At 39.4% G+C, this 115343-nt stretch carries 108 protein-coding genes, 3 pseudogenes and 1 riboswitch (2 of these 112 cut by a window edge); of the genes and pseudogenes, 69 read left to right on the forward strand and 42 right to left on the reverse strand.

Annotated features, from left to right (window positions below; genetic code table 11):
* The 4 genes in view from NA23_RS08435 to sufC are tightly spaced (at most 17 nt apart) and all read right to left on the reverse strand, a layout consistent with a single transcriptional unit that may run on beyond the window.
* Positions 1–750: the 5' portion of a SufS family cysteine desulfurase gene (locus NA23_RS08435; protein ID WP_033192212.1), read on the reverse strand. The gene continues 516 nt to the left of window position 1, outside the view; 750 of the gene's 1266 nt are visible here — the first part of the coding sequence; it begins with the start codon at positions 748–750; the stop codon falls past the left edge of the window.
* Positions 725–1867, reverse strand: a complete 1143-nt coding sequence (locus tag NA23_RS08440) for a SufB/SufD family protein (protein WP_052107218.1) — start codon at positions 1865–1867, stop codon at positions 725–727. The genes NA23_RS08435 and NA23_RS08440 overlap by 26 nt, the downstream gene beginning before the upstream one ends.
* Positions 1868–1884: 17 nt before the next feature.
* Entirely contained in the window at positions 1885–3294 is a 1410-nt protein-coding gene (gene sufB, locus NA23_RS08445; RefSeq protein ID WP_090222079.1) for a Fe-S cluster assembly protein SufB, read from the reverse strand.
* A 12-nt stretch (positions 3295–3306) separates the two neighbouring features.
* A complete protein-coding gene (gene sufC, locus NA23_RS08450) occupies positions 3307–4068 on the reverse strand; it encodes a Fe-S cluster assembly ATPase SufC (RefSeq protein WP_033192214.1) in 762 nt (253 codons plus the stop codon).
* 300 nt (positions 4069–4368) lie between these two features.
* Between sufC and NA23_RS08455 the strand changes: the two genes are divergently transcribed.
* The 12 genes from NA23_RS08455 to NA23_RS08510 all read left to right on the forward strand — a co-directional run bounded on the left by NA23_RS08455 (position 4369) and on the right by NA23_RS08510 (position 16993).
* A complete protein-coding gene (locus NA23_RS08455) occupies positions 4369–5475 on the forward strand; it encodes a hypothetical protein (RefSeq protein ID WP_145974466.1) in 1107 nt (368 codons plus the stop codon).
* A 190-nt stretch (positions 5476–5665) separates the two neighbouring features.
* Positions 5666–6391 (forward strand): DNA-methyltransferase, encoded by a 726-nt coding sequence (locus tag NA23_RS08460; RefSeq protein WP_236938355.1) that lies wholly within the window; start codon positions 5666–5668, stop codon positions 6389–6391.
* A gap of 494 nt (positions 6392–6885) precedes the next feature.
* Entirely contained in the window at positions 6886–7461 is a 576-nt protein-coding gene (locus NA23_RS08465; protein ID WP_033192216.1) for an ECF transporter S component, read from the forward strand.
* A gap of 30 nt (positions 7462–7491) precedes the next feature.
* Complete coding sequence (locus NA23_RS08470) at positions 7492–8271, forward strand: energy-coupling factor transporter transmembrane component T family protein (RefSeq protein ID WP_033192217.1); 780 nt, start codon at positions 7492–7494, stop codon at positions 8269–8271.
* Positions 8256–9146: an energy-coupling factor ABC transporter ATP-binding protein gene (locus NA23_RS08475; protein WP_052107221.1), complete on the forward strand. Its 891-nt coding sequence runs from the start codon at positions 8256–8258 to the stop codon at positions 9144–9146. The genes NA23_RS08470 and NA23_RS08475 overlap by 16 nt, the downstream gene beginning before the upstream one ends.
* Positions 9143–9949, forward strand: a complete 807-nt coding sequence (locus NA23_RS08480; protein ID WP_033192218.1) for an energy-coupling factor ABC transporter ATP-binding protein — start codon at positions 9143–9145, stop codon at positions 9947–9949. Before NA23_RS08475 ends, NA23_RS08480 begins: the two co-directional genes overlap by 4 nt.
* A 61-nt stretch (positions 9950–10010) precedes the next feature.
* Positions 10011–11252, forward strand: a complete 1242-nt coding sequence (locus tag NA23_RS08485) for a M48 family metallopeptidase (RefSeq protein ID WP_033192219.1) — start codon at positions 10011–10013, stop codon at positions 11250–11252.
* On the forward strand, positions 11242–11805 hold the full coding sequence (locus tag NA23_RS08490; RefSeq protein WP_033192220.1) for a thermonuclease family protein: 564 nt from the start codon (positions 11242–11244) through the stop codon (positions 11803–11805). Before NA23_RS08485 ends, NA23_RS08490 begins: the two co-directional genes overlap by 11 nt.
* 252 nt (positions 11806–12057) lie before the next feature.
* The gene (locus NA23_RS08495) at positions 12058–13173 is read left to right on the forward strand and encodes a DUF3798 domain-containing protein (protein ID WP_033192221.1); all 1116 of its coding nucleotides are present in this window, start codon (positions 12058–12060) and stop codon (positions 13171–13173) included.
* Between the two features lie 86 nt (positions 13174–13259).
* Positions 13260–14864, forward strand: coding sequence for a sugar ABC transporter ATP-binding protein (locus NA23_RS08500; protein WP_062946241.1), 1605 nt, complete (start codon positions 13260–13262; stop codon positions 14862–14864).
* On the forward strand, positions 14857–15921 hold the full coding sequence (locus NA23_RS08505; protein WP_090222081.1) for an ABC transporter permease subunit: 1065 nt from the start codon (positions 14857–14859) through the stop codon (positions 15919–15921). Before NA23_RS08500 ends, NA23_RS08505 begins: the two co-directional genes overlap by 8 nt.
* Position 15922: 1 nt before the next feature.
* Positions 15923–16993 carry an ABC transporter permease subunit gene (locus NA23_RS08510; protein ID WP_033192223.1) on the forward strand — a complete coding sequence of 357 codons (1071 nt, stop codon included), beginning with the start codon at positions 15923–15925 and terminating at the stop codon, positions 16991–16993.
* A gap of 38 nt (positions 16994–17031) precedes the next feature.
* Here the strand turns inward: NA23_RS08510 and NA23_RS08515 are convergent, their stop codons facing one another.
* Positions 17032–17496 (reverse strand): hypothetical protein, encoded by a 465-nt coding sequence (locus NA23_RS08515; protein WP_033192224.1) that lies wholly within the window; start codon positions 17494–17496, stop codon positions 17032–17034.
* Between the two features lie 96 nt (positions 17497–17592).
* Between NA23_RS08515 and NA23_RS08520 the strand changes: the two genes are divergently transcribed.
* Both NA23_RS08520 and NA23_RS08525 read left to right on the forward strand, forming a co-directional pair.
* Positions 17593–18423 carry an alpha/beta fold hydrolase gene (locus NA23_RS08520; RefSeq protein WP_033192225.1) on the forward strand — a complete coding sequence of 277 codons (831 nt, stop codon included), beginning with the start codon at positions 17593–17595 and terminating at the stop codon, positions 18421–18423.
* 44 nt (positions 18424–18467) lie between these two features.
* The gene (locus NA23_RS08525; protein WP_033192226.1) at positions 18468–19142 is read left to right on the forward strand and encodes a hypothetical protein; all 675 of its coding nucleotides are present in this window, start codon (positions 18468–18470) and stop codon (positions 19140–19142) included.
* Positions 19143–19155: 13 nt separating this feature from the next.
* Here NA23_RS08525 and NA23_RS08530 read toward each other — a convergent pair whose 3' ends face one another.
* Positions 19156–19851 (reverse strand): hypothetical protein, encoded by a 696-nt coding sequence (locus tag NA23_RS08530; protein WP_033192227.1) that lies wholly within the window; start codon positions 19849–19851, stop codon positions 19156–19158.
* A 138-nt stretch (positions 19852–19989) separates the two neighbouring features.
* The gene (locus NA23_RS08535; RefSeq protein ID WP_033192228.1) at positions 19990–21027 is read right to left on the reverse strand and encodes an extracellular solute-binding protein; all 1038 of its coding nucleotides are present in this window, start codon (positions 21025–21027) and stop codon (positions 19990–19992) included.
* Between the two features lie 195 nt (positions 21028–21222).
* A riboswitch (cobalamin riboswitch) is annotated at positions 21223–21391 on the forward strand.
* A gap of 64 nt (positions 21392–21455) precedes the next feature.
* On the opposite strand from NA23_RS08535, the gene cobT reads away from it, so the two are divergent.
* From cobT to cobO, 8 genes are read left to right on the forward strand one after another with little or no spacing between them, the layout of a single operon-like run.
* Positions 21456–22484: a nicotinate-nucleotide--dimethylbenzimidazole phosphoribosyltransferase gene (gene cobT / locus NA23_RS08540; protein WP_033192229.1), complete on the forward strand. Its 1029-nt coding sequence runs from the start codon at positions 21456–21458 to the stop codon at positions 22482–22484.
* Positions 22481–22978 carry a bifunctional adenosylcobinamide kinase/adenosylcobinamide-phosphate guanylyltransferase gene (locus NA23_RS08545; protein ID WP_033192230.1) on the forward strand — a complete coding sequence of 166 codons (498 nt, stop codon included), beginning with the start codon at positions 22481–22483 and terminating at the stop codon, positions 22976–22978. Before cobT ends, NA23_RS08545 begins: the two co-directional genes overlap by 4 nt.
* A gap of 26 nt (positions 22979–23004) precedes the next feature.
* Positions 23005–23691: a cobamide remodeling phosphodiesterase CbiR gene (gene cbiR / locus NA23_RS08550; protein ID WP_236938356.1), complete on the forward strand. Its 687-nt coding sequence runs from the start codon at positions 23005–23007 to the stop codon at positions 23689–23691.
* A 3-nt stretch (positions 23692–23694) separates the two neighbouring features.
* Complete coding sequence (locus tag NA23_RS08555) at positions 23695–24447, forward strand: adenosylcobinamide-GDP ribazoletransferase (protein ID WP_033192231.1); 753 nt, start codon at positions 23695–23697, stop codon at positions 24445–24447.
* Positions 24448–24487: 40 nt separating this feature from the next.
* Positions 24488–25321, forward strand: coding sequence for a nucleotide-binding protein (locus NA23_RS08560; protein ID WP_236938701.1), 834 nt, complete (start codon positions 24488–24490; stop codon positions 25319–25321).
* Positions 25318–26232, forward strand: a complete 915-nt coding sequence (gene cbiB / locus NA23_RS08565) for an adenosylcobinamide-phosphate synthase CbiB (protein ID WP_203225711.1) — start codon at positions 25318–25320, stop codon at positions 26230–26232. The genes NA23_RS08560 and cbiB overlap by 4 nt, the downstream gene beginning before the upstream one ends.
* Positions 26208–27254 (forward strand): aminotransferase class I/II-fold pyridoxal phosphate-dependent enzyme, encoded by a 1047-nt coding sequence (locus NA23_RS08570; RefSeq protein WP_033192233.1) that lies wholly within the window; start codon positions 26208–26210, stop codon positions 27252–27254. The genes cbiB and NA23_RS08570 overlap by 25 nt, the downstream gene beginning before the upstream one ends.
* 4 nt (positions 27255–27258) lie before the next feature.
* Positions 27259–27786 carry a cob(I)yrinic acid a,c-diamide adenosyltransferase gene (gene cobO / locus NA23_RS08575; protein WP_033192234.1) on the forward strand — a complete coding sequence of 176 codons (528 nt, stop codon included), beginning with the start codon at positions 27259–27261 and terminating at the stop codon, positions 27784–27786.
* A 43-nt stretch (positions 27787–27829) separates the two neighbouring features.
* Here the strand turns inward: cobO and NA23_RS08580 are convergent, their stop codons facing one another.
* A complete protein-coding gene (locus NA23_RS08580; RefSeq protein ID WP_033192235.1) occupies positions 27830–29986 on the reverse strand; it encodes an outer membrane protein assembly factor BamB family protein in 2157 nt (718 codons plus the stop codon).
* A gap of 367 nt (positions 29987–30353) precedes the next feature.
* On the opposite strand from NA23_RS08580, the gene NA23_RS08585 reads away from it, so the two are divergent.
* From NA23_RS08585 to NA23_RS08595, 3 genes are read left to right on the forward strand one after another with little or no spacing between them, the layout of a single operon-like run.
* Complete coding sequence (locus tag NA23_RS08585; RefSeq protein WP_203225712.1) at positions 30354–31313, forward strand: DNA adenine methylase; 960 nt, start codon at positions 30354–30356, stop codon at positions 31311–31313.
* Positions 31314–31321: 8 nt separating this feature from the next.
* Positions 31322–32254, forward strand: coding sequence for a type II restriction endonuclease (locus NA23_RS08590; protein WP_033192237.1), 933 nt, complete (start codon positions 31322–31324; stop codon positions 32252–32254).
* On the forward strand, positions 32242–33048 hold the full coding sequence (locus NA23_RS08595) for a TRM11 family SAM-dependent methyltransferase (RefSeq protein ID WP_033192238.1): 807 nt from the start codon (positions 32242–32244) through the stop codon (positions 33046–33048). The genes NA23_RS08590 and NA23_RS08595 overlap by 13 nt, the downstream gene beginning before the upstream one ends.
* A 21-nt stretch (positions 33049–33069) precedes the next feature.
* Here the strand turns inward: NA23_RS08595 and NA23_RS08600 are convergent, their stop codons facing one another.
* From NA23_RS08600 to NA23_RS08620, 6 genes and pseudogenes are all read right to left on the reverse strand, one after another.
* The gene (locus NA23_RS08600; RefSeq protein WP_033192239.1) at positions 33070–33906 is read right to left on the reverse strand and encodes an energy-coupling factor transporter transmembrane component T family protein; all 837 of its coding nucleotides are present in this window, start codon (positions 33904–33906) and stop codon (positions 33070–33072) included.
* On the reverse strand, positions 33872–35245 hold the full coding sequence (locus tag NA23_RS08605) for an ABC transporter ATP-binding protein (RefSeq protein ID WP_052107222.1): 1374 nt from the start codon (positions 35243–35245) through the stop codon (positions 33872–33874). The genes NA23_RS08600 and NA23_RS08605 overlap by 35 nt, the downstream gene beginning before the upstream one ends.
* Entirely contained in the window at positions 35226–36263 is a 1038-nt protein-coding gene (locus tag NA23_RS08610; RefSeq protein ID WP_249477033.1) for a transposase, read from the reverse strand. The genes NA23_RS08605 and NA23_RS08610 overlap by 20 nt, the downstream gene beginning before the upstream one ends.
* A 6-nt stretch (positions 36264–36269) precedes the next feature.
* On the reverse strand, positions 36270–36500 hold the full coding sequence (locus tag NA23_RS08615) for a helix-turn-helix domain-containing protein (RefSeq protein ID WP_176759465.1): 231 nt from the start codon (positions 36498–36500) through the stop codon (positions 36270–36272).
* A gap of 14 nt (positions 36501–36514) precedes the next feature.
* Positions 36515–36649, reverse strand: coding sequence for a hypothetical protein (locus NA23_RS10640; protein ID WP_275060686.1), 135 nt, complete (start codon positions 36647–36649; stop codon positions 36515–36517).
* A gap of 112 nt (positions 36650–36761) precedes the next feature.
* Positions 36762–37331: pseudogene (locus NA23_RS08620) on the reverse strand (ECF-type riboflavin transporter substrate-binding protein).
* A gap of 282 nt (positions 37332–37613) precedes the next feature.
* Between NA23_RS08620 and NA23_RS08625 the strand changes: the two are divergent.
* Positions 37614–42311: a sister chromatid cohesion protein PDS5 gene (locus NA23_RS08625; protein ID WP_062946242.1), complete on the forward strand. Its 4698-nt coding sequence runs from the start codon at positions 37614–37616 to the stop codon at positions 42309–42311.
* An 85-nt stretch (positions 42312–42396) separates the two neighbouring features.
* Here NA23_RS08625 and NA23_RS08630 read toward each other — a convergent pair whose 3' ends face one another.
* Positions 42397–43323, reverse strand: a complete 927-nt coding sequence (locus NA23_RS08630) for an aldo/keto reductase (RefSeq protein ID WP_033192241.1) — start codon at positions 43321–43323, stop codon at positions 42397–42399.
* 351 nt (positions 43324–43674) lie between these two features.
* Between NA23_RS08630 and NA23_RS08635 the strand changes: the two genes are divergently transcribed.
* From NA23_RS08635 to NA23_RS08650, 4 genes are read left to right on the forward strand one after another with little or no spacing between them, the layout of a single operon-like run.
* Positions 43675–47310 (forward strand): UvrD-helicase domain-containing protein, encoded by a 3636-nt coding sequence (locus tag NA23_RS08635; RefSeq protein ID WP_035416606.1) that lies wholly within the window; start codon positions 43675–43677, stop codon positions 47308–47310.
* On the forward strand, positions 47307–50717 hold the full coding sequence (locus NA23_RS08640) for a PD-(D/E)XK nuclease family protein (protein ID WP_033192242.1): 3411 nt from the start codon (positions 47307–47309) through the stop codon (positions 50715–50717). The genes NA23_RS08635 and NA23_RS08640 overlap by 4 nt, the downstream gene beginning before the upstream one ends.
* 18 nt (positions 50718–50735) lie before the next feature.
* A complete protein-coding gene (locus NA23_RS08645) occupies positions 50736–51515 on the forward strand; it encodes a hypothetical protein (RefSeq protein ID WP_033192243.1) in 780 nt (259 codons plus the stop codon).
* Between the two features lie 23 nt (positions 51516–51538).
* Positions 51539–52051 carry an NUDIX domain-containing protein gene (locus NA23_RS08650; RefSeq protein WP_052107223.1) on the forward strand — a complete coding sequence of 171 codons (513 nt, stop codon included), beginning with the start codon at positions 51539–51541 and terminating at the stop codon, positions 52049–52051.
* 5 nt (positions 52052–52056) lie between these two features.
* On the opposite strand, the gene NA23_RS08655 is transcribed toward NA23_RS08650, so the two are convergent.
* Genes NA23_RS08655 through nadX form a run of 4 tightly spaced genes read right to left on the reverse strand, consistent with a single transcriptional unit; the run spans position 52057 to position 55287 of the window.
* Positions 52057–52716 (reverse strand): Dph6-related ATP pyrophosphatase, encoded by a 660-nt coding sequence (locus NA23_RS08655; RefSeq protein ID WP_033192733.1) that lies wholly within the window; start codon positions 52714–52716, stop codon positions 52057–52059.
* Between the two features lie 43 nt (positions 52717–52759).
* On the reverse strand, positions 52760–53581 hold the full coding sequence (gene nadC / locus NA23_RS08660; protein WP_203225715.1) for a carboxylating nicotinate-nucleotide diphosphorylase: 822 nt from the start codon (positions 53579–53581) through the stop codon (positions 52760–52762).
* Positions 53574–54524 carry a quinolinate synthase NadA gene (gene nadA / locus NA23_RS08665; RefSeq protein WP_033192735.1) on the reverse strand — a complete coding sequence of 317 codons (951 nt, stop codon included), beginning with the start codon at positions 54522–54524 and terminating at the stop codon, positions 53574–53576. Before nadA ends, nadC begins: the two co-directional genes overlap by 8 nt.
* Positions 54525–54555: 31 nt before the next feature.
* Positions 54556–55287 carry an aspartate dehydrogenase gene (gene nadX / locus NA23_RS08670; RefSeq protein WP_033192244.1) on the reverse strand — a complete coding sequence of 244 codons (732 nt, stop codon included), beginning with the start codon at positions 55285–55287 and terminating at the stop codon, positions 54556–54558.
* A gap of 263 nt (positions 55288–55550) precedes the next feature.
* Here nadX and NA23_RS08675 point away from each other — a divergent pair, with 263 nt between their 5' ends.
* The 3 genes from NA23_RS08675 to NA23_RS08685 are packed head-to-tail and all read left to right on the forward strand — an operon-like array spanning position 55551 to position 58502.
* Positions 55551–57089 (forward strand): outer membrane protein assembly factor BamB family protein, encoded by a 1539-nt coding sequence (locus tag NA23_RS08675; RefSeq protein ID WP_033192245.1) that lies wholly within the window; start codon positions 55551–55553, stop codon positions 57087–57089.
* Positions 57090–57122: 33 nt separating this feature from the next.
* A complete protein-coding gene (locus NA23_RS08680; RefSeq protein ID WP_033192246.1) occupies positions 57123–57662 on the forward strand; it encodes a hypothetical protein in 540 nt (179 codons plus the stop codon).
* A complete protein-coding gene (locus NA23_RS08685) occupies positions 57663–58502 on the forward strand; it encodes an endonuclease/exonuclease/phosphatase family protein (protein ID WP_033192247.1) in 840 nt (279 codons plus the stop codon).
* A 101-nt stretch (positions 58503–58603) separates the two neighbouring features.
* Here NA23_RS08685 and NA23_RS08690 read toward each other — a convergent pair whose 3' ends face one another.
* The 3 genes from NA23_RS08690 to speD all read right to left on the reverse strand — a co-directional run bounded on the left by NA23_RS08690 (position 58604) and on the right by speD (position 60632).
* Complete coding sequence (locus NA23_RS08690; RefSeq protein WP_033192248.1) at positions 58604–59131, reverse strand: cupin domain-containing protein; 528 nt, start codon at positions 59129–59131, stop codon at positions 58604–58606.
* A 138-nt stretch (positions 59132–59269) separates the two neighbouring features.
* A complete protein-coding gene (speE, locus tag NA23_RS08695) occupies positions 59270–60148 on the reverse strand; it encodes a polyamine aminopropyltransferase (RefSeq protein ID WP_145974467.1) in 879 nt (292 codons plus the stop codon).
* 61 nt (positions 60149–60209) lie between these two features.
* Positions 60210–60632 carry an adenosylmethionine decarboxylase gene (gene speD / locus NA23_RS08700; RefSeq protein WP_033192250.1) on the reverse strand — a complete coding sequence of 141 codons (423 nt, stop codon included), beginning with the start codon at positions 60630–60632 and terminating at the stop codon, positions 60210–60212.
* A gap of 303 nt (positions 60633–60935) precedes the next feature.
* On the opposite strand from speD, the gene NA23_RS08705 reads away from it, so the two are divergent.
* The 18 genes from NA23_RS08705 to NA23_RS08790 all read left to right on the forward strand — a co-directional run bounded on the left by NA23_RS08705 (position 60936) and on the right by NA23_RS08790 (position 77414).
* Entirely contained in the window at positions 60936–61529 is a 594-nt protein-coding gene (locus NA23_RS08705; RefSeq protein ID WP_033192251.1) for a queuosine precursor transporter, read from the forward strand.
* Between the two features lie 17 nt (positions 61530–61546).
* Complete coding sequence (locus tag NA23_RS08710; RefSeq protein ID WP_033192252.1) at positions 61547–62317, forward strand: lipoate--protein ligase family protein; 771 nt, start codon at positions 61547–61549, stop codon at positions 62315–62317.
* Positions 62314–63033, forward strand: a complete 720-nt coding sequence (gene rsmI / locus NA23_RS08715) for a 16S rRNA (cytidine(1402)-2'-O)-methyltransferase (RefSeq protein ID WP_052107224.1) — start codon at positions 62314–62316, stop codon at positions 63031–63033. The genes NA23_RS08710 and rsmI overlap by 4 nt, the downstream gene beginning before the upstream one ends.
* Before the next feature lie 20 nt (positions 63034–63053).
* Positions 63054–63590, forward strand: coding sequence for an RsmD family RNA methyltransferase (locus NA23_RS08720; protein ID WP_033192253.1), 537 nt, complete (start codon positions 63054–63056; stop codon positions 63588–63590).
* Positions 63591–63631: 41 nt separating this feature from the next.
* Positions 63632–64279 (forward strand): DUF47 domain-containing protein, encoded by a 648-nt coding sequence (locus NA23_RS08725; RefSeq protein WP_033192254.1) that lies wholly within the window; start codon positions 63632–63634, stop codon positions 64277–64279.
* Positions 64280–64395: 116 nt separating this feature from the next.
* Positions 64396–65325 (forward strand): alpha/beta hydrolase, encoded by a 930-nt coding sequence (locus tag NA23_RS08730; protein WP_033192255.1) that lies wholly within the window; start codon positions 64396–64398, stop codon positions 65323–65325.
* A gap of 20 nt (positions 65326–65345) precedes the next feature.
* Positions 65346–65843, forward strand: coding sequence for a DUF3242 domain-containing protein (locus NA23_RS08735; RefSeq protein ID WP_033192256.1), 498 nt, complete (start codon positions 65346–65348; stop codon positions 65841–65843).
* Between the two features lie 13 nt (positions 65844–65856).
* Positions 65857–66609: a ribonuclease HII gene (locus tag NA23_RS08740; RefSeq protein ID WP_084384082.1), complete on the forward strand. Its 753-nt coding sequence runs from the start codon at positions 65857–65859 to the stop codon at positions 66607–66609.
* Positions 66610–66688: 79 nt separating this feature from the next.
* Positions 66689–67327: an FAD-dependent thymidylate synthase gene (thyX, locus tag NA23_RS08745; RefSeq protein ID WP_052107298.1), complete on the forward strand. Its 639-nt coding sequence runs from the start codon at positions 66689–66691 to the stop codon at positions 67325–67327.
* On the forward strand, positions 67317–67673 hold the full coding sequence (locus tag NA23_RS08750; protein ID WP_033192257.1) for a hypothetical protein: 357 nt from the start codon (positions 67317–67319) through the stop codon (positions 67671–67673). Before thyX ends, NA23_RS08750 begins: the two co-directional genes overlap by 11 nt.
* 40 nt (positions 67674–67713) lie before the next feature.
* Positions 67714–68535, forward strand: a complete 822-nt coding sequence (locus NA23_RS08755) for a bifunctional 5,10-methylenetetrahydrofolate dehydrogenase/5,10-methenyltetrahydrofolate cyclohydrolase (protein WP_033192258.1) — start codon at positions 67714–67716, stop codon at positions 68533–68535.
* Positions 68536–68560: 25 nt separating this feature from the next.
* Positions 68561–68926, forward strand: a complete 366-nt coding sequence (gene yajC, locus NA23_RS08760) for a preprotein translocase subunit YajC (protein WP_052107225.1) — start codon at positions 68561–68563, stop codon at positions 68924–68926.
* 22 nt (positions 68927–68948) lie between these two features.
* Entirely contained in the window at positions 68949–70373 is a 1425-nt protein-coding gene (gene secD, locus NA23_RS08765) for a protein translocase subunit SecD (RefSeq protein ID WP_033192260.1), read from the forward strand.
* On the forward strand, positions 70373–71269 hold the full coding sequence (secF, locus tag NA23_RS08770) for a protein translocase subunit SecF (protein ID WP_033192261.1): 897 nt from the start codon (positions 70373–70375) through the stop codon (positions 71267–71269). Before secD ends, secF begins: the two co-directional genes overlap by 1 nt.
* A gap of 99 nt (positions 71270–71368) precedes the next feature.
* A complete protein-coding gene (locus NA23_RS08775; RefSeq protein WP_033192262.1) occupies positions 71369–73318 on the forward strand; it encodes a sodium-translocating pyrophosphatase in 1950 nt (649 codons plus the stop codon).
* On the forward strand, positions 73319–74320 hold the full coding sequence (locus NA23_RS08780; RefSeq protein WP_033192263.1) for a 6-phosphofructokinase: 1002 nt from the start codon (positions 73319–73321) through the stop codon (positions 74318–74320).
* A gap of 279 nt (positions 74321–74599) precedes the next feature.
* Positions 74600–75967, forward strand: coding sequence for an MFS transporter (locus NA23_RS08785; RefSeq protein WP_033192264.1), 1368 nt, complete (start codon positions 74600–74602; stop codon positions 75965–75967).
* A gap of 238 nt (positions 75968–76205) precedes the next feature.
* Positions 76206–77414: an iron-containing alcohol dehydrogenase gene (locus NA23_RS08790; RefSeq protein WP_033192265.1), complete on the forward strand. Its 1209-nt coding sequence runs from the start codon at positions 76206–76208 to the stop codon at positions 77412–77414.
* Positions 77415–77496: 82 nt separating this feature from the next.
* Here the strand turns inward: NA23_RS08790 and NA23_RS08795 are convergent, their stop codons facing one another.
* From NA23_RS08795 to NA23_RS08810, 4 genes are read right to left on the reverse strand one after another with little or no spacing between them, the layout of a single operon-like run.
* On the reverse strand, positions 77497–77664 hold the full coding sequence (locus NA23_RS08795; RefSeq protein ID WP_158510138.1) for a hypothetical protein: 168 nt from the start codon (positions 77662–77664) through the stop codon (positions 77497–77499).
* 42 nt (positions 77665–77706) lie between these two features.
* Positions 77707–77901 carry a hypothetical protein gene (locus NA23_RS08800; protein WP_249477044.1) on the reverse strand — a complete coding sequence of 65 codons (195 nt, stop codon included), beginning with the start codon at positions 77899–77901 and terminating at the stop codon, positions 77707–77709.
* A gap of 7 nt (positions 77902–77908) precedes the next feature.
* Complete coding sequence (locus NA23_RS08805) at positions 77909–78142, reverse strand: hypothetical protein (RefSeq protein WP_249477046.1); 234 nt, start codon at positions 78140–78142, stop codon at positions 77909–77911.
* A gap of 53 nt (positions 78143–78195) precedes the next feature.
* Entirely contained in the window at positions 78196–79395 is a 1200-nt protein-coding gene (locus NA23_RS08810; protein ID WP_128998116.1) for an IS110 family RNA-guided transposase, read from the reverse strand.
* 211 nt (positions 79396–79606) lie between these two features.
* On the opposite strand from NA23_RS08810, the gene NA23_RS08815 reads away from it, so the two are divergent.
* The 3 genes from NA23_RS08815 (at position 79607) to cas1 (ending at position 81716) form a co-directional block, all read left to right on the forward strand.
* Positions 79607–79954 (forward strand): hypothetical protein, encoded by a 348-nt coding sequence (locus NA23_RS08815; RefSeq protein ID WP_011994759.1) that lies wholly within the window; start codon positions 79607–79609, stop codon positions 79952–79954.
* A 245-nt stretch (positions 79955–80199) separates the two neighbouring features.
* The gene (locus tag NA23_RS08820; protein WP_011994760.1) at positions 80200–80643 is read left to right on the forward strand and encodes a ribonuclease HI; all 444 of its coding nucleotides are present in this window, start codon (positions 80200–80202) and stop codon (positions 80641–80643) included.
* A gap of 68 nt (positions 80644–80711) precedes the next feature.
* The gene (gene cas1 / locus NA23_RS08825; protein ID WP_011994761.1) at positions 80712–81716 is read left to right on the forward strand and encodes a CRISPR-associated endonuclease Cas1; all 1005 of its coding nucleotides are present in this window, start codon (positions 80712–80714) and stop codon (positions 81714–81716) included.
* Between the two features lie 156 nt (positions 81717–81872).
* Here the strand turns inward: cas1 and NA23_RS10725 are convergent.
* Positions 81873–83010, reverse strand: a pseudogene (locus tag NA23_RS10725) (IS110 family RNA-guided transposase).
* Positions 83011–83249: 239 nt separating this feature from the next.
* On the opposite strand from NA23_RS10725, the gene NA23_RS08840 reads away from it, so the two are divergent.
* The 3 genes from NA23_RS08840 (at position 83250) to NA23_RS08850 (ending at position 87461) form a co-directional block, all read left to right on the forward strand.
* Positions 83250–85241: a glucodextranase DOMON-like domain-containing protein gene (locus NA23_RS08840; protein WP_033192266.1), complete on the forward strand. Its 1992-nt coding sequence runs from the start codon at positions 83250–83252 to the stop codon at positions 85239–85241.
* A 129-nt stretch (positions 85242–85370) separates the two neighbouring features.
* On the forward strand, positions 85371–86972 hold the full coding sequence (locus tag NA23_RS08845; RefSeq protein ID WP_014452212.1) for an ATP-binding protein: 1602 nt from the start codon (positions 85371–85373) through the stop codon (positions 86970–86972).
* Positions 86973–86990: 18 nt separating this feature from the next.
* A complete protein-coding gene (locus NA23_RS08850) occupies positions 86991–87461 on the forward strand; it encodes a pyridoxamine 5'-phosphate oxidase family protein (RefSeq protein ID WP_011994751.1) in 471 nt (156 codons plus the stop codon).
* Between the two features lie 322 nt (positions 87462–87783).
* On the opposite strand, the gene NA23_RS08855 is transcribed toward NA23_RS08850, so the two are convergent.
* Positions 87784–88383: a DDE-type integrase/transposase/recombinase gene (locus NA23_RS08855; RefSeq protein ID WP_158510139.1), complete on the reverse strand. Its 600-nt coding sequence runs from the start codon at positions 88381–88383 to the stop codon at positions 87784–87786.
* Between NA23_RS08855 and NA23_RS08860 the strand changes: the two genes are divergently transcribed.
* Entirely contained in the window at positions 88369–88836 is a 468-nt protein-coding gene (locus NA23_RS08860) for a hypothetical protein (RefSeq protein WP_231882451.1), read from the forward strand. The two genes, NA23_RS08855 and NA23_RS08860, sit on opposite strands and share 15 nt — an antisense overlap.
* On the opposite strand, the gene NA23_RS08865 is transcribed toward NA23_RS08860, so the two are convergent.
* Both NA23_RS08865 and hisE read right to left on the reverse strand, forming a co-directional pair.
* A complete protein-coding gene (locus NA23_RS08865; RefSeq protein ID WP_033192267.1) occupies positions 88778–89503 on the reverse strand; it encodes a glycogen/starch/alpha-glucan phosphorylase in 726 nt (241 codons plus the stop codon). The two genes, NA23_RS08860 and NA23_RS08865, sit on opposite strands and share 59 nt — an antisense overlap.
* Positions 89504–89656: 153 nt before the next feature.
* Complete coding sequence (gene hisE / locus NA23_RS10730) at positions 89657–89836, reverse strand: phosphoribosyl-ATP diphosphatase (RefSeq protein WP_082204756.1); 180 nt, start codon at positions 89834–89836, stop codon at positions 89657–89659.
* 195 nt (positions 89837–90031) lie between these two features.
* Here hisE and NA23_RS08870 point away from each other — a divergent pair, with 195 nt between their 5' ends.
* Both NA23_RS08870 and NA23_RS08875 read left to right on the forward strand, forming a co-directional pair.
* The gene (locus NA23_RS08870) at positions 90032–90442 is read left to right on the forward strand and encodes a hypothetical protein (RefSeq protein WP_011994753.1); all 411 of its coding nucleotides are present in this window, start codon (positions 90032–90034) and stop codon (positions 90440–90442) included.
* Positions 90432–91688: a CPBP family intramembrane glutamic endopeptidase gene (locus NA23_RS08875; protein ID WP_249477048.1), complete on the forward strand. Its 1257-nt coding sequence runs from the start codon at positions 90432–90434 to the stop codon at positions 91686–91688. The genes NA23_RS08870 and NA23_RS08875 overlap by 11 nt, the downstream gene beginning before the upstream one ends.
* Here NA23_RS08875 and NA23_RS08880 read toward each other — a convergent pair.
* Positions 91689–92497: pseudogene (locus NA23_RS08880) on the reverse strand (transposase family protein).
* A gap of 188 nt (positions 92498–92685) precedes the next feature.
* On the opposite strand from NA23_RS08880, the gene NA23_RS08885 reads away from it, so the two are divergent.
* From NA23_RS08885 to NA23_RS08900, 4 genes are all read left to right on the forward strand, one after another.
* A complete protein-coding gene (locus tag NA23_RS08885) occupies positions 92686–92838 on the forward strand; it encodes a hypothetical protein (protein WP_238374586.1) in 153 nt (50 codons plus the stop codon).
* 120 nt (positions 92839–92958) lie between these two features.
* Positions 92959–94350 carry a DUF2828 family protein gene (locus NA23_RS08890; RefSeq protein ID WP_249477051.1) on the forward strand — a complete coding sequence of 464 codons (1392 nt, stop codon included), beginning with the start codon at positions 92959–92961 and terminating at the stop codon, positions 94348–94350.
* 169 nt (positions 94351–94519) lie between these two features.
* The gene (locus tag NA23_RS08895) at positions 94520–94969 is read left to right on the forward strand and encodes a hypothetical protein (protein ID WP_011994757.1); all 450 of its coding nucleotides are present in this window, start codon (positions 94520–94522) and stop codon (positions 94967–94969) included.
* Between the two features lie 39 nt (positions 94970–95008).
* The gene (locus NA23_RS08900; RefSeq protein ID WP_011994758.1) at positions 95009–95533 is read left to right on the forward strand and encodes a hypothetical protein; all 525 of its coding nucleotides are present in this window, start codon (positions 95009–95011) and stop codon (positions 95531–95533) included.
* Between the two features lie 16 nt (positions 95534–95549).
* Here NA23_RS08900 and NA23_RS08905 read toward each other — a convergent pair whose 3' ends face one another.
* From NA23_RS08905 to NA23_RS08930, 6 genes are all read right to left on the reverse strand, one after another.
* On the reverse strand, positions 95550–96749 hold the full coding sequence (locus NA23_RS08905; RefSeq protein ID WP_236938359.1) for an IS110 family RNA-guided transposase: 1200 nt from the start codon (positions 96747–96749) through the stop codon (positions 95550–95552).
* Between the two features lie 176 nt (positions 96750–96925).
* Positions 96926–97300 (reverse strand): hypothetical protein, encoded by a 375-nt coding sequence (locus NA23_RS08910; protein WP_145974469.1) that lies wholly within the window; start codon positions 97298–97300, stop codon positions 96926–96928.
* A gap of 17 nt (positions 97301–97317) precedes the next feature.
* Positions 97318–98427, reverse strand: coding sequence for a pyridoxamine 5'-phosphate oxidase family protein (locus NA23_RS08915; protein ID WP_052107226.1), 1110 nt, complete (start codon positions 98425–98427; stop codon positions 97318–97320).
* Between the two features lie 21 nt (positions 98428–98448).
* Positions 98449–98655: a heavy-metal-associated domain-containing protein gene (locus tag NA23_RS08920; protein ID WP_033192270.1), complete on the reverse strand. Its 207-nt coding sequence runs from the start codon at positions 98653–98655 to the stop codon at positions 98449–98451.
* 14 nt (positions 98656–98669) lie between these two features.
* Positions 98670–100901: a heavy metal translocating P-type ATPase gene (locus NA23_RS08925; RefSeq protein WP_052107227.1), complete on the reverse strand. Its 2232-nt coding sequence runs from the start codon at positions 100899–100901 to the stop codon at positions 98670–98672.
* Between the two features lie 201 nt (positions 100902–101102).
* Positions 101103–102758, reverse strand: a complete 1656-nt coding sequence (locus NA23_RS08930; protein WP_033192271.1) for a sensor domain-containing diguanylate cyclase — start codon at positions 102756–102758, stop codon at positions 101103–101105.
* A 110-nt stretch (positions 102759–102868) separates the two neighbouring features.
* Between NA23_RS08930 and NA23_RS08935 the strand changes: the two genes are divergently transcribed.
* A complete protein-coding gene (locus NA23_RS08935) occupies positions 102869–103798 on the forward strand; it encodes a 1-phosphofructokinase family hexose kinase (RefSeq protein ID WP_033192272.1) in 930 nt (309 codons plus the stop codon).
* 58 nt (positions 103799–103856) lie between these two features.
* Here the strand turns inward: NA23_RS08935 and NA23_RS08940 are convergent, their stop codons facing one another.
* The 5 genes from NA23_RS08940 to NA23_RS08960 are packed head-to-tail and all read right to left on the reverse strand — an operon-like array spanning position 103857 to position 108799.
* On the reverse strand, positions 103857–104747 hold the full coding sequence (locus tag NA23_RS08940; protein ID WP_033192273.1) for a glycoside hydrolase family 130 protein: 891 nt from the start codon (positions 104745–104747) through the stop codon (positions 103857–103859).
* Positions 104748–104779: 32 nt separating this feature from the next.
* Positions 104780–105604 carry a carbohydrate ABC transporter permease gene (locus NA23_RS08945; protein ID WP_033192274.1) on the reverse strand — a complete coding sequence of 275 codons (825 nt, stop codon included), beginning with the start codon at positions 105602–105604 and terminating at the stop codon, positions 104780–104782.
* Positions 105601–106500 (reverse strand): carbohydrate ABC transporter permease, encoded by a 900-nt coding sequence (locus tag NA23_RS08950; protein ID WP_249477052.1) that lies wholly within the window; start codon positions 106498–106500, stop codon positions 105601–105603. The genes NA23_RS08945 and NA23_RS08950 overlap by 4 nt, the downstream gene beginning before the upstream one ends.
* 27 nt (positions 106501–106527) lie before the next feature.
* Entirely contained in the window at positions 106528–107778 is a 1251-nt protein-coding gene (locus tag NA23_RS08955; RefSeq protein ID WP_033192276.1) for an extracellular solute-binding protein, read from the reverse strand.
* 46 nt (positions 107779–107824) lie between these two features.
* A complete protein-coding gene (locus NA23_RS08960) occupies positions 107825–108799 on the reverse strand; it encodes a LacI family DNA-binding transcriptional regulator (protein ID WP_033192277.1) in 975 nt (324 codons plus the stop codon).
* A 322-nt stretch (positions 108800–109121) separates the two neighbouring features.
* Between NA23_RS08960 and NA23_RS08965 the strand changes: the two genes are divergently transcribed.
* The 4 genes from NA23_RS08965 to NA23_RS08980 form a co-directional block, all read left to right on the forward strand.
* Positions 109122–110441: a hypothetical protein gene (locus NA23_RS08965; RefSeq protein WP_033192278.1), complete on the forward strand. Its 1320-nt coding sequence runs from the start codon at positions 109122–109124 to the stop codon at positions 110439–110441.
* Positions 110442–110531: 90 nt separating this feature from the next.
* Complete coding sequence (locus NA23_RS08970; protein ID WP_033192279.1) at positions 110532–112688, forward strand: AGE family epimerase/isomerase; 2157 nt, start codon at positions 110532–110534, stop codon at positions 112686–112688.
* Between the two features lie 191 nt (positions 112689–112879).
* Positions 112880–114877 (forward strand): glucodextranase DOMON-like domain-containing protein, encoded by a 1998-nt coding sequence (locus NA23_RS08975; protein WP_052107228.1) that lies wholly within the window; start codon positions 112880–112882, stop codon positions 114875–114877.
* A 220-nt stretch (positions 114878–115097) separates the two neighbouring features.
* On the forward strand, positions 115098–115343 hold the beginning of the coding sequence (locus tag NA23_RS08980) for a methyl-accepting chemotaxis protein (protein WP_033192280.1). The gene runs 1722 nt beyond the window's last position; only the first 246 of its 1968 coding nucleotides appear in the window; the start codon lies at positions 115098–115100; its stop codon lies beyond the right edge, outside the window.

A 115343-nucleotide genomic window follows, 5' to 3' on the forward strand; every position in this document is an offset into this window, starting at 1 on the left:
TTCAAGAAGTGCCTTTTTTCCATACAGAACACCTATTCCCGTCGGGCCAAGTATTTTGTGGCCTGAAAACACGAGAAAATCAACATCGAGCTTTTTGACATCAACTTTTTTATGTGGTACAAGCTGAGCACCGTCAACTATCAAGGTTGCATTTTTGAAAGTCTCTCTTATCAACTCTATAGGCATCTCTTGACCTGTAACATTTGACTGTCCTGTAATTGAAACAACTTTTGGGTTTGGAATAGATTCTTTAGTTTTCAAAATTGATTCATTTGTGATAACCCCTTTTTCATCTGCCGTTATGTAAGCTACTTTAAAGCCGTAGAATTTTGAGAGTCTCACCCAAGGTACGAGATTCGCATGGTGTTCTACTTGTGAAATTAATACAGTATCTTCCGTTTTCAAAATCCCGCTTTTCGCGAGCGAGTTCACTAAGAAATTTATTCCCATAGTTGTTCCACTTGTGAAGATGATTTCTTCGGAACTTGCGTTCAAAAAATTGGCCACTTTTTCCCTTGCTTGTTCGTACGCGACTGTTGCCTCACTTGCGAGTGTGTGAACAGCTCTGTGGATGTTGGAATAATGATAAAGGTAAAAATCCGTCATCTTTTCGATGACGGATTTGCATTTGAGCGTGCTTGCTGCATTATCTAAATAAACTAACCTCTTGCCGTTGATATTTCTTTTAAGTGCAGGAAAATCGTTCAGTATATTTGAAAACTCCTCATCCGAGAACACCGTTGAGCGCATTCTCAACAACCCCTTCCAGATTGTATCGTTTGAGTTCATCTTTCAGTGTCTCAAAGACCCCGCGTACAATCATCTTCTGCGCATCTTCTCTTGGTATACCCCTGCTCATCAGATAAAATACCATGTTCTCATCTATCGGTGAGCTACTTGCGGCATGTGATGCAACAACATCGTTTTCGTCGACCATAAGACTTGGTATCGCTTCAACTTTAGCCTTTAGAGAGACCAAAGTTGCATGGTTGCTTTGGTGTGCTTCGACTTCTTTCGCACCGCTGATGATATCCATTATACCTCTGAATACTACTTTAGATTCATCAGAGAGTACACCTTTTGCATCGACATTTCCGTAACTGTTTGGTTTGTAGAATCTCATGAGATAGAGTATGTCTATAATCGTTTTCCTGCTTCCAAGATAATAAGGACGCACATCGGCGTAGGCATTTTCACCACTTATTCTCACACTTACGTATCCAGCATTTATTTTACCACCGAAATAGAAATCTTTGACTACGGTTTTTGAATTATCTTCGACATCTATGAAAACATTTGAAATAAGTAAACTGTCATCTTTGCTTCCTAAGTAAAGATTGTAAAGATTAAACTTCGCACCCTTTCTGACTTTCACTCTGAGATTGCCTACAAAGAAAGGTTTTTCGACAATTCTTACAAGATTAAGTTCCCCGCTTCGCACGTCGATCAACGTGTTATCGTACTGGGTGATGTCGTTGACTATCAATGTGGTGTCATCTTCGACAGTTACGTAGTCCCCACTCGAAGAGAAAACATCGGCAAGTAGAACAAATTTTCTATCTGCTCCTTCAAAATCCAGAGATTCGAGTAAATTCAAACCATCGATATCGAGAGATTCTAAACCTTTGTATGGCAAGACGTTTGGTAAAGAAATGCTCTTTAAACCCGTTCTCTTCCACATGGGAAATTTGTACGTAAGGTATTCGGAAAGCCTTTTTATCCTCCATTCATCGAGTAGATTATTTCCGCTGGGTTTGAAGTCTTCCACATTGTAGTCTTGTGCATCTATCGTTTTTCTCTGGGGGACAATCGCCCGTAAGTTTTGATGTTCCAGTCTCAAAGTCTTTTCTATTTTCGTTATGCTCATACTGCTCACCACCCTGATTAGCCTATCGAAGACTCAATTTCCATATCCACGAGCCTGTTCAATTCTATTGCATATTCAAACGGAAGTTCCTGAACAACTGGTTGGATGAAGCCTTTGACGATAAGCCCTTTAGCTTCTAATTCACTTAATCCTCTGCTCATGAGGTAGAAGATCTGCTCATCTTTAATTCTTCCTATCTTTGCTTCATGCCCAACATCTGAATCCGTGTTGTACACTTCAATTATCGGGACGGTGTCGCTTTTTGATTTATTGTCAATCATAAGCCCTGTACAACTCACACTTGCTTTTGAGCCTTTTGCACTCTCCATTATCTTGAGTAATCCTCTGTAGAACGACCAGCCACCACCTATACTGATACTTCTTGCATCCACCGTAGAACGCGTGTTCTTACCTATGTGTATCACCTTAGAACCAGTATCGATATGCTGTCCTGGTCCTGCAAATGAAATCGATACATTTTCTGAAACGGAGTTGTCTCCTTTAAGTATCGTTGCAGGGTACACCATCGTCTTGTAACTACCGAAAGAGCCTGAGACCCAAGTCATAACGGCGTCTTCTTCAGCTATTGCGCGTTTGATTTCAAGATTGAACATGTTCTTGCTCCAATTTTGCATTGTAAGGTACTTCATCTTTGCGCCCTTCTTGACGTAAACTTCAACGGTTCCAACATGTAAGTTCACAACATCGTATTTAGGTGCCGTACAGCCTTCGATGTACGTTACCTCACTACCTTCATCCGCTATTATTATCGTATGTTCAAACTGCCCACCACCAGGATTACCAAAAAGAAAGTAAGATTGGAGTGGTAGTGGTACTTTAACACCTTTAGGTACATAGAGGAACGTACCGCCGCTCCAAAGTGCACCGTGAAGTGCCGCGTACTTGTTGTCAGTTGGCGGAACGAGCTTCATGAAATATTCCTTAACGAGGTCAGGATATTCCCTAACAGCGGTTTCAATGTCTGTAAATATAACTCCAATCTTCTTCAGTTCTTCCTTGATGTTTTTGTATATCATCTCGGAGTCGAATTGAGCACCAACGCCTGCTAAATATTTCCTTTCCGCTTCTGGTATTCCGAGTTTATCAAACGCTTGTTTAATTTCTTCAGGGACTTCCTCCCAAGTGGTAGTCTTTTTAGCATTTGGTTTGACATACGGAACTATTTTTGACAAATCGAGCTCATCCCTGGTAACGCCCCAGTCTGGTTCGTGCCATTTTTCGAATATTTCGAACGATTTAATTCTGTGCTCTGTCATCCATGCTGGTTCATTTTTAGCCTCGGAGATTTCGTATATGAGCTTTCTATTCAAGCCAGCTGGCAGCTTTATCGCCGGCTGGACATTTACCTTTATCTGGAAATCTTCTTTTTTCTTTAGTTCATACAAAAGTTCATGGAGGTCACTCATCTTTATCCCTCCTCATTTAGATGAATTGGCATCTGCAGTGCCGTTTACTATCGCGTATCCTGTTTTTTCTACCTCGTAAGCTAAGGACTTATCACCTGTTAAAGCAACCTTTCCATCGACGTACACATGCACTTTGTCAACATCTATGTAGTTGAGGATCCTCGCATAGTGTGTGATTATCAGCAGAGATGTTCCTTCGGCTCTGAGCTTGTTGATCTGTTCTGCGACAATTCTCAGAGCATCAACATCAAGCCCTGAGTCTATCTCGTCTAAAATTAAGAGCTTGGGCTTCAAAAACCTTGCTTGAAGAATCTCACCCTTCTTTCTCTCTCCACCAGAAAAGCCAAGGTTAACAAACCTTTCTAAAAACTCCGTTGGGAGTCCAACTTCATTTAAAAGCCCCTTCATCTCTTTATCAAGTTGGAAGAACGTTTTATCTTCCCCGTGCAGTTTGCGGTAAGCAATCAAAAGCAGTTGGTCAAGTTTGACACCCTCAATTTCATATGGATTTTGGAACGTCATCATGATGCCTTTCTGGGCTCTTTCGTCAGTTCTTAAATCCAGTATCGACTCTCCTTCAAACAATATATCTCCAGAAACTACTTCGTACTTTGGATTTCCCATAATCACGTTTGCCAGTGTTGATTTACCAGATCCATTTGGCCCCATTATCGCATGAACTTCTCCTCGTCCTATTTCCAAGTTCACACCTTTAAGTATAATCTTTTCTTCTTCTCTCAACTTAGCCACCAAATCTTTCACTTGTAAGAGCATAATCACACCTCCGAAAATTATCTAATATTATCTACTTAGTTTTTCCTAATTTATTATACCATATGGTATTGAGTTGTAAAGTAGATTTTGTACAAATTTTGAAACAGAAGCTGGAGTGTGGTATAATTAGAAAAGAGTTTTTCTACGCTCTGTTTCGTGATTTCACTAAGCACTAACTTAAATGACCTAATTTGTACTCTTTTGTTGCTATTTCATCAGTCTTATACTTGTGAAGAGGATTTTCTCTTCTTTTTCAAAAGCTATTTCGATGGGCTTTCGGGAATTTATAGTTTATCAGAGTTGATAGGAAGAAAAATTCAGAAGGGTTGTGAGAAATTGGTTAGAGAACAATTTTTATGGAACAAGGATGCAGAAAGGAAATTTTTCGAAAACTATATCACACAAATTGAGCATCAGATTAAAAAATATAAAAACCAAAAAGATACCAACTTAGAAAAATTAAGAGAAAAACTTCTGAAAAAGATATTTTACAAAGATGAAGAACAAAACACATACTATGCATTTTGGCCTAAAACTGGAAATGTTCAAAAAGGAAATACCGTCGTTCAAGGGAGAAACAGTTTAATAGGAAACTACACTGAGGAATGGACCAAAAATCTTTTAGAAATGGTTTTAGGAGATATCGCAAAGGAAAGTAATTATAAGGAACCTTTCCGTGTTGTTCGCAATGTTGTGTGTGAAGATTTGGGACTTAGTAAAGACTCGCCAGCGGATATTGTCCTGACTATATCGACAGAAGCAAAAAATACGGATCGAAAAACCAAAACAAAGGCTGTAGAACTAAAACCTGAAGAAATTTTGGTCATATTCGAAGTTAAAATGTCAATAGTTTGGAATTGGAAGTATTCACCTAACGGTGTATTGGATTGTATAGGAGATTTTACAAAGCATCAAGGAAATCCTGGTCTTCTAAGATCGGATACGGTGTTAAAAGCTGTAGGGAAATGTATTATGATGAGGGTGAATAATCCGGGGAAACGTAGTGTACCAATAGTTGTGCTTGGAAACACCCCGATCACGAGGAACTATGAAAGAACAGTTGATAACCTTAAAAACCTTGGTTTTATTCAGGGATTTTATTCGCTAAATCCTAAACCTTTTGATGCGGGAAACGAAAAGTTATCAGACCATTATCTTATGGAAAGCTCAGATGAAGGTTTTATCACAGTACAAAACTACGCAGTATTGAAGGATCTGATTACGAAATTAATCAACACTTCCCTAAAGGACGAAAAGATTTTCTTCTCTAGTTGGAAGAGTACGGATGAACTTGGAAAAATAATAAAAGACTCGTGTGGTAAAATATTAAAGGATAGATATACGAAAGAGGACTATAGAAAAATTGCTGAGCTGTTTTTAATGTACGTAAAGGATGGTGTAATTTGACATGGCCAGTAGAAAAATTGGCACAGTTACAAGTGCGTTTGGTGCACCAAGTAGGATTAACCATGACTCCTCGCCTTTCTATAGCAGAAATCTTTATTCAAATCTTCCTAAGGAGCAAAATCTAAGTTACGTAGAGACACCTTTACCGGACGAAGTAATTAATAAAATAATTCTGAAAAGTAGCGAAAATATGGAAGAACTTCCAGATAACAGTATTCACCTGATGGTCACTTCTCCTCCTTACAATGTTGGTAAGGAATACGACGAAGATTTAACTCTCAATGAGTACAGAGATTTTTTAAAAAGAGTTTGGAGAGAAGTGTATCGTGTCCTTGTACCAGGAGGTAGGGCTTGCATAAACTTAGCAAACTTGGGAAGAAAACCATATATTCCATTGCATGTGTATGTTATTGAAGATATGTTAGAAGTTGGATTTTTAATGAGAGGAGAAGTTGTTTGGAACAAAGGTGCAACTGCCAGTTCCTCTACAGCGTGGGGAAGTTGGATGTCGGCCAGTAATCCAAGCCTAAGAGATGTACATGAATACATCCTAATCTTCTCAAAGGGAACGTTTACAAGAAAAAATCCGAAGGGTCGAAAAAGTACCATATCCAAAGAAGAGTTTCTGGAGTTTACAAAAAGTATCTGGACATTTCCAGCTGAGTCTGCAAAAAAGATAGGACATCCCGCACCGTTTCCTGTAGAACTTCCCTACCGTTGTATTCAGCTTTATACTTTTGAAGGTGAGGTCGTCTTAGATCCTTTTATGGGTAGCGGACAAACTGCGATTGCAGCATTGATGACAGGAAGAAATTATGTTGGATATGAGATTAATGAAGAATATTTAAACTTGGCAAATAGAAGAATCTATGATTTTCTTCAGAAAAAGAATACCAAAACACTCTTCGATATTTGAGTAAACACTTTAACGATGTGACAAATGATGCTTTTTATAAAGAGTGTTGTATTGTGATTTTCTCTTTGTACGTACCAACTGGTATAATGTATGAGGTGTGGGGTTGTAGATACTTAACAGACAAAAAATGCTGAGCAAGTGGTCGCTCAGCATTTTTTCCATTTTTTCTCGTTCCCTTTTATATCCTTAGTTGACATTCCCAATTTCAAGGGGAATGGTATCCTTATCAGTTCGAGTTTGCCTTCTATGGAAATTTGTTTACTCCATAAAAGTGGCATTTAACAACTTAGAAACTTGAGTTTAGTGTCCAAAATGCATGTCTTTCGCTTCCATAGGAGAGAAGCTTGCGGGTTTGTCAGGTACTGTTACGTTTGTTTCAGTTTAAGATAACTCAAACCGGGAAATTTTATGGGGATCCATGTTACAATATATATGAGACTAAAGTTTAAGGTTTTCTATAATTTTCAAGACTCTTAAGTTGGGGGGATGTTATTATGGCAAGGTCTTCAAGACTCACAACGATGATAGTTGTCCTGATTCCTGTAGCGGTAGGCATCAACTATGCGGGTAAATTTTTTGCGGAGGCTTTGAAACTACCGCTGTGGTTGGACTCTATAGGTACGGTACTTGCGGCCATGCTTGCTGGTCCAGTCGTTGGTGGACTTAGCGGGGCAATCAACAATATCATCTACGGTTTGACAGCTGGACCTATATCGTTCATCTACGCACTTACAAGCATAGGTATAGGTGTGGCTGCTGGATTACTTTATAAAGCAAAGATGTTCGAAAACGCATTTAGAGCTTTCCTGAGCGGTTTGATCATAGCCGTTGTGGCGACGGTTATCTCTGTACCTCTGAACGTTATTTTCTGGGAAGGTCAGACGGGAAATGTCTGGGGAGATGCACTTTTCGCATTCCTGAGGTCCAAGAATGTAGGTGTTTGGTTGGCTTCTTTCTTCGATGAACTTGTTGTCGATTTAGTAGATAAAGTTCTGACAGTTTTCATCGCATATGGAATTTTCAAAGCACTACCAAAATCACTAGTATATAGCTTCAGGCAAGAACAATAAAGTGAGAGATTGATTTCGGAGGTTGAACCTTTGAGAACGATAAGCCTCTACGTTGAGAAAAACACACCAGTGCATAGGCTAGAGCCCGTTACCAAATTGTGGTACGCTTTTACCTCAGTCATTCTGACTTTCTTATTCCCATCCATGTGGATGGGACTTCTCTTTCTTTTAATTTCCTTAATAATTGCAGTTCTAGCACGCGTTTTGAAAAACATGGTTGGATTCATAAATGCAGCTTTAGTTGTCTCTACGACAATGTTGATAATTCAAGGTATGTTCTATCAGGGTAATGCAACGTTGATTTTTACACTTGGCAAACTAAGTTTTTACAAAGAAGGTTTCCTACACGCAACAGTTCTTATTATACGCGTGATAAACATGATAGTAGCCTTCGGAATGCTTATACTCACGACCAGACCATCTGATATGGTATCAAACCTTGTTCAAAAAGGATTGTCGCCGAAATTGGGCTACATTCTCTCATCCGTGTTGCAAATTATTCCTCAGATGCTATCCACAGCTTCCACGATAATCGATGCCCAGCGTTCTAGAGGACTTGAGACGGAAGGTAGCTTAATGCAAAAACTGAGAGCGTTTTTCGCACTCATAGGTCCTCTTGTCTTGAGCTCGCTTGTTGAAGCCAGAGAAAGGGCGATCGCAATTGAAATGCGAGGGTTTGGTGTTTCAAGAAAGCCAACATTTGTGAAGATAATTCCCGAGACAATGCTTGACAAGAGTATAAAACTTATCATGAAATCAACTTTAATCTTTGCCATCGCGTGGAGGGTTATTTCATGGATAACGATTTAAGTATAGATGAAGCAAGGTTGTCAAAGCAAGAAAAAATAGTTGTCGCGGACCTGAGCTATGAATACCCACTTTCTGGAAAGAAAGTGTTAAACAGCATTTCCTTTTCCGTATCGCGAGGTGAGTTCATTGGTATCATCGGTAGGAATGGTGCTGGTAAATCAACACTTTGTTTTGCCCTAACAGGGCTTGTTCCTTCATTTTTTGGTGGTAAACGTAGTGGAAGCGTTTTAATCGATGATGTAGATGTTCTGCACATTCCAAAAGAACAGCTTGTCAAGAAAGTAGGACTTGTACTTCAGAATCCATTTTCGCAAATCAGTGGTGCAAAGATGACGGTGTTCGAAGAGGTGGCTTTCGGGCTTGAAAATATCGGAATCGATCGTGAAGAGATAGTTGAACGGGTCGAGAATGTCTTGAAAAGATTCAAACTATGGGAAAAAAGGGAAGAAAATCCTTTCGAACTTTCCGGTGGTCAGCTGCAAAGGTTGGCAATAGCAAGTGTTCTTGCCTTAGAGCCTGACATTGTTATTTTGGATGAGCCTACTTCACAACTTGACCCACAGGGTACAACTGAGGTCTTTGAAGCTTTATTGGAACTAAAGGAGCTTGGAAAAACGATTATTTTGGTTGAGCATAAATTCGAGAAGTTGGTAGAGTACTGCGACAAGTTACTGTTCTTGTACAATGGAGAGTTAATAAGCTACGGGACAGCTGAAGAGATCTTTTCTATGCCGGAAATTGACCAGTACCACGTAGGTGAGCCTATATACACTTCTTTGTGCAAGGTTTTGAACCTCAAAAAATCCAACGGATTGTATCCTGTGCATTTCGATGATGCAGTTAGCTTATTGAAGGGAGTTTTTCAAAGGCCATGAGTGGGACTTATAACGATGATGTGATAAGCGTTCAAAATTTGTGGTTTGCATACAAAGACGAAGAGTTTGTACTTAGGGATGTAACGATTACAATAGACAATCGACCTACTGCGATTGTTGGTCAAAACGGAGCTGGCAAGACAACGTTTGTCAAACTCCTAAAAGCATTGTTAACCCCAACGAAAGGGGATATATGGATATTTGGACAAAACACCAAGGATACAACAGCGGCTAAATTGGCAAAGACTGTCGGTTTAGTTTTCCAAAACCCAGCTGATCAGATATTTAAGAGTAAAGTAATCGAAGAGGTTATGTTCGGTCCAATGAATGTTTTCAAGGATAAGCACGTAGCTTACGAAAATTCAGTAAGAGCTCTTGAACTTGTGGGGCTGAAAGGAAAAGAAGAGGAACATCCGTATGACCTCACATTATCTGAAAGAAAACTGTTGTGTCTTGCCTCTATCCTTGCGATGGAACCGAAAGTGATTATTTTCGATGAGCCAACAATCGCACAAGATAGGTACTCCACACAAGTAATTGCTGGGATTATAAAATCACTCGTCTCTTCTGGAAAGTTTGTTATAACCATAACACACGATATGGATTTTGTTCTAGAAAATTTTTCAAGGACAGTGGTTTTTTCAGATGGCATGATAATTGCCGATGGTGAAACAGAACACGTTCTTAGTGACGACGAAATCTTAACCAAAGCCCATCTTGAGGTGCCTTGGTTGATACGCCTGTCACGTGAGTTGAATGTGCCCTATAAAAAGATTAGGGAAATAAAGACCGTAAACTATTAGCGCACGTATTTCAAATAACAATGTGAGAAAGAAAAATTCCAATTTCTAAGGAGGGATTTCTGTGCTTAATACCTTTTTCCTTTTATTCCTATTCACAATCATTCTAAAGTACGTTTGGGAAATTGCACTTGATGTTCTTAACTTAAGATATTCTACAGGTCCGAGTGCAAGAGTACCGGACATCTTAAAAGATAGGTTTTCACCAGAAGATTTTGAAAAGGCAAAAAGGTATTTGAAAGACAAGGTCAGGCTAGCAACGCTTGAGAAAATAACTTCCTTGATACTTACCCTTTTCTATGTATTTTACCTTTTCCCAACTCTTGATAAGTCACTTTCCAGTGGACGTTCTGTGATTATCCAAGCGCTTATTTTCTTTGGTATATACGCTGCGATAGAATACGTAGTTGAACTTCCGTTCAAGGTGTATTCCACCTTCGTTATTGAGCAAAAATACGGTTTCAACACGACAACTGCTAAGCTATTTATTAGAGACCAGATACTACAAATTCTCCTTGCCGTCATCATTGGTGCACCGATAATCGCCGGTATAATCTGGTTCTTAGTTAAGTTTCCCGTTTGGTGGTGGCAACTTTCCATTTTGGCTTTTGTGATCTTAATATTTTTCATGATCATCCAACCGATTTTAATCGCTCCGCTTTTCTTCAAGTTCTCTGAGCTCGAAAACGAAGAGCTCAAATCAAAGATTCGTGCCATCCTTGATAAAGCACGCATTAAAGTTCCGAACATATACAAAATGGATGCCTCGAAAAGAACAAAAAAGCAGAACGCATATCTGACAGGTATTGGAAAATCAAGAAGACTTGTACTATTCGACAATATCTTAAGTTACAATCAAGATGAGATTCTCGCTGTTGTTGGTCACGAGCTGGGGCACCACGCTAAAAGGCATATTCCCAAATTGCTGGTATTGAATGCACTACTGATAACATTTACTTTCTTCATAACAAACGCTATATACAAATTCCTCATGGAAACGCATATATTCGGTGTTTCGCAACCATACACAGTCTTTGCGTACGCGTTCATGTTCGTTTCATCGATAATGTTCTTTTTGGAACCAGTGATGAACTATTTTTCTAGGAAAATGGAGTACGAAGCTGATGAATACTCGGCCAAATTGCTTGGTTCACCGACCTATTTGATCTCTTCTTTGAAAAGGTTAGTAAAAGAAAACCTATCAAATCCAAACCCGATGCCACTTTACAAAATTTGGTACTATAGTCACCCTGCCCCAGAAGAGAGGATTAAAAGACTTATGGAGGTCGGGCAGAATGACCGCTGAGCGAAAAACTCGCAAAACAAAAAGGGTCAAAACCGTATCGCTTGGCAGCTTATTCACTGCAATTTTAGTTATGATAGTGCTATTTTTTCAGTACCAAGGTGAGTACAAACCGTGCTACGTGGTTGAAGTTATCGATGGGGACACGATAAAGGTTGATCTAGGTGGAGAAAAATACAAAGTCAGACTTATCGGTGTGAACACTCCAGAGACAAACCACCCGGTGAAAAGAGTTGAACCGTATGGTCCGGAAGCGAAGGCCTTTACTAAGAAAATACTGACAGGAAGAAAAGTATACTTGGAGTTCGATGTTCAAGAAAAAGATAGGTATGGAAGATTGCTCGCATACGTCTGGCTTGAAAAACCAAGTCAAATAACAGACGATGAGATTAGAACAAAGATGTTCAATGCGATACTTCTTCTCGAAGGTTATGCTCAGGTTATGACGATTCAGCCAAACGTGAAATACGTTGACTACTTTTTGCGGTACCAACGCGAAGCATTGGAAGCAGGTAAAGGTTTGTGGGGACTTTCGGTGTACCGGAAAAGCAAATAAAGAAGATGAAATTTAGAAAAACATATAACCATCTTCTACTTTTTAATCTCTTCCTTTGTGCAAAAGCTGTTTTTTATTTCTCCACCTAAAGAAAAAAAGCAATCAGTTTTGAACTGAGAAGAAAAGAAACAACAGGAGCTATAAATTAACAAAATTCACAACTTTCTTAACTCATATCCGATATTTTGAAACAACCAAAACTTTGTGATATAATTATCACGACCCACACTATTCCAAGGGAGGGGATTGGGTATGAAGAAACTGATGGTATTGCTTGTAGCGGTTTTGTTTATTACATCACTCTACGCTGCTCTCGGTTTTAAGATAGGCGTTGTCACGGGAACTGTTTCACAAGGCGAAGATGAGTACAGGGGTGCTGAAAACGTTGTTAAGAAGTACGGTAAAGAAATCATCCATGTGACATATCCAGACAAATTCATGCAAGAACAAGAAACAACGATAGCAAGGATCGTCGAACTGGCATACGACCCACAAGTTAAGGCAATTGTTATATGCCAAGGTGTACCCGGAACAACGGCAGCAATCAGAAGGGTCAAAGAAATGAGGAAAGATATCGTTTTCGTCGTTGGCGTGCCACACGAAGACCCAGGGGTTATTTCACCTGCGGCAGATGTTATTCTCGAAGTAGATACTCCAGGCCGTGGAAAAACAATAGTTGAACTCGCAAAGAAGATGGGTGTCGAAACGATAATTCACTACTCATTCCCAAGGCACATGAGTTACAAGCTTCTTGCGGAGAGAAGAGATATCATGGAAAAAACAGCTAAGCAAATGGGAATTAACTTCGTGTTTGTTTCCGCTCCAGACCCACTTGGTGAACAAGGTTTGACTGGTGCTCAGCAGTTCATACTTGAAGATGTCCCAAGACAACTTGCGAAGTATGGTCCAAAGACAGGATTCTTCTCAACGAACTGTGGAATGCAAGAACCTCTCCAAAAAGCGATTCTCAAACACGGTGGATACTATCTTGAACCATGCTGCCCATCGCCAACACACGGATTCCCTGGTTCACTTGGCATTTCCATTCCAGAAGATAAAAAAGGAGATATGACCTACATACTTAGAGTTGTAAACCAGAAGATCATAGAAATGGGTGGCGCAGGAAGGTTTGCAACATGGCCAGTACCTATGAACATGCTCTTTGTTGAAGCAGGTGTCGAAATTGCTAAGGCACTTGTGCAAAAGAAAGTCAGCCCAACTAATTTGAATGGTATCAAACTCATCGTGACAGAAGAAGCAAAGAAGAAATATCCAAAGGCAGAACTTCAAGTTAGAACACTCGATCCATACAAGAATTACTACATGTTCATCCACAAATCGGTTATATTCGGAGTTGACAAATTCTGATACGTTTTTTTGACTGCACGAATTGGGGTGTCGGCACTCGCCGACACCTTTAAATTAAGTTTAAGCCTTTGAATAGGGGGATGAGCATGAAAATGGTTTTAGAAATGAGAAGTATCTCTAAGTTTTACTACGGTAACCAGGTTTTAAAGAACGTTTCTATCTCAGTCGGTGAGGGCGAAATATTGGGATTAGTTGGTGAGAACGGTGCTGGTAAATCAACACTCATGAATATCCTTTTCGGGATGCCTGTGATACATTCCACAGGAGGCTTTGAAGGAGAGATTATTTTCGATGGACAAAAAGTTGATATAGACTCTCCTTCTAAAGCGATGTCGCTTGGAATAGGGATGGTACATCAGGAATTTATGTTACTTCCCGGATTCACAGTGACGGAGAACATAAAGCTCAACAGAGAGATTACCAGACCAAACATACTCAGTAAATTACTACGAAAAAATGGAAAAAGACTCGAAACTTTAGATATACCTGCTATGCGTAAAGATGCAAGGCAGGCACTTGATACTATTAAAATGTACTCAATTGACGAAATGGAATATGTGGCATCCCTTCCGGTTGCACACAAGCAATTTGTTGAGATAGCTCGTGAAATCGACAAAAAGACGTTGAAGCTTCTTGTTCTTGACGAACCTACTGCCGTTTTGACGGAATCAGAGGCGGAGAACCTACTGAATATTATCAGATTGCTTTCTGAAAAGGGCATTTCTATCATATTTATTTCACACCGTCTCCATGAAATTTTAGAGGTTGCTCATAGGATAGTTATCCTACGAGATGGACAGGTTGTTGCTGAAGGGAACAAAGAAGAGTTCACCGTCTACGAAATTGCGGAAAAAATGGTTGGTAGAAAAATAGAGAATGTGGAGCTCCCACCGAGGAAAAAGGAAATGGATGAGAACAATATTATAATGTCGATAAGGCACTTGAAAGTTCATATGCCCGGAGAGGAAGTGAAAGACTTTTCAATTGATATCAAAGAAGGAGAAATTCTTGGTATTGGAGGACTTGCAGGGCAAGGAAAACTTGGCATTGCAAACGGTATCTTTGGACTTTACCCTGCCGAAGGTGATGTAACCTTCATGGGACGAGCGTACCAATTGAACTCTCCAATGTACGCTTTGAAAAGTGGTATAGTTTATGTCTCTGAGGACCGAAGAGGGGTTGGATTGCTTCTTGATGAATCTGTCGAGATGAACATAGTCGCCACCGCTATCACCGCATTTGGAATGTTCACAAAGAAGTTCCTGGGTTTAACCATATACGACAGAAAAGCTATCAGAGAGCATGCCGAGAAGTTAATAAGGGAATTGGATATACGATGCAAAGGACCCACGCAACCAGTAAGAAGGCTCAGTGGTGGTAATCAGCAAAAGGTATGTCTTGCACGTGCGTTTACACTCAATCCGAAACTTCTGTTTGTCTCAGAACCGACACGTGGAATAGATGTTGGTGCGAAGAAGCTTGTTCTTGATTATTTGGTGAAACTCAACAGAGAGCACGGTATTACCATTGTACTTACCTCAAGTGAGTTGGCAGAGCTGAAATCCATATGTGACAGAATAGCTATCGTTGCTGAAGGTAAGCTCGCTGCAGTGCTACCACCAACAGCGCCAGATGTTGAATTCGGCTTGGCTATGGCTGGCGAGCTAAAGGAGGTAAAGGCAAATGGGTGAGGCTATGGGTATTAAGAACTTTCTGACACAGATTTTCAAGAAGGTTGATATTCCTATACTGGTCATAATTCTTTTCTTACTATCCTTGTTTGTTTTGGCTGCGTTTACTTCGGTTTCTATAACTGGTTTGATAAATGATTCCTTGGTAAGAATTGGTATGAACGGTGTTTTGGTCCTCGCTATGCTTCCGACAATTAGGGCCGGCATAGGTCCAAATTTTGGTTTACCTGTCGGTATCATTGGCGGCTTATTGGGGATGCTTATCGTTATGGAGAATCACATAACAGGCCCGATAGGCTTTTTTGTAGCAGTTGCCATCTCGATAGCTTTCAATTTGGTTCTTGGATGGATATATGCTTGGTTGCTTGATAAGGTGCGCGGACAAGAGATGATGGTTGAAACGTACGTTGGTTATTCAATCGTCGCATTTATGTCCATCATGTGGTTGGTGCTCCCGTTTAAAAATCCTGAGATGGTATGGGCCATCGGTGGTGTTGGACTGAGGTATACGTTAACGTTACAAGGGTATTTTGATAAGGTTCTGAATAACTTTCTAAGGTTCAAAATTATCGGAGACCTCTACTTCCCAACAGGTTTGATTCTGTTCTTTGCTTTTATGTGTTTCATCATATATCTATTCTTCAAAACAAAAGCTGGCTTATCTATCGATTTAGTTGGACAGAATGAAATGTACGCAGTCAGTTCTGGTGTTAAACCAAGAGCTGCACGAAGGAATGCAGTGATTTTATCAACAGTTTTAGCAGGCATAGGAATTGTTGTTTATGCCCAAAGTTACGGTTTTGTTCAACTTTATCAAGCACCGCTCTTCATGACATTTCCTGCCGTTGCTTCTATTTTGATAGGTGGAGCGTCGATAAGGAGAGCTACGATAACAAACGTAGTAATGGGAACGATAATTTTCCAAACTCTTCTGACAGTCGCGTTGCCAGTGCTGAGCCAAGTAACACGCGGTGATATCACCGAAGTTATGAGGCTTATCGTAAGTAATGGTATGATACTTTACGCACTGACACGCGCTCCAAAGGAGGCAAATTGATATGGAAAAGAACGTAGTAAGCAGAATAAAATCAATCCTTTTGGGTAATATAGTACCGATAGCTTTCTTCCTACTAACTTTGGGAGCGGTTATCGCAGCAAAGATTCCACCTTTGTTCTTATTATCCGAAGTTGTCCGAAGGTTAAGCCGAAATACATTTCTTGTCCTCGCTCTTATCATCCCAGTCATTGCAGGACTTGGTTTGAATTTTGCTATAGTTCTTGGGGCTATGGCTGCTCAGGCTGCGCTTTTCTTTGTTGTGGATTGGAACGTCACAGGTCTAAAAGGTATTCTACTTGCGATGGTTATAGCAAGTTTGATATCTGTCTTCCTCGGTTGGCTCGTTGGATTAACACTCAACAGAGCTAAGGGGCGCGAAATGATAACATCCATGATACTTGGCTTTTTTGCCAACGGTGTCTATCAGTTAATATTCCTGTTCTTTATTGGTTCGCTCATACCTTTTTCGAAAGCAGAAATGCTTTTACCACAAGGTGTTGGTTTGAGGAATACCGTTGATCTGTACGGAACAGTTGCCGGTGCGTTGAATAATATATACGTTGTGAACATAAAGTTCATAAGCATATTTGTAGTACCTTTGCTATTTGTAGTTGGGCTATGTTTATTCATCACATTCCTCCTGAAAACAAAGCTTGGTCAAGACTTTAAAGCGGTTGGTCAAGATATGCACATCGCCAGAACAGCTGGTATCGATGTGGACAAGACAAGGATCATAGCGGTTATATATTCAACTGTTTTGGCAGCAATAGGGCAGGTCATATATCTCCAAGATATAGGAACGGTGAACACGTACAACAGCCATGAACAAATAGGCCTGTTCTCAATAGCAGCCTTGCTAGTTGGTGGCGCCTCTGTTCGGAAGGCTTCTATATGGAACGCAATAATTGGTGTTTTGCTCTTCCATACGCTTTTCGTGGTGGCACCAAGTGCAGGTAACAGATTGTTTGGACAACCACAGATAGGTGAATTTTTCCGAGAATTCATAGCTTATGCGGTCATTGCATTTGCACTCGCAATGCATGGTTGGAAAGCAAGAAAGGCAAAGCATTGAAGCAGGCGGAATAATTAAAGGGGGACTCTTCCCCCTTTTTATTTTCTGTACCAGTACGCTATCATTACATTTCCAGAAGGATTTTGTAGAGCCGTTATTGCAAAGAAAACATCTGTGCCTGACAGAATAATCAAGTGCGAGATAGAAGAACTTTTTGCAAGGTCGAATCTGTACCTATTTTTTCCAATTTTCTTTACCGTAACGTTTTCAGCCTTAAAGGTTAATCCTGAAGTTAACTCAAGTTCGACTTCTATACCTCTCTTACCCTTTGGATACTTTACCACAATATCATGCGGATGTTTTTTAGGTTTTGGTAATTTTATTTCTTTTCCTTCGGATATCTCGTAATTCACAGAAACACCAAGAGAAAAATTTAAACCAAAGTTTTGAGTTAGATAAAGCGATAGCTGCAATGATACATTTGGTTCTTTTGAGTCTTTTGGACCTGCAAAAAGCAGAGAAAATAATAATACACATACAAGTAAGACGTATACTCTTTTCATTTCGACACACCTCCTACACAAACGAAGTAAAACCATGTTTTCACTTTTTAAAATTATAGCACACAAAGTGTCTTATTTGAAAGGAGTTGATTAATCATGGGAAATACTTTCATAACAAGCGATGGCGTTGGAATAAAGTACGAGTATTACATCACCAAAGCTTTTGAACATACCAACAAAATTCCATTAGTGTTCCTCAACGGAATCTTTATGCACTACGAATCTTGGAAACTTTTTACGAAAGACATTTCAGAAAAGATGCCTTTGCTTTTCCACAATTTCCGATGTCAGTGGGATTCTGATTGCGAAGAGACTAAAGAATGCTCGTTTGAAAGACACGTGCAGGATTTGAAAGAATTACTCGACCATCTCGGGATAAAGAAAGCAAAGTTTGTAGGGACCTCTTATGGTGGAGAGGTTGCAATGCTTTTTGGGGTTTTTTATCCACAATACATTGAATCGATGATGATTATAACCTCAACCGCTCGTACGGACAAAGTTATGGAAAGCAAAGCTATGAGATGGAAAGATGGCGCAAAAACAAGAAATCCGGAGAGTTTTGTTCACAGCTGGCTTACCGATGTGTACAGCGAAAAGTATATAAATTCCTTCGATAACTTAGTGCAAATCATTTCTTCAAGACTTAATGGCTTTAACTATCGTGGTGCGGAAAGATTAATTGATGCTTTTCTGAACCTGAATAGCTATGACCTTCTCAACAGGATAAAGGATGTAGAATTTCCGTTAGTCGTTGTTTCTGCGGAATTTGACAGAATAAAACCAAAGAGTTTTAGCCAAGAAATACACAATAGTTTGAAAAAGGGAGTGCATATAACCATTCCAGACTCAGGTCATGCGGTCGTTGTCGAAAAGCCAAAGGAAATTGGATGGCTGATTAGGAACTTTGCCTTTGATTTCTGGAAATAGCCTCCTGGCAAATTAGAGAATGGTAGCTTTTTGGAGGGGTGGCAGTGAAAAACGTGTTTAGCTTGATTTTGTTAGTTTTTTTCCTTCCGAATTTGGTTCTATTTGCGCATGCACCTATTGTTTCAAATCTTTCGGGTTCAAACATGGCTGAAGCTATTCCGATAAAGAATATCGATATATCTCAGGTTTTATACAAAGTCTTCAAGGAAGACAACTCTTTTCTCTGGATGACATTTGAAGGCAAGGGAGGAGACGAGTTATACTTCCAAGTAGGCACTCCTAAAGAGGATAAGTACATACAGCTAAGACCAGCTGTCGTAATAATAGGTCCGGGGTTTCCAAAAGTTGATGGTTTGCCATTTGAAATTCCAGCGGAAATGGGAGCAGTTGTTTGCAAATCTAAGGAATCACCAACAGCCTTTTATGAGCCTGTAACCGATACAAATTCGTGGATACATTTAACAAAGAGGATAACTTTGCCGCAGACTGGAAGGTACTATTTGGTGGCGTTTTTTCCACCAGATGGGAAAGCTGGAAATCTATTTGTTGCTGTTGGTACAAAAGAACGATTCACGATGGAGGATATAATTAACGTTTTCAAAATCCTGCCAGAAATAAGAGCTTTCTACGGACTTTCAGGTTTGCCAACATGGATGAATGTTGTTTTGGGAATTTCAATATTCGGATTAGTGATTTTGTTGACCTCTATATTCAGGTGAATGGAGAGTTGATTCATTCTAAGAAAAGAGGGCCGTAAAGGTCTTTTACCAGGTCTTTTAATAGCAATTGTATGTCCTCGCCTTTTTTCTTAAACACCTTCTTTAAGTCAGGATTTATTTCGTTGTTTGGATTTTCCCAAGGTCTGAAACCGCTGTATTTCCTGTATTCACCAGAAATCCAAAGGTACCTGTGCAGATCAAAAACAGAAGTTTTGAAATCAAGCGAGTTCAAAAGCATGTAGAAATCATGGTAGAAATCGCTGTACGTGGCGTATTTCTTGTTGCCCTTAATTTCTTCATGCACATGGTATCCAACCATGCGGGCTATAACGGAATTGTAAATTGGGAACTTTTCGCTTAAGAAAGTATGTGCCAAAACTGAAGTGAAGCTGATGTAGTGCTTTTCCTTCCCTTCGTCACCGTTGTTTTTCAAGACAACAACGGACAATTTGTCTACAAATTCAGGTTCAATAACAATGCCATCTTGTGCGATAAGTTCTGAAATATGATGCGCGACATCGTATACTCGAAAGATATTTGTGTTGTAAAGTGAGTTCACAACCGCAACCTTAACAAGTACAGATTGGACGGTAAAGTCTGGGAAAGTGTTTCTCACCTTCTTTAGTGCTTTTTCAATATTCTGAAGTTCACTGGCTAACTCGTACACCTTAACAGCTGATTCGACCTGTTCTTTAAAAATTTTAATCATCCAACCACCTCTGGAGTGTTTCTGGAGTGTTTTCAGATTCTACTACAATTCTACAATAAGCAGTCTCATTTTGTGCTACCGGACTGAGTATAAAAAACGGGGCTTTTCACAAGCCCCGTTTTAATGTTAGCATTTTGTTCACTTTATTATCTCTTCCCAAGCTTTGTTGTAGAGATCAATGTATTCTCCTATGTAATCTATTATTTCGCAATTTTCTAGTTGATTCAGTGTGTAGAGTGGTTCTACTTGTTGATATTTTGCAGCATCTGTTATAGGAGATGGGATCATTAAATAATCGGAGATTTTTGCAGCAATTTCCGGTCTTAAGATGAAGTCGATAAACTTGTACGCAAGTTCTTTATTCTTGGCATCTTTTAATATAACCATATTATCGATCCAGAGTGTTCCGCCTTCTTTAGGAACGAAGAATTCGAAATTCTCCCGTTCCTCTTCGGGGATGAGCTGGAAGACGTTTTCTGGATAGCCGTGCACGACCCAGAATTCGCCATTTACAACACCTTGCGCATACGTAGTTGCATCGAACTTTACGATGTTTTCTTTCCATTTAAGTATCACTTGTTTAGCTTTTTCTATCTCTTCTGGATTTGTCGTGTTTACAGAATAGCCGAGGTATTTCAACGCTGCTCCGAAGACCTCACGCATATCATCAAGAAGCGTCATCTTGCCTTTTAAATCCGAACGTTCGTATATGCTCCAGGATTTTTCGTAGTCTTTGAGATATTTCTTATTAACTATTAAGCCAGTAGTTCCCATCATGTAAGGCACGGAATACTCGTGGTTTGGATCGTACGTTGTTTTCGCTAATACAAGCGGGTCAATGTTCTTGAAGTTTGGGACTTTGTTCAAGTCGAGCTTTTCTAACAGCCCTTCGTTTATCATCATCTTCACGTGATCACCAGAAGGAAAGACGATATCGTACCCAGTTCCGCCCGCTTTGATTTTTGCGAACATCTCTTCGTTCGAAGCGTAGGTGTCGTAGATGATCTTGCAGTTGTACTCCTTTTCAAATTGTTCAATTACTTCTTCTGGAATGTAATCCGCCCAATTGTAAATGCGAAGTGTGGACTGTTTATTACACGAGCCCAAGAGAGTAATCAAAAGCAAAAATAACACTCCTACGAGTACTAAATCAAATACACGTTTTAGAGCCTTCATCTCCACCTCAACCTCCTTTTTTCTGTAATAATGCTTCACTTTTCAATTATAACACGAAGTACTTTCAAGTATAACTTATCATTCATCCTTCCCGATGATAAAAGAGAGATTTTTCTTGTTTTTTGGACAACATATGATGAAAAAAGAACTTTGTCTTTCCACATATATGTGATAGAATAATAAAAATGAAAAATGAATAGATTCAGCCTGCATGATGCCGGGAACTTCGGTGAAAGTCCGAGGCTGCCCAGCAACCGTGAGTGGGGACGAAATTCGCATCTATGCCACTGGCCGTTTGGCTGGGAAGGCGCGAAGAGTAGGACGATCCACAAGCCGGGAGACCGATCTTGCAGGTATGCAATTCCCAATGACTCGGGTCATTTGGGAAGCTTTTTGTTTATTCTTAAGAAAAAAGGGGGACTTGCGTTATGGATGTTAGTATCAGAGAACAGATTATTTCACGTTTAAACAACCTCACAAAACCTGTTGGAAGTCTTGGTTATTTGGAAGAAATCGCTTTGAAGATGGGGATTATCCAAAACAAAGTCATTCCGGACCTGCCTAAAGATAAGCGTGTTTACGTCTTTGCTTCGGATCATGGGGTAGTTCAAAACGGCGTTTCCGCATATCCAAAAGAGGTTACCTATCAGATGGTTCTCAATTTCCTAAACGGTGGTGCGGCGATAAACGTCTTTGGAAGACACGTAGGAGCGGATGTTTACGTAGTCGATGCGGGTGTGGATGGAGATTTTGACATCGCTCACCCGAAATTCATAAACGCAAAAGTTGGATACGGCACAGCGGATTTCACAAAAGGACCAGCAATGACGATAGAACAAGCAAATACTAGCTTGGAACTCGGGCGAAAGATAGCACGAAACGCAATTAAGGAAGGTGCTGATCTGCTTGTGGTAGGTGATATGGGGATAGGGAATACTACCACCGCCACCGCAATCGCTGCTGCTTTCGGTTTTTCGATTGATGAAATTCTCGATATTGGCACTCCTCTTGACAGTGAAGGTTTAGAAAGAAAAAAACAAGCGGTAGTAAGAGCTTTGGAAGTTAATAATCCAAAAAAAGAAGATCCAATCGATATCCTTCACAAAGTCGGAGGATTTTGCATGGGTGAGATGGCTGGTTTCATTCTCGAAGCTACAGAGCACAAGATCCCTGTGATTGTGGACGGTTTTCCCACAACGGCAGGCTTGCTAATTGCATGGAAGATGAACCCAAAAGTGACTGGTTTTGTCTTCGCTGGCCACAAATCGATGGTAAAGGGGCACAAAATATTGCTCGATGAAATGGGACTCAGGCCTATACTCGACCTTGATATGAGGCTTGGCGAGGGAACTGGGGCCGCACTCTCCATCTTTCTAATCGAGGCTGCTATCAAGATGATAAGAGAGATGGCAACATTTGAGAGTGCAGGTGTTTCTAAAGGTAGTGATAACATTTGATACTCGTTACAGGTGGAATTAAGTCAGGCAAAAGTACAGTTGCATTGAATAAAGCTTTAAAATACCAAACCCGTGCGTTTTTGGCAACGGGTGTACCGTTCGATGAGGAGATGAAAGAGCGTATAAGAAGACACCAAGAGGAAAGAAGAAACCTTTTTGATACGTACGAAGAGCCCGTGGAAGTAAGTCGAGTCTTGCGAACAATAGACGGAAGGTACGACGTTGTTGTCTTTGAGTGCCTCACAACTTACCTCGGTAACCTTTACTATTACGAAGTGAACGTACAAGAGCACCTTGGGAAATTCATTGAAACTCTCGCTTCCATGAGAACGGAAGTTATTATTGTTACGAACGAAGTTGGCTGGGGAATAATACCGGAAAACAAATTAGCCAGGGAATTTGCGGAAACACTCGGCAAAACGAATGCAAAGTTAGCTAAACTTGCAAGCGAAGTTTACCTTGTTGTGGCCGGGATAGAAATCAGAATTAAGTAAAAAATCTGCCTACAGGAGATGGGCTCGTGCATACAAATTTGGAAAAACAACTTATCGGTACAACATCGTGGATAATACCGGGTACCTACTACGAAAATGTCGAATACATAACTCGCAACTTCAGAACAATTCAGTTTGTCGAATTACTCGTCTACACTTGGGACGAAGATACGTTCAATTTGCTTGAAAAAGAGAAAGACTATCTCTTTGAGATCGCAAGGCAAACGGGTATAAAATACACCGCACATCTGCCAACTGATTCACTTTCGAATGTTTTCGAAGCTTTCAAATACCTCGAAAACAACTTTGAAATCGAAAACTACGTCGTGCATCCTTTTGAAGAATTTGACACTGGGGATTTTGAAAGCAAAGAACTCCAATTATTGTTAAATCATCCAAAGATAAGCGTTGAGAATCTCAAAGAGCACTACTTTAAACATTCCAGAACGGTTTTTGACACCGGACATTGCTTTTTGGGAATACCAGTTGACCAAGAATTTTTGAACAACGTTGTCGAGATCCACATGATGGGAGTCAATGGTGATAAAGACCACGAAGTGCTTGATTTTGCAACACTTGAAAAAGTACACGAATTGCTTTCTGACACGTTATTCAAAACCAGATATTTGTGTTTTGAGATATTCGATGCTGAAAAACTCGAAGAATCCTTGAAGATTTGGAACGAATTCAAAGACAACAGATGGGGAGTTTAAATCATGGAAGAGAAGCCAAAATTGTATGATTTCGTCTCAGACCTTGCCTTGTCTTTGTCCTTTATTTCCAGAATACCGGTGAAAATTAAAAACTTAGACAGCTGGGAAGCGAGAATAAAGCGTGTTCCCATATACTTCCCCGCCGTCGGGTACATTCCCGGGCTTATTTACGGGCTTGGCAATTTTCTTTCAAAACAGTTCAGCGATTTCAAACTGCCGATTTTGTTCCTTTCAACTGCGTTGGGATTTTACTTTTTTGATCTATTCCACTTCGATGGATTACTCGATATGCTTGATGGTTTTTTGAACCAATCGAACAAAGAAAGACGCCTTGAGATAATGTCCAAAGGTAACGTTGGCCCATTCGCTGTTTTTTACGGCACGCTTTATGTCATACTTTTTTACGAACTTTTACCCACTCTGAATTGGTATCACTTCATCTTCGCTTCGGTTTTCGGAAGGTACGCTATGGATGTGCTCCTTGTCTTTTCAAAACCAGCGAAATCAACAGGACTCGGTGCAGTGCTATTTCCCTATGAAAAGTTTTATACTCTTTATGCCTCTATGTTCCTCACTCCGCTGATATTCACCAACTATATTGCATTCTTAGTTAGCTTTTCTTTATCTTGGCTTGTGGGATTTGCAGTCTCTAAGATCTCTGAGAAGAAGATAGGTGGAATCACCGGAGATGTGCTCGGTGGTACGTGCTTGATTGCTCAGATGGTTGTTCTATTGGCAGGGTATGTTTTTAAATGAGTGCATTTGAATTTCGATAGGGGGCTTGACTGTGCATCTGATGGTCCTTGGTACGATGTCGAATGTTGGAAAATCAACGTTAGCGATGGTACTCTGCAGATACTTTACAAAGAAAGGTCTTGATGTTGTTCCGTTTAAATCTCAGAATATTTCAAGAAAGTTTATACCGGTAAACAACGGCAGGATAGCCACCGCTCAGTACCTGCAGGCTCTTTCATGTGAGAAAGAGCCATCGGTGGAGTACAATCCAATCTTACTAATTCCCGAAAATAATGGTGTAGAAGTTTACTTCACGGGAGAATTCATCGGTCACCTGGGTTCTGAAAAATACATGTACGAATCAAAAGAGAGATTACTTGCCAAAGTGTTAGAAATTCTTAAAAATCTATCCGAAAACCACGACTTAGTGATCATCGAAGGAGCTGGAGCCGCAATCGAGCCAAATTTGAAGGATACTGAGATCGTGAATATGCGTATTGCAACAAGTGTTGCTGCAAACGTCATACTCATTGCCGACATCTCAAAAGGTGGAGCCTTCGCACAGGTTGTGGGGACTTTAGAATTAATGAGCCCAGATGAAAGAAAACTTGTCAAAGGATTTTTATTCAACAAATTTTTCGGTGACAAGTCGCTACTAAAAGACGCGCCAAACGAGCTTGCTAAGAAATATTCGATCGAATATTTCGGCACAATACCTTATTTTGAAAACAAAATCCCAGACGAAGATGTGATTGATACAAAGCAAGGCGAGTTTAATTTGGAGAACAAGAAGGCTTTGATGGAAGAGATAGATAGGATCACAGAGTTCGTGGTAGACCAGATCGATATTTCAAAAATCGAAAAGATAGTGTACGAGGAGTTATCAATGAAATGAGTCCTTCGTCAGATAAAGTGTATGTTTTTCTTTTCGCAGTAACAATAGACTTACTTTTTGGGGAGTATCCTTCCAAGTTACATCCTGTCGTCTACATGGGATTTGTCGGAAAGTTGTTCGACAAAGTTACGCAGCAAAAAAAGAATGCTCTCAGGTTCATAGCTGGAGCTTTTGCTTTGGTGGTTGAGATATTCTTTTTCGGCGCTATTGCAGTGGTTGTTTTACATTTTAGAAAGGTTGAATCGTCGACTTTTGGCATAGTATTATTTGCTATAAAGGTGTATCTTCTAAAATCTACGTTCTCTATTAAAAGCCTTTACCAACACATGTCAAGGTGTTACACGGACGATTTAGAAACACTGAGAAAGAACGTTTCGTACATCGTATCACGCGATGTATCAAAGCTTACCAAGGGACATCTTTATTCTGCAGCTATTGAGAGTTTGTCAGAGAACATTTCAGATAGCATTACAGGACCATTGTTTTTCTACATACTCTTTGACTTGCCCGGAGCTTTGATCTACCGCATTGTCAACACGTACGATGCGCTTTTTGGGTACAGAAACGAAAGATACGAATGGTTCGGGAAATTCCATGCACGATCCGACGATTTACTCAATCTGGTCCCATCAAGGCTCACGGCCTTGGTAATTTCGTTTTTCAACCCACTCAGGGCATGGAGAAATATGATTAAGTACGGAGCAATCAAAATAAACGCGATGTATCCCATGAGTGCTTTTGCCGGTGTTCTTGGAGTTGGTATCGAGAAAGTGGGATATTACAAAGTTGAAGGAAGGTTACCTGAAAAAGAAGACGTAAAACGTGCGCTTAAACTCTACGCTAAGGTTGTAGTTCTAATTTTGGCAACGGCGGTGGTGGTGTTAGTGTGGCAAACAATACAAAAAGGTTAAGAAATTTCCACGGTGGAATCAAAGACGAACACATAGTGGATTTTTCGATCTCGGTTAATCCTTTTGTCCCGGAATTTTTGCTTGAGGCTCTGAACCATTCTCTAAAGAATTTGAAAAGATACACCTATGTTGAATGGATAGAGGAAGATTTCAGAAAGTATTTTGGAAAAGATGCCGTTGTTCTTGCCGGGGCTACCGAAGCTTTTCAAATTTTAGCATTCACATTGATGAATAATAGCACAGTTTTAATCCCCGAACCAAATTACACCGAATACGAAAGAGTTGCCAGATTCGGTGCTAAAGAAATTGTGAAAGTAAATTACATTTTACACGGAACGATAAAGCTCGAAATCTTAAAGAAAACGATTGAAAAATTGACGGAAAACTTCAACAAGGTTGTGTTGATCACCGGCAATCCGAACAACCCAACCGGTATGTACGAGGACTACTCAGAGCTGTTGCGGTGGTCTTTGGAAAATTACGGATCGGATGTGCTTTTCGTTTTAGATGAAGCCTTCGTTGATTTTGTACCAGAAGAGCTAAGAAAATCCGTAGGTATTGAAAAATATCCAAATACAATAATCGTACGGAGCTTTACTAAGGTACTTGGACTTCCTGGAGTGAGAGTTGGTTATGTCAGGTCGATCGAGTTTCGCAATTTATTTGAAAAGTATCGAATGCCTTGGGGTATTGGTGGAGATGGGTTTACTATATTAGATGCGCTGATAAAAAACATCGATTCTTATTTTAACTTTCTCAAAAACACGCAGTCTTATTTTAAAAAAGAAAGGCAAAAGTTCGAACAATACGTGCTTTTTCCATCGGTGACAAACTTCATTACCATAAAGGTTGGTAATGTCGAGAACTTCATCGAGCGATTGCACAAAATGAAAATGCACGCAAGAAGGATGTACGATTTCGGGATAAAAGATTGTGTGAGGATAGGTTTGAAAGATGAAAATTCAAATGACAAGCTTCTTGACTTTCTGAAAGAGTGGAAAAAGGAACAACAAAAGGAGTGATACGATGGCAAATTTTGGAGAAAAAGGCTACATCCACGTTTACACCGGCAATGGAAAAGGCAAAACAACGGCAGCCTTTGGATTGGCACTGAGAGCTGTTTGCGCAGGAAAGAAAGTTTACATCGGGCAGTTCATAAAGGGCATGAAATACAGCGAGCTCGATGCTCCTAATTATCTACCAAACCTTGTCATAGAACAGTACGGTCGGAATTGTTTTATTAGAAATAAACCGACCGACGAAGATATAAAGCTTGCAAAAGCAGGGCTTGAAAAGATGAAAAACGTGATATCTTCAGGTGAATACAATTTAGTCGTTATGGATGAAGTGAACGTTGCAATCTACTATCGCCTTTTCTCTGTTGATGAAGTTTTGGAGATATTAAAAACCAAGCCAGAACATATTGATGTTGTTCTCACTGGCAGGTACGCTCCCCAAGAGCTCATAGAAGTCGCAGATTTGGTTACCGAAATGAGGGAGATAAAGCACTACTATCAACAAGGAGTACTGGCAAGGGAAGGAATAGAATATTAAAAAATCGAGCACCTGGCTGCGCTCGATTTTTCAATTTCTTCATTTACTTTAGTACAGGTGTGCAAATGACAAATCCACTCTCCCTTAAGTCAAGAACTGTATTTACCGCAACCTTCTCAAGTTCGAAAAAATAAACGTTTGAGAACTCTACACCTGTTTTACTAGATGTTTCACCGACATAAATCCATAAAGGTTCGCCCTTAAGTTTAGCATATACAAGAAACTTTGGTCTGTAAAAATCACTTGAAGTTATATTCCATTGGTAAGAAACTTTTAGCTTCTTATTGAATTTATCGTACTCAGCTGAAAGGTTAGTCACGGGTGGAACTATGGGCAAGTAGGCATAAGTTGTGATAGATGCCTCGCTAGTTATGATTTCCGTGTTTACGTTGGAAGAATTACCTTCATCTCTGTACATCTTTGGCCAATTTGTTTTCGCAAGGCCTTTTGAGAGTGTGTGGATACTGTAGAGCTTGTTATCTACACCAACTAATATCGTTTTCTCTTCTCCAATTGTGCTTATTGCAGGTGATGTGTAACCGGAATCTCCAAGGTCTTTTTCCCATAATTTCTGACCATTATCGCCATCAAATATTCTTAGGACACCATAGGAGTCCAATACATAAACCCTGTTTTTCTCATCTACAAGAGGTGTTTTGCTATAGCCATAGTATGAAAGGTAAAAATCCCACTTTTTACTCCCGTCTGAAGTATTTAAACATAAGAGATAATCGCGCCGAGATATATACATTAGTCCGTTTAGACCTATTACTGGTTCTGAGCTATTGTAATTTGAAGAATAATATGAATAATGATGCTCCCATATCATTCTTCCATCTCTCGATACAGCATACAAGTAATAAGCACTTGCAACGTATATTTTCCCGTCGGAATCAATTGTTGGGCCATATTGTAGATATCCATCGCCATTAAATTGCCATTTCAGAGTGCCATCTGGAGTGAAAGCGTATAACTTGCCAGCCACTATGTAGACAGTTCCGTCATCGCCAATCGAAGGATGACTAAAATAGCCCGCATTTCCCAAATATCTTGTCCATACCAATTGTCCATCGTCTCTTTTCACAGCATAGAGATTCCCGTCTGAAGCTCCGAAATACACTTGTGAGTTGTCCAAAGCTAAACCGTAAGAAACGTTTCCACCTGAGGTATATTCCCAAATCTTCTGACCGTTCGATGGGTCTATTTTGTAAACCTTTTTGTCTTCTGCTCCAACATATATGTATCCTTCTTCGTCGAGTACAGGACCAGAGTAAATTGCCGATGTGGTTAATCTCACAGACCATTTTTCTGTTCCGTTATCCGCAAACGCGTAGAGATATCCTTGGTCAGTTGCAACGTATATAGTTCCATCTTTCGAAACAGCGACAGAGCTTTTCGCATTTCCGTTAAGAGTTTTGCTGAAACGGACAGCATTGTATATACTAATATTAGTCGAAAATGGAATATTAAGCGAGGGATAAACCATTAGATATCCTGTTTTTTGCGTTTGATAAATGTTACCATATGTCGTGTTGGTGAGAGTTGCTGATTGCGTAATTTGCCACAAACCTGGGTAAAGGTCCGTAATTTCGAAGGTTGTCTGGGTTGCATCCAGGTCGGCTTTAGTGAACGTTTTCTTGGTTCCCTTTACTGCGTGCTGAATAGTTATATCCACAGCTTTAATAACGTACTCGTTAAGCCAGGTATCTGGCACTATGACGTTCAGAGAGACAGAGCCGTCCAAGAAATCGACGGGTATATTTACTGTTGTACCTTTGGATAAACTTGTTGTTACACTACCTTTCATTATTACAGTTTCCTTAGTGTACATCGTGGCGTTTGTGGCGATTTCAACATTGAATGTGTATTTCTTAGTGCTTTGAACATAAAGTTTAACTCTAATTTTTTCATTGGGTTTGTATATTCCTTCATGCTGTCTAACTCCGTCAGAATCGGTAATGTTCAAATATATGTTGCTAACGGGAAGCTCATCCTCAAACGCGTTGATCTTCTTTCCAAAGAAATTTTCAAGTTCAGAATTTGACAAACTCATCGTATAAGTTGTTGGAAATTGTATTGTGACGGTGACCGTTACGTCGTTGTTTGATGTTTCGTCAGGTCTGTTAATGCAGCTTATTAAGAATGCCATTACGAAAACGAGAGTAAAAATAACAAATCCTTTTTTCCTGAACTTTCCCATAATGCTTCCTCCCTTTAGCTTACATAATCTTTACACGGTCATAAATAATTATATCACAACTTGTAAAAACTGAATCAATGAATTATTTCGGGTTATAAAACCTACCCTTATTTACGAAAACTCCAACGGCGATTGTTATAAGTAAAACGATAGCGAGATGGAAATAGCCAACTAAGGGGGTAACAGAAATGTGTTTTACGAACTTAGTCATTTGGTAGAAGATTTGTTCCAAGGTAACTATATAATTCTTATTTGATTCTAGAGAAATAGGGGAAAGTACCCTTCTATCAACAGCCTTCCTGCACGGGGCTTGTGGTATAATTTTTATTGAACCGATATCGCTTGGTTGTGGAAAGTAGGTGAATATGTGCACATTACATACCCTTTATTTAAAGATGAAGTAATTTCTTTTCCTCAGGCCAAACCGTTTTTAAAGTGGGCTGGTGGTAAGTCTCAACTTGTGGAAGAATTACACAAACGTCTTCCCGAGAGCATATTGCAAACTCGAAAAATAGATGTATACGTCGAACCCTTTGTCGGTGGTGGTGCTTTCTTCTTTTATTTGAAGGGAAGATACAAAATAGGGAAAGCTTATTTGTTTGACGTAAATAAAGACCTGATATTAGCTTACAAGGTGGTGCAAGCTTATCCAAAGGAGTTGATTCAGCATCTTGAAAATTTGGAGGAAAAGTACCTGTCTTTAGGTGAGGAAGAACAGAAAAACTTTTATTATAAGGTCAGAGAAGACTACAACATTCAACGGCAGAGGATTGATTATTCAGCACCAAGCGAAGAATGGGTTATTCGCGTTGCATATTTGATTTTTCTAAACAAAACTTGCTACAACGGACTGTACAGATTGAATAAAGACGGAGATTTCAACGTACCACATGGCAGATACAAAAACCCGAAAATCTGCGATTCAGAAAACATTATTCAAGCAAGTTGGGCTTTGCAAGATACAGAGGTCTTTTGTGGCGATTTTGAGAAGAGCAGTGAATACATCAGGCCTGGTACATTAGTCTATCTCGATCCCCCATACAGGCCAATTTCAAAGACCTCAAGTTTTACCAGCTACACTGAAGAAGGCTTTTCAGACGAGGACCAGATAAGACTCGCAGAATATTTCAAAAGAATGCACGATCGGGGTGCCTATCTTCTGCTAAGTAACTCAGATCCGAAAAACGTTAACCCAAACGATGACTTCTTTGATAAACTTTACAAAGGGTTTATCATTGAAAGAGTTCCAGCAAAGAGATTCATAAACAGTGATGCTAAAGGCAGGGGAACGATCATGGAACTCATAATTCGTAACTACGAAAGGTGAGGAAAAGTATGGAGAATCTTTACATAGATATTCTAAGACGCAAAGGATGGAACGTTTCGGATGCAAAAGATGTTGTAGAGAAATTTTTGGGAACGATTCTTAAAACTAACAAGACATACAACTTTTTTGTTGACTGGGACAAGGTGAAAGAATTCGTTGAAAAACATAGGATAGAAATAAATATTCTCAGTACGCTTATTCATTCAGCGGACTTTGATAGCGATTTGAGGAAGATACTTAGAAAGTATCCTGAAGTTCTTGCGGTTATACCTATGCTTATAGCCGTTCGAGAGAATTCTATCTCAGTGCTTCTTGATACTGATCATAATGAACTGCGTATCGATGAGTATGATTTCACCGTGCGCACGTTAAACGAACAGGAAATAAATTATTTCGTTGAGTTTTTTGAAAAGACGGGGTTAAAGAGTTTTTTTCTCAACACTGCCGACAAGAGTTTGTATGACTATCTTGTAGGTGTTGAGGTTGGACTGGATACTAATGCCAGAAAGAATAGAAGTGGGTTTTTCCTTGAAAAATATTTAAACCCTATTGTTAAAAGTATAGCCGAAAAATATGGATACAATCTTCTGGTTCAGAAAAAGTTCTCACAAGTTCCTGGTGTAAATATCAGTGAACTTTTCAACAGGAAAGCGGATTACATACTTTTCAAAGATGATAGCAGTTATGTTCAAAGATTAATAAATATCGAGGTCAACTTCTACAATGTTACAGGCTCGAAACCTCAGGAAATTATAGATTCGTATATTGAAAGGCAAAATGAGCTAAAAAAATATGGATTTGAGTTTATACTGATAACAGATGGACCTGCTTGGAATGGACAGAGGAATCAGTTGTTCAAAGCTTTTGAAAACATTTCTTATGTCTTGAATATCCATTTTGTCCAACAAGGAGTCTTGGAGGAGATTATATGCGGGATCTAAGCCGTGAAATAGAGTTTAAACCGGAAATCACCAGCGTTTGGTCCTTTCCTGATAGAGGAAAATGGAGCACTCATAGAGGTAACTACAGAGGAAATTTTGCACCACAAGTAGCAAGAAATCTATTGCTAAAGTATACACAAGAAGGTGACTTGGTTTTAGATCCCATGATGGGAAGCGGCACTACTTTGATAGAAGCGAAATTACTGAAACGAAAAGCAATTGGTATAGATATAAATCCGGAAAGTGTGGAACTTACAAGGAAGAATTTAGATTTCAACTGTGATAACTGTTATAAACCGGAAGTTTTACTTGGAGATGCTCGAAAAATGAGCTTCCTAAATGATGAAGTTGTAGACTTTATAATACTGCACCCACCGTATTTAAACATAATAAAATACTCTAACGGAAACATAGTTGGTGACCTCTCGACCATCTCAGATGTCAAGACATTCTGCTTAGAGCTAGAAAAAGTCGTTCATGAACTTTTCAGAGTCTTAAAGCAGAATAAATACTGTGCCGTATTGATTGGCGATACGAGAAAAAATGGTCACTACGTACCGCTTTCTTACTATGTAGCTACTCTGTTTTTGAAGAACGGATTTGTTCTCAAGGAAGAAATAATAAAGGTTCAGCACAACTGCTCATCAACACCGTTTTGGGAAAAGAAGGTACAAGAGCACAACTTTTATCTGATAATGCATGAGCATCTCTTTGTATTTCGAAAACCAGCTCAAGATGAAAACCTTTCCAGAATAAAGTACAGTTCCGGAAGGTTCTTCGACCTGAATTTTTGAATGTCTTATCAAACTTAAGTATTAGTTTTTAAACGGATTATAAAACCTTCCCTTATTCACAAAAACTCCTATGAACACCACGCTCAACAAAATCAGAGTTGAAATCAGTAGTGCAAAATAGTCCTCTTTTGTTAGTTTCTTTGAAGTATACCACGTTCTCTTTTTATATTTGCCAAAGCCTCTCAAATCCATTGCGTTGCTTATTTTCTCAACTCGTTCCAAGCTGGAAAAAATCAAAGGAATGAGTATGAGCAAAGCGTACTTGAATCTATCTTTGAATTTTGCTTTGCGGGACAGATCAATACCTCTTGCCTGCTGTGCCAGGCTTATATCCGTATAAGCCCTCTGAATATCGGGAAAATACCTAAGTGTAAGTGCAAAAGCGTAAGCTACTTTGTAGTTGACACCTATTTTGTTGAGTGAAGATGCCAATTCGCTTGGATTTGTTGTGAATAAGAAAATCATCCCAAGTGGTATCACGGATACGTACTTTAAGAATTTAGTAGTTTGGTAGAAGAGTTGTTCGAGAGTCACCGGATAATTCTTAGAAATAAAAAACAACACGTGTTCTGTACCGAAGATTTTCACGCCTTCCATCGGAGCAAAAAGGAATGTGAATATCTCATTAACAACAAGGAATGCAAAAACGTACGCGAACATCAATTTGACCCTTGAGAATCTTATTTTAGCAACACGCATCAAAAAGAACGAGAAGAATAGAATCGCTACGATGACTCTTATATCGTACGTGTACATTACCGCAGATGTTAATAACAGGAAAGCTATCAGTTTTGTCAAACCGGAAAGCCTGTGAATAATTGTTTCATCGGAGGTGTACATTATTAATTTCTCCTGCATGGCTCTTTCTCACCATCCTATCGTAGTTGATGAAGTGTTGGACGAACCTTGTGGAATCTTGTACACCTACTATCTGTGCCAATTTGTAGAGTGAGGTTTCCTTCAGGTTTGCCTTTTCGATTACCTGTACGTCGGTCAAAATCTCAGATGGTTTTGCATTAGCTACGATTTCTCCGTCTGCAAAAACAACAGCCCTGTCTGTGTATTCCATGATTAAGTGCATGTCGTGCGTGATTAGGATTATCGTCTTTCCCATAGAATTTAGCTGCGCTAAGAATTCCATAATTTCAGAATAATGTTTGAAATCTTGACCTGCGGTTGGTTCGTCGAGGATGATTATTTCAGGGTCAAGTACTAATATTGAGGCGATTGTGACACGCTTTTTCTGACCATAGCTCAACGCAGAAATAGGCCATTCGAGAAAAGGTTTGAGACCGCATATTTCGGCGACTTCGGAAACTTTGCTTTTAATTTCATCCTCGGGGACTTTTCTTAATCGCAGTCCAAGGGCTATTTCGTCGTAGATCATAGGTTTTGTAATCATCTGATTGGGATTCTGCATCACAAATCCTATAATTTCTGCTCGTTCTTTTATCGTCATATCGTTCAATTTCTTGCCTCTGTACGTTATCGTTCCGGAATCTTCTTTAACGAATCCGCAAAGAACTTTCGCAAATGTTGATTTGCCGGCGCCGTTCTTACCTACTATGGAAATCATTTCTCCTTCTTTGATTTCAAGATTTATATTCCTTAAAACAGGCTTGTTCTTCTCATATGCGAAATTCAAGTTCTCGACTTTCAGTATTGGTTCTGAATCGAAATCTTTATCGTCCAAATCTCGGTCACTACCAGCCTTGAACCAATTCACAACCTTTTGCTTTTCGGCTTCCCCTAATTCAAGTGTGTGTATGTAACCAGGTTTAAGGGAAGGTGATACATTGACTCCCGCGTATTTGAGTGCGGAAACATACAGTGGTTCTCTCAAGCCCGCTCCTTTTAGGATATCGCTTGCCATTAGTTCGTGTGGGTGCATGTCAGCTATAATTCTACCGTTGTTCAGTACAATCACACGGTCCATTTCTATGTGAAGCACGTCTTCGAGTCTATGTTCGACGATGATAACAGTTTTTCCCGTGTTCTTGTGCAAGTCATCGATAATTTCCATTGCCTTCTTTGCTGTTGCCGGGTCTAAATTTGCTAAAGGCTCATCGAACAGTAAGATATCAACGTTGTCTACCAACACACCGGCTATTGTGGTTCTCTGTTTTTGTCCACCAGATAATTCAAAAGGAGAATGAGTGAACCGCCCATGACTGAAGTCACGAGCTTCCTGCTTCACTGACAAGACTTGCTACCAGTGGTACACCACCGATAGTAGAGGTCTTGCCTCCACAGGCATCGCCTTCCGGCTCGGGCCGTCCCAGCCCTACGGGTTTATTAATCTCGCTAAGCAGCTTTAGACCTTCTGCAAGTATATTCCTCGCCGCATTGAAATCTCTGTCGTGTACACTACCACACCTTGGACACTCCCAAACTCTCACACTCAGCTCTTTCACTTCTTCGTTCTTGTATCCACAATCACTGCATGTTTGTGATGATGGAAAGTTGGGCGATACCTGTATGAATATCCTGCTTCGTCTCTCAGCTTTGTATTTGAGCATTCGCAAAAATTTCGACCATGATGCATCATGTATGCTCTTTGCAAGCCGTCCGTTCTTTACCAGGTTTTTAACCCTCAGCTCCTCGCAGATAATTACTTGGTTTTCGTTAATCACCTGCGAGGATAATTCCTCCAGAAAATCATTCCTGATATTTGATATTTTCTGATGCAACTTAGCAAGTTTGATTCTGGCTTTCTCAAAGTTCTTGCTTTTTACTTTCTTTCTTGATAAATCTTTTTGCAGTTTCTTTAGTTTTTTCTCATATCTAGCAAGCACCTTCGGTGCTTCGACACGATTACCGTTGCTATCCACGTGGAAACTTTTAAGTCCAAGGTCGAGTGCAACTGCATAGTTGATTGGCTCTGGTGTTTGGTTTTTGTTATTAACTTTATCAACCTCAACAGCGATTGAAACGTAGTAGTGTCCACTGGGAAGTAACGTGACAGTTGCTGTCTTTATCTTACCGTTGAACGTTCTGTGTATTCGTGCTTTAATCCAACCAAGTTTCGGTAGTCTTATTTTTCCCCAACAGCGGTTCTTGGTCTTATCTTTTGCCATAACTCCGAAATCAATCTGGATGTTGTTGTTTGTAGAATACGTTGTATATGAAAACCTGTGTGATTTTTTCTTCTTAAAGTGAGGTTTACCGGATAGACCCTTGAAGAATCTGTTATATGCATTATCCAATCTTATCAATGCATCTTACAGAGCAAACTTATCGACTTCCCTAAGCCAAGGATACTGCTCTTTGAGCACACTATTTAGGTGTTTTCTACACTCAGCCTCTGTGGTTGCGAGTTTTTGTTCTTTATATCTTTCCTCTCTCCAAGCAAGAAAGTAGTTCCACACAAATCTTGTGCAGCCGAATGTTTTGGAAAGTTGCAGTTTTTGTTGCTTGTTTGGATATATCCTGTATCTGTACGTGACTATCAACTTAACTTCTCTCCTTATCTTTCCATCTGCAAAGGCACGCCACTACCGATGCTCATTTGTAGGTAAATTAACATGCTAAATGTATTATACCATCTGTTGTTTGAAAGTCGAAACAAAACGACGATTCTGGTAACATAACTATCTAACATATCAGCTGTTACTCATGTCTGAAGACACGAGAGTGTCTTTAGCTTCAATATAAAATCTCCCCAGCCTTCAAGCTGGGGAGAGCATCTTAAAAACTTTTGAAAAAACTTAAGATTATTCTGCTTTCTTTAAACTGCCTTTCTTTGGTTTTGTTGCAACGTAGGCTATGAGCAGAAGTGTTCCGATGACTCCCGCACTTATAATATTCATTATCATCGCTGTAACTCCTTGGATGAAAACCTTGTCGGCAGGCTCGGCGTATATAACGATATCAAGTACAGGAGCAACAATTAACCAAGCAATCGCGTTTCCAATTATTTGGAAGATATTTACTTTGAGTATGTTTTTACCAGTGAACTCACCTTCTTCGACTTTTGTGAATTTGTAAGCCAAGCCGTATATAAAGCCGGCAAGTCCACTTGCGATGACCCAGCTCCACCATGGAGAACCATATTGAATAGCATCGCTAAGTGCGTGACCAATAAACGCAGAAAGTCCGCCAGCTATGGGACCGTAGAGCGTGGCTATAAAAAGTGCAAAGCCTTAAGCAGTCATGAAACTCGTTTGAGGAACTGGTGAAGGAATCTTAACGAACATGAACAAGAGCAGAAAGATAGCTGCCCCGATACCCGATGCAACAACCGTTGCAGTTGAAAACTTGAAAAGTTTCTTCATACTTCCCATCCTCCTCTTCTTGGTTTTCGGAATAGAATCAAAAGTAGAATATCCCTTGAATCATGAGATTTAGACATATTTTTGAAACCATTAAACCTTCTAATTTCAACATGAGGTTTTAACATAATCATTATAACACACTATCTCTCATTTTCTCAAATTTGATTACTCTAATGTTTTTTTAGTTGATTTACTTTTTTTGAACTTGTGATAAAATTGTAAAGTTGTTCCGTTAATTGTAAGGATAAATCTGTTCCAAAGTGGGTAGATCCACGAATGGAGATGATTACCATGGTGGATACTGAGAAGCAAGCAAGGGTTAAAGACATACGAACTGTTCAAATAATAGTATCTGAAAAAAGTATGGAAAAACTTATATTCGGTAAACCTACGGTTGATTATTTTAAAATCACCAGAGATTTACTAAGAACCTACGGAGGCCTGAAGGTTGTTGAACAAAGAGTAAACGAGACCGATGCTCAAGTAGTGATTCAAACAGAAGAACAAGCGAACAAAATAGATGGTACTGTGGCATTTCGAGCAGGAGAATATCTATACAACTCAAAGTTCACAATAAACCTATCCGAAAAATCAAAGGTCCAAGTTCCAACTTTCGAATTTGAGGCTTGTATTCTGGAGATACTGGCATATGTGAAAGGAAATGAGGTCCTTTTAGCGGTTTTAAAAGAGAAGGATCTTAACAGAAAAAAGGCTTCAGTGAAAGCTATTGGGAATTTGAGTGATCCAAAATTCATCTCTGCCTTAGTTGAACTACTACCTAATTCGCCTCCTTGTCTGAGAAAGTTAATTATCGAATCGCTCGGAAAAATAAGAGATCCAAGGGTAATCCCGCCACTCGCTTTATCACTGAAAGACGAAGATCCAGTCGTTCGTGATACTGCTAAGATCACTCTTTTTAATGCACTCCGTTCAGGCCTTCCGGTTGATAAAACTGTATATTCGCTGTTAGAGGATAAAAAACCCTGTGTTCGTTCTGCGATCGTTGATATTTTAGCAAACGTGCACAGCGACATCGTTGTTGAACCACTAATTAAAGCACTGAACGATGAAAATCCGAATATTAGGCTACGTTCCGTGCAAGCGTTGGAGAAATTGAAGGATCAAAGGGCTGTTGAACCTATATCGAAGCTACTATCAGACAAGGATCCCACAATTAGGCTTTCCGCCGCTCAGGCAATCGGAACAATTGGACACGAAAAGGCTGTTGAGATGCTCTCTGCCGCTGTTAACGATAGTGAATGGAAAGTTAGAAAGAGCGTTGCAGAGGCCCTTGGTAAGACGAATGATCCCAAGACCACTCCTTACCTTGTGGAACTAATCAAAGATCAATCACCAGATGTAAGAAGAGCAGCGGTTGAAGCACTTCAATTTGTTGGAGATGAAACCTCTGTAAAGGCACTTATTGAGGCTCTGAGAGATGAAGATTCGTGGATAAGAATGTCTGCAGCTGAATTATTGGGGAAAATAGGAAGTTCAGAAGCTGTAGAAAGCCTCATTGAAGCTCTCCAGGATCCTTCTCCGAACGTTAGAAGGGCAGCAGCTGAGGCTCTTGGTCGGATAGGTGATGAGCGTTCTTTAGAACCTCTTATGGAAAAACTAAATGATGATTTCACAAAAGTAAGGGAAGCAGCTGCAGAGGCTCTTGGCAAACTACACGACATCCGAGCTTCATCTTCACTTATCGACGTATTGGAAAACCACAGTGAGGAGGATCCAGTAAAAGAGGCTTCAATAAGGGCTCTTGGAAATATAAGAGATTTTGAATCAGTTGATATAATCGTAACCATGGTAAATGATGAAAATCCCAATATACGAAAAGCAGTAGTTGAAGCACTTGGGAAGATAGGTGATGTGAGGACTCTGAATTTACTCGTCAGTATAGCTACTGATAGCAATGAAGAACTTTCGGTAAGAAAGACTGCAATTGAGGCACTTGGCCAGATAGGCGATGAGCAAGCCGTTTACCCCCTTATCGAATTTCTCAATAGTGACGATCCAGATTTGAGAAAATCAGCGGCTTGGGCACTCGGAGAGATTGGGAGCCTTGGAGCTGTTGAACATTTGGTTGGGATGGTCCAAGACAGAGACATCAACGTGAAAATTGCCGTAGTAGAAGCGCTGGGAAAGATAAAAGACAAAAGATCTGCAGATGTTATCATCCTGTTGTTGAAAGATAAAGAAGCTGAAGTAAGAAAAGTAGCTATTCAAACTCTCGGACAAATCGGAGATAACACAAAAATTGATTATCTTATTCAATCACTGAAGGATCCTTCTGCCAATGTTAGAAAAGCTGCAGCAGAAGCCCTTGGTTCAATGGGAAATGCAGAGGCGATAAGTGCGCTTTTGGAAACGTTGAAAGATGAAGATAAAGACGTAAGGATGGCTGCTATGGATGCGCTCACTAAGATAGGAGGTTCGAAAGTTTTAGAGCAACTGCTGATTTTGACAATTAAAGGTAATGAGATAACTACTAAGTATCAAGAATCTCAGACTCGTGACAGAGTAACAGGTGCCATCGGAGACCTGATGGATACGGTTCCCACAATCCTTGGATTAGGAACTCCACAAACACAGAAAAGAAGTTCTAAAAATACTGCTGATCAGAAAGAGACGGATGTCGAGATTTTGATACATATGGTTTCTGATGAAGATTTAGACATCGATCTGCGTCAAAGGGCTGTTGTTGTCCTTGGTGAGACAAGGGCACAGAAAGCTGTGGAAGCATTAACGAAAATGCTTAATGACAAGAACGAATCGTTGCGGGAGTCGGCAGCAATCTCGTTAGGAAAGATAAGGGACCGAAGCGCTTTACAGAGTCTAGGTATGTTACTGAATGATAAATCTTCGGATGTAAAAAAGGCTGCAATTTGGGCGATTGGCGAGATAGGTGTTATAGAAGCTCTAGAATATCTTAAGAAAGCTTTGAAAGATAGCGACTGGACTATTCGCGATGCTGTCGTTAAAGCGCTTCGGAGTGTTTGGCAACAAAACATTCAAGGAGCTTTTGAACTTATAGCTCAAGCAATAAGAGATGTAGATTACCACGTAAGAAACAGTGCGAAGATAGAACTACAGATAGCTGCTAAGTCAGGATGCAATATAACAGATATTCTCACCAAACTTTTGAAGGATAGAGACCTCTTCGTAAGGCTTGGAGCTGCTGAAATACTTGGATACACAAAAGATCCAAAAGCTGTTGACGCTCTTATTGAAACTTTAAAGAGCGAAGACACTGCGGTTCGAAAAATGGCTATAGAATCGTTAGGCAAAATTGGGGAATCAGAGGCAGTCGCTGAATTGTCGAAATTAGTTAATGACAGAGATTTTGGTGTGCGTTTGGCATTAGTTAAGACTTTGGCGAGCATACAGCACGAGAATACAATAGAACCACTCACAAGAATGCTTAGTGACCAAAGTGATGAAATTCGATCGATAGCTGTTCAAGCACTTGGAAAATTTAAGGACGAACGAGTAATTAATGCAGTTGGAGAACTTCTGAAAGACGAAAATGTGCAAATACGTTCTTCGGTGGTACAAGCACTTGACAATATTGGAGGAAAGGAAGTTTTGCAATTGTTAAGTACAGCAACAGCCGATAATGATTGGAGGGTTAGAAAGGCTGCTATAGAAGCTATCAAGAGGATAGCTGAGAAAGAAGGAATAGCCGATCAGAGAATAATAACCGAAATTGTAAATCTACTTAAAGATCAAAATTCGACAGTGAGAAAAGCAGCAGCTGAAACACTCTATTCTATAGGTAATCTTGAAGTTCCTGGCATTGTTGAAGCCTTTCTCGATGCTCTAAACGATGAAGATTCTTGGGTACGGTTAGCAAGTGTTCAAGCCCTTGGAAAATTTGGTGGTTGGTCAGTTGTAGACCATTTAATAAGTGCCTTAAAAGATTCTGCATCTTACGTAAGAAGAGCTGCTGCAGAGGCATTGGGGAGGATAGGTGACTTGCGATCTACACAGGCGTTAATGGAGGCATTGAAGGACACAGATTGGAAAGTTCGTAAAGCTGCCACGGAAGCTCTCGGAATGATAAGCGATGAAACAACAGTTGAAGCACTTGCTGACATCCTCAACGACGAAAACACTGAAGTCAAAATTACTGTTTTGGAAGTTCTAGGAGAATTAGCAGACTCTTCAATACTTGACAGAGTAGCAACGGCGCTTAGTGACAAAGATCCAGAAGTAAGAAAAAAGGCAGTCGAAACAATTTGGAAACTAGGTACACCTGAAGCCGTTAAGTTCTTAATTAAAGCTTTAAAAGATCATGACGCCGAGGTAAGAATCAAAGCTCAGGAAGGAATCCTCCGTGTCAGTGATTTCAGTGTGCTCGAGCAAATTACTGACTTGTTGAAGGATATTGATCCAAACGTAAGATGGCTGGCAGTACAAGTATTGAAGAAAATAGGTGGGGCATCTGTGGTCAAACCATTGGTGAAAGCGACGCAGGATCCCGTTTTCAGTGTACGGTGGTTTGCTGTTGAAGCACTTGGTGAAATTGGGAATCAAAAAGCAATTCTAAATTTGTCTGAACTATTGGAAGATAAAGACTACACAATACGCAGGTCTGCTGCAGAGGCAATTGGAAGAATTGGAGGCAAGCAGGCGTTCGAAGTTTTAATTGAAGCGTCAGGCAACAAAAATCCAGAAGTAAGGGAAGGTGCTGTTTGGGGATTAATGAAATTGGCAGTATACGAATCGGAAAAGGTTGTTGAGATCCTTGAGAAGATGACAGACGATGTGAACCAAAATGTTAAAAAGTCAGCAATAAAAGCTCTCACCAGTATGAGAAGTAAAGAAGCCTTCAAAATTATTATAGAAAAACTGAAAAGTCAAGATGCAGATACAAGAAAAATTGTATCAGAGGCACTTGAAGAAGTCACCGGAGAAAAATTCGGCCAAGATTATGAAAGCTGGTTAAACTGGTTAAAAGATAGCGGACTATACTTAGATGAATAATGCCTTTCAAATCCTAGAAAAACAAAAGGGCCGATTTGGCCCTTTTGTTTAACATTTATGCAGATTGCATAGTTATTGTCAAAACTCAGGGAATCATATTCCCAGCGGAAATATAAAGGCTGTACCATTCTTCTCTTGTTAGTTCAACCTCTGTAGCTTGTGCAATTTTTCTAAGTCTTTCAGGGTTTGTTGTTCCAACTATCGGCTGTATCTTAGCAGGATGTCTTAAAATCCAAGCGATGGCGATTGCTTCCTTTGAAACACTGTATTTCTGTGCCAAGTACTCTAATTTTAAGTTCAAATCCGGGAATAGTGGGTTGTCTATGAACGTGCCTTGTATGTTCCCGTATTCGTTTCCATACTGGAATGGTGACCACGCCTGGATTGTTATACCTTTCAGTCTGCAGTACTCAAGCACGTTTCCATCTCTGTTTATAGATTGATGGAACTTTGTGTTCGTGAAGATACCTGAGTCTATCATTCCCGTGTTTGTGAGACTTAGCTGGAGTTGGTTAGTTAATAATTTGTGTTGCACCGCACTACTGAGCAGTTCGATTTGCATAGAATTGAAATTGCTCACACCGAAGTATCTAACGTATCCTTTTGAATGCACGTAGCCGAACGCTTCGGCAATTTCTTCAGGTTCCATGAGTGTATCCGGCCTGTGCAAAAGCAAAACGTCGATGTAATCTGTATCCAGCCTTTTGAGCGCGTTTTCGACTGATGATACGATGTGCTCTTTAGAGAGGTCATAAAAACCACTTCTAATGCCACATTTTGTTTGGATTATCACTTTGTCCCTTGGAATTTTGAGATTTTTCAACGCTTGTGCGAATACTTCTTCAGATCTTCCACCACCATATATATCCGCATGGTCAAAAAAGTCGATACCAAGCTCTAAGGAGGTAGCAATTAACCTTTCCACATCTGAAATAGGCTTATCCCAGATTCGCATACACCCAAGTCCGACAACAGGAACGTCGAGTTCGTTGCCGAGTTTCATACGCCTCATACCTTTTCACCTCCTAGTTTTTGTAATCAATTTAAAATTATACCATGTGGAACAGTTACAGTTTCCAGTTGGAAAAAGACAATTATCGTCTTAAATTTGGCTTTCAGAGTTTCATTTTTTCTGAATTAATCAGTTATTTGCTCATTCTCTCTTTCTGAAATTCTTATAACTTCACCCATTTGTTGAGAAGTGTATGGTATAATATTGTATACCATTAATACGATTGAATGTAGTTGGAAGAGATATAATACTCAAACACTTGTGTTAAAATATTTAAAGGACGTAAGTGGTTTTTGCAAATTGTTTAAATGTTATAATTTGTTAATCTCGAACCTTGAGAGGTGGAATGTAATGGAAGTTGAGCAGAAACTCACCGTTGCTGAGAAGGTTAGAAGAGACCCAAACAAGAATTACTTTATTTCAGCATCTGCTGGTACAGGAAAGACTTATACACTCACCAACTATTACATAGGCATTCTCGAGCACTACGAACAAACTGGAGATAGCGACATCGTTGATCGCATTGTGGCGGTCACGTTTACAAATAAAGCAGCAAATGAGATGAAGGATAGGATTGTAAAGGAAATACAGAAAAAGCTTTCGAGTTTGAGTGAAAGTGATAAGGCTTACGAATACTGGAAGGACGTTTATAGAAACATGTCAAGAGCCATTATCTCAACGATTGACAGTTTTTGTAGAAGGGTACTAATAGAGCAGAACATAGAAGCTGGAGTTGACCCAAATTTTAAGATTATAAACGAACTTAAGCAAAGAAGGTTGATTGATAAGGCAACGCAAAAGGCGATTCAACTTGCTTTTGAGGTGTACGACGCTGTTGAAAGTGGGGCTAACTACGGCGATAAGGTTGGAAATTATCTGTACGGTCTTACATTGGAAAGATCAAATCGTGTAAAGGAACTATTGAACGAACTTGCGAAAAACACGGACGATATTTTTAGGCTGTTCGATGTTTTTGGAAGCATATCGGAAGTTGCCAGTAAAATTGAAACAGTCGTTATGAACTGGCGTTTGGAATTGAACGAATCGAAAGTGAGTGAAAAGCTCTTGGAAATTTTTGAAGAAGCAGGAGGGGCTTTGAGGGCGTTTAGGACGATATCCCTAATTGCAGCCGAATTTTACGAAGCAGAAACACTCGATAATTTCGAGTACGATTTCAAAGGCGTGCTTGAAAAGACATTAAGGGTGCTTGAAAATAGCGCAATTAGAGAATACTACCAGCAACGGTTTAAGTACATCATCGTTGACGAGTTCCAGGATACCAATGAGCTGCAGAAGAAGATATTTGACTTAATTCACACGGATGATAACTACATTTTCTACGTTGGTGATAGAAAGCAATCGATATACCGCTTCCGCGGTGGAGATGTGTCGGTGTTTATAAAAACCATGGAAGAATTTGAGCAGAAGATAAAGAGTGGAAGAACTGATTACGAAATGCTTTCGTTGAATGTAAACTACCGTTCGCACCCAGAACTTATCGATTACTTCAACTATATGTCAGAGAATACGATTTTCAACAGTAGCATATACGAATCTTTTTCTGTAGATTCAAATAATTCAGCAACCAGCAAGCGAAAATCTTCTACGAAGAATAAATCAAAATCCAAAACTGTTAATGAGGAAATAGCCCCATCGGAAGGCCTTGATGAGCTACTTTCTATAGACGACAAGATATATGTTCACGAGGTTTTCAGATTGCGATATCCTGAGCTTTACGAAAAGCTTTGGTTTATTGAAAAAGATGACAAATCTGATGCGGCATTCTCACCAGATGAAAATGAGTTCTTACCCGGGGAAATAAGAAGGGTTAACTACATTACCATTTCAAAGGCACTTTTGAAAGAAAACAGCGAAGAAAGTGATGAAAGTGAGGAAGCCGCGGGTGGTGAAGTAACCGAGAATCTTGAAGGCACAGACAACGCAAAAAATTTATCAGATATGGACGACAGGGAACTGGAAGCAGTGTATGTGGCGAAGGTTATAAACTCACTTGTCGGTAAAGAGATGACGTTTTATGAAAAGCAAGATGGAAAGTTCATACCTGTTTCAAGAAAGATCACATACAAAGATTTTGCCATACTGTCTTACAAACTGCAAGACATAGAGGATGTCTATAGAGAAGTCTTTGCAAGGGAAGGCATCCCACTTTACATCGTCAAAGGTAGGGGATTCTATAAAAGGCCGGAAATAAAGGCAGTTATCTCGGCACTTTACGTTATCCAAAATCCAAATAGTAACTACTACTTTACGCAATTTTTCTTTACACCGTTCACGGATGATGTAAATCGAAGCGTTGATAATTCGGAAGAGACAGGAAAAATGAAGAATTTCCACAAGATTGTGACTAAATACAGAGAATCGAAAGAGCAAGGATCAAGAAAATCATTTTTCCAATGCGCAAAAGATCTTATCGATGAAGGTGCTTTACCAGAGCATGTCGTAGAGATTATCAAACTTGTTGCAAAATACGATGAACTGAAATACTACCTTAAGCCCGCTGAGACTTTGAAGCTCTTTGTTAAGGAAAGTGGCTATCTAAAGAAGATTGCGCGATATCCAAACTCAAGCCAAAAGTTAAGGAACGTTCGAAAACTGCTGGAACAGGCCATGGAATTCGATGACCAAGCACCAACGTTCTTTGAATTAACAAGGCTCCTTGAACGCATTTCGGAAGTTCAAGAGGTAGAGGCTTCGGAAATCTCTGAAGAAGAAGATGTTGTGAGGATGATGACTGTCCATGCGTCTAAGGGGTTGGAGTTCAATATAGTCTTTTTGGTAAATAATGATAGGGCAGATAAAGGTGAAGAGAAGACATTCTTCCCAGAGAGTGAGGATGGGAATGGGAGGTATGTTTACATAAGTCAGTTCTTGGATAAGGCACTTAAGAAATTTGTCTCACCAAGAATGACTAAAGAGCTGGAAAAGGAATTGAGAAAGCTCTTGGAAGCAGAGGTCATATACGATGAAACCGAAATCTTGAGAAAGGTCTACGTTGCCATTACAAGAGCAAAAGAAATGCTTTTTGTTGTGGATTTAAAGAAAAAAGACAAGAATAATAGAGGCGTACCGGCTATAAAGTATCTGGATCCTCATGGGTTCGAAGAGAAGATAAAGGTGATTGTAAGCCTAGATGAAATAGAGAGCGCAATCGGTAGTGTTGTGGAACCTTCGAGAAATGAAACAACATTGGAAAGGAGTATTATCCAACCACCCGAAGATTTAGAAACCAACGTCGATGAAAATCTCATCTTCAGTGATTTCACACCGATGGCATATAAACGGTATATCTCACCTACATTGCTTTACGGTATAAGCGATGAAAAAAGTGAAATTGAGTCTGTTGATGAGTCAAGCGAGGATTTTGAGGTTGCAGAGACTATTTCAGCTATTCCAAGGACAAATTTCGAAACGTCGAAAACAAAGGCCAGATTGGAGGCATTGAACTCACTCTTGGAAAAAACTTCAGAAATAACACGCGGGAAACGTATCCATTCAATGCTTGCAAGTGTGACAAGATATGAGCAACTGGAAAGACTAGTAGGGGACGGAGTAATTCCAAGGGAGATTCTTAAGGTGCAAATATTAAAGACTCTTTTCAACGAAAGTGAAAAGATATTCTCAGAATGGCGATTGGCAAAGACCTTGGATATATACGATGAAAAATCTGGTGAACGGAAAAGCTACGTACTCTTTGGTGTTCCTGATAAAGTCTTTTTGAAAAACGGGGAATTCTACGTTGTCGATTTCAAAAGCTCAGCCCTTTATGATGCATCACCTGACGTGGAACACTATGTGTTCCAGGTGAAATTTTACATGATGCTTCTTTCAGACCTTGGGAAAGTTCGTAGGGGTTATCTTGTCAGCGTTCCGAGGGGACAAGCACTGCCAATTGACCCGCCCCGAGAGGATTTCATCGACGATATTGTCGAAAGGATTAAGAAGTTCGAGGAGATGATGAGCATATGACAACCAAACCAGATGTCAAAACTAATAGCAAAATTGCATATGTCGTTCCTATAGATAAGTCCCATTTCCAATTCATCGCAAATCAAATTGAGAGGATTTACGAAGAAGACCCTCTGAACTTCCTTTTCATCGGCCCTTCCGGGTTTTACGTTAGGCAAATTGCTGACAATGTAGCAAAGCAACTGAATAAAACTATCAACAGAGACGCTTTCAGGGTCATTAACCAATACGTTACCGAAATACTCCGCCTTAACAATTACGATGCCGAAGTTTTCGACAGGGACTTTTACACAATCTATGTTACCGATGTTATCGACAAAATCCAAAACGATGCAAAATTTTCTGGCGATAGCCAAAAGCAGATAATACTAAGGACACTTTCAAAATCACCAACGATAATAGAGTACATTGTAGATTTGTTTGAAAAAATCTGGGAGTTGAACCTTTACGGAGAGAGTGGAAAAACCGAAGCAGAATTAACAGGTACATACGCACTAATTCATGACATCATCCAGAATCCAACAACACCATTTGCCGAGATACTAAATGAGGTTATTCGCAAGATGGAAGAGTCCGCGGAAAAACTGAAAGGAAAAAAGATTTACGATCCGATAAGCGTTTACAGATGGTACATAGACCAAGCAGAATACGTCGAACCTGGACGGAAGTACCTTGTCCTCAGCGGATTTTTCGATATCCCACCGCTTATGCGAAAAGCTCTTATGAAAATGATTGACAAAGCCGAAAATGTATTTTTCTACGTCTGGCAAAAGCCGGCAGATTTCTCATTTGACCAACTTGACGAAGTTTACGGATTCCTCCAATCAGCTGGTTTTGAGATCAGAACCGATTTCTGCCGAGAAAAGATTGTTGCATTAGAGAAACTTGTAAACAATGTGCGACGTATAAAAGTGCCTACGGAAAATCAGCTCTACCAGTACAACTATGTAACTTCCCAAGTAAAGAAATTGCTTTTGCAAGGTGAAAAGCCTGATGACATTGCGGTTGTTGTGCCTTCATCTTCGATAGCAAAAAGGCTCATGGAAGAATTAAGCGAGGCCAAAATTCCGTACAGGTACAGTGGAAAGATACCGATCACGCAAAGTAAGATTGTTCAGATACTCACTCAACCACTGGAGACGTACTTCAACGAGTTCAGAACAGAACACCTACTTGCAATAATTGAATCTCCTCTCATACCAGACAGAAAACTCACAATGGATGAAGTCGAAGACCTCTTTAGAGAATTTGGATACTATTCCACAAACTTGACAATCAGCATATTGAGGGATAAAGAAAAGCTATACGAGATATTCTTCAGAAGCTTAGATAAAGAGATAGAAGAAACAGCAAAGGAAAAGGAAGAGGGGGAAATAGAGGAAGACGTTTATCTTGACACTATCAAGCGTCTGGAACAACTCAGAGAATTTAGAAAGATCGTTGAGAAGCTTTTTGAGATACTCGATGAAATAGAGCAAAACAATGGTAAGACAAATTTCTTCAATTGGTACAGAGGATTTATCTTGAAGTATTCCAAGAACTTTCCTGGTGCATTTGAGAAGTCCGAAAATGCGAAGAATTCAGAACACGCAGTCGAATCACGAGAAGTATCGCGAAGTCTCGGTAATGAAGTAAATGCGTTCTCAAAGTTTGTTGACACAGTGAATAAGCTTGAAGATTATATTGAAAAGATTGTTGAGCTCGGAGAAAGAACAAAAATAGAAGGTTGGAAGAAGATATACAGACTTTTGACTGTGATGCTTAACTCTTCGGGATACAGAGAGACCTTCAAATCCGCAAACGTAGTTGATATCGTCGATCTTTCAAACGCAAGGTTTTTGAGCAAAAAGTACAAATTCTTCTTGGAATTCACGGATGATTATTATCCATCGATAGAAAGAATAAACCCTCTGCTTTTCAAAACAAACAGCGAAAGATCAAAGATATACGAGATGATCGAAGAGCGAGAACGCAGATCTCTGATACTTTCGATACTATTCAGCGGAGAATCGCAATTTGTCGTCCCGCTTGCCACAAATACTGGTGACATGCTTGTACCTTCAAAGTATTTAAGTGAATTTTCGGATTTAAAAGACGAAAAAGAAAAGTTCGTTCCCACATTGTCGGACATATACTCAGAGATAGACTACGAAATTGAAAGGCTGAAACAACAAGATTTGGAAAACAAAAACAAATTAGATAAGGTCTTGAAGGAGAGTGAATTCATCCTAGAAGAAAGGGTAAATATAAAGGATATCAGCTACAACAAAATAAACACCTACATGAAATGCCCCCTGCAATTTTATTTCCAACAAGTGGCAGATCTTTTCTACAAGCCGGGTGCAACGATCGAGAACAAGAGAGCTATAAACGATGGTTTAATCGTGCACCGCGTAATGCGTAAATTCTATGAACAATTCCTGGAGCAGACAATCTTTGAAGTTGATGTGAATCAAGTAATGAATTGGATAGAAGAAGAATACAGAAACTTCTACTTTGAGGGCATATACGCTTACTCGATTCCAAGAAAGCTTAAAGTAGCAGAAATTTCAGAACAGCTACTACCACTACTGAAATCGTTCGTGCAAGATAAGAAAGTAATAAACTTGAAGCAAAGGAGTATATCATTTTATCCTGATTATTTGGAAGAAAAATCGTCAGAGTCAAAATCTTCAAAGGGTGAAGAGCTGATTTCAGAAAGAATATTAGGTCTTGAAAAAGAATTTACAGCACATTACCAAGGTTATTCATTTGTTGCACGAGTAGACCGAATAGACAAAGTTTCCGTGCTAACAAACGAGGAGTCTAAACAAAAAGGCAAGAAGAACAAAACAAACGATTTGGACATGAAAAACGACGAAGGAGAAGGCTTTGCGATACTCGATTACAAATATGCCAGAGTAAGAAATTCTGCTATCGAACAGATCATGTTCTACGATTGGATACTCCAAAAATCGAAAGATAGTACCATTGACAGCGCCGATAGAGTCTATTTCATACTCTTCTCACTCAAGCCCAAAGAAGATAAAGGTAAATACACCTACGAATATGAGTATGCGAAACGACAGCATGACGGTGAAAATGCGAAAATATTCTTGCCTGCGGGCAAGCGAGGAAGGATTTCTTCGTATATTCCTTTCGATTATCAGATGTTCGAAAAGTGGTTGATGGAATTAATTGGTGAAATAAGTGATGAAGGAAGATTTGTTCCGGTGTTTTTGGACAGTGAGATGAAATCGTTTGTAAAACTTGCAATGAAAGAGGTCAAAAGCAAAGAAATAGAACTTGCTGCACCCGATGGTTCAAAAAAGACAAGAAACTGCAGAACGTACAATTCGGGAAATTGTCCATATGAACCAATATGTTCAATGTATGAAATGTACGGTGTAAAATTGAAAAAGGGGTGAAGAAAGGGGGCTGTAGCCGTGAAGGTATACTTCGACAAAGAGTTCCAATTGCATGAACTAATGCAATACGCTGCACCGTGTATTATTCAAGTTGGAAATAGGCTAAGTGTTGATTTACATTCTACAAACATTTTAAACTTCATGATGTTAACTCCTATCAATGAAACTGAGGAAAGAATCTTCGATTTTGAGTTGAAATCGCTTGAGTACGACCCAACCGAGAGTGCCGAACTCTTGGAATTTCGTGATCTGGTCGAACTAGATGAAAAGAGCTTCGAGAAGTTCAAAATTGTGAACATTGTCGCACGTCATGTCAAAAGACAAAAATCTTCTGGTGAGCCAAGATTTCTGAACGTGGAGAATTCTTTGGTAGGCGTCGAAGTTGTGCTTAGTGTTGATAAAGGGTTCTTAATCAGTCATCCAGAACTCTTCTCCCACAAAGGTTTCGTGTTCTTACTTGATTGCATAATTGCATCCATGCTTGGACAACTAATGAAGGGAGAACCGGTTAGAATCTTGAGTAACGAACCGTTACTTTATCGGTTAGACTTGCAAAACATTACAGCTGAAAAAGCGGAAGCTTTGGAAAAAAGATTTTCAGAATTTAACAGTAAAATCGTGGATATGATAGATGGCATGTTCGTGTTAATGAAAGGTGTTGCACAGAAATTTGAAGAAAGTATTTTGCAAAAGCATAGGGAAAGCGTTATTCCCATTTTATGTGAAGGAGTCGAACTGAGCAGTTTAGTTGATGAACTACAGATGCTCGAGAACGCACTAAAAGGGATGAAGCTCTAATTCTAAGTAAGAGAGGTCTGGGTATGCTTGAATACGATGAAATTACCCGTCTGATGAGAAAACACGCGAACCAAAAAATCGCTACAATATGCTATGCTGAAAACAATGGAAAGTTGTTGTTTTTGCTGCGAAAGAAGGAACCTTTTGCTGGGTACCTTGTACCTCCAGGTGGTCACGTTGAAAAAAACGAAGATGTCGAATCTGCAACAAGAAGAGAATTCATCGAGGAAACCGGACTGGAGTTGTTGGATTTAAAATTGAAGATGGTGACCTCGGAAAGAGGACCTGAGCACTACAATTGGATACTCTTTATATTTGTCGGTAAGACAAACGGTACGAACTTCGTTGAGAGCTCTGAAGGAAAGTTGTTTTGGATAGATAAGGATAAAATATTACAAGAAAACTTGTCCCCCATCGATAAATTGTTGGCACCGTACATCCTTGATGGAACGGATATTGTATGGAAAGTAGAAATAGATTATGACGAGCAGAAACAGTTCAAAAACGTGTTAATTGAGAAATTCACGGATTTTTGAGAGACTCATATATTAACGATTAAGTATTCGTTAGTCTCGGTGGAATGCTTACCAATTATTTTGATTTCTAAAGGCTCCTTGAATATTGGACCATCGTACACAACTGTATGGTATTCTCCGTTTTCACCTGAAATGTCGATACTGAGCTTTTCAATTAGCTTGAGAGTTTCTCTATTGTGTAAGTCTTTTCCGAGCAGTTCTCTGTATTCGGTCTTAGTAGCGATAATCTTTGCCTTAAAACCTTCCCTTATGAATTCCTCGATGAGTTTTTCTCTTGGTTCCAACCATAGCGGTTCCAAGACGCTAACGTTGTAAGTTGCGCACACTCTTTCAACCCAATCTTTGTGTTCCTGCAAATCGATATCACCAAATATCCCTGTCCCATTTTCAACACCTTTGAGAAATTCAAGGAACTCCATTTCGTACGTTTCCCAAGTTGCACACCTCATCATTAATTTGGCACCTATACTTTCTGCCTGCGCCTGTATCAGCCTCTTTGACAAACCATGAGCACGCGTGTGAACGCACGTTTCATCGAACATTGTAAACAGAATATCAACTCTTTTAAGCTCTTTTAATGCTCTGTGCAGTGCGAGTGCGGAATCCTTTCCGCCACTCCAAGATGAGAATATTACCTTATCGTTTATTTTCTCAGATAATTGCATTTGCAGTTCCACAGCTCCTTTTGTTCAAATATACATATAGATTCTACAAAACTTCAAGACTGTAGTCAACATACTTGACTTCGCTTGTGATTCTACCTATGGAAATCACATCAATGTATTCGCACACATATTCTTCGATATTGTCGGGATTAACACCACCGGAGATTTCTACAATAACATCTGGGTACCTTTCCTTTATAAACCTTGCAGCCCTGCAAACTTCTTGTGGGGAGAAGTTATCGAGCATGACGATGTCTGAGCCAGCCTGACACGCCTCGACTGCCATTTCGAGTGTCTCTGCTTCAACTTCTATCTTCTTAGTGAACGAAAGATGCTTTTTCACTTCATTGACCGCTCTTGTTATGGAACCGTAGAGCTTTATATGGTTGTCCTTTATCATAGCACAGTCTGATAGATTGAGCCTGTGTGTATCACCACCACCGTGCAGAACCGCGATTTTCTGGAGCTCTCCGGTAAATGGAATTGTTTTCCTTGTTGCTGCAATCTGAACCTTCCCGTCGGCCTTTTCCACAAGCTTTCTTACCTTTGTCGCAATTGCACTCATAAAAGAAAGAACATTTAGAATGCTCCTTTCACAGATTAGTATATTGTAAGCATCCCCATGAATTTGTGCCACTTTGCCCTTCTTTACAAGGTCTCCATCTTTGTACAAGAACTCTGCTTTTATGTTAAACCTTTCGCACACACCACTCACGATTTCCACACCGGAGATGACTGCGGCTTCATCTTTGAGAATTACTTCTGCGTTACATTCTGTTCCCTTTAAAGGATAAGAAGCGTAATCTAAGAAGTATTCGTCTTTCCTTATCAATTCAACAACGTTATCGATAATTCTATCAAGCACTTTTAACCACCTTTCTTTCTGAGCGTTCTGCACCTTCGGTTATTTCAAGCATTCTTTCTATAGCCTTTCTTGCCTTTGCAATAAGCTCACTATCCAACGTTACCTCTATCTTTTCTTCCAAGAGTGCCAGGTATGTATTTCTTAAGTTGTTCTTTTTCATATTATAGCAAACCATCGAAGGCACTGGTATGAATACTTTATCAGGATAGAGCTTTTCAAGTTTTGCCGGCATTCCGACCTCTGTCACGACGATGAATTCATTTGCCTTTGAAGAAGCGGGGTACTTCTCCATTTGCGATGTGCTTCCTATGAAGTGAGCCAGATTGCGTATATTCTTTGGAACTTCCGGATGGACCATAACTTCCGCGTTTGGATACTTTGACATCATCTTTTTAATCTCGCTATCCTTAACGTAGTTGTGCACATAACAATATCCTGTCTCGCCCGGTATTGGGATGATGTTTTTCCCCGTTTTTTCGGCAACGTACGAAGTAAGATTTTTGTCTGGACCAAAAAGGATGGTATCTGAGTCCAGCGCTTTGACAACGTCAACTGCATTTGCCGACGTACATACAACATCTGCAACTGCCTTTACTTCCGTCCTGCTATTGACATACACAACAACCGGTACGCCTTTATAGATTTCTTTGTACTTCAGCACATCTTCAACAGTCAATGAATTTGCCATCGGGCAAGTGGAATATCTTACGGGAACGATGATTTTCTTTTCGGGATTCAATACCTTCATAACCTCTGCCATGAAATCGACGCCGAGGAAGAGTATCTTCTTGGCATCTATTCTTGTCACTATCCTTGCCAGTTGTAGCGAATCGCCCAAATAATCCGCTATCTGTTGCAGTTCGGGAATCTGATAATTGTGAGCCACAATGATGTATCCTTTTTCATCGGCAAGCTTTCTGATTTTCTCAGGTGTGACGTACATTGACATATTCTCCACCTCCACATGTAGCATATTAGCCTACCTGAAACCTTTCTGCCCTTTTTCTCAAAGCTGATACCAACGATAAAGGGGCAAGGTAACTTGTCTTTGGATTTGGTGAAGGCTTGTTTTTGTGTATTATTTTGTATTCACCGACTGAAGAATAGATGTTTATCTCGTGTACGTTCTCTTCGATCTTTGGGTCAGCTACTATGCGTACATCGACCTTATCGAAATCTCCAACAGCAAGTGAAAGAGTCACGGAAACGTTCGTGTTTTGCGGGAACTCCTCAATGGCTTGGCGTGCGTTTCCTGAAAATATCACTTGATCTTCACTTAAGTTTTCGAGATTGAAAGCTTTTGGTGGTTTTCGTGTTACAAGCTCGACCTTACTGATGAATTTTTTAACAGCACGTATGATATCAAGTCCACCTATTGCACCTGAAGGGATGTAAGCTGTCTGGGAGGACCTTTTCAATTCCTCCATGAACTTGTCAAAGAACTCAACATCCGAAAATGCACCGGAGCTTATGATGTAAAAATCTTTCCCGCTTTTGAGCACGTCCAAACCATACTGTTTTACAGCATCTACGGAAGCGCACTCAACAACCACATCAGCATCTTCTGGAACAAAAAATCTTTCTAACCTTTCGCAAGGTAGGTCTGTTTCAATAACATCGTAATACCAGCACTTTTCAATCTCGTCTCTTAGTTCTTGGTAAACTATCTTTGCGATATTTCCCCCACCTATGAAAAATACCTTCATACTGTCACTCCCATATTCCACCGAACTTTTCGTATTCGTCAGATTTTTCTAAAATTCATTCACTTAAAGAATTTCTCTACTTTATTATACAGCTACTGTTATATAATGTCAAATACTGTAAAATTTTCATATAGTGGTACTTAGCTGACCGAAAAGGTGTAGAATAGTGGTATTGTCATGATGAAGTTAAAGAAAATAGTGCAACGTTCAAGTAAGAGGTTGTACGGCTTGTACGGATTTTCTCTCTGAAAGGAGGGATAAGTATGGCAAGAATGAAAAAGAAAGAAGATGAAGAACGGATATTGAACGATGTTGCTAAACGTGAAGAGCGTGTAAGAACTTTTGCACAATTGGTTTCATTTGCACAAATATTAATCGTGGCTTCTGCTTTCTTGTCACGTAAAGATATAAAGTACGTTTTTAGTTTTGGCCCGCTGTTCTTTCTAATTCCCGGTATTATCAACATTCTGCGCGTCAAAGGTTACAGGATATTAGGTGTTTCCTATTTTTTATCTTCACTAATTCTTTTGTACACAGCAATGAACGTTGTTGTTCCAGCTTCCACCATTTATTACATCTTGACCTTTGCAAATTACATTTTCTTATACAAAGCGACAAAACAAAAAGTGTTTAACAACCTGTGGAAATTAGTTTTATTATTTGCGCTTGCAGACATTATATTCATAGGATTGAAATTGCTTCACTTAGTTCTCTTGCTACTTTTATTACATCAGATGATCCACTTGTATGCTTTATTGAACATGAGGTATGTCGACATACTGTACACAAAACCAGATAAAATAAAGAAAAAGTACTCAAATGCAAAAGGACTTGATATTCCTGTTGACTTTGAGACAAGGACACCAAAGCAGATATTTAGAACGCTCGGTGGTATATATTTTTCACCGGTAATAACGAGTGATGAATTTGTTTGTTTTACTTCCGCAGATGGGAGTCTGTACAGTTTTGCCAGTAACGGTGAATTAAAATGGAAAGTGGATGCTGGTAGTGAGGATTTTTCAGGCCCCCTGCTGGATAGTGAGGAGAACATATTTATTGTGAGTTCTTCTGGGATGTTGATAAAATTAAGCGCTAAAGGTGAGGAGATATTCAGAATAAGAATAAAGCGCGGGATTTCTTGTATGCCTGTTATATTCAACGACATGATATACCTTTTCAATACTGCAGGTGTTTTGTATGAGATATCGACAGATGGTGAAAGGCAAAGAACAGTGTTTAATTTGAATGAATTTATCGATTTAAGTCCCATTATAACAGAAGACTCGATTTACGTCTTACTTCCCCCAGGAGAATTATACAGGTTTTCAATGGATGGTGAAAAAATCTGGAAGACAGATATGGGAACTGTTACAACAGCACCGGTGATAAGCGAAGATGGAATTATCTATGTCGGTTCGAACGATAAATCCCTTTATGCAGTCAATTCCGAAGACGGAAGCGTAATCTGGAAATTCGGAACAGATAGCGAGTTAACTGTTACACCGGCCTTGGATAAAGACGGAAGGATATATTTTGGTTCCGGAAAGAGATTCTATTGTTTGGATAAAGACAAGAATGTTCTTTGGGAATTCTCAACAAAGTCTGAGATTTCCAGTCCTCCAACTATCACGGATGATTATATATACTTTGGTTGCAAGAATGGGGATTTCTATTCACTAAGAACTGATGGGACGGTTGATTGGTACTATAAATTTCTCACAGGTGTTTACGCAAAACCAGCTGTGTCAAAAACTGGCACTGTCTATGTACCTTGTTCTGATGGCAGTGTTTATGCTTTTTGAGGTTCAAAAATTATACGAACCGAGGTGAAAATTATGGAAAGAATGGATATTTACAGAATTGGAAGCTGGCGTTGGATCGTGGTGAGCCTTATATTCACGATATTCTTTGGATATTTTGTTTTCGGACCATATGGTACCAAACTCAATGTTGCCTTAGGTGAAGAGATTATTGATTCAAAGTTCATACTGTCTCAGGACTATATTTCAAAGTATATCGACAAGGTTAGAGAGGATGATTTGGAGCACTTTGTATATCTTCACGTTTTGGATTCATTCTTTGCGTTGAGTTATTCATTTCTTCTTTGGTCGATATCTGTGAAAGTTTTCCTGCAAAGACTTAAAATGTCAAACGAGTTTCTAACTGTTTTTGTGCTCTTTGGAGGGCTGTTCGATTTGATTGAGAACATACTCCTGATATGCTTGGTGTTCTTCAAAGAGAAGGTGCATGCCGTATTCAGCAAGGTATTGATTTTTGTCACACCGGCTAAGTTCTTGTTACTTGCCGTTGTTGTGCTTATAATACTCGTAGGTATAGTTGTAGTCCTTTTTAAGAAAAGCCGAGGAGAGATTTAAGTGAACATATTAACTTTAAACCTGCACACCTATCAAGAAGTTCCCTTCAAAGAGTACGACAATATCCTATCGTTTCTTGAAAAATACAAGCCTATTCAAGAAGCGATTGCTGGCCTTATAATTCAAAAACGAGTCGATATTGCTTTTTTCCAAGAAGCAGGACAGTATATTCACGAAGAACCAGACATAAATATCCAAGGAATAGCTATCAAGAAAAGCAACTATGTAAGAATCTTAACAGAGATGCTTTCTGATAAGAGAAAAAACTACCATTTTGTATGGGACATCTCCCATTATGGCTTTGGCATTTGGGAAGAAGGGCTTGGAATTCTTTCAAAATTTCCCATCGTTGAATTCGAAAGTAGGTACGTTTCCAAACATACTTGTTTGGATACTTTTTACTCAAGAAAGATAATCAGAGCAAGAGTTCAAGCTGAAAAAGAACAACCTGATTTATACTGTGTTCATCTCAACTGGGCTGAGGCAGGTTTTGTTGAGGAATTCTCTAATCTGGTGAAATGGATCGAAGAAATTGGGAATGAGAATTTTGTTATTGCTGGGGATTTCAATGTGCCATATGGTTCTGATGAATACGAATTGATAGTTAATACAAAAGTACTTGGTAGAAAATTGATTGATGCTTGGGTAGTTGCCAATCCTGACACACCTGTTCAACCAACTTTTGGTGGAGATGTAATTTCAGAGAGCACTGCAAGGATAGATTATATCTTCATCCCTGAAGGATGGGAAGTAAAGAGGGCGGAGATTGTTTTTGATAAGGAAAGAGTATCTGACCATATGGGGGTATTCAGTGAAATAAAGGAAGCCTTTATGGTTTGAGCGTGTTTTGGTATTAACGGTGTTAAATAAAAAACACCCCCGGATGTTTTTGCATTGAGCAAATTTGGGGGTGTTTTTGTTGATTGATAGCCAGCACTTTTTCAAATAGTTTGTATCCACAGAACCTTTGCTTTTTCCTTTCCGGGATTTCTCATGTAGTGTACACAGTCGCCTGAGTAGTAGAAACAATCTCCTTCATTTGCGCGGTACCTTTTGCCATCGATGTAGATATCCACCGAACCTTCGATGACGTATCCGAACTCATCACCATCGTGGTAGCCTTCCTGTTCAGTTTGAGCACCTGGCTCGAGCTCAACAATTTTGGCGTCGAGTTCTTTATCTTCGACCGCGTCCATGAGTATCTCTATACTCACACCTTTTGGTAAATCGTAAACAGGAACGCGTTCGTCTTTCTTGAATATGATTTTTTTCTGTTCATCTGAGAAGAAGTGCTTCAGGTCTGTTCCCAACACTCGAAGGATTCTTTCTAATGTTTCTACAGAAGGAGAAACTTTGTCACTTTCGAGTTGGGAAATAAAACTTCTTGATAAATCACACCGGTCAGCCAATTCTTCTTGTGTGTAACCTCTTGCTAAACGGAGCCTTTTCAACTTGCTTCCTAATTTCATGTTGTCACCCCTAAGTTGTTTTGATTAATACCGATTTAATCTGAATCAATTATACACTGAATATCAATGATGTGAAACTTTCAAAACGACAAAAAAACGGCAGGGGGAATCCTGCCGCAGGGGGTGTGAACGTGTATTTTACTCTTCTCCGATGTATTTCTTCACAAAGTTCGGAAGTGCGAATGCAGCTTTGTGAATTTCTTCGTTGTAGTACCTGAGAGGTTCTTTGAAGTTTCTTACCTTTTCTGGGTTGAAATCTTTTATCGGGTCCCAACCGGCCTTTGATGCGTACGTGTAGCTCCAAAGTCCACCTGGGTACGTTGGCATAAAACCAAGGTACATCTTGACAAGTGGGAAGTTGGCTTTGATTCTCTTGTAAGCTGTTGAACCCCACTCCCAATCGTACGTCATACCTTCTGTTTGTGCACAAAGGATACCGTCTTCTTTTAGCGCTTCGTTACAAGCCTTGTAGAATTCAAGTGTGAAGAGGTGACCGCCTTGTCCAGCCGTTGGATCTGTTGAGTCAATTATTATGACATCGAATTCGTTTTTGAACTGTCTGACGAATTTTGAACCATCTTCAAAAACGAGTTCTACTCTTGGATCATTCAGCTTTGATGCGGTGTACGGGAGATATTCCATAGCTGCTCTTACGACCATTTCATCGATTTCGCACATTACAACTTTCTCTACACTTGGGTGTTTCAAAACTTCCCTAACGCTGCCGCCATCCCCACCACCGATGACGAGCACTTTTTTTGGATTTGGATGCATGAACATCGGTACATGAACAAGCATTTCATGGTACATGAATTCATCGATTTCAGTTGTCATCGTGATACCATCCAGTGCAAAGACGCGTCCGTAGAAAGGTGATTCGAATATGTCTATTCTCTGATATGGACTTTGTGCGGAATAAAGCCACCTATTTACCTTCATGAACAATCCACCAGGATCTCGAGAATACCATTCCATGTACAGCATATGTCTTCCTGGTTTGAGTTCCATCTCTTCCATAGGCATTCCCTCCTTAATATATAATTTTTATTAGCTTCTTCGTGTCTTTAATTCAACATTCTCAGAGGCTTGCAACAGCCTGCTTTACTTCTTCAATAGTTGCCTTGTGAGATGCGGTCTCAGGAATGCCTATTTCGTCGTATTTTCCACGTAGATGTTCGACTACGTGTGCTCTCTGAGACTTGAAAACCTTCTTAAGATACGTGAACGCTCTCCATGGATCTACGTGGTCACCGCATGTGAATAGGTCAACGGCTGCGTAGCCGTATTCTGGCCAAGTGTGAATTGTCAAGTGTGATTCACTGACCACTACAACACCGCTCACTCCATAGGGGAGGAACCGGTGGAAAGATGAGTTGACGATTGTTGCACCAGCTTCATATGCCGCTTGTTTCATGTGGAACTCAATGGCGTCGATGTTGTCGAGTATCTCCTTATCGCAGTCATAGAACTCCGCAATGATGTGTCTGCCCAAGCTTTTCATCGTAATCCCTCCCCGTAAGAAATTTTTTCTACCTTATGTTTTCAGGGTTTCTTGATGTTCACTTAAATGAGCACATTGTTTCCATATACATTGGCATGTCTATTTAAATGAACACGAAGCGTCAGTATTGCGAACAATATTATATACCCCCTTTAAGAATTTTTTGGTTAAGGTGATGTAACAGTTTGTCTAATTTTTGCGTACCATCATGTTGTGTTGAGGAAGGTTAGATTATAATATTTTGCCTTGCCATTTTGAGGAGAAAGTTTTACATAGACGAGACTTTGAAAGGAGAGGTGGCTTGTGGACAGGCGAGAGAAAAACGCTATGATTTTAACAACTCTGTTCATCACAGGAATTGTTATTTCAAATGTTATCGCAGCGAAGGTTGTGAAGTTAGGAGTGTTCTTGTTTCCTTCATCAATCGTAAGTTACACGTTCACTTTTATAATTGCGAACATGATGTCAGATGTGGTTGGTAAAGAACGTTCAAAGTTTCTCGTTTTTATGGGATTCCTTGCTCAAGCGACTGCAAGTGGTCTCATCTTGCTCGGGTTGTTTCTTCCTTCAGCAAGTATCGAACGAGGAGAAGCTTACCGCTTGCTTCTGGGGATTAACTGGAGATTCACGCTTGCCAGTCTTGCCGCGTATGGAACTTCTCAGCTTATGAACTATTATATATTCAATTCCAAATTTTTCAGGAAAGCATCCGTTGCTAATTTGGCCTCTGTGCTGATTGCACAATTTTTTGATACACTGATCTTCACTATTGTGGCTTTTGTAGGTGTATACAATCAATTGTTTAATATGGTGTTGTCTCAATATGTGGTAAAGATTATAATAGTGTTAGTGACAAATCCGATATTCCTCTTGACTAAAAAACTAAAGGGTGAATAAGCTAAGGAGCTGATATTTTGTACATTTTTGAAACCTACGGCTTCAAAGGTTCAAAGAACATGGCAATAGATGTTACACTCGGCCAAATTACAAATGAACTGAACGATGCGATCTTGAGGTTCTACACATGGGAGGTTCCAACTCTTTCGCTTGGGAAACACCAAAAAGCGGATGATGTGGATTTTGAATATATTGAGAAAAATGGTTTTGACTTAGTTCGAAGACCTTCAGGTGGACGTGCAGTTCTCCATTGGGATGAAGTGACTTATTCAATAGTTATTCCTAACGGTCATGAACTTTTCAAATATGGTGTGCTTGAGCTGTATAATTTGATTTCTAAAATCATTGTGAACGGGCTCAATAGACTTGGATATCCCGTTGAATTAACGGAAGGTAAAAATAAGCCAGTCAGCCATGTATGTTTCCAAGTGCCTTCTACGTATGAGATAACACTCAACGGTATTAAAGTCGTTGGGAGTGCGCAGACTCGCACTCAAGATTACGTACTTCAACACGGTTCGATAGTACTTATCCCCCATGAAGAAGTAAAGCATTGCTTCAAGAGTACAAAGACACTTGATATACCGTTGATAGGCTTGTACAATTACGCCCGTAGGGAATTTTCAGAGATAGTTAGGAGCTTGAAAGAATCGTTCGAGGATTATTTTGGTGACGGGAAAGAATTTGACGAGGACACAAAAGGGAAGATTTTAGAAAACAGCAGGGTTCTTGAAGAAAGATTTTTGGTTCGAAAACCTGAAGTTTCAAAAGAGGAAGTGGGAGCATAAATCCTAATGGTCTTGGTGTGCTGTATATTGTAGGAACACCGATAGGGAATCTCGGGGATATCACTATCAGAGCTCTTGAGGCCTTGAGAAGCGTTGATTTGATAATTGCTGAAGATACTCGTAGAACTCTTCATTTACTTTCGCACTATGGGATTTCAAAGCCTTTGGAATCATTCAATGAAAGAAATTCTTTTAGAAAAATAGATCATATCATCGAACTGCTGAAATCAGGAACCAAGATCGCACAGGTTTCTGATGCTGGAATGCCGGTGGTTTCAGATCCAGGTTGGAACCTTGTTAAGAGATGTCACGAAGAAGGGATAAAGGTTGAGGTGATCCCAGGGCCAAGTGCATTGACAAGTGCCATAGCACTGAGTGGTTTCCAAGGGACTTATTTTTACTTCATCGGTTTCATGCCCAAGGACAAAAACAGAAGAAGACTATTGAGAAAAATCAAGGACGATGAGCTCATTGAACGGTTCGTGTTTTTCGAAAGTCCTGAAAGATTGAAAAAAACCTTAGAAGACATCTACAAAATCCTTGGAGATTGTAAAGTGTTCATCGCAAGGGAACTGACAAAATTCCACGAAGAGCACTTCTACGGAACAGTTTCTCAAGCTATGAATTATTTCGACAAGGTAAAAGGTGAGATTACCGTTGTCGTAGAGAAATCGGAAATTCCAGAAAGTAAAGAAGAATTGGAAGAAGATAGTTGAAAAGATAGGAGAAGAACGATATGCTAAAGGTAGAAACAGGTGAATTAAAAGGTAGAACAATTGCCACGGTCCCAGATCCCAGAACGAGGTACACATCAGCAATAATAAGAAGAAGCCTTGCAAATATGGTAGATTTTGAAGGAAAGGTGTGCTTGGATATATGCGCCGGTAGTGGTATTGTTGGTATAGAGATGTTGAGCAATGGAGCAAGGCATGTGACTTTTGTTGACGCATCGAGTGTGTCGATAGCAACGATAAAGAATAACGTTAAGAGATTGGGGTTAGAAGAAAGGGTTGATATAAGGAAAATGGATGCGCGCCGGTTTTTGGAATCTCACACCGGCGTTTTTGATGTCATTTATTCAGATCCACCGTACGAGTTAGGGCTTGTTGACGAGATCGTTTCTCGTGTTCACACTGTTATGGGGGGCGATTCAATTTTCGTCCTCCAATGCTTTAAAAGAGAAAAGCCGAGTGAGAGCGCAATTGAAAAACTGAGAATTGTAAAGGAAAAGGACTATGGTGATACTTTGTTGATTTTCTTTGAAAAGTCGTGAAATTTGGGAATATCATGGTATAATTGTTTGGGGGTGTTAGTATGCCATTTTCATTTGCGAGGAAAGAGAAAGAAGTAATAGAACGTTTACTAGATTTATCTAGAAAGACTGTAGAAGCAAGTACCACGTTGAAAGAATTTTTTGTGTGCTACTTTGAGGACAGATGTGATGGAACTCAGAATTATTTTTCGAGTATTAAACGTATCGAACATGAAGCAGATGAACTTAGAAGAGGGATTATCTCAGAAATTTACAAGGGGTTGTTCCTACCGGACATGCGTGAGGTCATACACTCATTAACGGAAGGTGTTGATAAGATCGTTAACAAGTGTGAGTCTGTAAGCAAGATAGTGGATTATCAACATCCTGACGTCCCAGATGAACTAAAAGAGAAAGTGATTAAACAGTTGGAGTGTGCTGTCAAAGCCGCGGAATCTTTTGTGAAAGCAGTGGAAAAGCTATTCGATAACCTTGACGAAGTCCAACATTACGTAATTGAGGTTGAAAGATTTGAACACGACGAAGACGTGGTTGAAGAAGAGTTACTGAGAGCGATATTCGGCAAGGATATACCACTTGCCGAAAAAATGCAGTTGAAGGAATTGGTTATAAACATAGGCGATATAGTCGACAGGACTGAGGACGCTTCGGATATACTGGAGGTATTGCTATTAAAAATTGCCTACTGATATTCAGGAGTTCTTTTGGTGTTTTTCTTGTTTTTTCTACGTTCTTACTTACATTCTTTTCAGATGTTACTTTTGCTCAATCAACAGAAGAAACAGAAGCGATAGGAACATACTATGTGTACTACAATTCTTTAATTCCAATTTACAAAACACTCTATAAGATAGAGCCTTTCTTCGAGTATTCGAAGATAGTTGAGTACAAATGGAAAAGGCCTGTAGCACGACTTGTTGAAATCAGAGAACCAAAGATTAATGAGCCTTCTGTAGTTTTAATTCCAGGGATAGATCCCAACGAGATAAACGGAGAGTGGACGGATTACAAAAGGTATTTTGTTGATACGTGGAAAAGATATCTACCGGAAAAATACGGACTTTATGTTTTTATTTATGCGTCGCTGGACGTTCCACTGGAAGAAAGTGCTGACAAACTTACTCAGGAAGTTCAAAAGTTAGCTTCATCTGGCAGTGGGAGCTCCAAGTTCAATTTTTACGCCCACAGTATGGGTGGATTATTGTTGAGGTACGCACTGCAGCATGAGGATTTTTTAAAACATGTTAATAAGATAGTCTTTGCTGGAACGCCACATATAGGTTCTCCATTTGCGAATTTTGTAGTGATGAACAAGAAACTCCTGAAGCTTAGAAACGATTGGGACTATCTGAAAGCGATCTTAATCACCGCAAATTTGGCAAGTGTATTTATAGAAGCACCAAATTATCGATACCTAACATACAAAAGAGAACATCCCGGAATTCCTGAGGGTGTTGAATTTGTGAACTTCGCAGCGGTGATAAGGCAGAGCAATGAACTGATTGTACAGAATATCTTAAAAACCGAGCCGTTTTCGAGTGCAGCGATGGTCTTTTTGAACTCGGTAAGTAAAATCGTATTTCCTGAGGGTGAATTCACTGAAAATGATGGTATGGTACCATTGATTAGCGCTACTGCTTTTGGAAAGAGCGAGATTTTCGAAGGTTTTGACCATGCAGATTTTATTTTGAGTGATATAATTGTAAGGAAAGCAATTGAGTTTTTCTACAGTTGAACAAAAGAAGGTGATGAAGCTTGATAACAAAAAAATTTAAAAGATTAATAAGCTTTATTACCATTGTTTTGGCAACGTTTGTTGCCTCATCTTGCTCGATACCGTTTGTCCCGGAAGTTCCTCCGGGAAGTTACTCTGTTGAAGCAGCTATAAATGTAATTGCAAATAAGTATATGTTGATGGATACTGGTTGGATAAACGGGTTTGGCGATATGGAACTTGGAGAAGGTAGGTACGCAACGTTTGATGGCGTCGATGGTTTTCTTATGGTTTTTAGATACGACGATTTTGAACAAGCAAAAGACGCGTGGAATAAGATAACAAAAAAGTACGGTAATCCTTTCAAACTGAAGTATTTGAAAATAAACATGGGCACTTATGGTGTCTTTACAATTCGTTTAGAAAATACGGACCTGTATTGCTGGTACAAAGAGAATTGGCTTTTCATCGTCACCGGAGACAAGATAGAGAGGTTTGTGATGGATATAAACAATATCTACAAAACCATAAAGAAGTAAACAAAGGTGAAGTATGACATTTGTTGAAGAAAACGATTCAGTGCGGTTGTTTGGAGACAAACCTAAGATCGATTACACCGTAATTGGAGTTGACGAGGCAGGACGTGGACCGCTATTTGGACCTGTTGTGGCAGCGGCGGTTTATTTTGATGAAGGCGTTAATATCGAGGGAATTGCCGACAGTAAGAAGTTAAATGAAAAGCACCGAGAAAAACTGTACAACGAGATTTTTCTTCATGCCAAATTCGGTCTGGGACTTGCAACACCTGAGGAGATAGACTTATACAACATATTTCATGCCACTGAACTTGCGATGAACAGAGCTCTTGAGATATTGAGCCAGTTCGTTGAAATTAAGAATGTCTTCGTTGATGGGAAGAGTTTAAAACTGAACTTTCCTGCTGTGTGTGTTGTCAAAGGAGATGCTAAGATTTATCAGATCTCTGCGGCATCGATACTGGCGAAAGTTACACGTGATAAGATTATTGAGAAGTTTCATGTTCAGTATCCAGAGTACAATCTGATACATCACAAAGGATATCCAACAAAGGAGCATATAGACCTTTTGCAAAAATACGGTCCGACACCTTTTCACAGGTTAACTTTTGAGCCGGTGCTTGAATTGTTGTCACTAGAGCTGCTTGATGATTGGTTTAGCAGAGGATTAATTAGCGAGATTAGGTACAGACATCTTTTAAATTTACTGGAGGTGGACCTCTTTGGCACAATCAGAACACCTAAACGAAAAAAAAGAATTGGAAAATGATAGCTCAAATAGTGCGCAACTTGAGAGCAATTTGTTTGAAGCAAAGGTTTTAGATAAAGGATTTGTACGTCTTGTTGACATGATGGGGGACGATTACGCAGCGGTAAAGGCTGCGCGCGTTTCATATGGCCAGGGGCTCAAAACTCCCGAGCGCGATAGGGCTTTGATATTTTACTTAATGGAGCATGGTCACGAGACACCTTTTGAGCACATAGTCTTTACTTTCCATGTTAAAGCTCCGCTTTTTGTAGCAAGGCAGTGGTTTAGGCACAGGATAGGCTCCTTCAATGAAATAAGTCAAAGATACACGGAAATTAAGGAAGAAGAATTTTACATCCCTGAGAACGTTCGCGTCAATGTTCCGGAAGACAGACAAAAGGCAGTTCCTGTGGAGGACGAAGAGTTATTGGAAAAAGCCAGAAGTTTAATGGTAAAATCTTTTGAGGACAGTTACATCACTTACAAAGAGTTGCTGGCCTTAGGAGTAGCAAGGGAATTAGCAAGGATAGTGCTTCCCCTGTCAACTTACACTCAGTTTTACTGGACAGTTAACGCACGAAGTCTGATGAATTTTTTGAATCTTCGTGCTGATTCTCATGCGCAGTGGGAAATTCAGCAATATGCCATTGCCATAGCGAGAATGTTCAAAGAAAAATGTCCTTGGACGTATGAGGCTTTTACGAAATACGCTTACAGGGGTGATCTACTTGAAGCTTAGAGAAGTTTTGGAACTTGTAAATGGTAGAGTTGTTGCACCGGAAAATGCGAATTTGGATATTGAAATTTCCAAAGTTGCCGCATCAGATCTTATGAGCGATGTCTTGGCTCTCAGTGAGCCCGGTTCTTTACTTGTAACAGGACTTGCAACACCGCAATGTGTGAGAACAGCAGGTGTTGTTGGTATACCTGTGGTTTTAATTGTGAGAAATAGAGATATCATGCCTGAGACAATAAAAGCTGCTGAACTTTCGGGCGTTGTATTGTGTGTTACAAAAAAAGGCATGTACGAAGTTTGTGGTATACTTTATTCTGCAGGGCTACAACCTGTTTTTAATCAGGGATGAAGAAATAAACTTTATTTAAGAATTTAAGAGGTGGAAGACTATGCTTTTGAATTTAGAACCGCTTTATTCGTCAATTGTTGAAAATATAAAAGAGCGTATCTCAAAGCTGTCAAGACCACCAAAGCTTGCAGCTGTTACGTGTCAACCAGATCCCTCTACGATAAGTTATTTAAAAAGTCAAGAAAAACAAGCAAAACGTCTCGGAATCGAGTTTGCTGTATACGAGGCACCGAAAACCTCGGATTTAAAGTTGCTCTTACCAAAGCTTTCTGCAGATGATACAGTTAATGGTATATTCTTAACTCACCCTCTGCCCGCCGATATTTCGGAATTGGAGGCAGTGTCGTTGATTTCGCCAGAAAAAGATGTGGAAGGTAGGAATCCTATTAGCCTTGGTAACATCTTGTACGATAACCCTATCTTCCCACCCTGTACTGCCGAAGCTGTCTTGAGGATTATTAAATACCTTACAAATCCATCTGGGAAGAGAATCACGGTGATTGGAAGGAGTGTGACTGTTGGAAAGCCACTTGCGATGTTACTTTTGCAGAAAGGCGTAGATGCTACGGTTACCGTATGCCACTCGAGAACTAAGGAACTTGCCGAGTTAACGAAGAGCTCGGAGATAGTGGTCGTTGCTATTGGAAAGGCAAAAGCACTTAGTAAAGAATACTTCAATCCAGGAACACTAGTTATAGACGTTGGTATAAACGTTGAAGGTGATGAAATATACGGAGATGTGGATCCATCCGTTGCGGAAGTTTGCGACCTCACACCGGTTCCTGGAGGGGTAGGCAGGATAACGACACTTGTTCTAATGGAACATACAGTTAAAGCAGCCGAAATGGCAAGAAAATATTGATATATACACTTAGGAGGTGTTTAAGGTGAAGTTAGTATTTGCGGGAGCACCGGATGCAGGTGCAGCATCAACGGGAACACAAACAAGTGCATCAGGAGCCATGATGCAGATGTTAATAATGCTCCTGATATTCTTTGCGATGATGTATTTTTTGGTCATCCTTCCACAAAGAAGGAGAGAGAAAGAGTTCAAACAGATGATTGAGAGTTTGAAGAAAGGTGACACGATCATCACAACCGGTGGAGTTGTTGGAAGAATAGTTGATATCAAGAAAGACGTAGTGAAAATCAAGAGCGCAAACTCAACGGAACTTGAAATTCACAAGGCTTACATAGCGAAGGTTATTAAAGAGAAAGAAGAGACAAAAGAAGAAACAGATTCCAAAGACTAAGTATTCGGGGGAGGGTTTACAGATGCGCTCAGATCGTGTAAGGCTCATAGTCTCACTTGCTCTACTTGTAGCAGCGATTGTTGCCATGCTCTTGCCAGGGGGACGACCGGCAACAGGTTTTGCTAAACTTTTTAGTCGCATTAAACTTGGTTTGGACCTCAGTGGTGGTGTAAGACTCGAGTACAGAGTTGATATCGAGAAAGGAACGGAGAATCCAGCGGCGGTTGTCGATGATGTTTGGACAGTTCTTAGAAACAGACTTGACTCGGCAGGATACACTGAAGCGGTAATTAAGAAAAGCTTCAGGGAAAATAATTCATTCATAGTCATAGAAATACCTGATGCAACTGATACGTCGGCAGCGGAGAAGCTTGTCGGTTCTACTGGTGTACTTTGGTTTGGTCAGTCAATTGACGAAAGAGATTACGACCCAACGACAAATCCTGATGACGTAAACCTCGCGCTAAGGGAAGGAGCAAAGTGGTATTCCGACAAGGATGGTAAGAAGTGGTATTTAATAAAGAAAGAGATAAACAACAGAAAAGATTTGGTGTTGATTGGTCCAAGAGTTGTTGAAGCAGTTCCAACGATTGATCAAAAAGGTGTTGCAAATTACGTTGTGTCGTTTACACTTGACAGACAATACGTTGAGATATTCAAACAGATCACAAAAGAACTTTACGTCCCAGAGCAAGTTTTAAATGCCGGTACAACTCAATACCAGCTTGCTTTGAAAAAGAGGCTTGCGATTGTACTTGATGATAAGGTCCAGTTCGTTGGATTCGTAGTTAGCCCAATCGAAGATGGGAAAGGGCAAATCAGAGGTAACTTCACATTTGAGCAAGCAAGAGAGCTTGCGGCAATCTTGAGAAGTGGTGCTTTGCCGGCCAGACTCGAAAAAACGTCTGCGAGCCTTGTTACACCAACACTTGGTAAAGACGTACTGCAACAATCACTCAGAGCGGGTATAATAGGAACTATCCTAGTCATGGTGTATATGCTTGTCTTTTACGGAGTCATGGGCATTGTGGCAGTCATCGGTATATTCTACACACTGGTACTGATATTCGGTTTCCTTGCAGGAACCGGAGCTATATTGACACTCCCTGGTATCGCAGGTATTATTTTCACCATTGGAACACTTGTTGACGGTAACATAATCATTTATGAAAGAATCAAAGAAGAAATGAGAAATGGAAAAACACCAAAAGCGGCTATCGAAATTGCATTCTCAAGATCGTTCTGGACACTCTTTGATGCGAACCTTACAACAATCATTGCTGCGTTGTTCTTGTACTACTTTGGAACAGGAACTATAAAGGGCTTTGCAATTACAACGATCGTTGGTATCTTCGCAGCAATGTTTATGAACCTCGTCTTCAGCAGATTCTTACTTGATGGAGTATCTGGAGCTATCAGAGTTAGAAAAGCAGGGGGTGCTCAATAATGAAAATCGATTTTGTCGGTAAAAGATATTATTTCATAGCACTTTCTCTTGTTTTGATTGTTGTATCTGTCATAAGTATCTTCACAAAAGGCTTTAATGTTGGTCTTGAATTCATCGGTGGTAGTGAAATCATAGTTAAGACGTCACAAAAGTTATCTGTCTCCGATGTGAGAGCAAAGATTTCAGAGCTTGGTCCAGAATTTAAAAATGCAAGGATTATAGAAGTTCATGCACTTGGTCAAGCAGAGCAGAAGACATTTTCAATAGTTGTTTCCCCAAGGGATAAAAATGGGGCGCTAAGAACATACAAACCAGATGAAAAGGTAGAAATTTCCAACAAGATATCTGAAATTCTCAGTGGAGAAGTCGTATCATTCAATGAAGTTAGTGGCGATGCTGTGAATGAGATCAAAAACCTAACATGGAAAGCCGTTGTCTTCACACTACTCGGTATACTTGTGTACGTCGCTCTTAGATTCAAACTCGCATTTGGAGTAGGTGCAGTTCTTGCACTTATTCACGACGTGGTGATTACGCTTGGATTTTTCTCCATTTTCGGATTCGAAATGAACATAGCTGCGATAGCGGCGATACTAACGCTTGTTGGTTATTCTGTGAATGACACAATTATTGTGTATGACAGAATAAGAGAATTCGGAAGAAAGTTCAGAGGAAGAGACATGGCATCGATAGTCAACGACAGTATAAATTCAATGATAATCAGAACGATAAATACCTCTCTAACGACTTTCTTCACCGTCCTTATGCTCCTTTTATTCTCAACTGGTAGTATTAAGTCATTTGCATTTGGAATGACCATAGGCATAGTAATCGGGACGTATTCTTCAATATTCATCGCATCACCGATAGTAATTAAATGGGTTAAGTCCATATAATTGAACTCCAAATACAGCACGGGGGCACCACGTGCCCCCTTTTTCTAATAATTTCTCGAGTATGCAATTAAAAACACAACGTACAATGGAGGTGAGATCTTGGCACTTCTGTTTTCCTCTATATTAGCCGGTTTAGTTTTGATTATCTACCTAACGCTCACTGTGTTAGACAAGAGCCCTGGAAACGAAAAGACTGAAAAGATTTCCCGTATCATCCAGAAAGGTGCGCGTTCCTTTCTCATGCAAGAGTACACAGTCTTCTTCCCAATAGTTTTTGCACTTGCTATTCTCTTTGGCTTTTCTTCAGGATGGACAAAAGCAACAGCATTTGTAATAGGTTCTATTTTTTCTGTTCTTGCAGGTTTCTTCGGAATGACTATTGCGACAAAATCAAACGCAAGAACTGCTTGGGGAGCGACTAGAAGCATAGGCGAAGCACTCGATATTGCCTTCTCTGGTGGAGCGGTCATGGGGCTTGTTGTCTCTGTGCTTGGACTTTTGGGATTGGGAATTGTGTACTTGGTATTCGGACTTGAGGAAATCACCTTTTATTCGCTTGGTGCTTCGTTTGTTGCGCTCTTTGCACGCGTTGGTGGTGGTATCTACACAAAGGCTGCTGATGTTGGTGCCGATATTGTAGGAAAAGTGGAAGCAAATTTGCCAGAAGATGATCCTAGAAATCCAGCCGTTATAGCTGATAACGTTGGTGATAACGTCGGTGATGTTGCTGGCATGGGAGCAGACCTCTACGAATCTTACGTCGGATCGATTTTTTCAGCAATTGCCCTTGGATATGCCTTGTTCGGTGAAAAAGGAATATTAGACACACTTTACATAATCTCATTCGGACTTCTCGCGTCCATTATTGCAATCGTATTTGTGAAAGTTCTTTCCAAGCTTAATACAGAACCTGCAAAGGCTTTAAGATTAGGTACTATTACTGCAAGTGTTGTCTTTTTGGTAATTTCTTTTGCTTATTCCATTATGGAGAAGAATTTGAATCTATTTTGGACGGTCCTTGTTGGTAACATCGTAGGTGTGCTCATAGGTCTCATTACCGAGTGGTACACATCGGGTAAAAAAGTTGAAAAGCTGGCTCACTCCGCAGCAATGGGACCAGCGAACGTCATAATTAGTGGAACTGCACTTGGAATGGAATCAACGGCAGTTATTACCATATTGATAGCGCTTGGTACCTACGTTTCCTACCGTTTGGCCGGACTTTATGGCGTTGCCATGGCTGGCGTAGGTATGCTTGCAACACTTGCGATGAACCTTTCAGTTGATGCGTATGGTCCTATTGCAGATAACGCTGGTGGGATTGCCCAGATGGCTGGTTTGGACAAAAGTGTAAGGGAAATTACTGACAAACTCGACGCGCTTGGAAATACTACGGCAGCTATGGGAAAAGGATTTGCAATAGGTTCCGCCGCTCTTACTGCAATTGCGCTATTTGCAAATTTCGGTTCTGCTGCCCATGTACAAAGTATCCAGCTCCAAGATCCAAAAATGTTCATCGGTGCGCTAGTTGGTGCTATGCTCACGTTCTTTTTCTCTGCACTTACAATGAACGCCGTTGGTGATGCTGCAAACGATATGGTTGAAGAGATAAGAAGGCAAATTCGAGAAGTACCCGGTATTTTATCTGGAACAACAGAACCAGACTACGACAGCTGTATAAAGATAGCTACAAAAGGTGCACTTAAAAGAATGGTTACACCTGCCGTATTAGCAATAGCTGCTCCCATAATACTCATGGTTGGTCTTGGTGTCCAGGCGGTTGTTGGTCTATTGATCGGTGCTACAGTTACCGGTGTTGCACTTGCTATATTCATGGCAAATTCCGGTGGTGCGTGGGACAACGCAAAAAAGTACGTCGAAGAAGGTCACCTTGGCGGTAAAGGTTCGTTTGCTCACAAAGCTACTGTCGTCGGTGACACTGTAGGTGATCCATACAAAGACACAGCAGGACCTTCTTTGAATATCCTTGTCAAACTTATGGCGATAACGTCAATAGTATTCTACTCAATAGTGGGGAGGTGGCTATAAATGAGAAGGATAGGAGTTCTTTCTGTCGGGAATGACTGTCCTGGTTTAAACCCTGCAATTAGGTCAATCGTAGTGAATGCTATAGAACAAGAAATAGAAGTGATGGGCATAAGGGACGGATTCGAAGGATTGCTTAACGATAAAGTTGATATTTTGATTAGGAACAACGTTTCCGGTATACTTCACCAAGGCGGTACCATACTTGGAACATCGCTCTTCATACCAGAGAGAGATGAAGAACTAATAGCGATTAAGAACAAAACAACACAGTACGGCATAACTGGTTACATCATTCTTGGAGGAAGGAATGCCGTTAGAAGTGCACTGAATTTGCAAAAATACGGAATTCCATCGATAATTGTTCCAGCAACAATAGATAACGACCTTTCATTTACAGACTTTTCCATCGGCTTTATAACAGCTCTTGAACACGTAACCCAAGCGCTTGATATAATCCATTCAACTGCAGAGTCACACCACAGAGTGATGATTGTAAAAACGATGGGAGCACCTGGTGGTTGGCTTGCCACATTTGGAGGACTCGCCGGTGGTGCCGATTTCGTTATAACAAGCTCGGATGTACTTAATCCAAAGGAACTGTTAGCTACAATACGGCACCGGTATGAAAGTGGAAAGAGATTCTCGATAGTCGTTGTCGAAGATGGTGTTAAACTACCAGACGAAATCATCGATGAATGTAAATGCTCGCACGAAACAGACCCTGCGGAAGTTGTTGGACTATACATCGGGAAAAAACTGAACCTTGAGTGGAGGTACACAAACCTTGGCTACATCCAAAGAGGTGGAACACCTGCTGCTATAGACAGAATCATAGCGACACAGTTAAGTGCGCGTGCTGTGGAACTTGTAAAAATAGGAAAATTCTACCATGCGGTAGGAGTTAAAGGATTCGTTGTTACAGAGGTCCCTTACAGCGACACATTGCTTAATGTTAGACCTGTTGATTACTACATAAAACAATTAGCCAAACTTTTCTACTGATCGCAATTGAACGAAAAATCCGATAAGAGACAGCGGTGGCGTAAGCCACCGTTTGCTTTTTGGATAAGTTAAATAACGATTAATTAAGGAAATAAGAGCACTGTGGAGTAAACTTGAAAAATCTCTACAAAACATTGAATTAATGCTTCATTTTCGTTTTTCTAAAAAATTGTAAGGAGATTAATTTAAATGATATAATGATTCCAGTATCGGTAACGTTACCAATAAATATAACAAGGGTATTTTTCCAGAGAATTTCCGAAAGGGGTGCAGGGGAAAATGGCTGAAAAATTGCCTTTATGGAAAAAGTGGATGTACGCTTTGGGGCAGCTTGGGTGGTCGCTTACGAGCTTTGCGATTGGGAACGCTCTGATTTACTTCTACATGCCTCCTGAGGGGGTCAACATCCCGAAGTACATAACCAGGGGTGCAGTTTGGGCTGGTTTGACCATTGTAGGGCTTGTTCTGGGGATTTCAAGACTTTTCGATGCGATAACGGATCCCTTGGTGGCTACCTTGTCTGACAGGAGCAAGATGAAACTTGGCAGAAGAAGAGGATTTCTTGCTATCAGTGTCCTACCTTTTGCTTTACTTTCGTTCCTGCCATTTTTTCCACCGTCATCCAACTACACTATCAATACAATATGGCTATTTACAACCGTAATCGCTTTCTACTGGTTTATGACAATGTACGTGACTCCATTTTTTGCGTGGATGAGTGAGCTTGGCCATGACCCTGATGAAAGGCTTGGACTAAGCACAATGATTTCAATCACGTGGGCTCTTGGTTTTGTACTCGGGACTCAAATCTATCTTTTCCAAACAATGCTGGAAAATCACGGATTTACACCTGCCAAAGCATTTCAAACGGTTACCGTACTGTATGGTATCATCGGCTTCATATTCATGTTATTACCAATCGTATTTATCGACGAAAAGCGCTACTGCGAACAGCATACGGTCAACGAAGGTGGTTTAGAAGCAATTGTCACAGCGTTCAAAGAAAAGCATTTCGCCATTTTCGTTATCCAAGACCTTCTTTACTGGATAGGACTAACCGGCATAAGCCTTGGCCTTGTATATTACGTTACGGTACTTTTGAAACTTCCAAAGGAGCAAGCATCTCAAGTGCAAATGATAATGTTCCTCTTGTCATTCCTTTTCTACGTTCCAGTGAACTTCTTAACCAAGAAACTTGGTAAGAAGCAGGTCCTTATGGTTGGTTTTCTCGTATTTGCAATCAACTTTGGCTTTGCAGCACTCTTAGGTAAACTCAACTTTTCACCGTATGTTCAAAGCTACATTGTGGCCATCCTTGCAGCCATCCCTCTTGCGATATTTGGTATTCTACCAAATGCAATGGTCGCCGACATTGCAGAAGCACACGGTAGAAAGACAGGGAACTATAAGGCCGGAGTTTTCTTCGGTGCCAGGACATTCATGCAAAAGATGGGACAAACAATCGCAGGACTAGTATTTCCATCGATCTACATTCTCGGCAAAAACGAAATCAACGAATTCGGCTTAAGAGTAAGCGCTATCATTTCGTTGGCTTTAATGATGCTCGGATATATCGTTATGCTGTTTTACAATGAGAAAGAAATACTTGAAATACTGAAAACAAAACTTGCAACGGAAAAAGAATAGGTGCGTCGAAAACGAAAAAACAAAGTAAATACCAAGTTTTATTTGCCCCTATATCTGTGATTATATCACGCGATATAGGGGCTTATTTAACACATCTTTTTTGAGAATATTTTCACAAATCATCTTGACATTCCGTAGTTACAGTGATAAAATAACAACTGGAATGTGAAAAAAATCACGACTGGGCAGAGTGATTATCTATAAGTTGGAGTGACTATTTGTAAGGAGGTTAGGACGCATGTTTGAAAGAAAGGTGAACATTTACAACGTTTTTGAATTGAGATGCAAAACAACGTGTTACTTTGGTGTTGGCGCATTGCAGAAGATGAAAGATATTTCCGAGTATCTTTCAGTACGTGGTTTGAAAAAAGTGATAGTTGTGACTGATCCTGTTGCCTACAAAGTAACTAGTGCGTGGGAAGTTGTTATAAAGTACTTCAAAGAATACGGTATAGAATACGTACTGTACGATAAGGTTACACCAAATCCGACAGTTGAACAGATAGACGAAGCAACGAAGCTTGGAAAGGAATTTGGAGCTCAGGTTGTGTTTGGTATAGGTGGAGGTAGCCCGATAGACACAGCAAAAAGTGTTGCAGTGCTTTTAGAATACGAAGGAAGAACAGGTGCAGAACTCTACGAAGGAAAATTCCTTCCTGAGAAAGCTAAACCGATTATTGCAATAAACACAACGCATGGTACAGGTACGGAAGTGGACAGATTTGCTGTTGCATCGATACTTGAAAAAGAATACAAACCTGCGATTGCGTACGATTGTATCTATCCACTATTCTCTATTGATGACCCACAGTTGATGGTCACACTTCCCTACAAACAGACACTTTACACAACAATAGATGCACTAAACCACATAACTGAGGCATCGACAACGCTTTCCAGGAATCCGTATTCGATATTGCTTGCAAAGGAAACAGTCAGACTTATTGCAACATACCTGCCACAAGCACTAAGTAATCCGAATGATTTAAATGCCAGATACTGGCTACTCTATGCCTCTGCAATTGCCGGTATTTCTTTCGACAACGGACTACTCCACTTCACGCACGCACTTGAGCATCCACTCAGTGCAGTAAAACCAGACCTTGCACACGGACTTGGACTTGCGATGCTCCTTCCTGCAGTTGTAAAAGAAATATATCCTTCCGTTGCTGAGATACTCGCTGAAGTGTACGAACCGATAGTTCCAGGTCTTGAGGGAAAGCCAGGAGAAGCTGAAAAAATTGCAAAAGGAATTGAAGATTGGCTATTTAACATGGGTGTGACGGAAAAGCTTGAGGATGTTGGATTCAATGAAGAACATGTTGAAAAACTAACGGATCTTGCGATGACCACACCATCTTTGGGACTATTGCTCAGCCAGGCACCTATTAAGGCGGAGAGGGAGGTTATAAGAAGAATATATAAGACTTCTCTGAAGAAAATATGAGGAACAAAAAACAAAACCGGGGAGCCACACCCGGTTTTGTTTTTTGTCTTACGATATTTTTTATACTCTTGATTCGAAGAATTCAGAGATTTCGAAGATTCGCCTTCACTATTTCTAAGATGTAATGGCAGATATCTACAATCTCCATATAGTCTATATTTGACTTGTTTTCGTCCAATTTTATTGATATGAGTAACTTTTTATTTTTAACAGTTAAACTTAGTGAATCGTACTTTAAGATCGGATACAAAAATATTTCTCACCCGTATGTTTATGCCGTTAAACGCTGGGTTCATTTGTGCGATTCCGTTGATAAAGAGTGCTCGAACTCCATGTCATAACCGATGTACTTGTACCCTAAAGTTTCAACACGCATCTGAAATTCGCGATTCTTTTTAAGTTCTCTTTTTAATACCAGAAAGAAAATCAGGGCAAAAATCAGAAGAACAACGCAAATCACGTCTAAATCACCTACGAGATTCTTCATCATTTGCCTAATCGTATATCCGCAAAATATCTAAGATTTCCTGGCAAATGTTCAATGCCCTAAACAGGTCTTCGTGTCTTTCGTACTCCTTGGTAATCAGAAGACTGCCTTTTGTGAGTATAACTGAGATGCGTTTGTACCTGAGAATTTGCTGTTTTAAGTCTTCGGGAATATTTTTGCTCACCTCTATGGGAATGACCTTGTAGCTCCTATCAAAAGCGGATTTCGATTTTGAAAACAACGCTGAAAGCGGTGGACGGGGAACTATTGAGCAGTCTGGAAGTTGGGAGTCAACTATGCAAAATTAAATTTTTGTTTTGAGTGTGAGATAGCATAATCAATATTGAACTTCTCTTTCTTTCTCAACATTGCGTACAACGTTCGCAATAACTTGTGTACTACTGACATTATCGCTTTTTTGTACGGTATACCTTGCTGCCTTTTTCGTTCATAGTATGTTCGGAAATATTCGTTGTGAATCACTACACTCACTGCCATTAGCCATAGTATTCGTCTTAGGTGGGCATTGCCCCTTTTCGATATGTGTCCTTCTACTTTGCTTTTGCCTGATTGGGCAATGCTTGGATCGAGTCCACAATACGCAATGAGTTTTTTGTATGTACTAAATCTTGAGATATCTCCAACTTCTGCCAAGAAATGCATCGCGCTGTTTTCACCAATACCTGGTATTGACGTGAGTATCTCGATATCAAGGTTTATCGCACTACATTCGCAATATTCTTTCATCATCTTGTCGTATTCTTCAAGCTGTTGCTGTAAAAATTGTAGTTCTTTGATATTTTGCACAAGAATCTTTTCTTTCATCGGCCAATATTGAGCAATCGAGTTATTAGCGAGTTCTTTAAGTTTTTGAGCATTAAGTTTTGTACTTCTGCCACGGTCTTTGGAAAAGAACACATCCAGATTACGAGCCTTTTGAATAGCCTTGGCAGAAGGGAAATGAGAAAGAAGATTGAGGATAGTGTCACTGTAGATATTGGTAACTCTTTCGAGTTCAGGGAAAAGAACGTTGAGCAGTTTTTCGATATTGTCTTTAACTTTTGCGATGCGGTGGATAATGTTTTCGCGTGCTCTGACAATATCACGAAGCTCAGAGTTGACAAAAGCAGAAGAAGGAATTTGATGTTGTAGGTAAAACAAAGCAGTAGCGATAATGCGAGCATCGATTTTGTCGGTTTTGGTCTTTCGAAGAGAAGCAAAGTTTTTAACAGTTAGAGGATTAAAAACAGCGCAAGCAAAGTCGTTGGAAGAAAGGAAAGCCAGAAGGTTGAGATGATAACAGCCAGTAGATTCCATAGCGATGATGATGGATTGTTTTGGGAAGGCAGAGAGTTTGTTTGCGAAGGAGGAAAAGCCTTGCTGGGACATATCGAAAGAAGATTCGAAGATGATGGAACTGGGATTAGAGATAGCGCAGACGTTGAACTTATCCTTGGAAACATCGATGCCGACGAATATGGAGAAGTTATTCATACAAGAACCTCCTTTCGAATGATGAGGGCAGGGAGCCTACTGAACCAATCCTCCATGCTGACGAGGGCTGAAAGCCCAACCAACTTATCATGGTTAAAGGCAGGCAACAGACTCCTTAAATGGCTTAAAAGCCAAGGTGACATAAGTTGTCCTGCCCTCAATTTTTTTAAGCTAAATTATTTATACCATATTTTTATGTAGGAGGAAGAACATGGAAAGAATGGAAAGAATACTGTTTGGTAAATTCATAGGTGACGTAGGCATGATGACAATACTTGTCAAAGCTGAAGAATTAGACAATCTACCAAACTGGATTTGGATAGATTGCGAAGAAGACTCTCAGAAACCAGACTACGTTTTATTTGAAATCTTAGACTCAGTCCCCGAAGTTGGTGAAATAGATGGAAACATATACTACATTTACGGTGAATTCAACGAAGAAAAGTACCAACATGCTGAACCGATTACTACTTTCCAAGATTACAGTATAGACTTAGACTTTTTTCAAACAATACAAGACGAATGCGAGTGGGAAATTGTACATTATTTAGATTACTAAATTAAGAGCGCTATCGCTTCTGAAATTGAACCTCCACACAAACCCACACTATTACCCCCACACCCCGAATAAATAATGTCCCAACTAATTTGGAACCCCCTAACAAATTACACTTTCACTACTCTCACTACATACTAAAATACTAAACTTTGGGTACAGGATCAAACCGGTACCCATGCTTTTTCAAATTAATGTCCATCTTAATTTGGAAAACAAAAATAACCTAAAAATTGGAGGTGTAAAGTATGAACGGAGTAATAAGAGTCTATACTGACGGCTCTTACAAGAACGGCATGATCTCCTACGGATTCATGCTTTACGGCTTTGGTTTTGACGGAACAATAAAAGTTTCAACGTCAAGACCTGGTACTACACTTCAAAACGTTGAAGCTGAACTCAAAGCCGTCCTTGAAGCACTCAAATACCTTAAAAGAAATTACGGTGAACTAAACAACTACACCATCATACTCTGTTATGACCTTGAACTAATTAAAAGCATACTTACCAACCCAAGAGCACAAGCAAGAAACGGATACTTACGAAACTACGTTGAACAATTCAGAATACTCCAACAATCCTTAGGTTGCAAGATACTCTTTGAAAAAGTAAAAGGACACTACCACGAAATACACAACAGACTCGATAGAGCTGTAAGAAGAAAACTAAACGAAGTACTTGCGTCAGCTTAGTAAATTACTCTCCCTTCCCCCGACGCAAGTCGGGGTTTTTCTAACAACCTAACAAGAAGGTGGAAAAAATGACAATATATGTCTTAGAACAAGGAACAGTACTCGCTAAAAAAGATGGCAGAATGATTATAACCAAAGCCAAACAAGTATTAGACGAAATACCACTCAAAAAAATAGAAAGAATCAACCTACTTGGAAACATCACGCTAACATCTCAAATGATTAACTACTGCCTCGATAACAAAATCGAAGTAATCTTCATGACACAACACGGAAGATACAGGGGAAAACTCTATACAGACGAATACAGAAACGTACTCCTAAGACTTAAACAATACGAAAGAGCAACCGACAAACAGTTCCAACTCGAAATATCCAAATCGATAGTCCAAGGCAAACTACAAAACTACTACAACTTCCTAACCCAGAAAAGCAAAAACCTCCCAAAAGGATTATTAAGTGAAGAAAGAGCTGGAATAAGAACAGTAATAGAAAAAGTCAACAAAGCGAAAACAGTCGATGAAGTCAGAGGTTATGAAGGAATAGGCTCAAAAATATACTTCTCTGGTTTCAAAAAATGCATACGAACAGAAGAACTCACATTCAATGGAAGAACAGCACATCCGCCGAAAGATGAAATAAACGCAATGCTTTCACTTGGATATTACTTTCTGTATGTAGAAATGTTATTAGCAATAAATGCAGTTGGACTTGATCCATACTTTGGGAATCTACACACAATAGATGTTTCAAAACAATCACTATTATTTGACTTAGTTGAAGAATTCAGATGTGTGATAATCGACAACTTTGTTTTGAACCTAATCAACCTAAAAACAATAAAAAAGGAAGACTTTGAAAAACGTGAAAACGATATCTACTACTTCACAAAAGACGGTATGAAAAAATACATAACTGAATACGAACAAATGATGAAACAAAAACTCAAATACCACTTAGATTCAGAAGAAAATTACATACGTACAATATTCGAAAAACAAGCACGACATTATGCAAGAGTCGTATTAGGCGACGAAGAAAAATACCAGCCATACTACTTAGAAAAAATTTAATGTCATATATAACTTGGGAACAACCTCAAAAAAGATTTCCGGTAATAAGTCAAGAGGAGAAAAAATAGAAAAATAAAAAACCTAGTCAACACTTTGACTTTCAATAACTTAATATTTCACTTTCATTCTTCACATACTTGATTTCGTTCTTTTTACCTATTTCATCGGTACATACGGTACGTTGTTCTTTAGTAAATAATACACTAAATTTACTAATTTCCTTGCAGTTAATATTAGCGCTCTCATGTGTTTGTGTGTTGTTGCTTCTGCGTACTTTTTGCGATAATATTCTTTGTATACAGGATCGTATGTCTTTACTCCGTTCGCTGCCATTACTAGGTATGTTCTTAGATACTTGTTCCCTTTTTTCGTTAGTTGGTTGTTTTCTGATTTGTAATTTCCACTTTGATTGATTGTCCATACAAGCCCTGCGTATGATGCTAACGCTGAGGCTTTTTCGAAACGATTGATGTCTCCTATTTCGGCTATAATTCCAGCTGCAGTTATTTCTCCTATCCCTTTGACTGTTGTTAGTGTGTTCGAAATTACTTTAAGTAATTTACTTATTTCTTTCTTTACTAGTTCGATTTGTTTTTCATAGTGCTGTATCAAATCGATAGTGGAAACAATAGATATTCTCAGAGTGTTTGAAGGATTAACAGACAACCTCAAGGCATCTTTAGCAAGAGTTTGGAGTTTTTCTGCTAAGACTTGTGAAGAGACATTGTGTCTGGAAATTTTCGCAATATATTCAAATAACTCTTCAATTGGCATGTTTGCGATTTCTTCGATTGTATAATCTTTAAGCAGGCATTCGAAAGTCTTATTTAGTTTAAAGTCAAGTTTAGGGAAATAAAGAGAAACGCCTAAGTTTCAATCGAGCGATATCTTCGTTGAACTTTAAATAAAGTCTGGTGAGATTACGAAGCTCAGAGATGATATATGAGTTATTGACAAAAGGGACTAAAGACTCAGGAAATTTAGAAGCGATAGAGAAAATAAGTTCAGCATCGATTTTGTCAGTTTTAGGACGATTGAGAATTTTGCGATAGAGCTTAATGTTATCAGTTTTAACCCAAAAGACAGGTACGTTGTTTTGAAAGAAGAAGTTAGCGACATTAAAAGAAAAAACACCAGTTGATTCAAGGACAAGAGAAAAATCGGAAGAAGAAGCAAAAGCTTTGTTAAAAAGTTCAACAATACCTTGAGGAGAGTTCTCAACAGTCCCACTACCGATGAAATCAGAAAAGAAAGAAAGATAGTTCTTTGAGACATCAATAGCTAAAATAGCCAAAGGAATCACCTCCGGATTGAGTACAGCCTTACAACCTCGCGGTACATAAGAAAACGAGGCAAAACATTTTCCGGCAAGTAAAAAGCTGTACTCTAGTTAGGCAATCTTATTTAAGAGAACAAAGTCTCAAGGAGGGGCAACCTGAAACTATTTTACCAGAGGTGTTAAAAAATATGCATTCAATTTTCAAAGACCAATTTTAATTTTTACCGAACTTATTATACGAGGGAGGGAAGGGTATGAAAAAGATTAAGTTTTTTGCTTTGATGGTGTTGATACTTTCTGTATTGTCACTTGCGGCATTGAAAATTGAAGGGAACAAAGTTGTCTTTACATTCAACTATCCTCAGGCAAATACGGTGCATCTTGCCGGTACATTCAACAATTGGTCAACAAACGCTAACCCAATGAGAAGAGAAGGGGATCTGTGGGTTACCGAACTTGAGCTTAAACCAGGAACATACCAATACAAATTTGTTATCGATGGTGGAAAAGTGTGGAAAGAAGACCCAGACGCTCCAGGTTACACGGATGACGGATTTGGTGGGAAAAATGGTGTTTTTACACTTGCACTCAAGGATGATCAACTAGTTATCGTTGCTCCAGCTACAGAAATTAAAGAAAAAGTTGAAATCAACACGGAAAGAGAAGAAAACTTTTATATAGAAGATAACACGTACGTTGTTATAAGATTTTACAAACCCGAAGCAAGGTACGTTTTTGTTGCGGGGTCGTTCAACAACTGGAGCATGAACGATACAGAATGCTACAGCTCAGGAGATGGATGGTGGGAAGCTGTTTTGGAGCTCACACCTGGTGTGTATCAATACAAATTTGTTGTTGATGGAAAAGATTGGCTCTTTGACCCAAACGCACCTGCATTTGTTGACGATGGATTTGGTGGTAAGAACGGTATCTTCGAAGTGTGGAAAGAAGATGGAAAACTAAGAGTTGGTGCTCCAAAGGTTCAGAAAGAAGAAGAACAAACCAAAGTTGAATTACCTAAGGAAAATATTATCAAGTCAGTTCAATACGAAATCGATGGAAAATTATCTGATGTTGAAAAATCAACGGCGATGTACAGCGGAACAGTTATAAAACAAGCTTACGTTGCAAGAACATCAACAGCTGCGTACGTGAGCATCGTACTTGACAAACCAGCAAGAGATTACGTTGGACAAAATGTTCTCTTTGAAGTTTACACCGATGCACCAAAAATGACAGCGTCGAACAGAAAAACATCCGGTGGTACAATACTCAGTAAACCAGTTGGTTTCAGATTCTCACTCAACATGAGAACATGGCAAACAAGGAAACGTGGTACATTCTTCGCAGCTGCAGGAGACGATTCTTGGATACTCCAAGCAAATGTCTTCAAATCAGCAGTTGATGATGTTGTCGAGATTGAAATACCATACGATATACTCGGAATCAAAAGTGGGGAAAATTTCAACATTTACATCGTATGTTCTGTTGATGGAAAAGATGAAGTACTGCCGCAAGAAGGCATAGCTATAAAGACACCTACGATGCTTTCTGGAAATGTGATAGCAAAATTCGCCGATAAAATTGGCGATGATTACGGCTTTGGTACGTACGTTTATCCAAAAGATCCAGCTTTTGCGCCTTACAAAGGACTTTGGGACATAACAGAAGTTACCGTACTTGAAAATGACGAAGCGTACGTTTTCAGCATCAAATTTGCTGAAATGACCAACCCATGGGCGTCACCAAAAGGCTTTTCACACCAACTTGTGAACATTTACCTTGACACAAAGGCTGGTGGAAAGACGTCAACATACAAAGAAGGGGCAAGGGTACAATTCAAAGAACCTTGGGATTACTTCATAAAGGTTGCAGGATGGCCAGATGATAGAATAGTCTTTGCCACAGCCGATGGTAAAGAAATACCAGAAGCTATAATATACGAAGCCGATCCAGCAGATAAAGTGATACATATAATCGTATTCAAGAAATACCTTGAAGTGAAAACTGGTATAAAAGCATACATCTTATCACTTAGCCAAGACGGATATGGTACTGATCACATCAGACCTGTTTCAAAAGACCCAACACAATGGACACTCGGTGGATACCCCGTTGATTCAAAAGACTTTGCACCATACGTACTTGATACAATAGTTCCAGAAGGTCAAAAACAAGAAGACATACTTAAATCATATGTTCCAGGACAATCGTACGCAACATTGATACCAATCGTGGTAAAATGACATAAGCAAACATAATTTGAAAACCTCGCTGGTGTAAAACCAGCGAGGTTTTTGTTTTTTTGATGAATTAGAAGAGATAGTGATATAATATTTTCGAGATTTAAACTTCAAAACAAAGAGGTGAGAATAATGAAAGAACTGCCGATAGGTGTAATAGATTTCAAAGATTTAATAAATGGAAATTTTACATACGTGGATAAGACAAAGTACATATACGAACTGGTGAAAAGAGCAAAAGGATACTATTTTCTTTCCCGACCAAGGAGATTTGGGAAGAGTTTGACAGTGAGTGTACTTGAGTATTTATTCAAAGGAGAGAAAAAACTATTCGAAGGCACATGGATATACGACAAATGGAATTGGGAAAGCTTTCCTGTTGTTAGGCTGGATATGAACGAAATAGATACAACTTCACCGGAAGATACGTACAATTCTCTTTTCTTAAGATTAAAACGTATAGCCAAAGATTACGATGTTTCATGTGTTGACGGCACTATTTCCGATGTATTCTATTATCTTGTGCAGGATATAGGTCGGAAATACAACAAACCCGTTGTCTTACTCATCGATGAATACGAAAAGCCGATATTAGATCATATTTCAGACAAACAAAAGGCACACGAAATGAGAGAAATACTCAGACAACTGTACACAAAAATCAAAAGTCTTGATCAATATCTTCGCTTTGTCTTTCTCACTGGTATTACCAAATACACCAAGGCTGGTGTGTTCTCCACTTTGAACAACCTTGTTGATATATCTTTCCATGAAGATTTTTCTCAAATGCTTGGATATACACAAGAGGAAATCATTCAATATTTTCCTGAGTACATTGATATGGCTTGTCAAAAGTTAAATATGAGCAAGGATTACTTACTTGAGCAACTTGAGAAATACTATGGCGGTTTTTCTTTCGATGGAAAACACTTTGTGTTCAATCCATTTGCGGTACTTTTGTTTTTCTTTCACAAAAGCTTTCTTGTATACTGGAACGATTCAGGAGCACCGAAGTTTTTACATGATTATCTACGTGCAAGGAAAGTCAAGCTTGAAGATATCCTCAAAAAAGATTTACTCATCTCATATATCGAATTGACAAGTAGAGAAATAGAAGAGAGCGTTGCTAAATCTTTCCTTGTTCAAGCAGGATATCTGACATTTTACAAGGAAATAGACAGCGGACTGTACGGGTTAAAAATACCAAACATAGACGCTGGGCAATCATTGTCTCAGATGTTACTTGAATTGAATTACGAATTGGATATAGATGATTTAAACAGAATAGGAGTAAAGATAAAGGATGCTGTGAAAAAAGAAAACGTTGATGGGTTGATAGGTGGATTAAAAGAGATACTTGGTAAGATGAGCTATCGGTTGAGTGAGAAGATAAAACAAGTAACGAAGAATGAAGAACAAGAAGACAAATTAAGGACGATAGAATCGCACTATGAGATGGTGATAAGCGGGATATTATTTGGAAGTGGAGTGTACCATGAGATAGAAAAAGAAGTATCCGGAGGGATAATAGACATTCTGATAGAAAACAACGGGGTTGCGTATATAATTGAGCTGAAGGTTGACAAAAGTGCAAAAGAAGCGCTTGAACAGATAAAGGAAAGAAGATATTATGAAGGATTCACAAGCAAGAAATGTTATCTTATAGGTGTGAGTATAGATAGTCGGTTAAAAAACATAAAGGAATGGACCTACGAAGTTATCGAGGCAAAGTAAAAAGCGAGGTTGATAACGATGGAGAAATTTCCACCTATGCGTAGAAAAGATAGAGAATTACCAGAACAACAAACGTTTGAAATACTCAAATCCGGTGATTATGGTGTCTTAGCAACATTTAACGGCGAATATCCATATGGGATACCAGTAAACTATGCATTTGATGGAGAGTATATCTATATTCACTGTGCTAAAGAAGGTCATAAGATAGAAAACATAAAAAAATTTTCAAACGTATGCTTTACTATTGTCAAAAGCTACGAAATTTTGCCTGATGAACTATCAACTGCATATGAAAGCGTAATTGCCTTTGGAAAAGCTTCAATAGTTGAAAATGAAGACGAAAAGCGCGGAGCACTTGAACTGATAGGAAAGAAATATTCAAATAACTTAGAGAAAATAAAAGGCGAAATCGCAGATTCAATACAGAGAGTGAGCATTATAAAAATAGAAATCGAACACATATCTGGTAAATCAAGAAAAAGATAGTTATATCGCAAAATGCGATATCGCATTTTGCGATATTTTTTTCATTTGTCAGAAATTTCCATCCTGGGTGTCTATATATATGAAAAGGAAAAAATCCCAATAGACTGTTCGGTGATATGAAAAAGTAGGGCAAAAAAGTAAAATTCTTGTTCTTCATCAAGATTTGTTTCTGAAAACCTTTGTCGTTTTTCTTCGTCGGTTTTTGAAATTGGTAATTTTCGTTCTTTGATAGTCAATTTCTAAGCTTTTTTCACTAAAAAATATCTTCACTGTCTCCACATTGCTTTTTTACTTGGATTTGATTTTTCTTTACTTGTTTGTTTTACTGTAGTGCAAATAGTTCTTGATGGTGTTCAAACAAGTAATTCAGTAACGGTTTTTGTATCTTTGTCCAGTTTTTTGCTTGATGTTTTATTCTTAGTTCTCTTTTGATATTGTGCATTACCACAAACGCTTTGATGTAATAAAACACATTCGATAATTTTTTGAATCCTCTTCTAACTTGAGTAAACATTGCAAGAAGACTATTTCTTGATTCAGCTGGTTGATTTTTCTTTGAATCGATGATTTTGTGCTTGATATTGAGTTTTTCGCAAGCTACAGCATAGGAAGGTAGACCGTCAGAGTAAACAAGTTTAGGTTTACATGGAAAGATTAGTTGCAAAGCTTCAAAAGTATCACGATTAGTGGAAACAACAAAGTTAACGATTCTGTACTTACTCACGGCAAAGAAAATGTACAAATTACGTCTTTCATCACCGATTTTGATTTTCTCAAACTTCTCATCGACGTTGATAATATCAGACAGGATAGGAGAAAATACGATAGCTTTAGAAAGATTGATGATCCACTGATAAATAGTAGATACACTTGGAGAGTAACCTTGAGAAATTAAAACATTTCTAATTTGTCTGATAGACAAATTAGAATAGAAAAGCTCAAAGGCATGCAAGCAGACAGAAATAGGATACTTAGGCGAAAAACGGATAGAAGAGAAATACTCAACCAAAGAAAGAGTAAAAAGGTCAACGTTAGTTTTGAAATCACAAGTGCGACAACGGAAACGGACGTAAGAATGACGGACTTTGGAGATTTTCATGGGGCGATCACAATGAGGGCAGCGAGGATAAGGGAAATCGAAGCGTTTCTTACGCTGAGCTTTAGGGAAAGAGAAAGTGCGTTTACATTCAGAACAGATGAAACTGGTAACTTGAACCAAAGAACCATCGGGAGCACGACGATGATAGTGAGCGTTGATGTAGACTTTAGTTGGATGATCGCAGTAAGGACAGCGAGGACGATTGGAGAAGTCGGATTTACGTGGCATAGGGTAATCTACTTTCGTGAGGATGGAGGGGGGTGTACCCCTCTTTAAGAATTATACAACGAATTCGGATGGTTATCATAATTTTATCGAACAGTCTAGAACAGTCTCTAAATTTCAAATTACCCTTTTCATCTGTATAAGGTTCACTTCTGCCAAAAAATCTAACCTTTACCGCTTCTTCCGGCTTTGGAAATTCCCATGGATATCCATTCTTTAGCCAATCATCTGGGAGTTCCTTTTGAAATCCATTTTCGATAGCTTGTTTAAACAGGCCGTATTGATACCTAATCGTGTATCCGTAAGAAAGGCAACCGAGGGTGGCTAAGGAATCGAGAAAACAGGCGGCAAGTCTTCCAAGTCCACCGTTACCAAGCGCTGCATCTTCTTCCAAAAGCGCAATTTCATCGAGAGATACGTTGTATTTACTCAAAAGTTCTTTAACTTCATCTTCCGCTTTCAAGTTCAAGATATTGTTGTACAACAACCTACCTATCAAAAATTCCATCGATAGATAATTGACTATTTTCAGATCTTTCTTTTTGTAGATTATCTCTTCTGTGTTGAGCCATTTTTCGGCAATCAGGTCTCTAACAGAGTAGGAAAGTGCAAAGAATTTCTGTAGCAACGTGGAATACTCCGTTTTTTCCGCCAAGGAATGATGCATGTGGTACTTAAATTGCGTCGATAAGTCTAGTTTTTTGCTATTTCTTGCCACCATCCGCACCCCTTTTCTAAAACTTCAGAACCGTTTCCAACAAAAATCCATCTTAAAATTTACACTAAATTCGAAAAATGTCAAATACACAAGGAAAAACGAACATACTCTTGAATTCTCAAATTTTAGACGATTAAATGTTGTTTTGTGATGCTAATGCCTCCTAATCAGTTCATTTACAAATTCACTCCATTCAATATCCTTCGCCGACAACAGTAACGTGAGGTGGTACTTCAAATCGGCTAATTTGTATATCAAATGCTCTCTATCTTCTCCCATGGCTGCCAATACAACTTCGATACTTTCTTCACCGAATTTTTTGAATCGTATTATAACAAGAACCTTCTACAAGCCAAAATAATAAATAATCATAAGATTAGAAAATATATTGAGCATTAATTAATTAGATTTCTTTTTTTTTTACAATTACTCGCGATTGTCATCAAAAGAAGTTGTACTATAATAAAATTAGTCAGAACATCAAACCGGTTTGATGGATATAAATCAATATTACGGGGAGGAAGTATTATGAAGATTCAAGAAAGAAGTAGATTTCTTTTGATAATGGTAACATTATTTTTTTTGTTCATTAATGGCTCTGTCCTAAAAGCGGAAACTCTGAGATTGCAAAATAATTCGTTCAATAATTCGTTCTCTGATTATCAATTAAATTCACCTTGGCAAGGATTTATAGTGGTAGCAAAGTATGTGTATAAATTTTTTAATATCGTAGGTGTAGTAGAAACTGGAATCAAGACTGTCAGAGCAATTGGGCAAACTACAGAAGAAGCTATATGGAAGCTTTACAATGCAATTCAAGAGGAAGAGATGATGGAGTATAACAAAAAGGTTATTTCAAGTACATTGACTATAGAACAAATATATCCAATCTCTTACTTCACAATGAATAACTTTGAAAAAACCGAAAATGGAGAGTGAAATGAAACAGTCAAAGGATAGTTTTTTAAACCGATTTTTGAGCCATCGTGGTAGAATTTTTGAATATGTAATTTTCGTAACCTTATTTGTAATATTCTTTTCTTTAATAAACGGAGCACAAGAAAGCTTTGTCCCCACATATGGTGGGGTATTTTATATGTTTGTTATTGCATTTTTTGAAGAGCTTATATTCAGGAAATTTTTGTATGGTTTTTTAAGAAAAAGGAAAAATTCCATAATCGCCGCTATATTTTCGTCAGTTATCTTTTCAATTGCGCACACACAATATTATTCTTCACCTCTTTTGTTATTTAACATTTTCATTTTGGGGTTAAAGTATTGTGTAATATTTGACTATACGAATTCCGTTCTTTTTACTTCCTTAATGCACTTTTTGGAAAATGTATTTAGGCAAAAAATTCCAAAACAATTTTTCCCTATTATATCAGTTTCCTATTCAGATTCTGCAGTTATATCTTTTGTTTCGTTCTTTTTAGTTTTGTACTTTTATTATAAGAAAAATTCAACTTTACCTATTCAAAAAGAAGAAAGAAAAAAGCTCAATTTTATGGATTTTTTGCAATGGTGTTATCTTCAATCTCAGCATTTTCTCATTATTTTGTCAATTCCGTTTTTGTACGGGTATGATTTAAAAAAAGAAGAGATATTTATTGATCCTAAGTATAACAATATTCAAACGTACGTGAGCGTTCTTTTTGTTTTAACATCAGTATCGATCTTTATTTTCTACTTCTCTGAAAAATTCAAAAATTTCTTTTCGGTGTTTATGGCATACACTTACACAACATTTTGGTACATATTTTTAAACCTCTTTCTGAATGTAAAAGAAGGAAAAAACATTATAAACTTTTCTATTTTATACATATTTCTTTATGTTCACCTAAGAAAACAAAAGATTATACATAAGCTTGAATACATTCTTATTCCAAGCCTAAGCACTGTATTAATAGTAATCGAAATTGTTTTGAAAATGAAACTTAGTGTAATACTTCTATCAGTAGCAATTTTAGTAGCAATTCTCGTACGTGAAAACGGTTTGTTGTATAATTTTTTAGCTTTTACAATTTCATCACTTATTTCAAGGTTCAGTGGGGATGAATTTCAAATTTTTTACGCTTACTTTTGGGTAATTTATTCTTCAATACTGGTTTTTATTTTTTCATTGAAGTATTTAAAACTTGCATCAAATTCTTCAAAAGTTACTGTCTCCCAGGATGCCTGCTAATTAACTGGTGGTGGTGAAGACATATTTACCAGTTAATTTATTGAAAAGATGATACAAACTCCCCACTTTTCTGAATACCTCCTCAAGTAATACCACAGGATATTCGTATACATGTCCTGATACCATTATTTTGCTTTCTGTAAATTTTTCATATGGCGTCATCCCTTTCATCCCTTTTCCGTTGCTTGGTCTGGCTTTGTTCCACGTGTCTTGCCATCTTTGTGCCTTGTCTAAAAATTCAACCTTATTCTTGCATCTTTCAGCATGGTTCATCAAAAAGTATTCATCATCCGCTCTATGGCTGTTCTCTATTACTCCCATCAAGTGTTTTGCTCTCGGTGGTATTGGACTTAACTGTAAATCTAACTTTTCAAATATCTCGTTCCATTCGTTCAATTTCCTTTCGCTTCCTGCGCAAAACTCCATTCCGTTATCCATCCGTATTTTCATTCTCCATCTTACATTGTGCACTCTTAACCATAACGCTACTATCGAAATGAACATAAATCCAAACGTTGAATTTAATTCATATGAGTATGCTGTAAATCTTGTCCTGGTTGCTACGTCTATCATATTCCATTCGTATCTTGGCAATCTGTAATTTTTCATGTGCTGATATACTTCTTTGGGTAAGCTTTCTTTGTCTAATGGGAGTTTTTCGGTCTTCTTGACTTATCTTCCAAACAATCGTATACAGCTCTTCTTACTGTTGCTCTTGCAATACCTAATATCTTTGCTGTCTTTGATACATTCTGGTTGTTAGCTTCAAAAACTTTACGAACAACTTCTCTTGCTTTTTGAGGGGACAGTTTTCTTAGTTCATGATATGATTATTCATAGGCTGACCTCCCATCCTGGAAGGAATTTGGTAATACGATAAAAGGGGATGTTACATGTTTTAATTATATCAAACAGGATGGAGGCAGCCTCTATTCTTTTTAGAGTTCCATTTATGTTATTTTGTTTTTCTATCTGGTAAGTATGTCCATACCCATTCGTGGATGAAAAGCGCTATGCACTTGAACTGATAGGAAAGAAATATTCAAATAACTTAGAGAAAATAAAAGGTGAAATCGCAGATTCAATACAGAGAGTGAGCATTATAAAAATAGAAATCGAACACATATCTGGTAAATCAAGAAAAAGATAGTTATATCGCAAAATGCGATATCGCATTTTGCGATATTTTTTTCATTTGTCAGAAATTTCCATCCTGGGTGTCTATATATATGAAAAGGAAAAAATCCCAAGGATGGGGGTGCTTGGCATGATGAAAACTAACGAAGGTGGAAATACATACGAATTCTCTCTCAATCACCATCTTGAGTTCTTCTCTAAAGCTGGAAGCCTCTTTGAAGGCAGATACTCATTTTACGGACAAGAAGAATCCGCACTTTCTCTTTTCCAGAAGATGTGGGCAATCGATAGAATTGAAGATAGAGCACTTGCCATGAAACTACTCTTCTGGCTTAGAGACTGCCGTGGTGGGGCGGGTAATCGCAGTGGCTTTAGAAAATGTGCCAGATGGCTTGCCAAAAACGACTCAAAATGGCTTGAAGTAAACATGCATTTAATCCCAGAATACGGTCGTTGGGACGACCTTAAGATACTCTTTGGTACACCACTTGAAGACCAAGCAGCTAAACTTTGGGCTGAAGCCATAACTGAAAAAAACGTACTTGCAGCTAAATGGGCGAAAAGAGAATACAAACCCGTTCAACGTGCTCTTGGTCTAAACGAAGCAGGCTTAAGAAAATTACTTGCTAACATTAGAAAACAACACATAGTTGAGCACAAAATGTGCCAAGACATGTGGAAAGAAATCGAATACGAAAAGGTACCTTCAGTTGCAATGGCAAGATACACACGTGCCTTCTTAAGGCATGATAAAGAAGGCTTTGAAACATACAAATCCAAACTTTCTAACGGAGAAGCTAAGATAAATACACAAGCACTCTATCCACACGACTGTGTAAGAACAGTCTTCTTTGGCGATAAAGAATTAGCAGACCTTCAATTTGAAAATTTACCAAACTTCATGCCGGAAAATTACAAAGTCATAGTAATCTCCGACACCTCGGGAAGCATGTCAGTTCCTGTTAGTGGTTCAATACAGGCAGTCGATATTTCCATAGGACTTGCTCTGTATTGCTCTGCAAAAATCCCACAAGATAACCCATTCCACAAGAAATTCATAGCTTTCGAATCAGAAAGTGAGTTTAAGAACTGGAACGGTATAAAATTCAGCGAAGCGGTTACGAACAGAGAAATTTTCGATGGTGCTTGTGGTGCCACGAGGATAGATAAAGCATTGAAATTGATCCTTGATACGGCAAGATTTTACAACCTAAGACAAGAACAACTACCAGACGTCTTACTCATCGTCTCAGATATGCAATTCCACATGGGTGTGGAAGGGGAAGGAACAGAAGTTGAAAAAGTCTTAAAACAATTCCAAGAAAATGGATACATACCACCGAAAATCGTTTACTGGAACACAGCAGGATACGCAGGAAGCCCTGCAACGGTCAACACACCAAATACGGTTCTAATCTCAGGTTTCAGCCCATCAGTACTAAAATACGTCTTTGCATCGGATTTCTCACCAATGAGCGTGCTCTACGCTACAGTTGAAAAATACAAAGTTAACATACCAAACTAACCATCCACTCTCTAAAAAAGCTACTTTCTAACACAATTAGAAAGTAGCTTTCTTACGCCCAAAGATAACCTCTACAATCACGTCAATTATCAACTTTCCCACCGTAACAAATGTCCTGTTTAATTTGGGAAATTCCATCCTGAAATTCAAAGCAAGGAGGTGTATTATTTTGGACAGACCAATAGAGATCTACGTTGATGGTGCGTTTAAAGGAGGACTGATCGCATACGGATATGTAATTCACAACAGCGATTGCTCAAAAGCTATCGACGTACAAGTTAAAAGACCAACTACGCACTTTCAAAACGTAGAAGCCGAAATCACAGCTGTACTTGAAGCACTTAGACACATTTACAGAAACTACTGGACTACAAATACCGGAAAAATAATACTATACTACGACCTCAACCTGATAAAGGACATTATATACAACAGAAAACTGCAGCTTAAAAACCCATATTATGAAAACTACGCCACGGAATTTAGAACACTTGAAGAACACCTTAAGTGCGAAGTGATCTTTAAGAAAGTAACAAACAACCCAATACACAATTATATTGACGAAGAAATTAGGAAAAAACTAAACTCCTCACTCAAAAACAAACTACAATCACTATGACTCCAACTCTGAAAATAATCAAAAAAGGAGGTAGAAAATATGTTTGGTTTCATTCCTTTAACAGAACCTGAAGTAAAAGAAATGCTTGAGATTATGACCCAAAACGACGCATCACACAAAAAATTCATGTTCACTCTAATTAACAACAACGACATTATCGCATTTGGCTTATCAATTCTAATCTCGTTTGTTATCGATCCAGTAATAATAGCTACTATTTACGGTGGTAGCATACTCAAATTTCTTTTAGCAACGTACTTTTCCTACATGATAGCTAATTACATCATTAACGGTGGTATATATTACACATATATAGCAATAAAATTTGCAAGTACGAGAAAACTAAAATTGAAAGTAACCCTAAACAGCATACTGAACTCCGCGTTTCACGTTGGTCTTTTAACAATAGCTTTATTTCTCTTCGTATTTGTATTACGCATCAACACATTACAATTTGCGGCAGTTGTAAACGACAAATACAACGTACCATTTGAAGATTTCAAAGCTATATTTAAACATGTACCATTCGTAGTTCTGCACTTTGCGTTCTTATTTGGAATATAGAAAAGAAAGGAGTCAACTATGCAAAATTAAATTTTTGTTTTGAGTGTGAGATAGCATAATCAATATTGAACTTCTCTTTCTTTCTCAACATTGCGTACAACGTTCGCAATAACTTGTGTACTACTGACATTATCGCTTTTTTGTACGGTATACCTTGCTGCCTTTTTCGTTCATAGTATGTTCGGAAATATTCGTTGTGAATCACTACACTCACTGCCATTAGCCATAGTATTCGTCTTAGGTGGGCATTGCCCCTTTTCGATATGTGTCCTTCTACTTTGCTTTTGCCTGATTGGGCAATACTTGGATCGAGTCCACAATACGCAATGAGTTTTTTGTATGTACTAAATCTTGAGATATCTCCAACTTCTGCCAAGAAATGCATCGCGCTGTTTTCACCAATACCTGGTATTGACGTGAGTATCTCGATATCAAGGTTTATCGCACTACATTCGCAATATTCTTTCATCATCTTGTCGTATTCTTCAAGCTGTTGCTGTAAAAATTGTAGTTCTTTGATATTTTGCACAAGAATCTTTTCTTTCATCGGCCAATATTGAGCAATCGAGTTATTAGCGAGTTCTTTAAGTTTTTGAGCATTAAGTTTTGTACTTCTGCCACGGTCTTTGGAAAAGAACACATCCAGATTACGAGCCTTTTGAATAGCCTTGGCAGAAGGGAAATGAGAAAGAAGATTGAGGATAGTGTCACTGTAGATATTGGTAACTCTTTCGAGTTCAGGGAAAAGAACGTTGAGCAGTTTTTCGATATTGCCTTTAACTTTTGCGATGCGGTGGATAATGTTTTCGCGTGCTCTGACAATATCACGAAGCTCAGAGTTGACAAAAGCAGAAGAAGGAATTTGATGTTGTAGGTAAAACAAAGCAGTAGCGATAATGCGAGCATCGATTTTGTCGGTTTTGGTCTTTCGAAGAGAAGCAAAGTTTTTAACAGTTAGAGGATTAAAAACAGCGCAAGCAAAGTCGTTGGAAGAAAGGAAAGCCAGAAGGTTGAGATGATAACAGCCAGTAGATTCCATAGCGATGATGATGGATTGTTTTGGGAAGGCAGAGAGTTTGTTTGCGAAGGAGGAAAAGCCTTGCTGGGACATATCGAAAGAAGATTCGAAGATGATGGAACTGGGATTAGAGATAGCGCAGACGTTGAACTTATCCTTGGAAACATCGATGCCGACGAATATGGAGAAGTTATTCATACAAGAACCTCCTTTCGAATGATGAGGGCAGGGAGCCTACTGAACCAATCCTCCATGCTGACGAGGGCTGAAAGCCCAACCAACTTATCATGGTTAAAGGCAGGCAACAGACTCCCAAAATGGCTTAAAAGCCAAGGTGACATAAGTTGTCCTGCCCTCAATTTTTTTAAGCTAAATTATTTATACCATATTTTTATGTAGGAGGTGAAGTTTTCGTGCAAAAGGCACAGGTACTCTTTGCGATAATTTTCCGCAGTTACGGTCAGTTCGAAGAAGAGGACTTGACTATCTTGGTCTGGGAACGTGAATATGTTCTTCACTATCAATTTCTTCCATTTAAAATACGGGTTGAGCTTTGCAAATTTCTTTGAAAATTCTTTTTCGAAAGCTATATCCTTAGGTCCAACGTATCGGTATCCTTGTGCTTCAATGCGATTTTTTAATTGTTTATCTCTTTCCTTTCTTTCCCTTGTGTATCGGACGACTATCGCAAGTACGAAAAGATCTACGAGCACAACTATAAGTATTACCGTTAATATCATTGGATTCATCGCTTCCATCCCCATTTTCAGTCTTCTTCTTTTCGCCTCTTTCCAGTTATGTGTTCCACCACCAATTTTACCACAGTTGTATTTGCACACTCGCGTTCAAATTCTTCGATGTTCGGTTGTGAAAATCTCTCGTAAAATTGTTGCGCGTATTTATGGATAAGTTCCAAGAGCGCCATTTTCTTTTCTTCACCCTCGATTATCCTTGCTTGCCCAAAAGCGATGACACTATCGTAAGCTGTTGATAATTTATCTGGCAATAGCTTAGCTTTCGTGACGACGGAAAAACTTGCGTTCTTCTGAAAAGAAATATTGTCGAGCTTTTTACCAACACTTGCGCAGTGGAAATATATGGCACCGTCTTTGTATACATAGTTGACAGGTACGGCGTACGGGTACTTCCCATCCCAAGTTGCTAAAAATCCATATTCTCCGATTTTCAAAAGCTCTATCGCCTCTTTGGTAGATAGTTCTCTATCCTTTCTTCTCATCTTAGCAAACAAACCAATACCTAAGATTTGCTTAACGCAATTGATTAAAACCCTTGGTGGGAGCTGACTGACGATTGCGATATTTCTATTTGTGTAAAGCTTGAACCCATCCATGTTCAGCCCACAACCCAGTTCGTAGGCCTGCTCGTATTTTTCAAAAGCCTCGCTTTCGTTTTTGAGTTCGACTTCGACCATGTATTTGACCTCAACGCTGTACGGCACATCCAATTCAATAAACTCATCAAGCACGACTTCTGCGGGGGTTTCGGAAATAAAGTATCTCACCTTTGCAGTGACAGGACTTTCGGATAGTCTTTTGAAAAACTCATCCCAAAATTCATCCGTTTGATTTTCAACAACGTCGGTTAATTCAAATTCTTTCTCCGCTCTTTTAAATCCCTCAGACAATTCCGATTTGAAAGCGATGATCCAACTCTCTTTTCCTGATTCATCGACGGTGTAGCGCACTCTACATTCCTGATGTGGCATATCTTCCAAGTTACGAAGTAGTGCTAAAAAAGAGCAGTCCAGCAGATACCACTGGACTACTCCAAGCTTTTGTTTTGAAATTGACCTTAGTTTTTGAGCTTTCTCCTCATTGATGAGGTACTTCTTTTCACGTTCGATTCCGTCGTTCATATATAAACGCTCCTAATAAAGTCACATAATCGTTGCTGATTCGACGGGATAGTCGATTTCTTCGAGCTTTTGGACAACTTTTTCGATGTTGTTCGTTTCTATGATAATCTCTTTTTGCGCAACTCTGATTTCGAAATCGTTTTCTCCGATTTCTTCGAGCGCCTTTGCTATTCTCATCTTACAGTGGTTGCATGAGATGTCTGGGACTTTCAATAAATACTGTGCCATTTTTACCCCTCCTTTTAAGTGTTCTTTGCATTTTTTGAGCGTCCGAAAATATAAGAACAACAAGATGAAGTGTTTACGAAGTTTTCAAATTTTTGGAATTTCTTTCTGATGTTCATAGAATTCAAAATAACCGTTATCGAACTCATCGCCATGGCACCTTCTGCGATAGCTGGGTGCAAAAGCCCCATCATCGCAAGTGGGATGGCAATTATGTTGTACAAGAACGCAAAAAGAAGGTTTGTCCTTATCGCACTGAATGTTACTTTTGAAATGGATATCACATCGGCTATCTTCGATATACCACCTTTGGTCAATATTATATCAGCGCTATCTATGGCCAAATCGCTTCCACTTCCGATGGCAATCCCAATATCGGCTGCCTTCAAAGCGGCAGCATCGTTGATACCATCACCAACCATGATTACCTTCTTGCCTGTTGATTGGTACTTCCTCACGATGTCCATCTTTTCTTCAGGTTTTACACTTGCGAATATTTCGTCTATACCAACGATTTTAGCAACATGATTTGCCGTTTTCTCGTTATCACCGGTCACCATCACAGGTATTATACCATGCGACCTTAACCTACGAATCGCTTCTTTCGCATCTTCTCTTACGGTATCCTCCAACGCAAAAAAACCAATTATCTCACCATTTTTGTGTACTTCAACTATCGACATACCTTTGGATGTGTACTCTTCGTACATCGAAGAGTCCCTTGGCTTTCCAATCAAGTATTCATCAAAACCTATCCTCGCTTTTAAACCTCTGCCGTGTATCTCTTCGAATTCTTCAACTGCTTGAGGTGTATCGTACCCATCCAAGTACTCCGCGATAGCTTTCGAGAGTGGATGGGCCGATAATTTAGTTACATGTTTTATCTTTGGCTTTTCTTCTTCCGGTATATTTTGCACCACTACGCGTGGCTTACCGTACGTTATCGTACCAGTCTTATCAAGCAGCACGTATCCAACGCTTTTTACCGTCTGAATTGCCTCGGCATTCCTTATCAAAAGCCCTTTCTTGGCTGCGAGTGAAGTTCCCACTATCAAAGCCATTGGCGTTGCCAAACCGAGTGCGCAAGGACATGCTATCACAACAGTTGTTAAAAAAACAAATACTGCAAACGAAAGTCTATCAGCTGTATGCAACGACCATGGAAGTACCATTCGGATGGAGTGTGTTAAGTTGTTTAAGTAATCAAAATTGAAATACCAAAAGGCAGCGCTTAACAATGCCAAAAAGATGATTGTGGGAACAAAGTAATTCGTTATGGTGTCTGCAAGCTGTTGTATGGGAACTTTGGCACCTTGGGCTTCTTGGACGAGCGAGAGCATTTTCGACAAAAATGCGTCCTCGCCAACTCTTGTGACTCTTAACTTGATTGCTCCTGTTAAATTCAAAGCACCACCGACTACTTCATCATTGATACCCTTTTCAACTGGAACTGACTCGCCTGTTATCATCGATTCATCTATCAAAGAAAAGCCTTCGATTATTATTCCATCGGCTGGTATTCTCTCACCGGGCTTCACAAAAACCACGTGTCCTTGCTTGACTGCATCGATTGGAACCAGAAATTCTCCTTTATCCGTAACGATTCTCGCTTCTTTTGATTGAAGTGCGAGCAACTCTTTAACTTGCTTTGATGCCTTATCTCTTAGTGAAGATTCGATGTATCTCCCAACAAGGTGCAACGAAACAATCATCGCACCTATCGTACCAAATGGATGCACATCTACACCAAAGTAGGTGATTACATTAGTTAGCCAAGCAGTTACTGCACCGAAGAATATCAATGTGTCCATGTTAGAATGCTTATGCAAAAGTGCAATTGTTGCACCTCGTATGGTATCCCTTCCTGCGTAAAATATAACGATTGCAGAAAATATAAGCTCGATTTCTTTGAAAAACGGGATGTGTTTTCCAGCCATGTGAAGAAGCATAAGTACCATAAGCGGAATGGTTACAAACAGAGCGGTAAATGTATTATGCTTAATTCTTCTGAGCCTTTTTTCTTCGATAGCTTCAATCGGCTCATTTGAAATCCCATATCCTACGCTTTCCACGGCCTTTTGAAAAACATCGTCTGAGACCTCTTTTTCCGTTATCACAAAAGCTGTATTCGTAGCCAAATTCACCGCAGCGAATTTAACTCCATCGATTTTCAAGAGTGATTTTTCCACTATCCGAGCACAATTTGCACAAGTCATCCCGGTAATTTTTAAGCTTTTCTTTTGCTCCATTTCTCTGCTCACCCGCCAGGAAGAACGATATGATTGTCTAAGACAACTAAAAGCAGTAAGAAACCGCTTTTTTAATCCCAATAACATTTTATCAGTTTTCTCACTTAAGTCAATAAGTACAGACTAAGTGCTTGTGTAAAATAAAAATCGGCTTGTGGATTGAAAAACGTAGATTTCCAAGATTTAAGAAAGCTTTCAAGGTCAGACCTTCAAATTCGAGGCGAGGTAGAAATAAAGTCCGTTGTTTTTTGCGTGGTACATGGCAACGTCCGCCATCAACAGCAGATCACCGAATGACTTTGCATCTTTAGGATAAATCGATATACCAAAGTTAGCAGAGACAGTTATTATATTACCTTCACAATCGATAGGTTTTTCGATCTCTTTGATAACTCTTTCAATGAATTGTAGGTATTCTTTGCAATCGTAGAGCAGATAAACGAACTCATCACCACCAACTCTGGCAACGAAGTCACTTTTTCGAGCAACCGAAATCAGCCTATGACCTATTATAGAGACAGCACAATCTCCGACTTTGTGCCCGAATCTATCGTTGACGGGTTTGAAATTTTTCAAATCCACATAAATTACGCACACCTGCTTTCCTTCCCTATCTGCAAGTGCGAGCATTCTCTCAGCTTCGGTTTCAAGAGCCCTTCTGTTTGGAAGGTCTGTGAGAGGGTCCCTTAATGAAATGTATTCAAGGTATTCTTTTTGTTTTTGGAGCTCTTCTTCGAGCTTGATTCTTTCAAATATAACCCCTATTTGGTTTGCAAAAACCGTTGCGATTTTTACAGAAAACCGATCGAACGCTTTTTCGCTTTCGAAGTTGTCAAGATTCAGGAAAGCCAAGATTTTGTCTTTTACAATTATGGGAATAGATAGCATAGCTTTGATTTCCAAAATTCTTCCATACTTCACGAGAATATCCAATCGTTCATCTGTGATTTTCGAAGAATCGAAATTATCAAGTTTCGTGACAATCTTTATTTGTCCATCCATACTTTGTGCGAGTTCCTCAGGTCTGAATTTCGCCTTCGACAGCTGCGAAAAGTCGTAGCCTACGCATGCTGCAAATTCGTAGAACTCATCCTTTTTCACCAGCACCGAGCCGGCTTGGGCACCTGGGATTATTTCAACGGCCTTTTCAAGTATGAATTGGTACGATGGCATTAGTATACCTTTGAGTAGTCCCTGAGACATTTCCGCGATTGCTTCAAGTGATTTGCTAAGGATTTCTTCCGTCTTGAGTAACCTTTGAGTTTGCACTGTGTTGATTAGCAAAACTATCGAGAACAAAAGAACTATCAAAGTCAAAAGGAATGAAATCTCTTTTGTTGATAGAGGTCGTTCGAACTTAAGGCCGTAGACAAAATCCTTTGAGAGTTTCTTTGTGCCACTAACAATCCTCACACCTTTGATTTGGTACTTACTCAAGACATCTTCAGCCCTAATTTTAACAACCACCATTTTGTCAGCGATGAACTTTTCAGCGAATGAATCGGTGATTTTGAATTTGAACACAAGTAAATCTCCTTCGGACGTGATTTCGTAGAAATCTTTCGGAGGATTAACGGAAACAAACTCAATGCTGACAACATAAGGATTGTCTTTCTTTATCATTTTGTTCACATTCTCGATGAATTCTTTATCGTTTTTTAGAATCGCTTCGTATAGTTCCGTCCATTGAAAATAAGAAAACGATAAAGTCCTCGCTTCGTTTTCTATAGCCAACTTAGCAATTTTTCTTATGCTATCATCCTCTGTTCGGATGTAGACATTCAGCATTAGAACAAGTGCAGCAACGCTTATTAAAATAAGAAGCACATATCTCCAATTCCTGAGGTATTCAAACATAGCTTTGAACATCTCACCCCGGGTTTTTGATTTTCAGTGAAATTATAACACGTTTTGTGATTTTTTTGATAAAATAAATTTAGATAGCTTAACTGAAGAGGTGAGAAATGATGATCTTCACTTTAACTATGAATCCCTGTCTTGATAGGTATATTTACGTTGATGAGCTTGTTGTTGACGATACTATCCGGGCAAAAAAGGTTGTCGATTACCCTGCGGGGAAAGGTATCGATGTCTCGCGTGTGATCAGGGAACTCGGAGGGGTATCTATAGCTATCGCACTTGTTGGGGGTGAAAACGGAAGAAGGCTCGAAGAGATGCTTGATAAAGAAGGGGTCATATACTCATCGATTCGAGTTCCGCAAGAAACGAGGATGAATATTATACTCGAAACAAACAAAGGGCAATACAGGATAAGTATGCCTGGAGAAAAGATAAGTGCGAAAAAGCTCCAAGTTGTTCTCGAGGTGCTCAACGCTCTGGTGCGTGAAGGCGACGTGGTTGTCGTGTCTGGTAGTCTTCCAAAAGGTGTTGCCGCAGAATTCTATACAGGAATAATATTCTCCCTAAAACAGTGGGGTGCAACAGTTTACTTTGACGCAGATGGAGATAAATTGAAAGCCGGTTTGATAGGCCAGCCTGACTACATCAAACCAAATCTGCATGAATTCCAAAGACTAACAGGAAAACATGTATCATCACGTGAAGAGATCATATCAGAAGCTAAGAAAGTGATAGAAATCCACGAACTGAAGGGTATACTTCTAACACTTGGAGGCGAAGGGGCGTATTTTATTTCTCAAGAAAAGGTGCTTTACACCAAGACAATAAAGGTGCCTGTAAAAAGTGCCGTTGGTGCGGGCGATTCGTTCCTTGCAGGTTTTGTACTAAAAAAGACTGAAGGAGCAACTGATGAAGAAGCGTTGCGGTGGGCAAATGCAGCGGGAACAGCCGCTGTAATGACGCCGGGTACAAGGCTGTGCAGAAAGGCGGATGTGGAGAGGCTCATTGAAAAGGTTGAGGTTGAAAGAATAGCTTAAACTTTGCGAGAGCAAAAAAAAGAAGGGGATTTTTCCCCTTCTTATTCAAGGTTTTACCTTAAGTCTTTTTACACCACCCTAATACTTTTTCTACATCTATCGTTGCGAGTGCTATGTAGTTGTCTGCTGCACCATAATATATGTAGTACTTCCCTTTGTATTCAACCATTGCATCGCTAAATACAACATTTGGTACTCCACCAAAAACTTCCCATTCTTCTTCAGGCTCAAGAATAGGTTCTTCGCTTCTTTTAATAACTTTTGTTGGGTCGTTTAAATCTAATAACATAAAGCCAAGTCTGTAAACGGGTCGCGGGGCTTCCTCGACTCCGTGGTAAAGTAATAACCATCCGTACGGAGTCCTTATCGGTGGTGCACCTGCACCAATTTTTAAGTTGTCCCAGTATCCCTGTCTGGGTCCTGCTATGCTCACATAGTCTTTCCAATTGATTAGGTCTTCTGAAAATGCTAGCCAGATATCTGGTTCAAATCTGTGCAACATAACGTATCTTCCGTTTATCTTTTCAGGGAATAGTGCAGCGTCCTTGTTGTTTATCTCGTCTTTAATAGCGATTCCGTATCGTTCCCAGGTTATAAAGTTCTTCGTCGAAGCTAACGCAACCCTCGGACCCTTCGGAGAATAGGCAGTATAAAGCATGTAATATCTATCGCCGATTTTCGTAACCCTTGGATCTTCCACACCGTAAAGCTCATCTTTTGTAGCAGGCGCAAATACAGGCTTTTCAAGTCGATTGAACCGAATTCCGTCCACGCTGACTGCATATCCTATCCGAGAAACCATATCAGCACCCTGAGCCCTATAAAGCATATGGAACAGTTCACCGTCGAAAACTACTGCACAGTTGAAAACAAACTTATTCTCCCAAAGATGCTCGGGTACAGGTTCCAGTATCGGGTTGAGTGGATGTCGCTCGAGTTTTAGTTCCATATCAGCTCGCCTCCTTATCTTGACGAAAAAGTTTATCTGAGTGACATCGATATGCCTTGCAAGAAGTAGTTTCTGAGTAATAAAAAGATGATAACCATCGGTACAGTCTGGATTACAGCACCGGCAAGTACAGGTCCTATATAACTTGCGTACTCATGGTTGAATGAAGCCAGTAAAACGGACAATGGCATTTTTTTATAGTCTTTCATCACCATCAACGGCCACAAGAAATTGTCCCAGACACCTATGAAAGTGAATAATCCCACAATAGATGCGGTTGAGCGACTTAGTGGTAACATGACACGTAGAACAACCCAGAAGTTATTTGCTCCATCTATTTTTGCAGCATCAATATAATCCTGAGGTATAGTCTTGAAGTTCTGTGCGAACATGAAAATACCCCATGAGCTTGTCAAAGAAGGTACGATCAGAGCCTGGTATGTATTAAGCCAGCCAAAGGTTCTTATCAAAACAAACATTGGTATAGTGAACATGAACCCCGGAAAGAGCATCTGGTAGATAATGAAATTGAATAAAAACTTCCCAATTCTAAATCTTATCCTTGAGATTGCATAGCCTACAAGCATAGATGTGAATATAACGGAGAAAGTCACTGTTGAAGAAATGAAAAGGCTGTTTAGAAAAGCCCTAACAAATGGTCTTTCAAACCTGTCTGCCATAACAAATATGAAGCGATAGTGTTCGAGTGTGAACCGCTTTGGGAAAAACGTTGTAAATATATCCTCTGCAGGTTTGAATGATGAAATAAACAACCAGAGATACGGATATATCCAAACGATCGCAAGAAATAAAAGAAGAAAGGTTACCACATACGAATAAATCTTTTCACGCCTCATACAAAGCTCACTTCTTTCTCAAAGAACTTACGAATTAACATAACTATAACGTAGCTCGTCAAGGCCGTTACAATTGCCACGGTTGTTGCATATGACGGGTCAATTCTTTTAAAAGCAGTATCGTACATATAAATCAAAAATGTCGTTGTCCTTTGCATTGGACCTCCGCCGGTTATTAAGTACGGTTCTGTGAAGATTCCGAAAGTAAGCATTACGGCCAAGACTGTTACCGTTATAAGAGAAGGATTAAGCAGAGGCAAAGTGATTTTCCAAAATATTTGACTTCTATTTGCACCATCAAGTTGTGCAGCTTCGAACAAAGAAGATGGGATTGACAAAAGACCAGCGTAAAGAATAAGTCCATAATATCCTATAAATTTCCACGTGATTATTAGGCATATCGAAAAGACTGCAAGCTGTGGATTAGAAAACCAAGGGATCGTGATTCCAAATAAGCGATCCAGCAATCTGTTAATCGGCCCATTCACCGCAAAAAGATTCGAAAACAGCAGTGAATAAGCAACTCCAGAGGACACGTTAGCCACCAAGAAACTCAACATTATGAACGTTTTTCCAAATCTGACCTTTGTTAGCGCAAGAGCAAAAAGTAGTGAAGCTGTTAATACCATCGGAATTAAGTATGCTAAAAAATTCAAAGTGTTGAGAGCAATTCTTAGCACGGTACTATCCGTGAATATTCGTATGAAATTTTGGACTCCGAAGAATCTTGGTTTGGAAAAATAGTTCCACTTTGTGAACGCCAGAACTACCATCCATATAAACGGATAGCCCCAGAAAACAGCGGTATATGCTAAATATGGAAACACTATCGAATAGCCGAATAAACGTTCCCTTCTACCGAATTTCGATCGCATTCGCAACGTTTTCACATCCATTCGAAAAGTGTGGAATCTTAATAAGTTTTAGAAGAGAATCTTGTTAATTTCCTTCACAGCTTTGCTTAATATATCTTCCGGTTTGCCTTTCAAATACATTAAGGGTTCTATTAAATGTGTTGTCATCGCCTGTTGCAGGTCAATAGTTTTGTCTATTAGTGCGGGTGGCACGGCATAGGGAACAAAAGACGCGTAAGCTTTGAAAAATTTGTCGTTCATGAACTTCGCAAATGCAGGGTTTGTTGTTAAATCTTCTCTCGCGGGAGGCATTTGGGTTTTCTCAATCCACAGTACGTCATTCTGAACGTTGGAGAAGACCCATGATATAAACTCAAATGCTGCTTTCTTATCCTTACAAGTTGAATAAATAACAAGCCCTTTGGTGTCTGCAAAAGTGTATATAGGCTTATCCTTCGGGTAGTTATCTGGAACTGGGGGTGCTGAGAACCAGATATTTGGAACCACCTTTGGGAAAGTTTCTTTAGCCCAGTTAACTTCCCAAGGACCTGTTATCTTTGCGAGTATCGTGCCATTGTAGAATGGGTTTGTACCCAGCTCAACGGCAGTCCATTTATTTTGGAACATCGTATAGATAAATTGAGTGATAGCCTTTCCTGCTTCATCACCAAAGTTAACCTTGCGTTTTTCAACGTCGATGTAAGGTTTTCCACCGGTAGCAGCATAGTAATAGGTAATAAAATCAAACCACCGATCCCACCAGTTTCTGCCTGATATAACTTGCATTGTGAAATTTTTCTTACCGTCTGCGAACTTCTTACTGACTTCGTAAATCTCACTGTACGTTCTTGGAGGTTCTTTGTAACCAAGATTCTTTAGAATATCGCCACGCCACCAGAAGATCATTGGGTTAGAATAAATTGGGAAGACATAATACTTACCCTTGATCTTCCATGATTCCATGATACTCTTCATTTTCCTTGTTTCAATGAGTTTTTGAAAATCCGCTCCAAAGTTGTCGAACGCATAAATTGCGCCGATCTCGGCAAGCTGTGCTGCAAAACCGCTGAAGATATTTTCTGAGAAGTCAGGTGCGTTTCCTGCGGCTATTGCACTTAAGATAGCTTCTTCAGAACTTCCAGCGGCCGGAATAGTCTGAACTTCAATCTGGATATCAGGTCGTAACTTATTCCACTGAGCGACGACTGTTTTCCAAAATTCTTCTTGAAATGCGTTTGGTGCCGTCCAGAAGGTTAGTTTAACTGCAAAGCTGACCAATGAAACCATCACTATCAAAAATAATACGGATAACTTCTTCATACTAATCCCTCCCTCGGATGAGTAAGATGGTACTTCTGAGTTTAAACTACATAACTGAACTATTCCTCTTGATGTACGTCGTGTAAATGCATTGTTTGTAAGGATGTGCAGATTGCTTGCTGAGAATTTCATTGATTCTTTTAACAGCATTTACACCTAGTTCGACCTTTTGAACACGTAAAGTAGATAATCCTTCCTTTTCAGCAGCTGGTATATCGTCAAATCCGATTATACTTACATCTTCTGGAACTCTATAGCCCCACAGTTTTAGTTTATTAAGCACTTTAATGGCTATTGGGTCATTTGAACATATTATTACCTCTGGTACCCAATCACGGAGAGCTCTTCTCAAAACAGAATCGATTTCCTCATGCAAATCATCGTATTCAAATACTAATGGAAGCTTTCCAAACTTTGTCATTGCAGCAACGTAACCGTTGTATCTATCACGAAAACCGTAGTATTTCAAAGGCCCGTGGATGTGAATAATTCTATTAAAACCACTGTCGATGAATTTCTTGGTTATATAAAATATCCCATCGTAACCATCGCTAACTATACTATCGACCCTAAGCCCGTCTATGTAATGATCCACTAAAACAACCTTAGAACTTCGAGAAAGCTTTTCTATCTCCTCTTCAGAAGCATCACTTCCAACAAGTATGTAGCCGTCATACGTCCTATGCTCACCTGTGATAACTTCTTCTAGCAAAACAAGGTCGACAGAGACTTTATAGATACTTGCGGCATTTTCAATAGCGTCTAGGATAATCTTATAGAAAATTCCAACATCGCTTTTGATCAACTCACTTATTCTTTTGCTTATCACAACCGCTACGCTAAAAGTCTTTTTGCGAGCTAACGTTTTGGCCAAAGTGTGCGGAACATATCCAAGTTCTCTAACAGCCTTAAGGACTTTAATCTCAGTTTCTTCCGAGACATACCCAGTTCCGTTTAATACCCTGGAGACTGTTGCAGTTGAGACTCCAGCCTTTTTCGCTATATCATCTATGGAAACCATGATTTTGTCACCTCCGAGAAGATTTTGCCAAAGAAGCTGTTGAACAATGTTTCTTATTGCCAATCTGTAAGCGTTTACATATCGAGCATATTATATCAAATTGTATATTACTGTTCCAAAAAAACTTTTAGATAGAAAATGCAAGAAAAAATTTGCTAATAGAAGAAATTTGAAGATTAAGATTTGTGTTAATTAATAATTTAAGATTTTCGTGTTCGTTTAAATTTCAGATTATTACAACAAAAATATATAATACGGTAAATGTGTAAACGCTTACATATTTATTCCCTTCTTTCAAACTCTTTCAAGGAGGTGGGTTGTTATGAAAAGGTTAGCTATTTTATTTGTCGGCTTGCTTGCTCTGATGGTGTTCGCCGAATCTGTCTCTATTCCAGTTATCGCCGGTCAAGTGGAAGTACCAGTAGTTTTACAAATGGGAACCTTGTCGGAGATGATACCCGAGGATTTTGAACCCGACTGGACGAGTTTGAAGGTCTTAGTCGAGGGGAAGGAAGTACCCTTCCAGATTGAGGACGTCGATGGTAACAAACGTGTATCTGCTCCAGATTATCTGGTTTTCATTGCTAAGGGTAAATCGGAGATCGTAGTTCAGGATACTTCTTCAAAAGCGGTTGTATATCCGAAAGCATTTGATGTTGTAAAAGACACTAAAGAATGGATCATTAAGGCTGTTGATGGAACAATCGAAGCGGTAGTTAATGACCACGGGTTGGTACAAGTTACTCGATTCGGCAACGTGAAGGCCAAATTGGTTGACGAAATTGGAATAGCAAGGGTTAGTGGCTGGTACAACTCCACGTATTATGTTGACGGAAAACTCGGTGATCACCACGAGGAAACAAGTGGTGCTTTCAGAGTTGTTTCTTTAAAGGTATTAGATCCTGGCCCTGTGGCAGTAGGTATAATCGCCGTTCTTAAGTCGGAAAAGTTCAACGGACTTAGACAGGAATTAATTACCCATGTTTTTAAGAGTGGGGACATACTTGTCGATAACAAGTTTGTCTTCGAAACGTACGCTGATATGATGAAGGTACAAACAATGGTAACAAGACCCATAATTCCAGCTTTCGATGATACGCTTCATATATTACCAGTTTTCAGAAGACTTGTGTGGGCTGACCAGCTCAATATAACGCCGTATGAATACTGGCTGCAAAGAAACGCAGTTACCTGGGTTAATAACATGCCATATATAGTTTTCCCGGCTGGTAATAGCATGAAACCACTCTGGTGGGGAGCTACTTACATATTTGCTTCAATGGAACGCTGGAGAAGCAACTTCTCACCAAAGGGGAACGTTGGTATCGCTGAAATTCTTCCGGAAATCCCAGTTATTCCTGCAGACTACAAGAAATGGTTAGACGGTGATACTTGGGTCTACGAAAGCCTTGAATTCCGCGATGGAGTTTTCAAATGGATGCCAGGTGAATTCGACGCTTATCCGTCAACCACAGGAGTTTATTCGATGAAAGTTGAAGACATGCCTAATAGGTACAAAGCAGGAGATGTTGTTCAACATGTCAGATTGTTCAGTCTGTACAACGCAAAAACTGTCGAGGAAGCGGTCAAGTTCATAGAAGCTAAGAGTGAATCGTTCAGAAACTTAAAGATAGGGGAATGAAATACTAAAAATTTTCTGGAGGCCGCGTCTTCGGCCTCCTTTGTTTAATTTTCTAAAAGTTTTTTGGTCGTAGAAAGGGTGATCTTTCGAATGAACAAAATGCTTGTTATTACGCTTTCAGTTTTTATTTCTTACATCTGCTTTGGTGCTATAACTTTCGACAATACACACCTTGAACGGCTTAGCCAATATTTCACTCTTAACGGAGAAATTGTTAAAGGGTACTGGGTTTACGCTGATAACAAAGGCGACAGATTTGAGGTAGCGACAGCTCCAAATGAAGGCGACTTTTGCGTTGATGATGTAGCTCGTGTTGTTCTACTGTACACGGATGCTTACGAGATTCTCAAAGATGAGAAATACCTTTCTCTCGCAATCGAGGCTTCGAAATTTGTACTTCAGATGCAAGCCATCGATGGTGAATTTTACAATTTTGCGTGGCAAGATGGGACTATAAACAAACACGGTTTAACAAGTGAAAAATCTACGTCTTGGTGGACTCTACGTGCGTTTGCAGCACTCTCAAAACTTTCTAAATATTACAAAGATGCAAGTGTTCTGAACGCAGTGAAGAAGACTTACGGTGCAATTAAAAAATCACCACCGGTCTACGGTGACCAGCTTGCGATGTATGTTCTTGGACTGTCGTATTATGTTGATTCAATTAGGGATGAAACTGCTAAGAGGGATTTAAAAAAATATGCAGATGAGCTTATCAATTACCAGTGGAAAGAGTACAAATATCTACCAGGCTTCTTTTCAGTTTACCAAGATAGGTTTAGTTGGAACGGATGGGGTAATCATTACGCTGAGGCGCTTATTGAATCATACAAAGTGTTAGGTGATAATCGTTATCTTTTGGTTGCTCAGCAATCTTTAGATTATCAAGTTCCTTTACTCGTTTCAACTGGGTTGATTTATTCAATCGGGAAATATATCAAACTTTTTCCTGAACTTTCTTATGCATTAGAATGTGTGACCGTTCCTTCCATTAAATTATATGAGCTTACACAAGATCAGAAATACGCTTACTATTCTGCACTTTTGACTTCCTGGTTGTACGGAGGGAATAGGTTAAACGTAAGAATGCTTGGCGAAAATGGGGAAGGTTACGACGGTTTAGAATACATGCACTACAACCGCAACGCAGGTGCCGAATCAACTATTTGTGCCTTAAGAACCTCTCTATATGCCACAAAGCTCCCGGCTGATTTTCAGGAGTTTTCAGTTAATCCGATTATCTTAGGTAGGAATGGTATCACTGTCTTGGAGGTTGAATCCTTTGATCCAGGGCTGTCTGATGTGCGATTCATCACTGGAGATTTTGGGGCTGGGGCAGCTTTCCAAATTGAAGGCAAAGCGAGATTGAAAAAAGAAATTTCGGAAATTTCAGAAGGCCTTTATAGTGTCCTTTTATCTGGTAGTTTTAGAAATACAACGGTGACCGTTTCTTCAAAACTGCAAGTCAAAAAGGAAATCACAGGAACCGGGCTTTTTGAGTTAGGTGAAATTGAGATTTCCGGGAATGTAAGTTTATCAACTTCTAACTCTTGTATTGTTGATCAAGTGATATTGATACCTGAAAAAATGGGCGTCTCATTTAAGATAGCAAGCGAAACAAAAACACTTTATTATGACTTCAAAGATAAACGGACTAAAATAATTAACGATGTTCTGTTTTTGAAAAAAGAAAAGGAAATGTCTACAACATTGATACCAGAAATGATGGTTATTGATAATTTCACAATCCTTGACTTAAGAGAACTTTTCAACAACAACGGTTTTGCCGTACCTCAAAAACCTGGGAACTTTGACAACCTTGGAAGTATCGTAGGGGCGTATTTACCTGAAAACGAGATATCAGAAGGAATAATAACGATAAAAGGGATACCATTTGAAATTGTAACAAGAGGCAACGACAACATACGTTGCGTTGGGCAGAAGATTATCTTGAATCAGCCTATCAGCAGTGGTAAGGTATACATTTTGGCAGCTGCGAACCATGGTGATTACAGAGTTGAGTTTCTAATAAATGAGAAGGCCTATGTAATTACGATAACTGATTGGTGTAACCGGCCAGATGGAGTTGTATTCGATTATCGGTACACACAAAGTGGGGAACGACAGTTTATCAGATGTGGATTGAGCCTTTACGAGTTAGACATTTCAAACATAGGAGAGCCATTAAAAGAAATAGTTCTACCGCGTGAAATCAACGTCCATATTTTCGGAATAACTTTGAAATGATCAACTTCAGACAATGCGAAATGGTAATACAAGAAGGCGCTGCGTTTAGCGGCGCCTTCTTTTTCAATCAATTTTCCTTTGATTTTAATTAGAAGTTCTGGAAAAGTTTCCATAGTACGTAAAAATTTCCAAGTGATATGAGAAAATATTTAAGATAAAAGTACTACACTCTGTAAAAAGGAGGGGTATGGATGGCGTGGATGAAGAGACTATCCATTTTGTTACTCTTAGTTAGCGTTTTATCGCTTGCAGCTCTGAAAGTAGAGGGGAACAAGGTTATCTTCACATTTACTTATCCACAAGCAAGTACGGTTCACCTCGCTGGTACGTTCAACAACTGGTCTACAACAGCCAATCCGATGAAAAGGGAAGGTGACACGTGGATCACAGAACTCGAGCTGAAACCGGGAACGTATCAGTACAAATTCGTTATCGATGGCGGTAAAGTTTGGAAAGAAGATCCGGACGCACCAGGTTACACGGATGATGGATTCGGTGGGAAAAACGGTGTCTTTACTCTTGCTTCAAAGGATGGAAAGTTGGTCATCCTCGCACCTGCTCCAGATATCGCTGGAAAGATTGAACTCAACGAACAAAGAGAAGAGAACTTCTCCATAGAAGACAACACATATGTTGTCATTCGCTTCTACAAACCGAGCGCAAAATACGTCTTTATCGCTGGTTCATTCAACAATTGGAGTTCGACAGACACAGAATGCTACAGTGCTGGTGACGGCTGGTGGGAAGCTGTTCTTGAGTTGACACCTGGCGTTTATCAGTACAAGTTCGTCGTCGATGGAAAGGATTGGACTACCGATCCAAATGCACCAGCATATGTGGACGACGGTTTCGGTGGTAAGAACGGTGTATTTGAAGTTTGGAAAGAGAACGGAGTATTAAAAGTCGGTGCTCCGAGAGTGCAGATGCAGGTAGAAGAAGAAAAGAAAGTTGAAATGCCAAAGGAGAATGTGGTAAAGTCTGTCGAATATTCAATTGATGGAAAGCTCACTGAAACTGAGAAGAAAACTGCGTACTTTGAAGGAACGGGTGTCTTCAAAGTAGCTTACATTGCAAGAACATCATCAGCACTTTATGTTGCCGTAGAGCTTGACAAACCTGCAAAGGATTATCTCAACCAAGATTTACTTGTTGAGGTATACACGGACTCTCCAAGAATGTCGGCTGTGAATACGAGAACCTTCAACGGAACGGAACTTGATAAGAAAGTAGGTTTCAGATTCTCAATTAACATGAAGACATATGCAGCGAGAAAGCGCGGCTCATTCTTTGCGGCAATGGGTGATAATACGTGGGTCCTCCAAGCAAATCCGTTCAAGACCGCTGTCGATGAAGTCGTTGAATTTGAAATACCTTACGATGTAATCGGTGTTAAAAGCGGGGAAACTTTCAACGCTTTCGTGGTGGTTTCGGTTGCGGGTAAAGATCAAGTAGTGCCAGCACAAGGAGTTGCGGTCAAAACACCAAGTATGATCTCTGGAAATGTTATAGCTAAATTCGTCGACAAAGTCGGTGATGATTACGGATTTGGTACGTACACGTATCCAAAAGATCCAGCCTTTGCACCTTACAAAGGCTTGTGGGACATAACGGAAGTCACAGTCCTTGAAAACGAAGAAGCCTACGTATTCGCTATTAAATTTGCTGAGATGACTAATCCGTGGGCGTCACCGAAAGGATTCTCTCACCAGTTGATCAATATCTACCTTGATACCAAACCTGGCGGAAGAACGAACACTTACAAAGAAGGTGCAAGGGTCCAATTCAAAGAACCTTGGGATTACTTCATAAAGATCGCAGGTTGGCCAGACTATGGTCAAGTCTTTGCGACCGCTGACGGAAAGGAAATGCCTGAGGCTATAAACTACGAGGCTGATCCGGCTGATAAGGTAATATATGTTGTAATCTTCAAAAAATACCTGCAAGTAGAGTCAGGTATCAAAGCGTACATCTTGTCTATGAGCCAAGACGGTTTTGGAACAGACCACATAAGGGCTGTAACTGCAAATGCTTCGCAGTGGACACTTGGAGGTTATCCAGCCGATTCAAAGGATTATGCACCATGGGTACTCGATATCATCGTTCCGGAAGGATACACACAAGAGCAAGTGCTGAAATCCTACATCCCCGGCCAAGCCTACGCAACACTTGTACCAGTTGTAGTTAAATAAGCATAAGTTGAATAATTGTTTAAAACCTGCCAGTGTTGAGCTGGCAGGTTTTTGATTTTTGCTGTTCTTTCAGCCGAGGGTTTTCTGATGAAATTTTGCCAAACTTTCGTTTTTTTTGTGGTATAATTCCAAATAAGATATTTTTTATCTAAGGAAAACAGAGTGTAAAAATTCTTAGTTAACGGAATCTCAAATCTCCTATGCAAAGGAGGGAAGAACTATGAAAGGCTTAAAACTGAAGCACATTCCTATCGTGCTCGGACTAAGTTTAGTTGTTATCTTGTCGATTACCTTGCTTGTCTTTTTACAGTCGAGCAACCAAGTCAATTTGAAGTGGAGTGAATTGTACAAGGAAGCGGCGCAAAGAGATGTTGTAAACAAACTTGACGCAAGGATGGAGTTATTGCGCGTGCTTTTAAATTCTCTTTTGAACGACCAAAAGGTCATCGAGCTTTTCAAAGAAAGG

The sequence above is a fragment of the Fervidobacterium islandicum genome, from assembly GCF_000767275.3.
GTDB lineage: Bacteria > Thermotogota > Thermotogae > Thermotogales > Fervidobacteriaceae > Fervidobacterium > Fervidobacterium islandicum.

What these genes read in the sequence shown, in the direction of transcription:
- NA23_RS08720 (WP_033192253.1), top strand. Translation starts at nt 63,054, where the DNA reads ATGCTAAAGGTAGAAACAGGTGAATTAAAAGGTAGAACAATTGCCACG.
- NA23_RS08500 (WP_062946241.1), top strand. Translation starts at nt 13,260, where the DNA reads ATGAAAATGGTTTTAGAAATGAGAAGTATCTCTAAGTTTTACTACGGT.
- NA23_RS08940 (WP_033192273.1), bottom strand. Translation starts at nt 104,747, where the DNA reads ATGGAACTAAAACTCGAGCGACATCCACTCAACCCGATACTGGAACCT.
- NA23_RS08490 (WP_033192220.1), top strand. Translation starts at nt 11,242, where the DNA reads ATGACCGCTGAGCGAAAAACTCGCAAAACAAAAAGGGTCAAAACCGTA.
- NA23_RS08560 (WP_236938701.1), top strand. Translation starts at nt 24,488, where the DNA reads ATGGTCCTTGGTACGATGTCGAATGTTGGAAAATCAACGTTAGCGATG.
- NA23_RS08925 (WP_052107227.1), bottom strand. Translation starts at nt 100,901, where the DNA reads ATGGAGCAAAAGAAAAGCTTAAAAATTACCGGGATGACTTGTGCAAAT.
- NA23_RS08650 (WP_052107223.1), top strand. Translation starts at nt 51,539, where the DNA reads ATGCTTGAATACGATGAAATTACCCGTCTGATGAGAAAACACGCGAAC.
- NA23_RS08800 (WP_249477044.1), bottom strand. Translation starts at nt 77,901, where the DNA reads ATGAAGAATCTCGTAGGTGATTTAGACGTGATTTGCGTTGTTCTTCTG.
- nadX (WP_033192244.1), bottom strand. Translation starts at nt 55,287, where the DNA reads ATGAAGGTATTTTTCATAGGTGGGGGAAATATCGCAAAGATAGTTTAC.
- NA23_RS08950 (WP_249477052.1), bottom strand. Translation starts at nt 106,500, where the DNA reads ATGGATGTGAAAACGTTGCGAATGCGATCGAAATTCGGTAGAAGGGAA.
- speD (WP_033192250.1), bottom strand. Translation starts at nt 60,632, where the DNA reads ATGAAAAGCTTGGGCAGACACATCATTGCGGAGTTCTATGACTGCGAT.
- NA23_RS08600 (WP_033192239.1), bottom strand. Translation starts at nt 33,906, where the DNA reads ATGCAGGAGAAATTAATAATGTACACCTCCGATGAAACAATTATTCAC.
- NA23_RS08475 (WP_052107221.1), top strand. Translation starts at nt 8,256, where the DNA reads ATGGATAACGATTTAAGTATAGATGAAGCAAGGTTGTCAAAGCAAGAA.
- NA23_RS08810 (WP_128998116.1), bottom strand. Translation starts at nt 79,395, where the DNA reads ATGAATAACTTCTCCATATTCGTCGGCATCGATGTTTCCAAGGATAAG.
- cas1 (WP_011994761.1), top strand. Translation starts at nt 80,712, where the DNA reads ATGACAATATATGTCTTAGAACAAGGAACAGTACTCGCTAAAAAAGAT.
- NA23_RS08740 (WP_084384082.1), top strand. Translation starts at nt 65,857, where the DNA reads ATGACATTTGTTGAAGAAAACGATTCAGTGCGGTTGTTTGGAGACAAA.
- NA23_RS08595 (WP_033192238.1), top strand. Translation starts at nt 32,242, where the DNA reads ATGCGGGATCTAAGCCGTGAAATAGAGTTTAAACCGGAAATCACCAGC.
- NA23_RS08460 (WP_236938355.1), top strand. Translation starts at nt 5,666, where the DNA reads ATGGAAGAACTTCCAGATAACAGTATTCACCTGATGGTCACTTCTCCT.
- NA23_RS08510 (WP_033192223.1), top strand. Translation starts at nt 15,923, where the DNA reads ATGGAAAAGAACGTAGTAAGCAGAATAAAATCAATCCTTTTGGGTAAT.
- NA23_RS08680 (WP_033192246.1), top strand. Translation starts at nt 57,123, where the DNA reads ATGGAAAGAATGGATATTTACAGAATTGGAAGCTGGCGTTGGATCGTG.
- NA23_RS08905 (WP_236938359.1), bottom strand. Translation starts at nt 96,749, where the DNA reads ATGAATAACTTCTCCATATTCGTCGGCATCGATGTTTCCAAGGATAAG.
- NA23_RS08820 (WP_011994760.1), top strand. Translation starts at nt 80,200, where the DNA reads ATGAACGGAGTAATAAGAGTCTATACTGACGGCTCTTACAAGAACGGC.
- NA23_RS08845 (WP_014452212.1), top strand. Translation starts at nt 85,371, where the DNA reads ATGAAAGAACTGCCGATAGGTGTAATAGATTTCAAAGATTTAATAAAT.
- NA23_RS08520 (WP_033192225.1), top strand. Translation starts at nt 17,593, where the DNA reads ATGGGAAATACTTTCATAACAAGCGATGGCGTTGGAATAAAGTACGAG.
- NA23_RS08640 (WP_033192242.1), top strand. Translation starts at nt 47,307, where the DNA reads ATGACAACCAAACCAGATGTCAAAACTAATAGCAAAATTGCATATGTC.
- NA23_RS08440 (WP_052107218.1), bottom strand. Translation starts at nt 1,867, where the DNA reads ATGAGCATAACGAAAATAGAAAAGACTTTGAGACTGGAACATCAAAAC.
- NA23_RS08870 (WP_011994753.1), top strand. Translation starts at nt 90,032, where the DNA reads ATGAAGATTCAAGAAAGAAGTAGATTTCTTTTGATAATGGTAACATTA.
- NA23_RS08755 (WP_033192258.1), top strand. Translation starts at nt 67,714, where the DNA reads ATGCTTTTGAATTTAGAACCGCTTTATTCGTCAATTGTTGAAAATATA.
- secF (WP_033192261.1), top strand. Translation starts at nt 70,373, where the DNA reads ATGAAAATCGATTTTGTCGGTAAAAGATATTATTTCATAGCACTTTCT.
- NA23_RS08910 (WP_145974469.1), bottom strand. Translation starts at nt 97,300, where the DNA reads ATGAATCCAATGATATTAACGGTAATACTTATAGTTGTGCTCGTAGAT.
- NA23_RS08955 (WP_033192276.1), bottom strand. Translation starts at nt 107,778, where the DNA reads ATGAAGAAGTTATCCGTATTATTTTTGATAGTGATGGTTTCATTGGTC.
- NA23_RS08515 (WP_033192224.1), bottom strand. Translation starts at nt 17,496, where the DNA reads ATGAAAAGAGTATACGTCTTACTTGTATGTGTATTATTATTTTCTCTG.
- NA23_RS08580 (WP_033192235.1), bottom strand. Translation starts at nt 29,986, where the DNA reads ATGGGAAAGTTCAGGAAAAAAGGATTTGTTATTTTTACTCTCGTTTTC.
- NA23_RS08535 (WP_033192228.1), bottom strand. Translation starts at nt 21,027, where the DNA reads ATGAAGGCTCTAAAACGTGTATTTGATTTAGTACTCGTAGGAGTGTTA.
- NA23_RS08530 (WP_033192227.1), bottom strand. Translation starts at nt 19,851, where the DNA reads ATGATTAAAATTTTTAAAGAACAGGTCGAATCAGCTGTTAAGGTGTAC.
- NA23_RS08915 (WP_052107226.1), bottom strand. Translation starts at nt 98,427, where the DNA reads ATGAACGACGGAATCGAACGTGAAAAGAAGTACCTCATCAATGAGGAG.
- NA23_RS10640 (WP_275060686.1), bottom strand. Translation starts at nt 36,649, where the DNA reads ATGTTAGATAGTTATGTTACCAGAATCGTCGTTTTGTTTCGACTTTCA.
- secD (WP_033192260.1), top strand. Translation starts at nt 68,949, where the DNA reads ATGCGCTCAGATCGTGTAAGGCTCATAGTCTCACTTGCTCTACTTGTA.
- thyX (WP_052107298.1), top strand. Translation starts at nt 66,689, where the DNA reads ATGATGGGGGACGATTACGCAGCGGTAAAGGCTGCGCGCGTTTCATAT.
- NA23_RS08920 (WP_033192270.1), bottom strand. Translation starts at nt 98,655, where the DNA reads ATGGCACAGTATTTATTGAAAGTCCCAGACATCTCATGCAACCACTGT.
- NA23_RS08495 (WP_033192221.1), top strand. Translation starts at nt 12,058, where the DNA reads ATGAAGAAACTGATGGTATTGCTTGTAGCGGTTTTGTTTATTACATCA.
- NA23_RS08780 (WP_033192263.1), top strand. Translation starts at nt 73,319, where the DNA reads ATGAGAAGGATAGGAGTTCTTTCTGTCGGGAATGACTGTCCTGGTTTA.
- NA23_RS08690 (WP_033192248.1), bottom strand. Translation starts at nt 59,131, where the DNA reads ATGAAATTAGGAAGCAAGTTGAAAAGGCTCCGTTTAGCAAGAGGTTAC.
- NA23_RS08975 (WP_052107228.1), top strand. Translation starts at nt 112,880, where the DNA reads ATGGCGTGGATGAAGAGACTATCCATTTTGTTACTCTTAGTTAGCGTT.
- NA23_RS08465 (WP_033192216.1), top strand. Translation starts at nt 6,886, where the DNA reads ATGGCAAGGTCTTCAAGACTCACAACGATGATAGTTGTCCTGATTCCT.
- NA23_RS08655 (WP_033192733.1), bottom strand. Translation starts at nt 52,716, where the DNA reads ATGCAATTATCTGAGAAAATAAACGATAAGGTAATATTCTCATCTTGG.
- NA23_RS08785 (WP_033192264.1), top strand. Translation starts at nt 74,600, where the DNA reads ATGGCTGAAAAATTGCCTTTATGGAAAAAGTGGATGTACGCTTTGGGG.
- NA23_RS08850 (WP_011994751.1), top strand. Translation starts at nt 86,991, where the DNA reads ATGGAGAAATTTCCACCTATGCGTAGAAAAGATAGAGAATTACCAGAA.
- NA23_RS08935 (WP_033192272.1), top strand. Translation starts at nt 102,869, where the DNA reads ATGATCTTCACTTTAACTATGAATCCCTGTCTTGATAGGTATATTTAC.
- NA23_RS08675 (WP_033192245.1), top strand. Translation starts at nt 55,551, where the DNA reads ATGGCAAGAATGAAAAAGAAAGAAGATGAAGAACGGATATTGAACGAT.
- NA23_RS08945 (WP_033192274.1), bottom strand. Translation starts at nt 105,604, where the DNA reads ATGAGGCGTGAAAAGATTTATTCGTATGTGGTAACCTTTCTTCTTTTA.
- NA23_RS08625 (WP_062946242.1), top strand. Translation starts at nt 37,614, where the DNA reads ATGGTGGATACTGAGAAGCAAGCAAGGGTTAAAGACATACGAACTGTT.
- NA23_RS08960 (WP_033192277.1), bottom strand. Translation starts at nt 108,799, where the DNA reads ATGGTTTCCATAGATGATATAGCGAAAAAGGCTGGAGTCTCAACTGCA.
- cobT (WP_033192229.1), top strand. Translation starts at nt 21,456, where the DNA reads ATGGATGTTAGTATCAGAGAACAGATTATTTCACGTTTAAACAACCTC.
- NA23_RS08930 (WP_033192271.1), bottom strand. Translation starts at nt 102,758, where the DNA reads ATGTTTGAATACCTCAGGAATTGGAGATATGTGCTTCTTATTTTAATA.
- NA23_RS08480 (WP_033192218.1), top strand. Translation starts at nt 9,143, where the DNA reads ATGAGTGGGACTTATAACGATGATGTGATAAGCGTTCAAAATTTGTGG.
- NA23_RS08725 (WP_033192254.1), top strand. Translation starts at nt 63,632, where the DNA reads ATGCCATTTTCATTTGCGAGGAAAGAGAAAGAAGTAATAGAACGTTTA.
- nadA (WP_033192735.1), bottom strand. Translation starts at nt 54,524, where the DNA reads ATGTACGTCACACCTGAGAAAATCAGAAAGCTTGCCGATGAAAAAGGA.
- cobO (WP_033192234.1), top strand. Translation starts at nt 27,259, where the DNA reads ATGGCAAATTTTGGAGAAAAAGGCTACATCCACGTTTACACCGGCAAT.
- NA23_RS08790 (WP_033192265.1), top strand. Translation starts at nt 76,206, where the DNA reads ATGTTTGAAAGAAAGGTGAACATTTACAACGTTTTTGAATTGAGATGC.
- speE (WP_145974467.1), bottom strand. Translation starts at nt 60,148, where the DNA reads ATGGAAGAGATGGAACTCAAACCAGGAAGACATATGCTGTACATGGAA.
- NA23_RS08965 (WP_033192278.1), top strand. Translation starts at nt 109,122, where the DNA reads ATGAAAAGGTTAGCTATTTTATTTGTCGGCTTGCTTGCTCTGATGGTG.
- NA23_RS08635 (WP_035416606.1), top strand. Translation starts at nt 43,675, where the DNA reads ATGGAAGTTGAGCAGAAACTCACCGTTGCTGAGAAGGTTAGAAGAGAC.
- NA23_RS08840 (WP_033192266.1), top strand. Translation starts at nt 83,250, where the DNA reads ATGAAAAAGATTAAGTTTTTTGCTTTGATGGTGTTGATACTTTCTGTA.
- NA23_RS08815 (WP_011994759.1), top strand. Translation starts at nt 79,607, where the DNA reads ATGGAAAGAATGGAAAGAATACTGTTTGGTAAATTCATAGGTGACGTA.
- NA23_RS08555 (WP_033192231.1), top strand. Translation starts at nt 23,695, where the DNA reads ATGGAAGAGAAGCCAAAATTGTATGATTTCGTCTCAGACCTTGCCTTG.
- sufC (WP_033192214.1), bottom strand. Translation starts at nt 4,068, where the DNA reads ATGCTCTTACAAGTGAAAGATTTGGTGGCTAAGTTGAGAGAAGAAGAA.
- NA23_RS08900 (WP_011994758.1), top strand. Translation starts at nt 95,009, where the DNA reads ATGTTTGGTTTCATTCCTTTAACAGAACCTGAAGTAAAAGAAATGCTT.
- NA23_RS08630 (WP_033192241.1), bottom strand. Translation starts at nt 43,323, where the DNA reads ATGAGGCGTATGAAACTCGGCAACGAACTCGACGTTCCTGTTGTCGGA.
- NA23_RS08890 (WP_249477051.1), top strand. Translation starts at nt 92,959, where the DNA reads ATGAAAACTAACGAAGGTGGAAATACATACGAATTCTCTCTCAATCAC.
- NA23_RS08505 (WP_090222081.1), top strand. Translation starts at nt 14,857, where the DNA reads ATGGGTGAGGCTATGGGTATTAAGAACTTTCTGACACAGATTTTCAAG.
- NA23_RS08875 (WP_249477048.1), top strand. Translation starts at nt 90,432, where the DNA reads ATGGAGAGTGAAATGAAACAGTCAAAGGATAGTTTTTTAAACCGATTT.
- NA23_RS08970 (WP_033192279.1), top strand. Translation starts at nt 110,532, where the DNA reads ATGAACAAAATGCTTGTTATTACGCTTTCAGTTTTTATTTCTTACATC.
- cbiB (WP_203225711.1), top strand. Translation starts at nt 25,318, where the DNA reads ATGAGTCCTTCGTCAGATAAAGTGTATGTTTTTCTTTTCGCAGTAACA.
- sufB (WP_090222079.1), bottom strand. Translation starts at nt 3,294, where the DNA reads ATGAGTGACCTCCATGAACTTTTGTATGAACTAAAGAAAAAAGAAGAT.
- NA23_RS08590 (WP_033192237.1), top strand. Translation starts at nt 31,322, where the DNA reads ATGGAGAATCTTTACATAGATATTCTAAGACGCAAAGGATGGAACGTT.